We start from the raw sequence: 113212 nt of genomic DNA on the forward strand, positions 1-113212 counted from the left end.
ATCGCCAGCACGAGCCCGAACATGGACAGCGTGTTGATCGAGAAGCCCACCAGACCCATGATCGCGAACGTGCCCAGCAGCACCACCGGCACCGCGATCGTCGGGATCAGCGTGGCGCGCAGGTTCTGCAGGAACAGGTACATGACCAGGAACACCAGCACGATACCTTCGAGCAGCGTCTTGACCACTTCTTCGATCGACAGACGCACGAACGGCGTGGTGTCGTACGGGTACTGCACCACCAGACCGTGCGGGAAGTACTTCGACAGTTCGGCGACCTTCGCGCGCACCGCCTTCGCGGTAGCCAGCGCATTCGCGCCGGTAGCGAGCTGAATACCGAAGCCCGCCGTCGGCTGGCCGTTGTACTTGGTGTCGAAGTTGTAGTTTTCGCCGCCGAGTTCGATACGCGCCACGTCCTTGATGCGAACGCGCGAGCCGTCCTGGTTCACCTTCAGCAGCACGTTGCCGAACTGCTCCGGCGTGTTGAGCAGCGTGGCTTCCGTGATGGTGGCCTGCAACACCTGACCCGGCACGGAAGGCGTGCCGCCGAGCGAACCGCCCGCGACCTGCACGTTCTGCGCTTGCAACGCCGTTTCCACATCCACCGGCGTGAGGCCGAAGTTGGTCAGCTTGTTCGCGTCCAGCCAGATCCGCATGGCGTACTGCGAACCGAACAGCGTCACCGTGCCCACGCCGTCGATACGGCTCACCGGATCCTGAATGTTCGACGCGACGTAGTTCGCCAGGTCGTACTTGTTCATGCTGCCGTCTTCGGACACGAACGCCATCACCAGCAAGAAGCTGCTGCTCGACTTCGTGACCTTGGTGCCCAACTGCTGCACGGCTTGCGGCAACAGCGGCGTGGCGAGCTGCAGCTTGTTCTGCACCTGCACCTGCGCGATGTCAGGATTGGTGCCGGCCGCGAACGTCAGCGTGATGGTTGCCGTACCCGAGTCGTCCGACGTGGACGACAGATACAGCAAGTGGTCGAGACCACTCATCTGCTGCTCGATCACCTGCGTGACGGTGTTTTCCACCGTCTTCGCCGATGCGCCCGGGTACGTTGCGCTGATCTGCACGGCCGGCGGCGCGATGGTCGGGTACTGCGCGATCGGCAATGTGAAGACCGACGCGATGCCCGCGAGCATCAGAATGATGGCGATCACCCATGCAAAAATCGGGCGATCAATGAAGAACTTTGCCATGAGGCGGGCTCCCTGTTATTACGCGCCCGATGCAGCGGAGGCAGGTTGTGCCGTCTGCGCAGCACCGCTGGCGGCCGGCGCGCTTTGAGCAGCAGCGCCGGAAGCGGGTGTGGCGGGAAGTTGCGCGGCAACGGTCTTGACCTGCATGCCGGGTTTCGCCTTGTCGGTGCCCTGCACGATCACGCGGTCGCCCGGATTCAGGCCGCTTTCGACCACCCAGTTCGAACCGTACGTGCCCGAGGTGACCAGCTGACGCAACACCACCTTGTTGTCGTTACCGACGACCAGCGCGGTCGGCTGACCCTTCTGATCGTGCGTGATGCCGACTTGCGGCACCACGAGCGCGCTTTCGTTGACGCCCTCTTCGATGCGCGCGCGCACGAACATGCCTGGCAGCAGCACCTTGTCGGTGTTCTTGAAGATCGCGCGCACGGTGACCGAACCGGTGCCCTGGTCGACCGTCACGTCGGTGAACTGCAGCTTGCCCTTCTCCGAATAGGTGCGGCCGTCTTCGAGAATCAGCGACACCTTGGCGGCGTCCGGCCCGGTCGTCTTCAGACGTCCTTCCTGCATGTCGCGGCGCAGCTTCAGCCCGTCGAGGCTCGATTGCGTCAGGTCCACATAGACCGGATCCAGTGTCTGCACGGTGGCCATCAAGGTGGCGGCGCTCGCCTGCACGTAGGCGCCCGGGGTGACCTGCGAAATGCCGACCTGGCCGCTCACCGGCGAAACCACGTCCGTGTAGCCGAGGTTGATCTGCGCTGTATCCACTGCCGCCTTGCCCGCGGCGACGTCGGCCACTGCCTGCCCTTGCGAGGCGACGGCGTTGTCGTAGTCCTGCTTGCTGACCGCATTGGCCGCCACCAGCACCTTGTAACGGTTCGCTTGCGCAGTGACCGACACGAGGTTGGCCTGCGCCTTCGCCAGGCTCGCCTTGGCGTTATTCAGCGTGGCGATGTACGGCGCCGGATCGATCTTGTACAGACGTTGTCCCGCTTTGACCTGACTGCCTTCCGTGAACTCGCGGCGCAACACGATGCCGTCGACCCGCGCGCGCACTTGCGCCACGAGGAAGGCACTGGTGCGGCCGGGCAATTCGGTGACGACGGGCACGGCCGTGGGCTGAACAGTGACGACGCCGACTTCGGGCGTTTGTTGCGGCGGGGCAGATTGTTTTGGTCCGCACGCTGCCAGCAATACGGCAGCCGTCGCGGCACTGATTAAGCGGAATGGAACCCGTTCGACGCGCATGGAGCGACCTCTGTCAAAGACTGAGAATGAAAAAGTGCGCGCATCCCTACCCCGGGGACGACAGCGCACACATGCGTCTTGCGACGCCTGACCGGACACCCGCGGACGCACACCGAACCTGCAGGGCACCCTGACTGAAATGCGCCATACCGGGGAAATGCCGCACGGCGCCGCCCGTCCGGGCACGGCGCGAAGAGCGTTTGAAAGGCAACAGTGACGGATATTAACGTTTCGTCACGGCTTGGGCTATCCGATCGTGGGATGCTATTATATATACATTCACGAATGCATGTAAAAGTGCGTTTATATCTCTTGCTGGCTGGGGGCTTGCAAGATTGCTTCGCAATTCGGTCAACGGTAGACGGATTGTCATCGGGCGTACTTAAAAACGCCCGGGAAAACCCCACAATCAGGGCAGGTCATTCCAACATGGTCAGAAGAACCAAAGAAGAGGCGCAGGAGACGCGCAACAGTATTCTCGACGCGGCCGAACGGGTTTTCTTCGAGAAAGGCGTATCGCGCACGTCGCTTGCCGATATCGCGCAGGCCGCCGGCGTCACGCGCGGTGCCATCTACTGGCACTTCGCACATAAGAGCGATCTGTTTACGGAAATGTTCGACCGCGTGCTGCTGCCGCTGGACGAACTCAAGGCCGCCTCTCAAGATCCCAACGAGCCCGATCCGCTCGGACGTCTGATGGAAATCTGCACCGTCTGTCTGCGCGACACCGCCAGCGACCCGCGTCGCCGGCGCGTGTTCGACATCCTGTTTCTGAAATGCGAGCTGGTCGAGGAAATGGGTCCGGTGATGGTCCGCTATCAGACCAACATGCGCGAAGGACTTCAGAAAATCCAGGGCGGTCTGCGCAATGCCATCTCCAAAGGGCAACTGCCCGCGGATCTGGACACGAAACTGGCGGCGGCGATGGTGCATGCGTTCGTCAGCGGTTCGCTGCGCGACATGCTTTTTTTGCCCGACGCCACGGATTTCGGCGCCCATGCCGTGCAGATGGTCGAAGGCATGTTCGACGCACTGAAGCTGAGCCCGGCTCTGCGCAATGGGCATGCGCAGCGGAGCGGCGGCGGTTAGTCGATCGCCTGACGGAAGCGGCGGATGAAAAAAGGCGGACGGGTGAGCAACCCGCCGCCTTTGTTTTCATGCACAGCATGCGTGATGCCGCATTCGCCGCTTTGTTCTACCCGGCCGACCGCATTCTATATAGCAGCGCTCGACGCGACCATCGTCCGCGATCTCTACGCCGCGGCCCGCGTGGCCCTTGCCTTCTGATTCGACGCATAGATGTTGTCCCGCTCCAAAGGCGTCCCGCTCCGCACCGCCGCGATCCACTCGTCGGTGCTCGCCACCGCCGCGAAACGCGACTGCAGCACCACGCTGAACACCCGGTGGATGTCCTGCGCGCTGGCGAAACCCGCGCTGTTCTGATACGGCACAGAACCCGTCGCGTCGTGCAGGAACTCGACGGTCAGTCCCGCGTGAACCGCGTGATTGATGGTCGACGCGTCGCAGTTGTGCGTCATGTAGCCGGCAACCGTCAGCGTGTCGAGCTGGCGCGCGGCGAGCCAGTCGGCCAGGTCGGTGCCGGTAAAAGCGCTCGGCAGCGACTTTTCGACGTAGTGATCGCGAGCCCGCTCGCCCACCACCGGATGCAGCTCCGCCCCGCTGCTGCCACGCGCGAATAGCGGCGAGCTGGCCGGCGCGAAGTTTTGCACGACCACCACCGGCACGCCTGCGGCCCGCGCCGCATCCATCGCGCGGCCGATATGGGCAAGCGAGCTTTGCACGTCCGGGTATTCGATCGGCAGATCGCCGGTCACGTATTCGTTCTGCACGTCGATAACGATCAGCGCACGGCGCGGTGTGGTCATGGCAAGACTCCTCGGTCGGTAAAGGGGCGGCGCGCGCGGGTCCAGTCTGGACTCGGAACGAGCTGCCGGGATGACTGCATTGTTCCCGCACGATGAGTTTCCCGACAGCGACCCAAATGACAAGATTCGCTAGAATCGGGCCATCGTCGGAATTCATGAGATGACTGATGGCCACGCCCGCTTCCACTTCCGTTTCCTCTGGCACGACGCGGGGTGAACCGCTCCGCCACATCGTCGCGGTGGTCGCGTTCGATCGCATCAGTCCGTTCCATCTTTCGGTGCCGTGCGTGGTGTTCGGCGAAGACCGCAGCGGCGGCGGCGTGCCGGAGTTCGACTTCCGCGTCTGCGCCGCCGAAACGGGCGCGCTGACCACCACCGCCGGATTTTCGATCGCCGTCACGCATGGACTCGAAGCGCTCGCCGACGCCGACACGATCATCGTGCCAAGCTGGCGCGACCCGGCCGAAACGCCGCCCGCGGCGCTGCTCGACGCACTACGCGCCGCCCACGCGCGCGGCGCGCAACTGGTCGGGCTTTGCCTGGGCGCATTCGTGCTCGCAGCCGCCGGCATCCTCGACGAGCGTCCGGCGTCGACGCACTGGGCGTGGGCCGACGACTTCGCGCGACGCTACCCGCGCGTGCGCCTCGACCCGAACGTGCTCTATGTCGACGACGGCAACGTGCTGACCTCGGCCGGCACGGCGGCGGGCCTCGACTGCTGTCTGCATGTGATGCGCAAACTGTGCGGCACTGCAGTGGCCAATCACGTCGCGCGCCGGCTGGTGGTGCCCCCGCATCGGCAAGGCGGCCAGGCGCAATACGTTCAGCAGCCGATGCCGCCGAATCTGCGCGGCGACCGGCTGTCGGATCTGCTCGACTGGGTGAGCGGCAATCTGACGTTGCCGCATACGCTCGACACGCTGGCCGGGCGCGCGCTGATGAGCCGCCGCACGTTCACGCGACGCTTCCGGCTCGCCACGGGCACGACTGTCGGCGCGTGGCTGCTGGCGCAGCGGCTGGCTCGCGCGCAGCAATTGCTCGAGAGCACCGACGAGCCGGTGGAAGCGATCGCGGGAATCGCGGGCTTCGGTTCGGCCGCTTCGTTGCGGCAACATTTCGCGGAGGCGTTTCGCACATCGCCGTCGGCATGGCGAAGGGAGTTTCGTGGCGTGTGAGTGTGCATGCGCGAGCGCGGCGCTGCTCGGCTGACGACGTTTCGTAGCTGGCCACCGGAATTTCGTAGTCGCATGGACACGACAGCGGCGCTACCGGCCGCGCTTGCGCCGCCGCTACGGCAGGCACCTGCCAGAATCAATGCTCGCTGATCCAGCGCGCGACATACAACAGCAGCGCGACCAGAAAAATCATCGCGGCCCAAGCCCAGTTCGGGACCGCGTGAGGACTCGGCTCGTGATGCGGAACCCCGTGCGACACACCATGCGCGGCTCCGTGCGACGCGCTGGCCGCGCGCCCAGGCAGCGCATTGCCGTGATCCGACCTTACTCGCCGCGCCATGTTGCCGAGCGTGATCGGTCGCAGAAACACATGCTGGCGGCGCACCGCCGAACCACGGGCGCGATTCGGACCTTGCCCATGCTTCGCACGCACGACAGCATCGAACTCCGTGAAAAAGTCGTCGGCCAGTTGATGCAGCGCGTTTTCGAGTTGCCGCGTCGGCAATTCCGCGAGCGGGCCCGACGAGGTCGCCCAGATGATGTAATCGATCCGCGTGCTGCGCTCCCTGTCGGCGGCGTGCGCGCTTTCGTCCGCGCGCAAGCGTACTTCGATCTGGCCGCGCAACGCGCCGATGCCCTCGGCCCGTGCTTTGAAATTGATGGTGCGGCGCTGCGCATCCGCCGGACCGGAATCCTGGCCGGCCACGTGGGCACGCGCCTGGTAGCGCGCGCGCAGCGGACCGAGCGGCACGGTCATGATCAGCTCGTATTCGCCGTGCGCGAGGCGGGTGAACGACTCGCAATTGTCGAGGCTGGCGCGCAGCAGCGCGAGATCCTGCAACGCTTCCCAGACGTCGGACGGCGCAAGTGGAATCCGTAACGCGTCGTTCAGTTCCATGCCAGCCTCCCCGATGAACGCGCGACAGCGGGATCAGGACGTCTGATCGATGCGGTCGACGCGCGATGCGTAAAACGCGAGATACCCTTTGATCTTCATCGCCGATTCGAGCGGCGTTTCGTAACTCCACACGGCGTTCTCGATCAGGCCGTCTTCCGTGCGCAGATGGAAATACGACGCGTCGCCCTTGAACGGACAGTGCGTGGTGTGCGTCGAGCGCTCGAGCCGGGCCATGTTCACGTCCGAGCGCGGGAAATAGAACACGTCCGCCAGACCGGTTTCCGACAATGTCAGTCCCGCCTGCGTATCGGCCATGGTGACGCCGCCGTGGATCATCCGCACCCGGTGGCTGTTGCCGGTGATCACGATGGTGTGCGCGCCTGCGCTCGCGTCCGGGCTCCCGTGAGATGTCAAGGCATCGCTCATGTCTCGGCTCCGTGATGATGTGCGGTCGTGCAAACAGTAAAGCCACGGGGGGTGCCCGTGGCTTCATTATCGGCCAAAGTCCGGCCGATTGCGCAACCTTCCTGCACGCAGTGCGGCGCTAACCGCACCACCGCCCGGAATGGCGCCGGGCTTACTGCGCGTCTTACTGCGTGTTCCAGTAGAACGCGGCCTTCGCAGTGCCCTTGGCCGGGATCGTCACCGCTTTGGCCTGGTCGCGGTCCTTGTATTGAGCGTGCACCGTGTAGCGCCCCGGGCGCACTTTCACCAGCATATACGGCCCGCGCGACGTGGTGCTCAGCACCTCGCCGTTGTGCGCGTCGACCAGACGCACATGAACGTCGGCGAGAAAGTCGGAACCCGGGCCCGTAAAGCGCAGTGACAGCGGCCACTGGCTTTGCGCCTGTTGCAATGCCTTCGATTCGTCGAGACCGACGCCGCCCGACACGAACGAGACGTCGCCTTGCTGCTGGATTTGCGGCAGGCCGCCGCCATTGGCGTTGCCCGCGCTGGTTTGATCGGTGGTCGTGCCGCCGGTCGTGTCGCTTGCCTGCTGTGCGTATGCGCCACCCGCCAGACCGAGCGTGAGCGCTGCGGCGACCGCGGCGGCTACGATCCTTCGCTGCTTGCGTTGGGTTTTCATCGGTTCGCTCCTTGTTGAAGTCCTATGCCTGCTTCTCCGGTTTCCCGCGATGGGCCCGGATCAACGCAGACGCAACCTGCGTGCCAAGCCGCCGGACGCATCATACGGAAACCGCCGTACGCCACGCCCGGTGGCGCACAGCGCCCTTCTTCGATGCAAAGGTCCAATAAAAATTGCCGGTCCGCCGGCAGTAAATGCAACGGACCGGCAAGCATTACTTCAACTCGCGGTGAGAGCAGCCGCAGCGTCGGTCAAACTTCCAACCGGACGAGCGGCTATGCCGTTCGCCTCTCGCGCATCAGCCGAGATCCACCGGCACGAAGATCTGCGAGTTGTCGCGCTGGATCAGCAACGCGATGCTGTTGCCGGCGCCGGCGATTATCTGTTTCAGTTGATCGACGCTCGAAATGGGCCGGCCGTTGACCGCCAGAATCACGTCGCCCGGTTGAATGCCGGCGCTTTCCGCCGCGCCGCCCGATTGCTGCACCAGCAGACCGTGCGAAACCGACGCGCCGCTCTTCTCTTCCGGCGTCAGCGGCCGCACCGCCACACCGAGCCGGCCTTGCAACTGGGTCGGCTGATCGGCCTTGCCCGAAGCGACCTTCGCATCCGACAAGGAACCAATGGTCACTTTGAGGTCTTTGGTGGCCTTGTCGCGCCAGACCTGCACGGTTGCCGAACTGCCCGGCGCCAGACCCGCGACCTGCGCCGGCAGATCGGACGAGTCGCTGACCGGTTCGCCGTTCACCGACAGGATCACGTCGCCAGGCTGCAGGCCGGCCTTGGCCGCCGGGCCGCCCGGATCGACCGAACTGACCAGCGCGCCCTGCGGCTTCTGCATACCGAACGAATTGGCGAGCGTCTGGTCCATGCCCTGCACCGCCACGCCGAGACGGCCGCGGCTCACGTGGCCGGTCTTGACGATGTCGTCCTTGACCTTGATCGCCTCATTGATCGGGATGGCGAACGAAAGGCCCTGGAAGCCGCCCGTCTGCGAATAGATCATCGAGTTGATACCGATCACTTCGCCTTGCAGATTGAACAGCGGTCCGCCCGAGTTGCCTGGGTTCACCGGCACGTCGGTCTGAATGAACGGCGTGTAGTTTTCGTTAGGCAACGAGCGCGACTTCGCGCTGATGATGCCCGAGGTCACCGTGTTGTCGAAACCGTACGGCGAGCCGATCGCGACGACCCACTGGCCGACCTTGCTCTGGCGCGGATCGCCGATCTTCACGGTCGGCAGATTGCTCGCGTCGATCTTCAACACGGCGACGTCCGACTGCTTGTCGGCGCCGACCACCTTGGCCTTGAACTCGCGCTTGTCCGTCAGCTTCACGGTGACGACGTTCGCGCCGTCCACCACGTGCGCGTTAGTCAGGATATAGCCGTCATTGCTGACGATGAATCCCGAGCCCAGGCTTGCGCTCGGCTGATCGGTCGCATCGCCGCCGTCGCCGCCGCCTTGCATGCCGGGCATGCCGCCGAAGAAATGTTTATAGAACTGGTAGAACGGATCGCTCGGATCGATCGGCAACTGATTGCCGCCGCCGTTGCCCGGATTGCCGCGCAGCGCCGTCTGCTTGACGACGTGCTTCGCGCTGATGTTCACCACGGCCGGACCGTAGGTTTCGACGAGGCCCGAGAAGTCGGGAATGCCGGTTTTGGCGGCGGCTTCAGCGGGCATCATCGCGGCTTGCGCCGGCGAGATCACCTGCGGCGCGGGCACGTCGCGATGCCCCGCCACATAGCCGGCGGAAAGCGCTACGGCGACGGCGATTGCAACAGCGCTGCGGGACAAGGTTTTCGCGTTCATCGTGTACTCCTGACTGGGAGAAAGAGACTTTGGATGTCTCGAAGCGTACGTGGCATCGCTTAAAAGAGTCTTAAGCAGCGACAGATCGCTTCCATCCAGCTATTTAGGCCTGTTTAAGCCTTCTTTAAGTCTCTTTACGAACAGAAAGCCTTGCCTTCAAAATCGCACGCTGACCTGCAAGCCGCCCGCCGGCGACTCGTCGAGCGATATGGCGGCATGATGCTGCACGGCGATGCGGCGCACGATCGCCAGACCCAGACCGGTGCCCGCCACGTCGGTACGGACACGATTCGCGCCGGCGCCCGCGCGATAGAAACGATCGAACACGCGATCGCGTTCGGCCGGCTCGATCCCCGGCCCGCTGTCGGCGATCCGCACGACCGGGTGTCCCTCTTCGACATGCAGGCTGACGTCCACACGTCCGCCGCGTGGCGTGTACTTGGTTGCGTTATCCACGAGATTGTTGAACATCACGCGCAACGCGTCGGCATCGCCGATCACGGTGGCGGACTCGGTCGCCTCGATGCCGAGATCGACGCCGCGATCGAGCGCAAGCGGCGCGTAAGCCACCACGCACTCTTGCAGCAGCGCGCGCAGATCGATCGCGTCGGTGGCGGCGAGGCCGTCCGGTTCAGAACGCGCCAGCGCCAATAGCTGTTCCGCAAGGCGCGTCGCGCGTGTCACGCCGGCTTGCAGATCGGCGAGCGCTTCGCTGCGGCCGCTATCGTCCTTCGCGCGCGCCACCAGTTGCGCCTGAATCTGCACGGCGGCGAGCGGCGTGCGCAATTCATGCGCGGCGTCGGCGACGAATGCTTTCTGAATATCGAGCGCAGTGGCGAGCCGTTCGAGCAGTCCGTTCAGCGCGCGCACGAGCGGCTGCACTTCGAGCGGCAAGCGCTGATCCGGCAAAGGATCAAGCGCTTCGGGATGACGCGCGTCGAGCGCGCTGGTCACGCGCCGCAATGGCCTGAGTCCGCGACCGATAACCACCCACACCGCGAGCCCCAGCAAAGGCAGCAGCACGATCAACGGCCACAGCGTACGCAGCGCGACATTCGCAGCGAGCCGGTTGCGCACGGAAATCGGCTGCGCCAGTTGCACCACGTTATCGCCGACGATCGCGCCATACACGCGCCACTCGCCGCGATCCGTGTGCTCGGTCGAAAACCCGAGTTCGGCGCGCGGCGCGAGCGGCGCACGCGGACGCGAGTAGTACATCAGCACGCCGTTGCGATTCCAGATCTGCAGCACGATGCCTTCGTCGCCGGTGTCGCGCGAACCGAGCACTTGCGAGAACGGTTCCGACGGCAGCGCCGCGGCGATCTGCTCCAGTTGGTAATCGAAAAGTTCGTTGGCTTCGGCAAGCGCTTGCCGGTAAATCAGCCAACCCGCAATGCCGACGCCGAGCAACACCAGCGCCAGCAGCCAGACCAGCAATTGACGGCGGATCGAACGCATCGGCTCAGGCGTCCTTCGCGATCATGTAGCCCAGACCGCGCACGTTGCGGATCAACTCCGCGCCGAGTTTCTTGCGCAGCGCGTGAATGTAGACCTCGACCGTGTTGCTGCCGATCTCCTCGCCCCAGCCGTACATTTTTTCTTCGAGCTGGCTCTTCGAGAGCACGGCGCCGGGACGCGCAAGCAGCGCCTCGAGCAGCGCGAATTCTCGCGCCGACAACGCGACCGGCGCGCCGTCGAGCGTGACCTGATGCGAGGCGGGGTCGAGCGTCAGATTGCCGTGGCGAATGGTCGAATCGCTGCGCCCGGACTGACGCCGGATCAATGCGCGCATGCGGGCGCCGAGTTCGTCGAGATCGAAAGGTTTGACGAGGTAATCGTCGGCGCCGGCGTCGAGGCCTTTGACACGATCCGCCACGGCGTCGCGTGCGGTGACGATCAGCACCGGCAGCGCGTGGCCGCGCGCGCGCAGCGTGCGCAACACGTCCAGGCCGTCGCGTTTGGGCAGGCCCAGGTCGAGCAGCACGAGATCGTAAGGCTGGCTGCCCGCCGCGCTGAGCGCCGCTTCGCCGTCTTCCACCCAGTCGACCGCGAAGCCTTCGCCGCGCAGCGCCTTGCGCACGCCTTCGGCAATCATCCGGTCGTCTTCGACTAGCAAGATGCGCATGGTTATCCGTTCCGAATCGTTCGATGATGCCGCATTCTAGCGCCCGCTCCCTGCATGCGCGCCGCGTGGCGCATTTTCCACCGCAGCCTGGCGGCAACTCTCTACAATGGGCGCTTTGCTTCGCGCGGCCGGCGTTTTGCGTCCGCGCGCCAACGCGATCCATCGGCGCCGCCGGGATTGCCGCGTGCCCCACGCCCTGACATTTTGCTTTTTCGCCCGTCCATGACGCACGCTTTTCTGGTTTCTCTTGCACGCCGCATCAAGTATGTTCGTCATGTCGCGCTGCGTACGCGATCCGCTTCTGTTTCCGCCGCTCCAGGCACATTCACTGAGCCGCTCGATGGCGTGGCTCGCGCAGCTTCGGCCATAACAACCACTTCCACCATGCATCTGCCGCGCCGGTTCGCGCCGCGCACCGCGGCATGGCTCGTCGCCTGCGCCGCGCTCGGCTGCGGCGCATCGCTGCCGCTAGTCGCGCAGGCTCGCGTCAAGGCCACGCGTCCGAGCGTCAACGTCACCACCGTCTTGCCGCAGTCGGTGATGCTGGGCTTGCAGCGCGCGCACGTGCCCTTGTCGTCGATCAGCGTGGTCGTGGAGAAAGTCGGCGATCGCACGCCGATCCTCGCACTGAACGCCGGCAAGCCGATGATGCCCGCCTCGACGATGAAACTCGTCACCACCTACTCGGGCCTGTCGATACTCGGCCCGGACTACCGTTGGCGCACCAGCGCCTACGCGGACGGCAACGTCGACGCGAACGGCGTGCTGCACGGCAATCTCTACATTCAGGGCACGGGCGATCCGAAGCTCGTGCCGGAAGAGCTGATCGATCTCGTGCAGAAGATCCACAAGGCGGGCATCACCGGCATAGACGGCGCACTGGTGCTCGACAAGCGCTACTTCGATGCGTCCACACGCGACCTGCCGCCGTTCGACGACGACGCCACCGCGCCGTACAACGTCGGTCCCGATCCGCTGCTGTATGCATTCAAATCGTTGTCGTTCACGCTGACGCCGTCGCCCGACGGCAGCGTCGCGATCGACGTGCTGCCCGCGCTCGCGCAGTTGCAGATCGACAACCAGATGCACGCGGTGAACGGCCCGTGCCGCGGCGACGCAGCCTCGGTGTCGCCCACCGTCACGCCGCAACCGAACGGCACCGTCGTGGCCTCGTTCAGCGGCGACTATTCGATGCGCTGCGGCCCGCGCACGATCAACGTCGCGGTACTCGACCACTCGGCGTTTTTTGCGGGCGGTTTTCTCGCGCTATGGCAGCAAACCGGCGGCACGTTCAGCGGCGCGACGCGCGAAGGCGCGGTGCCCGTCGGCGCGAAACTGGTGGCGACGCATCAGGGGCCGGTGCTGTCCGACATCGTTCGCGACATCAACAAGTTCAGCAACAACACGATGGCGCGCAACCTGTTCCTGACGATCGGCGCCGCCGAGGAAAAAGGGCCCGCGACGACCGCCAAATCGGCGCGCGCAATCCAGGCGTTTCTGCGCCGCGACAGCGTGGACATGGAATATCTAACGCTCGATAACGGCTCGGGCCTGTCGCGCGAAGAGCATGTCACCGCGCTCTCACTCGCTGATCTATTGCAGCGAGCCAACGCCAGTCCGGTCGCGCAGGTCTTCGTGGAGTCGCTGCCGATCGCGGGCGTCGACGGCACCATGCGCAACCGCTTGACCAACCAGGGCGCGGGCGGCAATGCGCACATCAAGACGGGCACCTTGCGCGACGTTCGGGCAATCGCGGGCTATGTGGCCTCGGCGGACGGTAACAGTTACGTGGTGGTCAGCCTGATCAACGATCCGCATTCGGAAGCCGCGCGCGCCGCGCACGACGCGCTGCTCGAATGGGTGTATCAAGGACCGTCGCAGGGCTTTACCAAGGTGTCCGATCCGGTCGTCGAACCGCGCAGCATCAAGCCCAGGAAAAACCCGCACGCGCGTGGCGCTCACTGAGTGTTCCTTCTAGCGAAGCCGCGCGCGGCGACGTGCTCAAGCGTGTACGCTGTCGGGCAGTGTTTGAGGCGCGCGTAATACGCTGGACGTGACGCCGGGGCTGTGCATCGATTACGGTCCCGCTCGAACAAAAACGACAACATCCGCTGCGCACAGCGCGGCGGCCAGGGACCACGGAGGAAGACACAATGCAATTCGATGCCGAATTGCTGCTGCTCGCCATGGCGCCAGTCTTTCTCGCATGCATCGGCTGGGAGGCGTGGCACCTGCGGCGCACGCAACCGGGCGCGCAACTCTATAGCTGGCGCGACACGCTCTGCAACGCCGCGCTCGCGCTAATGCAGCAAGCCGCCGACAAGCTCGCGTGGCTCGCCATCATTCCGGTCTACGCGTTCTTCTACGATCACTATCGCATCTACACGTGGCAGGCGGGCTGGGTCTCGTTTGCCGTGCTGTTCATCGGGCAGGATCTGCTCTACTACGTGTTCCACCGCTGCAGTCATCGCGTGCGCTGGCTGTGGGCCGCGCATGTCGTGCATCACTCGTCGGAGCGCATGAATTTTTCGACCGCGTTCCGTCAGAGCCTGATGTATCCGGTCGCGGGCATGTGGCTATTCTGGACGCCGCTCGCCGTGCTCGGTTTTCCGCCGAAGCAGATCGTCGCGATCGTGCTGATCAATCTCGGCTTTCAGTTTTTCGTGCATACGCAGGCCATCGGCAAACTCGGCTGGCTCGAAAACGTGTTCAATACGCCGTCGATTCATCGCGTGCATCACGCGCGCAACGACCGCTATATCGACCGCAACTATGCCGGCGTGCTGGTGATCTGGGATCGCCTGTTCGGCAGCTACGTCGAGGAAGATTTGCGCGATGCGCCGGTGTACGGCATCGTCGAGCCGCTTCACACGTACAACCCGCTGAAGGCGACGTTTCACGAATGGGCGTCGATGGCCGCCGACTTCGCGAGCGTGCGCGGCGGGCGCAACAAACTGCGCACGCTGTTTGCGCCGCCCGCGTGGGCGGCGGATTATCATGCGCGGCGCGTTGCCGGTTCATCGGGAGCGCGCATGGATTCAGTCGAATATTCGGGCGAGGCTACGCGCGCGAAGCAAGACCATACGGCCGCGTTTCAAACACCACGCAGGCCGTAGAAGATTCTGTAAGCTGTCGTCACGCCGCCTAAGCGGTGGGCGCTGCCTGCAACACATGGCATAAGGGCCACACATACGAGGAGATGTCGTCAACATGAAGCAAACAGCATCGCGGAAACAACATTGGCTGCGTGTCACGCAGATCGCCATGGCCAGCACGGCATTCGCTCTGCTCGCGGCTTGCGGCGGGGGTAGCGACAATAACAACAACGCCAGCAGCACGCCTGCGGGCGGAGTCAAATTGCAGGTCGTGTCGTTCGGCGACAGCTTGTCGGATGTCGGCACGTACTCGCCGGTCATTCAGGGGAGCTTCGGCGGCGGCCGCTTCACGACGAACCCGGGTGAAGTGTGGACCCAGAAGGTCGCTGAGTATTACGGCGACACGTTGACGCCGGCCTACCTCGGCGGCTTCGGCCAGCCGCTGGTCGCAACGGGTGGCCTGGGCTATGCGCAAGGCGGCTCGGACGTCGTCAATGCTCAAGGCCAGGGTTGGGCGCCCAACAACATGGCCGCGACGACCGTGCCGGTCGTGACGCAGGTGGCCAACTACCTGGGCGCGCATGCGAGCTTCAACGCGAACCAACTCGTGCTGATCAACGGCGGCGCGAACGATATCTTCCAGTTCGCGGGGACCACCGCCAATCTGACGGCGCTGGGCGCGGCGCTACAGACGCAATACCCGCTGCTCGTGCAAGCCGGCACACTGCCGAACTCGCAAGCGGGCCAAGTGGCGTTCATCGTCGGCTACCTGCAGAAGTTGCCCAATCCGCAGATCGCGCAGGCCGCCACGCAGCTCGCGGCGCAAGTCCAGAAGATCGTCGGCTCGGGCGCGACTCACGTGGTGGTGTCGACAGTGCCGGACATCGGCAACACGCCACTCGGCGTCGCCGCCAACGCAAGCACGCCTGGCTCGGCTGCGCTGCTGTCCGGCATTACCGCGGCGTATAACTATCTGCTGGTGCAGAACCTGACGGCTCTCGGCCTGGTGGGTACGGGCAAGGTCATCGTGGCCGACGCGTTCACGTGGATCGATCAGCAATTGCCGAACTACCAGGCGCTGGGCTTCACGGTGTCCAACACCGGCACGGCGTGTAACCTGACGTCGATGCAGGCCAATGCAACCGCATACGCCACCGCCAATCCGAGCGCGACGAACGGGCTGACGCCGGCTCAGTACGGCGCCCAGTTCGGCCAGTCGCTGTTCTGCTCGCCGCAGACGTATACGGTGGCTGGCGCTGACCAGACGTATATGTTCGCGGATACGGTACACCCGAGCACGCACCTGCACGCGTTGTTCGCGCAGTACGTGCAGCAGCAGATCGCTGCGACGGGGTTGGGGAAGTAATCAGGCGAGACGTTGCAGGCAAAACGGCGGATCGAGGCTCGATCCGCCGTTTTTCTTTGCTGTGGTGAATGAGAGGCCCGGCGGCTGATGCAGCCGTGCTGCCGACACTATCCCTGCGCTTCGAACGCAGCGGCCGCTCGACCAAGCCGGTCATTCACCGCGATCCACTCAATCGTATCCGGCAGCTTCTCGATCAGAATCCGCGTCACGTTCGCGCGATCCAGCGCCCGCAGCAAGCCATACAACTCACGCGCGTAGACATGCGGATCTTCAGGCGCGGCGATGAAATGCACGCCTTCGGCATCGGCCCAAGGTCCGGCTCGCGACGCACGCGCCACCAACGCCACGCGCTCATCCGCTTGCCGCGCGGCAAGCAAAGGCTCCAGCGCGACGAACGGCAACAGCGCCAGCGGCGTGCGCGGCGCGTAATGCGCCTTCAACGTGCCGGAAGCCCGCGGCGCAGTCGCGTCCGAGCCGTCGGGCAAGCGCGGCGCCTCGCCGAGCACGTCGGCGATGTCTTGCGGTGTTACACGCCCCGGTCTCAACAACGCCGGAAAGCCGCGCGACAAATCCAGAATGGTCGATTCGATACCGACATCCGACGCGCCGCCGTCCAGCACATGAATCGTGTCGCCAAACTCGTCGCGCACGTGTTGCGCCGTGGTCGGGCTCACATGTCCGAAGCGGTTCGCCGATGGCGCCGCAACACCGCCGTGTCCGCCGCGCAATGCATTGAACGCCTCGAGCAACGCTTGCGCGACAGGATGCGACGGACAGCGCAATCCCACCGAATCCTGACCGCCGCTCACCGCCGCCGGAATGCGCGCGGCGCGCTTCAGAATTAACGTGAGCGGACCCGGCCAGAACGCGTCGATCAACCGCTGCGCCTCCGCAGGCAAATGCTCGACCCAATAGTTCGGGTCGCCTTGCGGCGCGAGATGCACGATCACCGGATGATTCGCCGGCCTGCCCTTCGCCGCGTAAATGCGCGCGACGGCGTCGGGACTCTCGGCGTCGCCGCCGAGACCGTAGACCGTCTCCGTGGGAAACGCGACCAGGCTGCCCGCGTCGAGCAGCGCCGCCGCGTGTTCGATCTGCGCGGCGCTCACCGGGATTGCGGCTTCGGCGTGTTTCGGTTGATCCGGCATGATGCTCGTGTCAGCTCGTGATGATGTGCAGAAGCCGCGCGCAATCGCGTCCCGCCGTGCGCGCTTCTTCGAGCGTGGCAGCCGTGAAGTTCACGTGGCCCATCTTGCGGCCGCACCGTGCCTCTTCCTTGCCGTACAGATGCAGACGGGCTGCCGGCATGGCGGCGACTTCATGCCACGGCGGCGTGACGGCCGCGCGCTTCGGACCGTCCGGAAACCAGACGTCGCCGAGAATGTTCAGCATGACAGCCGGCGAATGCTGGCGCGTGTCGCCGAGCGGCATGCCGGTCATGGCGCGCACCTGTTGCTCGAACTGGCTGGTCGCGCAGGCGTCGACGGTGTAGTGGCCGGAATTGTGCGGGCGCGGCGCCATTTCATTGGCCACCAGCGAACCGTCTTCGAGAATGAAGAACTCGACGCACAGCACGCCTACGTAACCGAGCTTGTCGGCGATTTGCAGCGCGGCCTGTTGCGCTTGCTGGACGAGCGTGGGGCTCGCATCGGGCGCCGGGACGATGGTGTGCGACAGCACCCCGTCGCGATGCGTGTTCTGCGCGAGCGGATAAACCACCGACGCGCCGCTCGCCGCCCGCGCGATCAGCGCGGACACTTCGAACTTCAACGGCAAACGCTTTTCCAGCACGCACGGCACGCCGGCCAGCGAAGCATGCGCCTCGCGCACTTCCTCGGCGTTGCGCACGCGAATCTGGCCTTTGCCGTCGTAGCCCATGCGGGCGGTCTTGAGAATACCCGGCAGCACGGCTTCGAGCTTCGCATCGTCGAGCGCGGCCAGCGCATCCGACGATTCGATCACCACGTGCGGCGCCACCGTCACGCCCGACGACGCGATAAAACGCTTCTCGGCAATACGGTCCTGGGCTACGGCGACGCAGCGCCCGGCCGGACTCACGAACGTAGTCCGCGCGAGGAAGTCGAGACTGGCGGCCGGCACGTTCTCGAATTCGGTCGACACCGCCGCGCACAGCCGCGCGAGTTCGGTCAGCGACGCTTCGTCGTCGTAAGCCGCGCGCAAATGGCGGTCAGCGACAGCGCCCGCCGGACTGTTTTCGTCCGGATCGAGCACGGCAACGCGATAGCCCATGGCTTGAGCAGCGAAACAGAACATGCGGCCGAGCTGGCCGCCACCGACCATGCCAAGCCATGCGCCGGGCAGAATCGGTGAAACCGGTGTGTTGTCTGGGTTCATCTTAGTGGTCGGTCGCGGCCGGGTGCTGTGTGCAATGCGTGCGTGCAATGCAATGTCAGGCACCCGGCCGGGGGTCGGACAGGGGACGTCTTCAAGCAGTCAGTTCGTGCGCTTACAGCGCCGGCAACACCATGGCGTGAGCCGCTTCGTTCTGGCGCACGCGGAACGCAGCCAATTTCTGCGCATACTCGTCGCTCGTGCCGCTCAGGAGCGACACCGCGAACAGGGCCGCGTTCGCCGCGCCCGCTTCGCCGATCGCAAATGTGGCGACCGGCACGCCCTTAGGCATCTGCACGATCGAATGCAACGAATCGACGCCCTTCAGGTACTTGCTCGCCACCGGCACGCCAAGCACCGGCACCGTGGTCTTGGCGGCCAGCATGCCCGGCAGATGCGCCGCGCCGCCCGCACCGGCGATGATCGCGCGAATGCCGCGCTCGCGCGCGCTTTCAGCATAGGCGAACATTTCGTCGGGCATGCGGTGCGCGGATACGACCTTCGCTTCGTAGGGCACGCCGAATTCCTGCAGAATCGCCACGGCGTTCTTCATGACTTCCCAGTCGGAACTGGAGCCCATCAGCACGCCGATAACCGGCGCGCCATGCGTATGGGCGGTTTGTGCTTCACTCATCTTACGGCTTCCTTGTTTCTTGAGAGCGCCCGGCCCTGTCGCTTCGCGCCAGACGCCCCGGCGGAGCGGAATAATTAGCGGCGGCCCGGCGCCTGGTTCGAAGCGCCACAATGTCGTCGCTTCGCGCCGCCCGGCGAGGCCGTGATTGCAGAGGCGGCTTCCTCTGGAGCGGGCAAGCCACGGCGGCAGGCGCTTTCTCGCGCGCGCCAACCGCTGCACGCATTCAGGCGAGCTTATGTCCGGTCAGGCGTTCGAGCGCTTCCTGATACTTCTCGCCCGTTTTCGTGACCACGTCGTCCGGCAGCTTCGGCGCTGGCGGCTCTTTCTTCCACGGCTGGGTTTCGAGCCAGTCGCGCACGAACTGCTTGTCGAACGACGGCGGGTTGGTGCCGACCTGATACTGGTCGGCCGGCCAGAAGCGCGACGAATCCGCGGTCAGCGCCTCGTCCATCAGATAGAGCTTGCCGTGATTGTCCAGACCGAACTCGAACTTCGTATCCGCGATGATGATGCCGCGCGTGGCCGCGTAGTCGGCCGCTTCCTTGTACAGCTTGATCGAGATGTCGCGGATCGTGGCCGACAGTTCGGTGCCGATGCGGCGCTCCATCTCGTTGTACGTGATGTTTTCGTCGTGATGGCCCATTTCGGCCTTGGCCGCCGGCGTGAAGATCGGCTCGGGCAGCTTCTGCGCGTTTTGCAGACCCGGCGGCAGTTCGACGCCGCACACCGAACCGGTGGCCTGGTAGTCTTTCCAGCCGCTGCCGGCCAGATAGCCGCGCACCACGGCTTCGACGAGGATCGGCTCAAGGCGCTTGACGACGACCGCGCGGCCCTTGACCTGCTCGACCTCGTCCACCGTCACCACGGACTCGGGCGCGACGCCCGTCAGGTGGTTCGGCACCACATGCTTCAGTTTCTCGAACCAGAAGTTCGCCATTTCGTTGAGCACGCGTCCCTTATTCGGAATCGGCTCGCCCATGATGACGTCGAACGCCGACAGACGGTCGGTCGTGACGATCAGCAACTGGTCGTTGCCCACCGCATAGTTGTCGCGGACTTTACCGCGGCCGAGCAGCGGCAGCGAGCGGAGCGTGGATTCGTAGAGGGTAGACATCGTCGTGGTTCGCTAAAAGTGAGGCAAAAAGTGTGACCGGAACAAAAGGGAAACGCCGTTCCCCGGATGATGCGGGAACGGCGGTCTAACGACAACCTGGCCAAACGGCCAGGCGCGGAGCCTGTTGACAGCTTAGCGGACGACTTGCGAAAGCTCGCCTGCTTTGTACTTCTCCGCGATTTTATCAAGCGAAACCGGCTTGATCTTGCCAGCCTGGCCTTCGCAGCCGAATTGCGTGTAGCGCTCAACGCAGATTTTCATCGCCGCTTCGCGCGCCGGCTTGAGGTAATCGCGCGGATCGAACTTGCCCGGGTTGGTCGCCATGTAGCGGCGGATCGCGCCGGTGATGGCCAGACGCAGGTCGGTGTCGATATTGACCTTGCGCACGCCGTTCTTGATGCCTTCCTGGATTTCCTCGACCGGCACGCCGTACGTTTCCTTCATGTCGCCGCCGAACTCGCGGATTTCAGCCAGCAGTTCCTGCGGCACCGACGACGAACCGTGCATCACCAGATGGGTGTTCGGAATGCGCTGGTGAATTTCCTTGATGCGCTGGATCGACAGAATATCGCCCGTTGGCTTCTTGCTGAACTTGTACGCGCCGTGCGACGTACCGATCGCGATGGCCAGCGCGTCGCACTGGGTCAGCTTGACGAAGTCGGCAGCCTGCTCCGGGTCGGTCAACAACTGCTCGCGCGTCATCGTGCCTTCCGCGCCGTGGCCGTCTTCCTTGTCGCCCTTCATGGTTTCCAGCGAACCGAGCACGCCCAGTTCCGCTTCCACCGTGATGCCGATCGAGTGAGCCGCTTCCACGACCTTGCGGGACACGTCCACGTTGTACTCGTACGACGCGACCGTCTTGCCGTCGGCTTCGAGCGAACCGTCCATCATCACGCTGGTGAAACCGCTGCGGATCGCCGCCATGCAAACCGCCGGCGACTGGCCGTGATCCTGGTGCATCACGACCGGAATGTGCGGATACGACTCGACCGCGGCTTCGATCAGGTGACGCAGGAACGCTTCGCCCGCGTACTTACGCGCGCCGGCCGACGCCTGCATGATGACCGGAGCGTTGACCTTGTCGGCCGCCGCCATGATCGCCTGAACCTGCTCCAGATTGTTCACGTTGAATGCCGGGAGGCCGTAGCCGTTTTCAGCGGCGTGGTCCAGCAGTTGACGCATTGATACGAGAGGCATGCAATAACTCCATAGATTGAAACGAAATCTTGTGCCGTCGGCATCTTTTTTTGCGAGTTGGTCTCGGAGCAAGCTACATACCCGTTCACACAGTCTCTAAAGCGCGGAGCGGTCCTTACCGCTCGACGCGCGATTGGAGCCTGTGCGCCGCCTCTCGCGGAGCATGGCAGCCTGCTTCGGCCAATCAAAAGTGTCGACCAGAGTTAGTGCAAAGCACCCACTCCCGGCCGACGCAGAGCGTGCCGATCGAGCAGAGCGCATGTCGATCAGAGCCAGCGCTTCAGCACCGACCCCGATCCCACGCACCACACGCGCTCAGTACGGTTCGCCGACCCGTACGATCTTCAGCGTATTCGTGCCGCCGGCCTGACCCATCGGCTCGCCGACGGTCAGCACCACCATGTCGCCGCGCGACGCGTAACCCTTGCTGACCACGGTCTCCAACGCCTGCTGCAACGCCGTGTCGCGGTCGGTGTTGGTGTCCAGATGCAGCGAAGTCACGTTGCGGTACAGCGCCATGGCCCGCTCGCTGCCGACCCGCGGCGTGAGCGCGAAAATCGGCACGTGGGTCCAGTGACGCGACATCCACAGCGCGGTCGAGCCGGACTCGGTCAACGCCACGATCGCCTTCGCGCCGAGATGGAACGCCGTGAACAGCGCGCCCATCGCGATCGACTGGTCGATCCGCGTAAACGTGCGGTCGAGGAAATCCTTGTCCAGCTCCGACTGCTCCGACTTCTCGGCTTCGATACAGATCGCCGCCATGGTCTCGATGGTCTGCACCGGATACTTGCCCGCCGCCGATTCCGCCGACAGCATCACCGCGTCCGTGCCGTCGAGCACCGCGTTGGCGACGTCCGACACTTCGGCGCGGGTCGGCACCGGCGCGTGGATCATCGACTCCATCATCTGCGTGGCGGTGATCACGAACTTGTTCGATTCGCGCGCCATACGAATCATCCGCTTTTGCAGCGCGGGGACTGCGGCATTCCCCACTTCCACGGCCAAGTCGCCGCGCGCGACCATGATGCCGTCCGATGCATCGAGAATGCCCTGCAGCGCCGGAATGGCTTCAGCGCGCTCGATCTTGGCGATCATCTTCGGCTTGATGCCGAACGGCGCGCCGGCGATGTTCGCCAGCTGACGGGCCATTTCCATGTCGGTGGCGTTCTTCGGGAACGATACCGCGACGTAATCCACGCCGAGCGACATGGCGGTGCGGATGTCTTCCATGTCCTTGGCGGTCAGCGCGGGCGCCGTCAGACCGCCGCCCTGGCGGTTGATGCCCTTGTTGTTCGACAGCTCGCCGCCGATCTTCACAACGGTGTGAATCTCGTTGTTGATCACGCGCGCGACGTTCAGCACGATCAGGCCGTCGTTGAGCAACAGCACGTCGCCCGCTTTCAGGTCGCGCGGCAGGTCTTTGTAGTCGAGACCGGCGCGCTCTTCATTGCCGAGTTCGCAGTCGGCGTCGAGGATGAACGGCTCGCCGGCGATCAGATTGATTTTGCCGTTTTCAAATTTGCCGACCCGGATCTTCGGGCCTTGCAGGTCCGCCATGATGGCGACTTCACGGCCGGCCTGGCGAGCCGCCTCGCGCACGAATTCGGCGCGTTGGCGGTGGTCGTCGGCGGTGCCGTGCGAGAAATTGAGCCGTACCACGTCCAGTCCTGCCTGCATCATTTGCAGCAGGATTTCCGGCGTGCTGGAAGCCGGTCCGATGGTGGCGACAATCTTGGTGGCGCGATGCATGAGTCTCCTCGTCTGGATAGGATCGCTGGGAAAAGCGCTGCGAGTCGGATGCGGAGGCTGCGCACCGAAAGATGCTGCCGGGGGCTGCGCGCCGGTTGAAACCAGCGTCGCTTTATTGGATGAAGCAGTGTTCGAGACCAGCACGGGGGGTGCCGGTGGCGGGGCGAGTTCTTCGTCGGGGAGTTCTGCGGATGGCGAGGCGGTCTGCACAGCATCTGTGCTGGACAATTCCGCTGCCTCGCCGGCAGTGGTCAACTCCGCGAGCGCGAGGGGCGCCCCGGATTCTTCTTGCTGTTCGGCGCTAACTGGGCCGGTCGCGAATTCAACCGCGGGGTCGGCCGCTGCCGGCGTGGCGGCGGAGCGCGCCGCGCGCTCCCCTGCCGATTCTGCCGCGATATTGCGCGGCTTGCCGCCGCGCGCTTTTGCAGACTTTGCCGTTGGGGAGCGCGTCGCCACGTTAAGCCCGCGATTCCAGAACTTCGACGGCGGGCAGCTTCTTGCCTTCGAGGAACTCGAGGAAGGCGCCGCCGCCCGTCGAGATATAGCTGACCTTGTCGTGGATGCCGTACTTGGCGATCGCCGCGAGCGTATCGCCACCGCCGGCAATCGAGAACGCCGACGACTTGGCGATGGCGTCCGCCAGCGTTTTGGTGCCGTTGCCGAACTGGTCGAATTCGAACACGCCGACCGGGCCGTTCCACACGATCGTGCCGGCCTTTTCCAGTTGCGCGGCAAGCGCCTTGGCCGTTTCCGGCCCAATGTCGAGGATCAGGTCGTCGTCTTGAACGTCGGCGACGGCCTTGATTTCGGCCTTGGCGGTCGGCGAAAACTCTTTGGCCGTGACCACGTCGGTCGGGATCGGAACCGAGGCGCCGCGCGCTTTCGCGGCGTCGATGATGGCTTTGGCCTCGTTCACCAGATCGGCTTCGGCGAGCGACTTGCCGATCTTCAGGCCGGCAGCCAGCATGAACGTGTTGGCGATGCCGCCGCCCACGATCAGCTGATCGACCTTGTCAGCGAGCGACTTCAGAATGGTCAGCTTGGTGGACACTTTCGAACCGGCGACGATCGCCACCAGCGGACGCTTAGGCGCGCCCAGCGCCTTGCCGAGCGCTTCGAGTTCGGCGGCCAGCAGCGGGCCGGCGCACGCGACCGGCGCGTATTTGGCGATGCCGTGCGTGGTCGCTTCAGCGCGGTGGGCGGTGCCGAACGCGTCGTTCACGTAGATGTCGCAGAGCTTCGCCATTTTTTGCGCGAGCTCGTCGGAATCCTTCTTTTCGCCCTTGTTGACGCGGCAGTTTTCCAGCAGCACGACCGAGCCCGGCTCGACATTCACGCCATTTTCCACCCAGTTCGCCACCAGCGGGACGTCACGGCCGAGCAGTTCGGCCAGACGCTTCGCGACCGGCGCCAGCGAGTCTTCCGGCTTGAAATCGCCCTCGGTCGGACGGCCCAGGTGCGACGTGACCATCACGGCGGCGCCCGCGTCGAGCGCGGCCTTGATGGCCGGCACGGAGGCGCGGATACGGGTGTCTTCGGTGATGTTGCCTTGATCGTCCTGCGGCACGTTCAGATCGGCGCGGATGAACACGCGTTTGCCGGATAGCTTGCCTTCGGCGATCAGATCGGAGAGACGCAATACCTTGTTCATGGGCTTTTGTGCATGCGAGTTGATGGGAAGGCGGTGGCGGACGGCGCGCGGTACTCAAGCGCGGTGAACTCCAGCGCTCAGGCACGGCAGCGGCTCCACTGACTCGGGTGCCGGCGGCAGAGCCGCGGCCCGCGCGCCTTGCGTCGGCGCGCGTATCCCGGAAACAAGCATTTTAACTGATCCACACGGCCTTCTGACCCGCGACCGGGCGAATGTCCCGTATTTGAAGCGAGCGGCGTTGATGCCGCAGGGCAACATTTCCTGGCTCTTCAACTACATGAGGAGCCGCAACAGCGTGAACACGACCATTCCGACGACAATCGTACCGAGCATGGTGCGTCGCCACAAAAACCACCCGAGACCCGCCAGCGTGGCGTAGAACTCATGGTTCGACGGCGCGAACGACAGGCCGTCGGGCGTCGCCAGCACGTCCGGCAGGACCACGGCGGCGAGCGCCGCTGCCGGCGCATAACGCAGCATGCGCTGCACCCGCGCCGGCAAAACGGTGCGCTCGCCGCCGATTAGAAACATCGCGCGTGTCACGGCGGTGACCAAGGTCATGCCGAAAATGGCCAGCCAGATCTGCGTGGATGTCATCGGGAATCTCCTGCGCTGTTACGGATGCGGCGCAAATCGGCGCGCTCGACCATCAGGTCGGCTGCGCTGCCGGCGATGATCGCCGCGATCACCGCGAGCGGCAACGCGAGCCGGTATGGCAGATCGAACGCCAGCAGAGACACCACGCCGGCGACGGCGACCGCCACCAGCGTGGAGCGCGTCGCGATCGCCGAGATCATGATGGGCAGCAAGGCCAGCGTGCCCGCCAGCGCGAGGCCCCAGTTGTCGGGAATCAGGCTCGCCAGCAGAATCCCGGCGATCGACGACACCTGCCACGACAGCCAGCTGCAAATCGCCATGCCCCAGTAATACGCCTCCTTGCCCGGCACATATCCGGTCGGGAAGCTCTTCTTCTGGAACAGCAGATAGATGACGTCGCCATTGAAGTAGCCGAGCACGATGCGCCGCCACATCGACAGATACGAAAAATGCGGCGCGAGACCCACGCTGAAGATCACGAAACGCGTATTGACCATCGCGGCGGTGAGCAGCACGGTCCAGATGGGCAGCTTGGCGGCGAGCAGCGGCAGCACCGCCAGTTGCGACGAACCGGCATAGCACAGCAGCGACATGGTGAGCGCCTGCGGCAATGTGAGCACTGATTTGCTCATGGCGATGCCGGTGACGAGCCCCCAGGAGAAGATCGCCATCAGCGTGGGCGAATAGTCGCGCGCGCCTTCGCGGAAGGCACGACGATTGGTATCTGACAGGCGAGCGAGCATGGGGGCGAAACGCGGGCGCCTTGGGGCGCTGCAGGGATGGGAAGTCGGCGCCAGGTCGTCAAGCACCCGCTGGCGCATTCGGATATGAATTATGCGTGCGCTGGATTATAGCGTCGGGAATGCGGCCAAATGCCCGTTTCGTGTGCAAAAGACGTTAAAATGCGGGTCCTGGCTATACCCGACATAGCTACGCCTAACAACGCACCCGCTGGAGAATCGTATGTCAATGGCCGACCGCGACGGCAAGATCTGGATGGATGGCAAGCTCATCGACTGGCGCGATGCCAAGATCCACGTGCTCACCCACACGCTGCACTACGGCATGGGCGTCTTCGAAGGCGTACGCGCCTACAAGACGGCGGACGGCGGCACGGCGATTTTCCGTCTGCAGGAACACACCAAGCGTCTGCTGAACTCGGCCAAGATCTTCCAGATGGACGTGCCGTTCGACCACGAAACGCTCGCCGCCGCGCAATGCGAAGTGGTCCGCGAAAACAAGCTCGAATCCTGCTACCTGCGCCCGATCATCTGGGTCGGCTCGGAAAAGCTCGGCGTGTCGGCCAAGGGCAACACCATCCACGTGGCGATCGCCGCCTGGCCGTGGGGCGCGTACCTCGGTGAAGACGGTATCGCCAAGGGCATCCGCGTGAAGACTTCGTCGTTTACGCGCCATCACGTGAACGTGTCGATGGTCCGCGCCAAGGCGTCGGGCTGGTACGTGAACTCGATCCTCGCCAACCAGGAAGCCATCGCCGACGGCTACGACGAAGCGCTGCTGCTCGACGTGGACGGCTACGTGTCGGAAGGCTCAGGGGAGAACTTTTTCCTCGTGAACAACGGCAAGCTGTACACGCCCGACCTGTCGTCATGCCTCGACGGCATTACGCGCGACACGGTCATCACGCTGGCGCGCGACGCGGGCATTCAGGTGATCGAAAAGCGCATCACGCGCGACGAGGTTTATACCTGCGACGAAGCGTTCTTCACCGGCACCGCCGCCGAAGTCACGCCGATCCGCGAACTCGACAACCGCACGATCGGCTCGGGCGCGCGCGGCCCGATTACCGAGAAGCTGCAGTCGGGCTTCTTCGATATCGTGAACGGCAAGAGCGACAAGTACGCGAACTGGCTCACCAAGATCTAACGTGCGCTGCGCCGGGATCAACCGGCGAAACGCACGCACCCTGCATACAACGAGAACGTCTCATGAGCGAAATCAAGGAAATGCCGCTGGTCGAACTGTCGGCAAAAGACCTGCCGGCGTATTGCCCGAATCCGGCCATGCCGCGCTGGAGCGCGCATCCGCGTGTCTTTATCGATGTCACGCATGGCGAAGCCAAGTGCCCGTACTGCAGCACGCGTTACAAGCTGCGCGACGGCGAAGTGGTCAAGGGTCATTGAATACGGCGCACTGAGCACTGATTGCTTGTGGCGCCGCTTGCCGGGTCGGCGGCCCGCTTCGTTGCGGGTTGGGCGCGGGTTGTGTCGTGGGGTTCGCTTCGTGATCGGCTGCGGTTGTGCCGCGGCGAGGTTCGTCGTTGCACGAGCCCGCGCCGGTCGTGTAGCAGACCGTGACCATGCCACGCGCGCGCAACCCGGTCCGAAAGCAGGCGCGTCACAGCAGGGCCGCCACCGCGGCGCGTCCGGCCATGCCGGAAATACGCCACGCGGCTTGCGGCTTTTCCCCTTTTACTAATCCGAATGCCACGCGCAAAACCTGCGCGGGGTTTCGTTTCGACACCGGACACTCACTCTGATGCGTCGCGCGTTGGTTATCGCACCGAACTGGATCGGTGACGCATTGATGGCGCAGCCGCTGTTTGCGCGCCTCGTGAAATTGCATCCGCGCATCGTCATCGACGCGGTCGCGCCCTCGTGGGTCGCACCTGTACTCGAACGTATGCCGGAAATCCGCGACGTCTACGCCACGGATCTCGCGCACGGCAAGCTGCAAATGCTGCGCCGCTGGCAGTTGGCTAGCGACTTGCGCGATGTCGGCTACGACGCCGCCTACGTGCTGCCGAACTCGCTCAAGTCGGCGCTGATTCCGTGGATGGCGGGCATTCCTCTGCGCATCGGCTATACCGGCGAGAGCCGCTACGGCCTGCTGAACGTGCGTCATGCGAACCCGCGCAAGGACGAGCGCCCGCCGATGGTCAGCCAGTACGCCGCCCTCGCCTACGCGCCCGGCGCCAAGCTGCCCGACGACCTGCCGATGCCGCGCCTCGACGCGGACCTGAACGAAGCGTCGCGCGTCTCGGCACGCTTTAATCTCGACACGCGCGTGCCGCTGCTGGTGTTCTGTCCGGGCGCCGAATACGGCCCGGCCAAGCGCTGGCCGCCCGAGCACTTCGCATCGCTCGCGCAAATGGTTGGCCAGTCGTTCCCGTACACGCAGATCGTCGCACTCGGTTCGCCGAAAGACGCGCCGCTCGCGCAGGCCATTGCCGAGCGTGCGCCGAACGTGCGCAACCTGTGCGGCCAGACCGCGCTGGGCGAGGCGTGCGCCTTGATCTCGCGCGCCAACGCCGTCGTCACGAACGATTCCGGCCTGATGCATGTGGCCGCCGCGCTGCGCCGGCCGCTGGTGGCCGTGTACGGTTCGACCGATCCGCGCCATACGCCGCCCTTGTCCGAGCTTGCGAAGGTACAATGGCTTCATCTCGAATGCAGCCCCTGTTTTGAGCGCGAGTGTCCGCTTGGTCATCTGAACTGCCTGAAGCAGTTGAGCGCCGAGCAGGTATTCGGCGATTTGCGCGGCATGTTGCTGGCGCAACGCTGAACTCGCTGACACTTGCACGCAACACCGCACGCCCTGAGCGCGTCGCGTCATGTTCGCGCCTTGCGGCGCGGGCATTCTGGCGCTCGGGTGCGATTGTCCGGTGCCCCGGACTGTCCCGCTGACCGCTGTCCCGCAACCGCGCGCCGCGCACAAGAGACTGACGAGCCATGCCACGTTTTGCCCATATCTTCGAAGCCGCCGCCGATACCCTGAACGCCTATTACCAGGCCGTCGCCGAGGTCAATATCGACAGTTTGATGGGTCTGTGGATCGATGAAGAGTTCGTCAGCTGCATCTGCGCCGACGGCTCGCACCTGCACGGCCTCGACAGCATTCGCGCGGGCTTGCAGACCCAGCTCGAAACCGCGCGGGTTTCCATCGAACCGCTCGATATCCGCGTCTATGACAGCCTGGGCACCGTGGTCTACGCGATTGCCGAAGCGCACCGGCCGGCCGACCCGAAGGCCACGCCCGCCATGGTGTTCACGACTTACGTGATGGTTCACGAACGCGGCGAATGGCGCATCGCGCACATTCACGCGAGTCCGATGCCCAACGAAGCCGCCAGCCAGTTCGCCACGAAGATGCGGCATGGCCAGGGGTCGCTGCACTGACGCGCACCGCGCGTTTCACTTTTTTGTTCTGAAGCAGGCATGAGCACGCCCCGCAGGAAGTCCATTTTGGGCACGACGCACGATCAATCCGCTTCTTCCGGCGCGGCACGCGCCGCGGCCGCCGTCGAGTCGACGGTCGAAGCGGCCGTCGAGTTGCTCTACCGTGCACCGCTCTGGCTGCCGAACCGGCATGTGCAGACCATCGTCCCGTCGCTGTTCGCGCGCCGCCCCGCCGTCTCGTTTCGGCGCGAGCGCTGGGACACGCCAGACGGCGATTTCATTGATCTCGACCGGGTCCAACATGCGGGCCACGCCGACGCCGCACCTCGCATTCCCGCCGAGACCGCCCCGCTCTTCGTGCTGTTTCACGGCCTCGAAGGCAGCTCGGGCTCGCACTACGCCGCTTCGTTGATGGCGGCCGCGCGCGAATACGGCTGGCATGGCGTAGTGCCGCACTTTCGCAGTTGCAGCGGAGCGTTGAACCGCATGCCGCGCTTCTATCATCTCGCCGACAGCAACGAAGTCGACTGGGTGCTGCGCCGCCTGCGCGCCGCGCATCGCGGGCCGATCGTGGCGGCCGGCGTGTCGCTCGGTGGCAATGTGCTGCTGCGCTGGCTGGGCGAGCGGCGCGAAGACGCGGCCTCGGTGATCTCGGCCGCCGCGGCGATCTCGACACCCATCGACGTGCATGCCGGCGGCCGCGCGTTGTCGCAGGGCTTCGGCCTTGTCTACACGCGCAGTTTCCTGAAGACGCTCAAGCAGAAGGCCGAGCAGAAGCTGGTTCAGTTTCCCGGCCTGTTCGACCGTGACGCGATGCTGGCGAGCCGCACCATGTACGAGTTCGACAACGTGGTGACCGCGCCGCTGCACGGCTTTCGCGATACCGACGACTACTGGAGCACGGCGACCACGCGTCCGCTGCTGCCGCACATTCAGGTGCCGACGCTGGTGCTGAACGCGCGCAACGACCCGTTCCTGCCGGCTGCGGCATTGCCGTCACGGCATGAAGTCTCGGCGGCGGTGGAACTCGACCAACCCAGGCACGGCGGCCACGCCGGTTTTATGACCGGGCCGTTTCCGGGCCGCATCGACTGGCTGTCGCGGCGCGTGCTCGGCTATCTGGAGCAACACGTCGATCATGGATGACATCGTCAAGCAGGCCTTGGCCAAATGGCCGAATGTACCGAGCTGCACAGGGTGGCTGATGCTGGACAGGCGCGGCAACTGGCGCATGCGTGACGAGGCCGCGCAGTCGAGTGGTTCGCCGGGCACGCCGATCCGCCATGAAGCGTTGCTCGCGTTCATCAACCGGAATTACGACGCTGACGAGCGCGGGCAATGGTATTTCCAGAACGGTCCGCAGCGCGTGTATGTCGAGTTGGGCTATACGCCGTGGGTGGTGAGGCTGTCGGCCAATACGGAGGCCGGCGCCGCGGTGCTCGCCTTGCAAGACCAGGCGGGCGGCCCATTCGAGCCCGCAGCCGTGTTCGTCGATGAAGAAGGCGGCATTCTCTTTACCGACGGCGCGACGCCGCCCAGAGTCGCCGTCCTGCACGACCACGATCTGGAAATGTTCTCCGATCACGCGACGCTGGCGGACGATTCGATGAGCGGTGAGTTTCGCTGGAACAATCAGGTTATGCTGCCGCTGCAGGCTGTGCGGCGAAGCGACGTTGCGGCGCGATTTGGGTTTGTGCCAAGTCCAGCGGCTGCGGGCGCTTGAACCTTAGCCTACGCGCGGCGCTGTGCTTCGACGAGGCCAGCGCGTTGAACCCAGCCAGGTGCTGGCAATCAGGCGACGCTTAACTCTTTTCGTCCAGCCGCTCCTCCTGATAGCGGCTTTCCATCTCATGCAGCCTCGCGTCGACGGTCGCGAGGTCGTAGTAGCCGATCGTCTTCAGATCGCGCGCGTCCTTCAATTGACGGATCGCTGAAGGCCAGGCTCCCTCGAGCGCGAACTTTTCAGCCATCGCACGATGCTGGGTCAATGCGTCGCCCGTGCCCGCGCTAGCCTGGGCAAGATACAGCCACCAGGCCGGCTGATCGGGCTGGGCACGGGTTTCTTTTCGCGCAAGCGCCTGAGCATCGGCAAAACGGTGCAAGGTCAGCAAGGTGCGGATATGCATGTCGATGGCGGCATTCGACTGCGGCCAGCGCTTCTGCGCCAGCTCGGCCAGACGCGCGGCTTCGTCGTCGCGGCCGGCGCGCCGCGCGATGTCGGCGGCCAACACGTCGAGACTCGGCGAACTGCGTGCCGTGCCGCCCTCGGCCTGCTCACCCGTCGCGAACGCGGCGCGGGACGACGCCAGCGACGCCGCCGCGTCGTCGTAACGTTCGAGCAGCATCTGCCCGTACGCGATGCCGTACCAGTTCGCCGCGACGTTGACCGCCGTGCGGTCCTCGATTTCGGAGCGCAAGCGCGAAATCTCGTCGCCGTATTCGCTGCGCGAGCGGTCTTGCAGCAGACGAGAGCGGGCCCGCACGAAACCATATTCGGCCGATTGATGCGGTTGCCGGTAAGGCGCGCGGCGCGCACGGTCCTCCATGTCGGCAATCCGTTCGCCGGTCAGCGGATGGGTGCGTGCGTACGCCGGAATGCCGGTATCGCTCATCGCGGCACGATCGAGGCGACCGAAGAAGGTCGTCATCGCGTAGGGATCGTAACCGGCGCCGGCGAGCAGCAGAAAGCCGACGCGGTCCGCCTCGTGCTCGGCGGACCGCGAGAAGCGCAACTGGTTGTCGACCGCATACGCCTGGCCGCCGATCGCAATCGCGCTGCCGAGGTCGCCGCTATGCGCGAGCACGCCGGCCAGCACACCGAACAACAGGCCCGCGAGCGCCGCGTAGCCGCTGCGTTCGCCGGTCGTGATCATGCGCGAGATGTGCCGCTGCAAGACGTGTCCCATTTCGTGACCCAGCACCGATGCCAACTCGGACTCGGTCTGCGTGGCCACGATCAGGCCGGTGTTCACGCCGATAAAACCGCCCGGCAGCGAGAAGGCGTTGATCTGCGGGTCGCGCACCGCGAACAGATCGAAGTCCGGCCGATATCCGCCGATATAGAGCGCGCTCGCCGCCGCGGCCAGTTTCGCGGCAACCGAGTTCAGATAGTCGCGCACCAGCCAGTCGTCGAGATAGTCGGGGTCGCGGCGCACTTCGCGCATCACGCGCTCGCCGAGCTTGCGCTCGGCCTGTGGCGTGAGCGAGCCGGAACCGCCGTTGCCGAGATCGGGGAGTTGTTGCGTAACGACCGGTGTGCGCCGGTTGGTGTTCACACCCGTATTGCCCGAGAAGCGGCTCTGCGCGCCGCCGTACACACCGAACACGCCTTGCGCGATATCGGACGGAACGAGCGGATCGGCGTAGGCATCGGCCGGGCCGCTGACCAGCGGTGGCTCGGCGGGCAAGGTGTTGAGCGCGATGCTCGACCCGCCGGGCGATTGCGCGAACACGCCGGGCGGTGCGGCCAGCGCGACAGACAGCAACGCAGCGAGGAACCGTTTGGGACGCATCGCGAGCTCGAGTTGACGAAGTCGAAAGCGACGCCCGCCGCTCGGACTAAGATAGCGGGCATGGGCAATTGTAATCCGCCCATGCCGCGCTGCTATGATAGGCGCCCTCTGAAGGAGCCCAACCATGCCTGAACTCACTCATTTCGACGCAGCCGGCCAGGCGCATATGGTGGACGTCGGCGGCAAGCAGGAGACCAGGCGCATCGCCGTTGCGCGCGGCTCGATTCGCATGCTGCCGGAAACCTTCGCGCTGATTCGCGACGGCAACGCCAAGAAGGGCGACGTGATCGGCATCGCGCGGATTGCCGCGATTCAAGGCTCGAAGCGCACTGCCGATCTGATTCCGCTGTGTCATCCGCTTGCGCTGACGCGCGTCAAGGTGGATTTCGAGCTCGATGACACGCTGCCAGGCGTGCATTGCACGGTTCAGGTTGAAACGCTGGGCCGAACGGGCGTGGAGATGGAAGCGCTGACTGCCGTACAGGTCGGATTATTGACCGTGTACGACATGTGCAAAGCGGTGGATCGCGGAATGACGATCACCGATGTGCGCGTGCTGGAAAAGCACGGCGGAAAGTCGGGGGACTGGGTGGCGAGTTGACGACCGGCTGCGTCATCAACCCACCCTTGAATCCTTGAAGCATTGAAGCGAACGCAGCGCCTCACTCCTCGTCGCTGTTGTCGTCCTCGTTGACGTCGCCCGGCGGCATGCCGTAGCGCTTGACCAGTTCCGCCTTGAAACCGGCCAGCGTTTTCTGCTCGTCGCAAAGCTCGTACACGTAGCTCAGTTGCGACGGCCAGTCCTTCAGTTCCGTGGCGAAAATCTTCAGTCGTTCGACGGTATCGAGTGCCCCGGCCTGATCGCCGCTCAACGCCTGCAACACCGCATAGCGACGCAACACGGTTTCGCCCGGCAGCAGCGCCATCGCCTGTTTGTGCATGGCGAGCTTCTGTGGCAGATCCGTCGAATTCATCGGCAAAAGCGTCGCCAGACCATATTCGCCCCACGCCTGGAACAGGAACGACGGGTCCGCACGATATTGCTCGGCGGGACGCTGGCCGTAGTACAGCACCTCGGCGCGCGCATAGTCGCGATACACCGGATACAGCGCGGCCAGCCCGCCGAACACGACCACCGCAAAGACGCCGAACGACAGCCGTGCGGGCACGAGCCGCAGCGGCCGCGTTTCCAGCAGGCCGAACACGAACATCGCCGGCAAGAGGAAGAACATATATTGCTGCGGATATTCGACCAGCGCGTGCATGACCAGCACGCCGATCAGCGCAATGCCGAATACGCGCGCTGAACTTTGCGGTGCGCGCACCACGCGCACGAGCCACGTAATCAGACCGAACAGCACAATCGCGAGGCCGATCAAACCTGTCTTCGCTAGCAGGTCGATAAAGATGTCGTGCGAATTATTGGCGATCTCGACGCCGCCGAGCGACTTCGCAAACTCGTACTGGTAGCTCGGAAATTCGCCCCAACCGACGCCCAGCAGCGGATGCGTCTTGAACATCGTCCAGCCGTATTTCCACAGCGCGAGGCGCGGCGCGATCTGGCCGGCATCCTGAAAACGTTCCGCCGCGGACTGCCCGAGCTCCAGGTGATAGTGAACGTTGGCCCAGCGGACCAGCGCGTTGATCACGAAAAAACAGCACGGCGAGAGCGATCGGAATGATCCATTCGCGATTGCCGCGGCGTACCTGCGACTGATCGCGCATCTGCGCGAACGCCATCCAGAAACCGGCCACCACGATCACACCCATCTGCAGCCACGGCCCGCGCGACACGGTCAGCGCGAGGCCCACCGCGAAAATCGTCGACACGAGGAACCAGATGCTCACGGCGATCCGCCGCGTTTGCACGAGGAACAGCGCCCCCGCCATCGCAAACGCGATGTAGGTGGCGAGGTGGTTGGCCTGAGCCATGTTGCCGAACGGCCGGCGCTCGACGGTCACGTTATACGCGACCACGAGCGGCGACACGCGCACTTCGAGGTGAAACAACTGGATGATCTGGCAAAACACCGCAAACAGTCCGCCGACGATCAACGCCCCAGCCGCCCAGCGCAACGCGGTCTCGTTGAGCTTGGCGCGCGTGAAGCCATAACCCGCGTGCGTCGCCATGAAGGCCGCCAGCAAATAGCCGCCGCCGAGCCAGTTCATGGAAGGTTGCGAAACCGGCAACACTACCGACTGCGCCACCAGCAACAGCCCGAACAGCAACGGCACCAGCGCGACCACCGGCGACGCGAACGTCACACGCGGCTTGGCGCTCGCCACCATCAGCACGACACCCGCCCCGGTCAGCAGATACAGGGCGAGTGCGGTGAATTCAGCGTAAAAGGTCGGAATCGGATACGTATGGTTGACAACTGCATAAGGCAGCACCAACGCGAGAGACAACAAAATGAAAGACAGATAGCGCGCGAAAGGGGTGGGCATCGAGGAACCGGTGGGCGTCAGCAACCGGCGCACTATACAAAAAAATCCTCCTGCTGTGCGCCGGCCCGGCTGAAATATCCCACAAATCAGCCTTTTACGTGCGGACGACTGCGATGCCGCGCCGCTCTCCCGCTTATCGCGCGCTCATGTCGCATACGTTCATGAACGGCACTCAGGCGGGGCGAGATTCGACGGCAACGTGGGCGCATCGGTGGGTGCCGGGCCCGCGCCCGGCGCCGGCAGCGAGGACGCCGCTTTGCCGCCCGCGAAGCATTCCCACGTCAGCGCGCCCGCCTGCACTCCGCCCTTGCTCAACGCGATGCGCGCAGTCGGCGCATCCGCATTGTCAGGCACCGACGGCACGAGCGTGAGCGTGTTCGAACCAACGGCTGCGACGCGCGTCGTGAAGGCGACGGTGATCTGGCCGGTGTCGTCGTCGACCCGAATCGATTCGACGTTGCGGGTGGCGGGCGGCGACGCATACCCACCGCTGAACGTGTTGCCGCTCGCGGCGTTTTCAGCCACCGCCAGCCGCGCGGACGCCGCCAGCGACAGCCCCTCGCCGACGCGGCTGCGAGCCAGATAGTCCTGATACGCGGGAATCGCATAGGCGGCGATCACGCCGACGATCGCCAGCACGATCATCAGCTCGATCAGCGTGAAACCGAAACCGAGGCGTCGGCAGGCACGCGCGAGCCGCGCGGACCAGGCCGCCCGGCAAGATCGTGAGCGCGTGGCCAGCGAGGATTGGGAGTACGGGCAATAAGGCAAAGTGAAGATCATCGGCAGGCTCCTGAAACGAAAACGCCTGCCCCACGGATCGGGAACAGGCGTATCAATCGTAGCCAGCGGCGCTCGTATCAGACAGTCAGCCGAATGGCTAACGTTGCAGCGTGGTGCGCCTCATGCCGACGCCGGAGCGTGTCTCAAGCCGCCGCGCGATGGGCGTTGCGGCGCTTGAGCAGATAACCAAGGACGATGACGAACAACGCCCCCGCGATGCTCATGCCGTTTTCGGCCAACGGCGTATCGAGGATCGGCCAGCGATCGCCTGCCGGGTCGTTGATGATCAACCCGCCCGCGATCCAGCCCAGCAACCCGGCGCCGAGCGTGATGACGATCGGGAAGCGGTCGAGCAGTTTGAGAACCAGCTGGCTGCCCCACACGATCAACGGGATGCTCACCACCAGGCCGAAGATCACCAACGCCAGACGGTGCTCGGGATCGGCCGCCTCAGCAGCGCCCGCGATCGCGATCACGTTGTCGAGGCTCATGACCGCGTCCGCGACGATGATGGTCTTGATCGCCGCCATCAGCTTGTCGGCCGGCTTGATGTTCTCATGCGGGTCGTGCGCCGGCGCCATCAGACGCACGCCGATCCACAGCAGCAACAGGCCGCCCGCGAACTTCAGCAGGGGCACATCGAGCAGGGCGACCGCGAACGCGATCAACGCCACGCGCAGCACAATCGCGCCTGCCGTACCCCACAGCACGCCTTTCGTGCGTTGGGACGGCGGCAAATTGCGGCAGGCCAGCGCGATCACGACGGCATTATCGCCACCCAGCAGAATGTCGATGACGATGATCTGGATGACAGCGCCCCAATGGAGCGTGGCGAAGAACTCGAGCATGATTGAAAGAATAAGAAGAAATGCGGCGAGCGGCCAATAAAAAAAGCGGAGGAGTCTGCACTCCCCCGCTTTTTGGACCGCGTGCTCACGAAAGGACTTCGTAAGCGTATCAAAAAACGCGCCGTGACAGCGCGCGAATTTCGATTTACAGCATTGCCTTCAGAAGACGCGCCATTTCCGACGGGTTCTTCGTGACCTTGATGCCGCAGGCGTCCATGATTTCCAGCTTCGCTTCAGCGGTGTCCGCACCGCCCGAGATCAGCGCGCCGGCGTGGCCCATGCGCTTGCCCGGAGGCGCCGTGACGCCGGCGATGAAGCCGACCACCGGCTTCTTCATGTTGTCCTTGATCCACTCAGCAGCGTTCGCTTCGTCCGGACCACCGATCTCGCCGATCATGATGACGGCGTCCGTTTCCGGATCGTCGTTGAACATCTTCATCACGTCGATGTGCTTCAGACCGTTGATCGGGTCGCCGCCAATACCGACCGCCGACGACTGGCCGAGGCCGATCGCCGTCAATTGGCCGACTGCTTCGTACGTCAGCGTGCCCGAACGCGACACGACGCCGATGCGGCCCTTGCGGTGGATGTGACCCGGCATGATGCCGATCTTCAGTTCGTCCGGCGTAATCGTGCCCGGGCAGTTCGGGCCGAGCAGCAGCGTCTTGCGGTTTTCAGCACGCATGCGAGCCTTCAGCTCGATCATGTCACGGACGGGAATGCCTTCCGTGATACAGATCGCCAGATCCAGATCGGCTTCGACCGCTTCCCAGATCGCAGCCGCGGCGCCTGCCGGCGGAACGTAAATCACCGACACGGTCGCGCCCGTTTCAGCCTTGGCTTCAGCGACGCTAGCGTAGATAGGAATGCCTTCGAAGTCTTCGCCGGCACGCTTCGGGTTCACGCCCGCAACGTACGCTTCGCGGCCGTTTGCATATTCACGGCAAGCACGCGTGTGGAACTGACCGGTCTTGCCGGTGATGCCCTGCGTGATGACCTTGGTGTCTTTGTTAATCAGAATCGACATGTATTGACCTCTGTTCGTTTGGCGTCGTGCGGCGGCGCCGCGAGGCGGAATGTTCCTCGCCCGCGGCGCGCGCACGTCGCCATTCGTAATCCTGGTTAATCCTGGCAAAAGCCCTGACAAAAGCCCTGGAAAAAGCGGCTAAGGGAAGGCTTACGCCTTGCCCGCAGCAGCCGCGACGACCTTCTGAGCCGCTTCTTCCATGCTGTCCGCCGCGATGATCGGCAGACCGGATTCAGCGAGCATCTTCTTGCCGAGGTCTTCGTTCGTGCCCTTCATGCGGACCACGAGCGGCACCTTCAGCGAGACGGCCTTCGACGCCGCGATCACGCCTTCCGCGATCACGTCGCAGCGCATGATGCCGCCGAAAATGTTGACCAGAATCGCGGTCAGGTTCGGGTTTTTCAGCATGATCTTGAACGCTTCCGTGACCTTCTCGGTCGTGGCGCCACCGCCCACGTCCAGGAAGTTCGCCGGTTCGCCGCCGAACAGCTTGATGGTGTCCATCGTTGCCATGGCAAGGCCGGCGCCGTTCACGAGGCAGCCGATGTTGCCGTCGAGCGAGATGTACGCGAGGTCGAACTTCGAGGCTTCGACTTCAGCCGGATCTTCTTCGTCCAGATCGCGATACGCGACGATTTCCGGGTGACGGAACAGCGCGTTCGAATCGAAGTTGAACTTGGCGTCCAACGCGATGACCTTGCCGTCGCCGGTCAGGATCAGCGGGTTGATTTCGGCCAGCGATGCGTCGGTTTCCCAGAATGCCTTGTACAGGCCTTGCAGGATCGCGCGCGCTTGCGGCAGCGAAGCAGCGGGCACGCCGATCTTCGTGGCCAGTTCGTCGGCTTCGGCGTCTTTCAGGCCGGTTGCCGGATCGACGGCGATCTTGTGGATCAGCTCAGGCGTCTTTTCCGCGACTTCTTCGACGTCCATGCCGCCTTCGCTCGATGCCATCACGACGATCTTCTGCGACACGCGATCGATCACGAGGCCGACATACAGTTCCTTCTTGATGTCAGCGCCTTCTTCGATCAGCAGACGATTCACCTTCTGGCCTTCCGGACCGGTCTGGTGCGTGACGAGCTGCATGCCGAGGATCTGTTCCGAGTACTCGCGAACCTGATCCAGCGACTTGGCGACCTTCACGCCGCCGCCCTTGCCACGGCCACCCGCGTGGATCTGAGCCTTCACGACCCATACCGGGCCGCCGAGCTCTTCCGCGGCCTTGACCGCATCATCCACCGAGAAGACCGGCTTGCCGCGCGGTACCGCGACGCCGAATTTCCGCAGGATTTCCTTACCCTGGTACTCGTGAATCTTCATGCGTGATTCCCTTCAGTCTGAGAGTTGGATTGAACTTCGTTTCCGCTGCCGTCGTTCATGCCGGACGCGTTGCCGCCCTCGCCTGTCTGGCGGACTGCCCCGTCGCCTGACGATGCCGCGCGATCCGCTGTATACGGAGCGCGGCCATACCAGCGCGGATAAAACTGCTGCACCGCCTCGCCGTCGAAACGCAGCGCGTGGCAGCGTCCCAGCTGGAATGGCGGTTTATCGTTGGAATGCTCGCCTGTGCTGTTAGACGATCCGTCTCCTGAACCTGCGTTCGCGCCCGGCGCGCTGTCACCGGTATTCCACACTTCACCCGCGAACGCCTGAATCGCGGCGGTCGGCAGCATTGCGCACAGCTCGGTGAGATGCGTGCAACCCGCCGTGCCACCGAGTACACGGGCAGACTCGCGACGGAAGTTTTGACGGAGATTGAGCCCGATGAGGGCACGGTAGGCGGGATTGCTGGCTTGGCACAAACCAGGATAGGGCACCCAGTCGGACGACGCCTCGGCGTCGACGACATTGAGCTTGCGATCGATGGTGATGCGAAGCCAGAGTTCATGGATCGGCTGACCCTTGGGCCGGACGCCCGACGCAAGCACTACGTCGCGCGGTTTTTGGTCAGTCAAGCACGCTTCCACATCCCACAGGCCATCGGCTCGCTCATAGGCTTCCGCTCTGATTGCGCGACGATGGCGCAACTGACGGGACACGGGCGGGGAGAGCGGCATGCGGGAGGAAAGGCCGGATTGGAAAACCCACGAATTTTAGCATACTGGGTATTTGGGACAGGTCCGATTGCGCACGGCCGTGCCGTGCGCGGCTGGGAGCGGAACGTGCCACCCCAAAGGCTTTTGCGTGCGAACGATGGACGACGCGACTACTCGCCGCTCCACTCCTCGTCCATTCCCTTGAGGATTTTGCCGATCGTGGCGCCCGAAAATCCGCGCGATGCCAGAAAGCGCTGCTGTTTCGCCCGTTCGGCGGGCGTTTCGGGAAGCCGGCCGAACTTCTTTTGCCAGACGGCATGGGCACGGGCGAGTTCGGTTTCGCGCAATTGCGCGCTGGCCTCTTCGACGAGCGTTTGGTCGACCGAATGCTGCTTCAATTCGCCGACGATCCGGCTCGCGCCCAATCGCGACGAGCGGCGATGAATCAGGCTTTCGGCAAAGCGCGAGTCGGACAGCCAGTTTCCGGCTTCCAGCGAGTCGAGCACGGTGTCGAGAGAATCGGTTTCCTCGACGAATGGCTTCAGCTTGCGCGCCAGTTCGGTGCGGCTGTATTCGCGGCGGGATAGATAGCCGAGCGCGCGGCCTTTTAAAGACCGTGCCGGACGTTTGGACTGTTTGGCTTCGTCTTGCCCGGGTTTCGCTTCGCCTGGAACGCGACGTGAACGGGTGTAGGTGGTTTCGGAGGGATCCGAGCCTACGGGCGGCGGGGATTCAAACCGCGCGCGCTGCGGATTGCGGCCCGCAGCGCGGTCGTGTGCGTCGAACGATTCGAATGGATCGAACGACTCGTCGTCTTCATCACGCGGGCCGTCCGCGTGGCGTCCGGAATCGGACAACGGCCGGCCCTTGCGTATCACGTGATGGTTACTCTTCTTCGTCCGCGACTTCAGCGGCTGCGCCGGTCACGGCTTCAGCCATGGCATTCACGCCCAGCGATTCGCGGATACGATTTTCGATTTCACGAGCGATATCCGGATTTTCGCGCAGGAATTCACGCGCGTTGTCCTTGCCCTGACCGATACGTTCGCCGCTGTAGCTGTACCACGCGCCGGCCTTGTCGACGATCTTGGCTTGCACGCCCAGGTCGATGATTTCGCCCTGACGTGAAATGCCCTCGCCGTACAGAATGTCGAAAATCGCTTCGCGGAACGGCGGCGCTACCTTGTTCTTCACCACTTTCACGCGCGTTTCGTTGCCGATCACTTCGTCGTTCTTCTTGATCGAACCGATACGGCGAATGTCCAGACGCACCGACGCGTAGAACTTCAACGCGTTACCGCCCGTGGTGGTTTCCGGATTGCCGAACATCACGCCGATCTTCATGCGGATCTGGTTGATGAAGATCACGAGGCAGTTCGTGCGCTTGATCGTGCCGGTGAGCTTACGCAACGCCTGCGACATGAGACGCGCTTGCAGACCCGGCAGCGAGTCGCCCATTTCGCCTTCGATTTCAGCCTTCGGCACGAGCGCCGCGACCGAGTCGATCACGATCATGTCGATCGAACCCGAGCGCACCAGCGCGTCGGCGATTTCGAGCGCCTGTTCGCCGGTGTCCGGCTGCGAAACCAGCAGTTCGTTCACGTTGACGCCGAGCTTGCCCGCGTACTGGATGTCCAGCGCGTGTTCCGCGTCGATAAACGCTGCCGTGCCGCCGAGCTTCTGCATTTCGGCGACGACCTGCAACGTCAGCGTGGTTTTACCGGACGATTCCGGGCCATAAATTTCGACCACACGGCCACGCGGCAAACCGCCGACGCCCAACGCGATGTCGAGGCCGAGCGATCCGGTTGAGACCACCTGGATATCTTCGACCGCCTCACCTGCGCCGAGCCGCATGACCGACCCTTTGCCGAACTGCTTTTCGATCTGTGCGAGTGCGGCAGCGAGTGCCTTGCTCTTTTCAGCCGTCAGTCCAGCCGAGCCTTTCTTGCTTTCTTCCATGAATCGTCCTTTGCTATGATGAACGGCGTCTGAGGCGGATGTGCAGCCCACTTTGAAAGGACAGCACACGAAACCCAGACACTGTATAAAAAAACAGTAGTTTTGGCAAGCACGATTCTCATGCGAACGCGCATTTTTACCGTCGCGCTGCCCAACTACCCACAATAATTTTCGGAGACCGCTGTGCGCCGGGGGGACACCCCGCGGTGCCGGCAAGGCCAGGCTGGCGCACCATGCGAATTCTGATTGCCGAAGACGACAGCATACTCGCGGACGGTCTGGTTCGATCACTCCGCCAATCGGCCTATGCCGTCGATCACGTAAAGAGCGGCGTCGAGGCCGATACCGCGCTGTCGATGCAATCTTTCGACCTGCTGATTCTCGATCTGGGCCTGCCGCGCATGTCCGGCCTCGAGGTGTTGCGGCGCTTGCGCGCGCGCAATTCCACCCTGCCGGTGCTGATTCTGACCGCCGCGGACAGCGTCGACGAGCGCGTCAAGGGCCTCGACTTCGGCGCCGACGACTACATGGCCAAGCCCTTCGCGCTGAACGAACTCGAAGCACGCGTGCGCGCCCTGACGCGGCGCGGCGCCGGCGGCGGCCCGACGGTCGTGCGGCACGGCTCGCTGTCGTTCGACCAGGTCGGCCGGATCGCCTATGTCAACGAGCAGGTGATCGACCTGTCGGCGCGCGAGCTGGGTTTGCTCGAAGTGCTGCTGCAGCGGATCGGCCGGCTGGTTTCGAAGGAACAACTCGTCGATCATCTATGCGAATGGGGCGAAGAAGTCAGCAATAACGCGATCGAGGTCTACGTACATCGCCTGCGCAAGAAAATCGAGCCGAGCGGCGTGCGCATCATCACCGTGCGCGGTCTGGGCTACTGTCTTGAGAAGGCCGCGTCAGCGCCGAGCGCAAGCACGAGCGCGAACGCTACGACCACGCCCGCACCCGCCGAGCCCGAACCGCCCGCCGCGCCGCCGTCCGGCGCAATGCCGGCGAGCCATCACTACAAATAGAGGCCGCCCATGTCCGCACGCGCAGATCGCGCTACGGCGCACGCGGCGGACCTCGACGAGGCGCGCGACGAGCGCTACGCCAACCCGTTCGCCCCGCCCGACGAAACCGAAGCCGCCGCCGAGGCGCGCCCGCGCTCGCTGTTCGGCGAGATTCTCGACTGGATGCTGGCGCCGCTGCTACTGCTTTGGCCAATGAGTCTCGCGGTCACCTATCTGGTCGCCAAGTCGATCGCGAACGGCCCGTTCGACCGCGCGCTGGAAACGGACGCCTACGTGCTGGCCCGCCAGATTCATCCGGTGAACGGCGTGGCGGAACTGACGCTGCCCGACTCCACGCGCGACTTTCTGCGCGCGGACAATGTCGACAGTGTGTTCTATCAGGTGCTCGGCACGCGCGGCGAACTGGTGGGCGGCGAGCGCGACATGCCGCTGCCGCACGAGGAAGACCGCCCGCAGCCCGGTCTCGTCGAATTTCGTGACGATGTGCTGCGCGGCAACGATATCCGCGTCGCCTACACGACTGTGGAGTTTCCGCAGACGCCCGGCGCGCAACCCGTGCTGGTGCAGGTCGCCGAAACGCTCGACAAACGCAGCCAGCTCGCCAACGACATCATCAAAGGCGTGATCTTGCCGCAGTTCGTGATTCTGCCGCTCGCGATCCTGCTGGTGTGGTTCGGGCTCTCGCGCGGGCTCGCGCCGCTGCACGCGCTACAGGCGCATATCCGCGCGCGCCGCCCGGACGACCTGTCGCCGCTCGAGGCGCGGCGCGCGCCGCCGGAAATCGAGCCGCTCGTGACCTCGTTCAACGATCTGCTGACGCGTCTCGAACAGAACATGGAGCTGCAAAAACGCTTTATCGCCGACGCCGCGCATCAGATGAAGACCCCGCTTGCCGGCTTGCGCACGCAGGCCGAGCTGGCGCTGCGTCAGGACGCCTCTGCGGAGGTGCATCGCTCGCTTGAGCAGATCGCCACCAGCTCGGAGCACGCCGCGCGGCTCGTCACGCAACTGCTGGCGCTGGCGCGCGCGGAGAACCGCATGTCGGGTCAGATTTTCACACCGGTCGAAGTGACGGAGGTCGCGCGCAGTGCAGTGCGCGACTGGGTTCAGGCCGCGCTCGCCAAGCAGATGGATCTGGGCTACGAAGCGCCTGAAGAACCGGTCGAAGTGAACGGCAATCCGGTTATGTTGCGCGAAATGCTTTCGAATCTGATCGACAACGCGATCCGCTATACGCCGCCGGGCGGCCGCATCACCGTCAGAGTGCGGGACGACGCGGCGGCGCGGCTCGTGCATCTGGAAGTCGAGGATACCGGCCTCGGCATTCCGGTCGCCGAGCGTTCGCGGGTGATCGAGCGCTTCTACCGGATTCTCGGCCGCGAAGGCGACGGCAGCGGCCTCGGACTCGCGATCGTCCGCGAGATCGCGACCATGCACGGCGGCGAGCTGACGATCGACGACAACGTCTATCAAACTTCGCCGCGGCTTGCCGGCACGCTCGTACGCGTCAGTTTGCATGTGCGCGAACGGGCCGGGACTTACCCTAACGCGACCTGAATGCGTCGATTCCCCGACTCAATATTGAGACACGTTGGGTGTAAATTGGCCCGCTTTGGCACCAGATAGGCGCGTGTTGGGCGAAAACCCACAACACAGACCAGGCCTGCAAATTCACCCCGCCACGTCAGTACGCCGTAAGTTTCCACTCCAATAATCGGTTTCACGGGAACGCCGTTACCGGCGAACCGCGTGCATATCGATATTGGAGACGACATATGGCTACCGTTGGCGGGCAAATCTCGCACGTGCCGATGACGCGCGAAGAGAAGCGGGTGATCTTCGCATCGTCGCTGGGTACGGTTTTCGAGTGGTACGACTTCTATCTGGCCGGCTCGCTGGCGGCCTTCATCAGCAAGAGCTTCTTCTCCGGCGTCAATCCGACAGCCGCCTTCATCTTCACGCTGCTCAGCTTCGCGGCCGGCTTCGCGGTCCGGCCGTTCGGCGCGATCGTGTTCGGCCGGCTCGGCGATATGGTCGGGCGCAAGTACACGTTCCTCGTGACGATCGTGATCATGGGCCTGTCGACGTTCCTGGTCGGCTTCCTGCCGGGTTACGCGTCGATCGGCTTTGCATCGCCCGTGATCTTCATCGCGATGCGGATGCTGCAAGGCCTCGCGCTCGGCGGCGAGTATGGCGGCGCCGCCACCTACGTGGCCGAACATGCGCCGCCGGGACGCCGCGGCTTCTACACGGCATGGATCCAAACCACCGCCACGCTCGGCCTGTTCCTGTCGCTGCTGGTGATTCTCGGCGTGCGTACGGCAATGGGTGAGGATGCGTTCGGCGCCTGGGGCTGGCGCATTCCGTTCATCGTCTCGATCCTTCTGCTGGCGGTGTCGGTGTGGATTCGTCTGCAACTGCACGAATCGCCGGTGTTCGAGCGCATCAAGTCCGAAGGCAAGACCTCCAAGGCGCCGCTGACCGAAGCCTTCGGCCAGTGGAAGAACCTGAAGATCGTGATTCTCGCGCTGATCGGCCTCACCGCCGGCCAGGCCGTGGTCTGGTACACGGGCCAGTTCTACACGCTGTTCTTCCTGACGCAGACGCTGAAAGTGGATGGCAGCAGCGCCAACATCATGATCGCGATCGCGCTCCTGATCGGCACGCCGTTCTTCCTGTTCTTCGGCTCGCTGTCGGATCGTATCGGCCGCAAGCCGATCATCATGGCCGGCCTGCTGATCGCCGCGTGCACGTACTTCCCGCTGTTCAAGGCGCTCGCGCATTACACCAACCCGGCACTGGAAGCCGCGACCGCGAAAGCGCCGATCGTCGTGATCGCGAATCCGGACGAGTGCTCGTTCCAGTTCAACCCGGTCGGCACCGCGAAGTTCACGAGTTCCTGCGACATCGCCAAGAGCGCGCTCTCGAAGGCCGGTTTGAACTACGAGAACGTCGCCGCGCCGGCGGGCACGCTGGCGGAGATCAAGGTCGGCGATACGGTGGTCAACACGTATGACGGCAAGGCCGCGGACGCCAAGGATCAAGGCAAGGCGTTCGACAAGACTCTCGCGACGACGCTGAAGACCGCCGGTTATGCGCCGAAGGCCGATCCCACGCAGATCAACTGGCCCATGACCGTGGTGATTCTGACGATCATGATGATCTACGTGACGATGGTCTACGGCCCGATCGCGGCGATGCTGGTGGAGATGTTCCCGACGCGCATCCGCTATACGTCGATGTCGCTGCCGTATCACATCGGCAATGGCTGGTTCGGCGGCTTCCTGCCGGCCACCGCCTTTGCGATCGTGGCGGCGAAGGGCAATATCTTTTCGGGGCTGTGGTATCCGATCGTGATCGCGCTCGTCACCTTCGTGATCGGCATGCTGTTTGTCCGGGAAACCAAGGACTCGGATATCTACGCGAAGGATTGACGCGTCTGATGGACGTAACGGCTTCTTGAAAAAGTTGTGCACCGGGGGTTGACAGCCTCCGGTGCCGTCCGCATAATCTCGCTTCTTTCGGCGAATTAGCTCAGTTGGTTAGAGCGACGGAATCATAATCCGCAGGTCCGGGGTTCGAGTCCCTGATTCGCCACCAGTTGCAAGAAAAAGCCGCTGATCCGCAAGGTTCAGCGGCTTTTTTGTTTTGGCTTTCCGAACTGCAACTACAGCAACTTCAAGGAGGTTTCTTGATGACGTTCCGCACCGCCGCGCTTGCCGCGGCTACCGCTTCCATCGCTTTGCTCAGCGGCACGGCCGCATTCGCCGCTCAGGCTCAGACACCGCCCGACAGTCAGTGGCGCAGCAGCGCGACCACGCTCTCCACACTGCTGCAGGACGGCTACAAGATCGTCGCTGTCGTGAATGGCGCCCATGGCAGCGCTGGGTCAGCCGACACGATTTTCGTCCAGCGCGATCAGAGCGCATTCAAATGTATCGACCCACAGCAGACCGACGCAAAAACGAGAACGTCCGTCGCGCCGCCGACATGTTTCGAGCTGGTGCCGCCGTCGGGAGCGTCGGGGACGCCCGAGTCGAAGTAACCGGCACGGCAGGCCGAAGCGTGCGGTCAACCGCACGCGCTGTGCCGACCTACGGACTTTGAAGCTGCGGCTTGAAAGAAGCCGGCGGCGGCGCAATCGACACCCCGCTCAACCAGCCGCGCGCCGCCTGTCACCGATCCACCAACCGGCTAAGATTCCCCCGCACGCGCTGCAACAACGCGATCAACTGCTTCGCTTCTTCATCGGTGAAGCCGTTCAGCGCTTCAAGCGCGACTTCGTCGCCGACCTTGCGCGCCTTGCCGAGTGTGCGCTCGGCCTTCGGCGTCATGTTCACCTGACGCTCGCGGCGGTCCTGCGGATTGGCCGTCCGCTCGATCCAGCCGCCCTCTTCCATCCGATCCAGCAGACGACCCGCCGAGATCGGCGCGACCTCGAGCAGGTCCGCAAGCCGCGCCTGATTGGTGTCGCCGTAGTGCGCGAGATAGGCCAGCACGCGGCACTGCGCGCGCGTCAAGTCGACCGACGACTTCGCGAGATCGTCGAAACGCTTGCCTGTCAGGCGACCGACGTCGGAAATCAGAAAGCCGAAGCGCTCATCGAGTTGGGTTGTCATGCGCGGATTATACGAAAAGCCTTCGTTTCAGCGTTGAAACAGGCGTATTCAGGCTCCGCATAATTCCCAATGGCAGGCACGTGCGCAATCGATATACTAAGCATGCTTACTATATCGACGACCCCATTCATTCATGTCCTCCGACACCCCGGCGGCCCGCGCCGCCGCGCCGCTCAACCGCCCGATGATCACCGTCTCGATCATGCTGGCAACGTTGATCCAGACGCTCGACAGCACGATCGCCAACGTGGCGCTGCCGCATATGCAGGGCACGCTGTCCGCGTCGCAGGATGAGATCACGTGGGTACTGACCTCGTACATCGTCGCCGCGGCGATCGCCACGCCGCTCACCGGCTGGCTGTCCGACCGGCTGAGCGTCAAGCGTCTGCTGATCTTCGCGATTGGCGGCTTTACGGTGTCGTCGGCGCTGTGCGGTTTGTCGGAGACGCTCACGCAGATCGTCGCGTCGCGTTTGCTGCAAGGGACTTTCGGCGCGTCGCTGGTGCCGCTGTCGCAATCCATCCTGCTCGACATCAACCCGCGCGAGAAGCAGGGGCAGGCCATGGCCGTGTGGGGCATGGGCGTGATGGTCGGACCGATTCTCGGGCCGACGCTCGGCGGCTGGCTCACCGACAGCTACAACTGGCGCTGGGTGTTTTTCATCAACGTGCCGATCGGCGCGTTCGCGCTGTTCGGTGTGGCGACCTTCCTGCCCGCGCGCGAGCCGAAACACGACGCGAAGTTCGACGCGTTCGGCTTCGCCACGCTGGGTCTCGCCATCGGCGCATTGCAGGCCATGCTCGATCGCGGCGAGCAACTCGACTGGTTCGGCTCGAACGAAATCGTCATCGAGGCCTTGCTCGCGGCCATCAGCTTTGCATTCTTTCTCGTGCACACGGCCACGGTCGGCAAGAAATCGTTTTTCAAATACGAGTTGCTGAAGGACCCGAACTTCGCCACCGGCACGTTTTTCATCTTCGTGATTGGCGCGGTGATGTACGCGACGCGCGCGTTGCTGCCGCCCATGTTGCAGAACCTGATGAACTATCCGGTCGCGACCACCGGCCTCGTCACCGCGCCGAGTGGTGCGGGCACGATGGTCGCCATGCTGCTCGCCGGGCGCCTGCTGAAGCGGATCGACGCACGGCTTCTGCTGCTCGCCGGCTTTCTGATCTCGGCGTTCGCGCTCTGGCAGATGATGCAGTACACGATCGTGCTGTCGGCGTCGGACATTGTCTGGCCCGGAGTCATTCAGGGCTTCGGGCTCGGCCTCGTGTTCGTGCCGCTGAGCGCGCTGACTTTCTCGACGCTCACGCCGGAACTGCGCGCGGACGGCACCGCAACGTATAGCCTGATGCGCAATATCGGCAGCAGTATCGGCATTTCGATCGTGCAAACGCTGATGACGCGCAACACGCAGGTCTCGCATGCGGACCTGGCGGCCAACATCACGCCGTTCAATCCTGCCGTCCAGCCGATGCTCAATACCGGCTCCAATTTCGACATGGCCGCACTGAACGTGTCGATCACGCAGCAGGCGTCGATGATCGCGTATCTGAACGACTTCAAGCTGATGTTCATGGCGACGCTGCTGGTCATTCCGCTTCTGCTGTTGATCCGCCCCGCGCATAAGTCGCCGGACGCATCGGTGGCGCATGCCGCGATGGATTGAGACACGGCGCTAACCCGGTTAGTCGCCGTCGCAATGGGCGGCGCGCCGCGCCCGCGACTAACCTTCGATCCGCCCGCGCGTCACACCCAACAATGCCGCCATCGCCGTGCGCGCCGCCGCGGCGTCGCGATCGCGAATTGCTTCGAACACCGCCGTGTGCTCGGCCAGCGACGCGTTGAACACCTCCGCGCGTTTTGCATTCAGACGCAGTTGCGCTTCGAGCGTGCGCTCGATCAGCGTGCCGAGCGGAATCAGCAATTCGTTGCTGCATGCGGTCAACACGCTCAAATGAAACTGCAGATCGGCTCGCACCCATTCGTCGACATTGCGCGCCGCCACCATCGCTTCATGCGACGCCGCGAGTGCGTGGAAGGTGTCGTCCGTATGTGAGGCCGCCGCCAGACTCGCGGCATACGGCTCGATCATCTCGCGCATTTCCTGCAGGTTGAGCGCGAACGCCATCGGCTCGGCGACCCGCGAGTACCAGTCGAGCACGTCCACATCGAGCAGATTCCACGCGCGTTTCGGCCGCACGCGCGTCCCCACGCGCGGACGCGATTCGATCAAGCCTTTCGAAGTCAACGTGCGCAACGCCTCGCGCAACACCGTGCGACTCACGCCGAACGCTTCCATCAACTCCGCTTCGCGCGGCAGGATCGAATCGGGCGCGTAGTCGCCGCGCAGAATCGCGGTCGCCAGACGATGGGCGACACGCCCATGCAGATCGTGCTGAATAGCTTTCTCCTAGCGGCCTTGCAGCGCTATTGATACGGGAACCGAGGCCGGAACGAGCGCGATTATCCGGCATCTCATCTCAGCCGTGAGATCCCTGATTCGACAACGCCGTGCCGAGACGGCAGGTCTTACCACTATCTGATCAATAGTACTATTAATAGTACTTAAATGCGCTTTTGATGTAGCATGTGAATCCTCGAAATAGTTCGCAGACGCCTAAGGCCGATGCTTCGCATGAGGCCGGAGTAAGCGCAAAAGCACTAACTCCAGCCGACAAAGGAGACGCACACCATGAAAATCACCAAGCTCGAAACCTTCATCGTTCCGCCGCGCTGGTGCTTCCTGAAAATCGAAACCGACGAAGGCATCGTCGGCTGGGGCGAACCGGTGGTCGAAGGCCGCGCGCATACGGTGGCGGCTGCGGTTGAAGAACTGTCCGACTATCTGGTCGGCAAAGACCCGCTTCTGATCGAAGACCATTGGCAAGTGATGTACCGCTCGGGCTTCTATCGCGGCGGCCCGATCACCATGAGCGCGATCGCCGGCGTCGACCAGGCGCTGTGGGACATCAAGGGCAAGCACCATGGCGTGCCGGTCCATGCGCTGCTCGGCGGCCAGGTGCGCGACAAGATCAAGGTGTATTCGTGGATCGGCGGCGACCGTCCGAGCGACGTGGCCAACAACGCGCGCGCCGTGGTCGAACGCGGCTTCAAGGCGGTGAAGATGAACGGCTCGGAAGAGTTGCAGATCATCGACACCTTCGACAAGGTGCAAGGCGTGATCAACAACGTCGCGGCCGTGCGCGAGGCAGTCGGACCGAACATCGGCATCGGCGTGGATTTCCACGGCCGCGTGCACAAACCGATGGCCAAGGTGCTGGCGAAAGAACTCGACCCGTACAAGCTGCTCTTCATCGAAGAGCCGGTGCTGTCGGAGAACGCCGAAGCGTTGCGCGACATCGTCAATCAGACCAACACGCCGATCGCGCTGGGCGAGCGTCTTTACTCGCGCTGGGACTTCAAGCACATTCTGTCGGGCGGCTACGTCGACATCATTCAGCCGGACGCATCGCACGCGGGCGGCATTACCGAGTGCCGCAAGATCGCGTCGATGGCGGAAGCCTACGACGTCGCGCTCGCGCTGCATTGCCCGCTCGGGCCGATCGCTCTGGCGACGTGTCTGCAGATCGATGCGGTGAGCTACAACGCGTTCATCCAGGAACAGAGCCTCGGCATCCACTACAACCAGGGCAACGATCTGCTCGACTACATCAGGAACCCGGAAGTCTTCAAATACGAAGACGGCTTCGTGTCGATTCCGCAAGGCCCGGGGCTCGGCATCGAGGTCAACGAGGAGAAAGTGCGGGAGATGGCCAAGGTCGGCCATCGCTGGCGCAATCCGGTGTGGCGCCATGAAGATGGCAGCGTCGCCGAATGGTAATCGCGTAAAGGAGCGCCGCCCGTGGGCGGCGTTTTTGTTTGCGTCGACGGCCGCTCCGCCGATGCAGCCCGCGCGTTACGGTGACGTGACGCGTGGGCCGTCGCAGTAACGTAACATCCCGGACCGAACCCATCCGAGCAGGCGTTTTCCGCGCCCTTCCCAAACCCGCTCGAATTCCCGCAAAGCCTTATCCAGAAAGGCTTTCACGCCATCCGTTCGACACCACACATACACATGGCCCGCTCTTTGCTCAAATGCATTCAAACGACAAATGCATCGGGGAAAATCATGAGCGAATTCCTGCCAGACTACCTGCTCCGCGAACAGGCCGCCGTCGGCGCGTTGGTGGCGTTTGGCGTGCTGCGCATCATCGGCGCGGCACTCGCATTCGAACGCGGCTGGCGCATCTCGGTTGTCGAGAAATGCTTCATCGGCGCCGCGATCGTGTACTGCCTGCCGCAACTGTTCGATCTGCTGACGCATATGTACGGCTCGCGCGCCGCGGGCGCCGAACTGGAAGGCAAAGCGGCGGGCTGCGCCATCGCCCTCTTTTGTGCGCCGATCCTCGGCCATCGGCTCGGCCTCGAATAAGCGGAGCCTCGCCATGCAACTGGCCAGGCGGCTCATGAGGCGGCCAAAACCCACGTTTCGCGCGGGCGACGTCCTGAAACTCAAGTCAGGCGGCCGTCCGATGACCGTGACCTGGAGCGGCCGGGTGCTATTCGCATCAGGTAACTGGCTGATCTGTCAGTGGTTCAGCGAGACCGGCGAGTTACAGCAGGAGATGTTTCCGGAGGAAACCCTGGAGCGGACGAGCCACGTACTCGCCGCCTCAAAAGTGCAGTAACGGATTGCTGGCCACCGCCAGGCGACCGTGTGTATTGCGCCGCACGCTTTGGCTGTGCGGCGCTTTTTTATGCGGCCAATGTCGCGCTTGCGAGACGTTGCGGACCTGAATCCTCAAGGACGCGGTTGCTCTTCAGAGCCCCCTGCTCGCCCGCCTCGCAGACGACTTCGCGCCACGGTGTCAGCCGAGCGCGGCGAACGCAGGCACGCTATGCGACAACGCGGCCGCCGCGACGAACACGCCGATCATCGCCAGCGCTTCCAGATACAGCACATTGACGAAGGTGTGGGCGTCCATTGTCGAGGCCGTGCGGCGCAGGCGCGGCAGCGCCAGAAAGCGGTTGAGTCCGCCGAGCACGAGCGCGAGCCCGACCAGCGCAAGCTTGAGCATCAGCACATGGCCCCACGTGCTGGGTTCGATCGCCTCGAACGAGCCGCCGGAACCTCGCACCGCGTTGAAGACGCCGGAGAGCAGCACGAGCCCAACCGCCACCACCGAGACGTTCGACACCTGAGTCGCGGTGCGGATCAACATGCCGCGTGCAGTCGAGGTGCCGAGTGCCGGCAGCACCGCGAGCCCTGCCGCCATCGCCAGACCGCCCCACACGCTGGTGACGAGCACGTGCAGCGTTTGCATGGCGATCGCAGCCGAGGCCGGGCCGGCATCCGCCGCGTGACCGAGCGACGCCTTGCCGGCGGCGATCGCGACCACCGCGAGCCACAGGAGCGCATTGCGCAGCATGCCCGTATGGCTGGCCATGGCCGTGCCGAGCAGCACCAGCGCCCCGGCGAACGCAAGGCTCCAGCCATAACCGACATGAGTTTGCGTCAGCACCGTCGGCACCACGCCGATGGCGGCCGGCAACCCGACACCGCTCATCGACGCCGCCTGGTACAGCAACCAGCCGAGGTCGGCGAGCACCAGCACGACGGTCGCCGTCAGCATCGACCGTTGCGCGCGCAACCAGGCGGGGCGCGCGGGCGAGATTTTCTGCTGGGCGTCCTTCGCGAGCCACGCGCCGAGCAACGCCGAACCGACGGCAAACGCAAACGCGACGTTCATGAGCGCGGCCATGGCGACCTGCCCGATCCAGAGTCCGTCGATGCTCATTTGACGATAAACGCAAAGTCGCCTTGGGTACGGTGGCCGTCCGTGGCTACCGCGATCCAGTGCACGGCATAGCGGCCGGCGCTCAACTGCGGCAGCGGCAGATGCATGACCCTAGCGTCGTCCTTGTCGACCTGCGACTCAGTTGCCGCGGCCGCCTTGCCGCTGGTGTCGGCAAGCGTGATCTTGCTGAAAGCCGGTTCAAGCGGCTCGGTGAAATGGATCGTCACTTCGGAGGGCGCGGCGACTTCGGCGTTGGCCGCCGGCTCACTCGAACTCAGATGCGCATGGGCGAATGCCGTGGACGTCACAAGCAGTGCCGCGGCGCCGAGCATCGACGCTCGCAACGCCGGACGGGAAAAATCAGGTAGCTTCATTTAAGACCGATAGCGGATGATCAGGAAACAGTGGGCGTCGGACCGGACACGTCGAGGCCGGGACCAGGCCGGATCCAGTCCGGCGCGCCCGGAAGTGTACGCTTCGATGGTTCGCGCGGGCGTCGGTTCAACCTGGTTTATAGATAGATCACCCAGGCTCGAGCGTTGCGCCATTGATCGCGCAGACAAATTCGGGATAACAGTCAGGCAGCGTGAAACGCTTGTGCGCGTCAAACTGTCGCATGGCTGTGACAGCCGGAACCTTCTCTAATGTGCCAAATAGTCATCATCACCCTTCGATGATAGAATGCTGCGTCGCCGCAGCGCCGGCTGCCCTTCACACCGAGCCGCTCGAAGTTCGGTCAGGTCCCCGATTTTGATGGAGTTACGCGTGTCTTCAAGACGCATTTTCCGCCCGTTGCTCGCCCTTCTGCTGATCGGCTCCGCGGGCGTTTATAGCGCTGCGAAAGCGCAGACTCAGCCGAAAGCCCCCGATACGATGGAAGCGCGCGTGCAAGGCTGCACGGCCTGCCACGGCACACATGGCCAAGGTACGGACAACGACTACTTCCCTCGCCTCGCGGGCAAGCCTGCCGACTATCTGTACAACCAGCTACAGAATTTCCGCGAAGGGCGCCGCAAGTACCCGCCCATGAACTACCTCGTCACGTATCTCTCGGACGACTACCTTCATCAGATCGCCACGTATTTCTCGCAACAGCGTCCTCCGTATCCGCCGCCGGCCAAGCCGACGGTATCGTCGAGCACGCTCGCGCGCGGCCAGCAGATCGTCCTGAACGGCGACGCGTCGAAGCAGATTCCGGCTTGCGCGGCCTGCCACGGCAAGACGCTGACCGGTATGCAACCGGCTATCCCGGGTCTGGTCGGGCTGCATTCGGACTACATCAGCGCGCAGCTCGGCGCATGGCGCTCGGGCTCGCGGCATGCCATCGCGCCTGATTGCATGCACACCATCGCCACGCGTCTGACCGACGAAGACGTGAACGCCGTTGCCGCCTGGCTTTCCACGCAGCAGGCTCCACAAAACCCCGTGCCGGCTCCAGCCCGCTCGATGAAGACTCCGCTTGCCTGCGGCAGCGAACCGCAATAAGGCACCGGGAGAGACACTCAAATGAAACGCAAGTCTTTGTTCGCCCTCTCGGCAGTCGTCGTCGTTGCGGCTGCCGCACTCGTTCCCGTCCTGTGGTCGGGCGGCGACCATCTGCATAACGGCACGGCCATGGCGGCAACGCCCGCCGACCAGGCCGCGCTGATCAAGCAAGGCGAGTATCTCGCCCGTGCCGGCGACTGTATCGCCTGCCACACGGTGCGCGGCGGCAAGCAGTTCGCCGGCGGCCTGCCCATGGCCACGCCGTTCGGCACGATGTTCACGCCGAACATCACGCCTGACGACCAGTACGGTATCGGCAAGTGGACGCAGGACGACTTCTATCGCGCCATGCACACCGGCCGTTCGAAAGACGGCAGTCTGCTGTATCCGGGCTTCCCGTTCACCAGCTACACGAAGGTCACGCGCGCCGACTCGGACGCGATCTACGCATACCTGCGTTCGGTCGCGCCGGTCAACGTGCCGAGCCGTCCGCACGAACTGAAATTCCCATTCAACCAGCGCAACATGCTGATCGGCTGGCGCACGCTGTTCTTCCGTGAAGGCGAGTACAAGCCGGATCCGACCAAGTCGGTCGAATGGAACCGTGGCGCGTACCTGATCGAAGGTCTCGGTCACTGCGGCATGTGCCACACGTCGATCAACGCCATGGGCGGCCCGGTGAGCTCGGCGGCGTTTGCCGGCGGCCTGATCCCGCTGCAGAACTGGTATGCACCGTCGCTCACGTCGAACAAGGAAGCCGGCCTCGGCGACTGGGAAACCAAAGACATCGCCGATCTGCTGAAGACCGGCGTGTCGAATCGCGGCGCGGTGTTCGGTCCGATGGCCGAAGTGGTTCACAACAGCCTGCAGTACATGTCGGACGCGGACATCAACGCGATGGCCACCTACCTGAAGACGATTCCGCAGAAGAGCGAAGCGCCTGAGCCGCTGCAGCTCGAAACGTCTGAAAAGTTCGGCGGCGAACTGCTGAAGCAAGGTCAGAAGATTTACGCTGACAACTGCGCGAAGTGCCATGCGGAAAATGGCCTCGGCATGCCGCCGGCCTTCCCGCCGCTCGCGAACAACCAGTCGATTCAGATGCCGTCGGCGGTCAACCCGATCCGTATGGTGCTGAACGGCGGATACCCGCCGAGCACGGATGCCAACCCGCATCCGTACGGCATGCCGCCGTTCGCACAAGCACTGTCGAATCAGGAAGTCGCGGCGGTTGTGACGTACATCCGTATGTCGTGGGGCAACCACGGCACGGCCGTGTCGCCGCAGCAAGTGTCCGATCTGCGTTCGGCGCCGCTCGACTAAGCAGCGTTCGTTGCACCCGGGGCGCGGCCTGCGAAATTCGCGGCCGCGCCCTTCGTTTTTGAAGGACCGGTATCATAGGGGAGTATTTACCCTGAGATAAACGCCGGGCCGTCGCTAGTTTTCTCACCCCCGCGGGGGCTCGGCGCGCAGCGACAGGCCTTGGGGGCGCTTATGAAACTGGGCAGGAGATAAGAATCGTGCATGCCGGGGAGCGTTTCAACAGCATTAGCCACCTCGTCGGCGCCGTACTGTCGGTGGCGGGTCTTGCAACGCTCGTGACGATGGGCGCGCTCGACGGCGACGCGTACAAGGTGGTCAGCTTCAGCGTGTACGGTGCGATGCTGTTCGTGCTGTATGCTATCTCGACGCTTTACCACAGCGTGCGCAATCCGCGCGCGAAGGCGGTTCTGCAGAAATGCGACCATTCGGCGATCTACCTGCTGATCGCCGGCAGCTACACTCCGTTCACGCTCGTCACATTGCGCGGACCGTGGGGCTGGTCGCTATTCGGCGTAAGCTGGGGGCTTGCCGCTCTCGGCATCGTGCAGGAATTGACGCTGGGGCGACGCACCCGCAGCGTTTCGATGGTGCTGTATGTCCTGATGGGATGGCTCGCGCTCGTTGCCGTCCGCCCGCTGGTTGAAGCCTTACCGGCAGCGGGTACCGCCTGGCTCGTGGCCGGCGGAATCATCTATAGCGTCGGCATCTACTTCTTCATCAACGACGAGCGCATCCGGCATGGACATGGTATCTGGCACCTGTTCGTACTGGCGGGCAGTCTGTGTCAATTCGTCAGTGTCGCGCGCTACGTCGCATGACACCCCACGGCGGCGAAATGCAACTTAAGGCCAGTCAACGTGTCTGCATAGCGCGTTGAAGCATTCGGCACGCGTTTGCGCGCGTGCCGCCGATTTCTCTGCGAACGGAACTGGGCTTCGGCCTCGAACACGCCATGCGGGTGTGTTCATGCCGCGTTCATGCCTGCCTGAACTCAGGTGTGTCCGTCCGCGAAACTGCATTGCAAAGATCTTTTATGTCTTTTGATTCCCTCGGCTTGTCCGAACCGTTGGTCCGCGCTGTACACGAACTCGGCTACACCACCCCGACTCCGATCCAGACGCAAGCGATTCCCGCCGTGCTCAACGGCGGCGATCTGCTGGCCGGCGCGCAAACCGGCACCGGCAAGACTGCCGGCTTTACGTTGCCGATCCTGCAACGCCTGAACACCATGCCCGCCGTTACGACCGGCTCGGGCAAGCGCGCGGTGCGCGCTCTGATCCTCACGCCCACGCGTGAACTGGCCGCGCAGGTCGAAGAAAGCGTGCGCGCGTACGGCAAGTATCTGAAGCTGAAGTCGACCGTGATGTTCGGCGGCGTCGGCATCAATCCGCAGATCGGCGCACTGCGCAGCGGCGTGGATATCGTCGTCGCGACGCCGGGCCGTTTGTTCGACCACATGCAGCAGAAGACCATCGACCTGTCGCATCTCGAGATTCTCGTGCTCGACGAGGCCGACCGCATGCTCGACATGGGCTTCATCCACGACATCAAGCGCGTGCTGGCGAAGCTGCCGCCGAAGCGGCAGAACCTGTTGTTCTCCGCCACCTTCTCCGACGAAATCAAGACGCTCGCCGACAACCTGCTCGACTCGCCGGCGCTGATCGAAGTCGCGCGCCGCAATACGACGGCGGAAACGGTCGCGCAGAAGATTCACCCGGTGGATCGTGACAAAAAGCGCGAACTGCTCACGCATCTGATCAAGCAGCACAACTGGTTTCAGGTGCTGGTGTTCACGCGCACCAAGCACGGCGCCAATCGTCTTGCCGAACAGCTGACCAAAGACAGCATCAGCGCCCTGGCGATTCACGGCAACAAGAGCCAGTCGGCCCGCACGCGCGCGCTCGCCGAGTTCAAGGACGGCACGCTGCAGGTGCTGGTCGCGACCGACATCGCGGCGCGCGGCATCGATATCGATCAACTGCCGCACGTGGTGAACTACGATCTGCCGAACGTGCCGGAAGACTACGTGCACCGCATCGGCCGCACGGGCCGCGCGGGCGCAACGGGCGAAGCGATTTCGCTGGTGTGCGTCGACGAACTGCAGTTGTTGAAGGACATCGAGAAGCTGATCAAGCGCCCGGTGCCGCAGGAAGTGATCGCCGGTTTCGAACCGGACCCGACTGCGAAGCCGGAACCGATCCTGCGTCGCGGCCAAGGTGGTGGCGGCGGTGGTGGTGGTCGTTCGCCGCGTCAGGGTCAAGGCGCACCGAAACGCGATGGCGCGGGTTCCGCGAAGCCGGCGCAGCGCTCGGGTCAACGCCCGGCGAACGGTCAACAGCAGCCGAAGCCGCAAGGTGCGAAGCCGGCCGGCAATGGCGGCCAGCCGCGCCGTGACGGTCAACGTCACGACGACCGGCCGCGCGCCGTCGCGCATGAGGGCAGCGCCGCGCAGCATGCGCCGCGCAAGCCGCAAGCCGCGAAACCGCAAGGCGGCAATCCGGGTGCGTTGCTAGGCGGTGCCAAGCCGCGCAACGAGGCGCCGCGCGGTGGCCAGCCCACGCGCAGCGGTCAGCGCGGCCGTTAAGCTTCGAGGCTCAGCCCACGCTCGCTGGCCGCTGTCGTTGCGCTAAGCACGACGGGCCGGCGGCAGCGGGCAACATAGCCGCCACGCCTAAAGGCACACACTCGCCGGCCGTTGTCCTTGCACCAAGGACGGCGGCCGGCAGCAAGCCGCTCAACCATCGCCAGGCGTTGTCCTTACATCGAGGACTAGCGACCCGCCGCAGCGGCCGCTTGCTTCAGGTGCTCGATCTGCTGTTCCCATCGATCGAGTACCGCCTCTCCGTCCCCTTCCAGTTCGAACGTAATGCCGCTCGTCAGGCGCGCATAACGAACGCTTTGCGCCTCGGCCGTGTCGATCGAGCCGTGCAGATAGACAAGCCCGCTCACATCGCCCGCGATGCTCGCTAGCGGCGTCACGAGCAACTGCACCTGATAGAACGCCTCATCGCAGACAAAGGTGAGCGCCGCCCGTCCGCTGTGCGCGATGGCGCGCGTCGCCCTCGCTTGTGGCCACAGCGCGATGCATAACGTGCGCGAGTCAGGCGCGTACAACTCGCCGACGCCAAGCAGCGACGTGCGCACATGGCCATTCGTATCGACGCTGAGCAACGACGCGGTGAAACCCGTCTTGCCCGCGAGCGACGAACCGTCGAACAAGGCGCGCACGGCATCGGGCCATTCGTCGAACACGTTCTGTTCGACTGGACGCTCGGGTGTGGGGGAATCGCTCATGATGTCGATGGGATGAGAAGTGAGCCAGTCTGCATCATGCCTTGAAAAGCAAATGGCCCGCCTAAGCCTCAGGTTTACCCACAAAGTTGAGAGGCCGCGCTATCCGCTTTGCTTGAAGAGCTGATACATCTTCGTAATTTCGTGCAGGACGAGAAACCCGCGCCATATGACGGTCGGTCCTGGTGGCCGGTCATGCTTACGATTCAGATAACCGCCGAGCATACCTATCCACACGATGGTTTGCTGCAGCGTCGGAACCTGCTCTGGCAGTTGCGTCGTTCGGTGGGTGTGGCAATAGAGCGCCTGCCATTCAACGGGTTGCAGCAGTACTTCGCAGCATAGCTGCGTATCAGTTCGCGCGAGCAGTGTTGCATACAGGATGTGCCACGCGATGACGGCAAACAGAGCTGTCGCTCTCACGAACCGGTCGAGCGTGCCGAACTGGCGCGCCTCGATACGGCAGCCGCTTTTGAGCACGCGATGCCACGTCTCGATGGTCCAGCGCCGCGCGTACCAGGCCAGCCGTTCGAGAACTTCATCAAGCGAGGTCGTGGGCACCGAACTCAGCAGCATCCATTCAAGCGGTTCGACGCCATCCGGGGGGTTATCTTCAATGGCGTGAATCGCAAAGACGTCAATCTCAGGCAGGCTTCGGCGGCTGGCGCGCGCTCTTGGAGAGTGTAGTCGCACGCTCGCACAACGCAAAGTCAGCCGTGCTGTGCGCTGAGGAAGTGTGCCCCTGGCTGGCACCCGCAGTTCAGTGTCGCCAAGAGGCAGGGTGGCTAGAACAGCCTCCCAAAGGTAGCCTTGCGGGTGACGCGCCACGCGGTTGTGTACTGCGCGGATCAACCAGTCCACCCCGTCGGGGCGTTCGGCGACAAATAGCTCGTACAGGTCGCTCTCGCGGTCTCCAACACAGACAAACCGCGTCTGCGTACAACGTACCTTGAGTGCCGCGAGATGGTCGATTCCTTCAAGCCATTTGTTACTTTCCTTCTGTTCGATCGGGCGCGTAACCGCAGGGGCCCTCTTGCCGAACACCTCTTGGGGGCGCACCCAGGTCTTCATGCCCAGCACCCCTAGCGGCAAGCCCTCGGGCGTGACCGCCAGCAGGCTGTGCATCATGAAGCCTTGCTCATTGTTGCCGGTGCCGCGACCCAGGCCTTCAGTCGCGGGCAGATGCGACAGGTTGAACTCCGTTGTGTCCTGAATTGCCAGCACGACCGGCACCTGCCTCATGCGATCGAGCGTTTGTGCAATATGAGGCGCAAGGATCCCGTTTGTGTCCACCTGCTCATTATCGAAGAAGCGGTAGGCGGCCTTCAGTTCGGCTGGCTTGAGTGACTGGGGAAACGAACCCTGCGGACTGTGCGCGAGGCGGCGAGCCAACGCAACAAGACGTTGTGCAAGGCGCGCGTCCCCCAGATTCGCCTCGCTGAATTCGGCACTCGCCCAGTCGTCAGTATCGTTTCCGTCGACCAATTCCAACTGCCGTCGCGAACAGAATGGGCCAAAGTTAACATCGACGCCGACCGTTTACAAGCGATCATTCACTCCTGCCACACAAAAAGTTGTGGGGAATCCTGAGGCCTAAGCGGGCCATTTGCAACGCCGGTGATTTACGCCAGGCGATCAGCGAAAGAACACGTGCTGCGTGATCTTGGCGAGCGGGTAATGCACGCCCGGCTGGATCCGCGCGGGCAGATTGAGCGGCTTGAGCAGCATCTTGACGCACATGTCGGCCGACAGATTGCGCCGCACCAGCGCATTGATCCGCGCCGCGCGCGCGCGGTTGTAGGTCGAGTCGTGCACGCGCTCCGGATAACGAGTCGCGAAGACGTGCCGCAAGGCGATCTCCGAGTCTTCGTTCTTGATCTCCATGACGCGGCGCATGAGCGCGCCGAGCACAGCCAGCCGGCCGTTGCCTTCGATCTTGTTGTACTTCTTGAAGTACTTGAAAAAGTGCTTGTAGTGACGCACTTCGTCGGTGCGGATGTTGTCGGTGATCTGCTTGAGCACGGGCTCGTCCGAGCATTCGCCGATCGCGCGATACAAGGTCGCGGTGCCGGTTTCCACCACGCAGCGCGCGACCATCTCGAGGGCGCGGGTCTTTTCGAAGTCCTCCACCGAGCAGGTCAGCGAATACTCTTCCATGAAATTACGAAATGCCGTGTCCCAGTCGAATTCGGGCCACACGTAGGCGATATACGTCTTGAGCGCGCGGCCGTGCTGCAACTCTTCCGGCTCCCACTCCTGGTTGAGCCAGGCCGAGACTTCAGGATCGCCGTTAAAGAAAGTGCTCAGATTGCTGGTGTACAGATCGGAGCCGCTTTCGATAAACGAAGACGCGCACAGCAGCAGCAGCAAGTCTTCGTTAGCGACCGCCTTTTGCCGATCAATGCGGGTGAGGTCGATGTCCTCGATCCGCCAGGGCATGACATGGTTCAGCTCTGTATGCATCGTGTCTTGCTCCGAAAACTGTATCGACTCGCGGAGCATGCTCGAGACCGCCCGCTCTCGGCCGGGCCGGTCCGCCGTGTCTGATACAGCGCCTTGAATTAGAGTTAACCCCTTGTATCCTGCATCTTAGTCGGTGTTTCGCAACTCTGCAGATAACAGAGCACAGACCATGCCGAGGCGCCGCAGTTCCAATGGCGCGGTAGTCGAATCATTCGACCGGACAAAAGCGCATCGCGCGGAGCACAAAAAAAGCCAGCTGAAGAGCTGGCTTGAGTTTGCGACGATCGCTCGTCAGTCAGGTTGGACGGGCGTATCGGCGCTTTGATTCAACGGCGCAAGGCCTGCGCTCAGGCCATCTGAACGCCTCGCGCCAAACGCACGCGGCGCATGCGCCACGCCACGACCACGAGCGAGAGACCCGACAGTAGCGCGGCAATCAGCACGTAATAACTTGGCGCAAGTTTGTCGCCGGTCAAATGAATGAACGTTTCGACGATGGTGGGCGCGAAACCGCCGAAGATCGTCACGCCGATGCTGTAACCGATTGAAAGACCGGTCGAGCGCACCTGCGTCGGAAAGATTTCGGACATTAACGCCGGCATCGGTCCGGAATAAGCGGCCTTGAAAATTCCCGCCGTACCCTGCAACACGAGCAGCCAGCCGACGGTCGGATGAGACTGCAGCAGTGCGAACATCGGATAGATCAGCGTGCCCATCAGAATCGAGGTGGTCAGCATGATGCGAATCCGGCCGATGCGATCGGACAACGCGCCCATCACCGGCGAGAGCAGGAACTGCAGGCCGCCGTTGAGCACCACCACGCCGAACGATGCCGCCGCCGGCATGTGCAATTGCTTGACGGCGTACATCGGCATGTAAAGCTGCAGCACATAGACGCCCACCGTGGATTGCGCGACGATGCCGACCGCGAGCAGCAGGTTGACCCACTGGCTCGCGAACGAGGCGTCTTTCTTCGCGTCTGCCGTCGAGCGAGCGCCGGCCGCTTCGCGTGCCTCGCGCAGCGCGAGGAACTCCGGCGTCTCGTCGAGATGCGAACGGATGTAATAGCCCACCGGGCCGACCAGCAAGCCGAACACGAACGGCAGGCGCCAGCCCCAGTCGTTCAGCTGCGCGGGCGGCATCCATGCGGTCAGCAACGAGCCAAACGCGGCGGCCGTAATGGCGGCGAGCCCCTGGCTCGCGAACTGCCAACTCGCGTAATAGCCGCGGCGCGACGCGCTATGCTCGACCATGAACGCCGTCGCGCTGCCGAACTCACCGCCCACCGCGAATCCTTGCACGAGCCGCGCGAGCAGAATCAGAATCGGCGCCGCGATACCGATCGATGCATACGGCGGCATCACCGCCATTGTGAAAGTGCCGACCATCATCAGTGCGATGGCGAGCGTCAGTGCCGCCTTGCGGCCCTTGCGGTCGCCGTAGATGCCCAGCACGACCGCGCCCAGCGGCCGCATCAGAAACGAAACCCCGAAGGTGGCGATAGCGAGCAGCGTGGAGAGCCACTCGTCCTGCATTGGGAAAAACTGTTTGGCGATGATGGTCGCGAAGTAGCCGTAGACCAGAAAATCAAACCACTCGAGCGCATTGCCGACCGACGACGAAAACACGATCCGCCGCACCATCGCTTTGGAAAGCGGCGCGGGCGCGGAATGAGGGGAAGCTGTCGCCGAAGGCGACGCGTGGGTCTGCATGATGTCTCCTGCTCTGTCTGATACTCGATGCCGGATGCCAGATGCCTGGTGTGCGAGAGGCAACGCCGGCAACCGGTGTATTTGATCTGCGCGGTGCCTTTAGCGTGCAGCGGAATGCGCGCTAAGGCGTCGCCTGCGCACGCACGGAAGCGCCGCTTCGAGCGGCGCCCCGCCTCGCGCATGGATGCCTGCTTAGAACCCCGCGGCCAACCCGTCACGGCGGCTATCGCTTGCCGCGACATAGCCACGCTCCGGATCGTTGCGATCGAGCTTCCAGATGTACTGGCCGGAGCCGAAGTCCATATACGGGTCGTCGACCGACTTGATCGTGTGGCCGAGCTTCTGCAAGGCCTCGGCGGTTTTCGGGTCGAGCGTCGATTCGATGTCGATCGTGAAGTCGCGATTGACCTTCCAGCGCGGCGCGTCGCACGCGGCCTGCGGCTGCTGACCGTAGTCGAGCATCCGCACGATGGATTGCAGGTGGCCTTGCGGTTGCATGTCGCCGCCCATCACGCCGAAGCTCATCACCGCTTCCTGCCGGCCGTCCACCTGCTGCGTGAGGAACGACGGGATGATCGTGTGGAACGGCCGCTTGCCGCCTTCCACCACGTTCGGCGACTTTGGGTCCATCGAGAATCCGCAGCCACGGTTCTGCATGGCGATGCCGCTATCCGGCACCACGATGCCCGAGCCGAAGCCCATGTAGTTCGACTGGATGAAGCTGACCATCATGCCGCGCTCGTCAGCCACCGACATGTAGATGGTCCCGCCGGCCTTCGGCATGCCGAAGTCGAACTGCGTCGCGCGCTTGTGATCGATCAGTTTGGCGCGCGAGGTGAGGTACGCGTCGTCGAGCATCTGCTCCGGCGTGACTTCCATGGAGCGCGGATCTGCCACATAGCGGTAGACGTCGGCGAAGGCCAGCTTCATGGCTTCGATCTGCAAGTGCTGCGACTCGACGTTGTCGACCGCCAGTTCCTTCACATCGAATTTTTCGAGGATGCCCAGCGCGATCAGCGCCGCGATGCCTTGCCCGTTGGGCGGAATTTCGTGCATCGTGTAGCCGCGATAATCCTTGCCGATCGGCTCGACCCAATCCGCTTTGTAGTTGCGCAGATCGTCGAGCGTCAGCGCGCCACCGCCTTCGCGGGCGAACGCCGCGATCCGTTCAGCGATCTCGCCTTCGTAGTACGCACGCGGGCCTTGTTCGGCGAGCTTGCGCAACGTCTTCGCGTGGCCGGGGAAGCGCACCAGTTCGCTCACTTCCGGCGCGCGGCCGCGCGGCATGAAGGTTTGCGCAAAGCCCGGCAGATCCTTCAGTTCCGGCACGGCGGCCGCCCACTTATAAGCGACGATGCTCGCCACCGCGTGACCGCGCTCGGCGATTTCAATGGCCGGCTCCATCAGATCGGCGAACGGCAGCGTGCCGAATTTCTGATGCAGCGCTTCCCAGCCGGCGATCACGCCGGGCACCGTCACCGCGTCCCAGCCGCGTTTCGGCTGCTTCGCGAGACCGTTTTCCTCGCCGTACTTACGCTTGAAGTAGTCGACGTTCCACGCCGCCGGCGAGACGCCCGACGCATTCAGGCCATGCAGCTTCTTGCCGTCCCACACCAGCGCGAACGCGTCGCCACCCAGCCCGCACGAGACCGGCTCGACCACGGTGATGGCCGCGGCGGCCGCGATCGCCGCATCGACGGCATTGCCGCCTTTCCACAGCATACGCAGGCCGGCTTGCGCCGCGAGCGGATGCGAAGTCGAAACGATATTGCGCGCGAATACAGGCAGACGCGGCGTCGGGTAAGGGTTTTGCCAGTTGAAGCCAGTCATGTCGAACACTCTCGAAAGCACGGCCCGGCATGTGGAAACGCCGGAAGCCATTGGAAACGGATCGAACGCGGGGTGAGGCGAGGTGAAGCGCGAATCAACCGAGGAACCCCGGATTGCATCGTGATCCGGCCCAAAAAACAAATTCATTTATCAAATGAATAAATGCGTAAATGGCCTGAATAGATCGGCGCGCGGTCGTCTCGTCGCTTATGCATGTCGCACGAGTTGGCAGACAAGGCGCGCGATGGTCTTACAATACGCTCACCCCGTTCACGCATCACCCGCTTACCGGCCAGCCTGGCGCGCCGGCGGCGGGCAACGCCGACAAAAAACCCACGAACCGAGACACATGACCCGAGACCCCCGCCTGACTCTCAATGCCCGGCAACAGGAACTGCTGGAGTGGGTGCAACGCGACGGCTTCGTGACCGTGGACGACCTCGCGGCCCACTTCGACGTGACACCGCAGACGATCCGCCGCGACGTCAACTGGCTCGCCGACATGAACCTGCTGCGCCGTTATCATGGTGGCGCGAGTCTGCCGACCAGCTCCGAAAACGTCTCCTATACGGCGCGTCAGCGCATGTTTCACGACGAGAAACGGCGCATCGCGGCGTTAGTGGCCACTCACATTCCCGATCAGGCGTCGCTCTTCATCAACCTCGGCACCACCACCGAAGAAGTGGCGCGTGCGCTCAATCGCCATCGCGGCCTGCGCGTGATCACCAACAACCTGAACGTCGCCAGCATGATGAGCGGCTATCCGGACTGCGAGGTGCTGGTGACGGGTGGCATCGTGCGGCCGTGGGACAAAGGGATCGTCGGCGAACTGGCGATCGATTTCATCCGGCAGTTCAAGGTCGACTTCGCGATCATCGGCACGTCGAGCATCGAAACGGACGGCACGCTGCGCGATTTCGACACGCGCGAAGTGCGCGTCGCCGAAGCGATCATCCAGCATGCGCGCACCGTTTTTCTCGCCGCCGACAACTCCAAATTCGGCCGCCCCGCGCTGGTTCGCCAAGGCCATCTCGATCAGATCGACGCGTTGTTCACGGACATCGCACCACCCGCCGAGATGACCGAGACGCTCGTGGCCGCCAACTGCCAGGTCTATATCGCCGGCTGACGCCAGGCGTTTTTCGCCATGTTGCAGCGCACGCGAAACTTCGAGTGAAATCAAGGATCTGGCCGCGGCTCCTAACCGCCTCCCGTGCACCCAATTGTCAAAGGGAAAATTTACTGGGGCGGATTTGGTGTTTAACGTGCGGATGACTACACTCCAGTTCCCGGCGTACTTTTCCGCATTCTGCGTAGCGCCGTTGCATCAAACTTTCGTTAGAGCCGTACCTCCCGCCTGATTCTTTGCGGACTTCACTGGCAAGAGCCAGTCGCCGGCAAGGCCGTCCGCGTTTGCTTGACATGGAGAGAACGATGCTAAGTCCGCATGAATTCGCCACGTTGTTGCTCGTCAAGGATGCTCCGAACCAGGTCGACATGGAGCGAGAAGAACTCGACGCCCTTCTGGAACGCCAGTTGGTGCAACTCGAACGGCTCGCGTCGGGCAACGAACAATGGCGCGTGACTGAAATCGGCGATAGCGCATTGCGAGCCATCAAGCGTCTTTCCTAGTTTTGCGGGTTTCATTGCGTCTTGCGACCGGACGGAGCGGTTAACGTCCGCCGCCGCGACGGCGCACGCGCTGCGCTTTCATCGCACGCGCCCTTGCTGCTTGAAATCTTCTCTTCGCGTGAAACGCAGGACGCCGCCCGGCGTCCGCTTTGTTGTGCCCAAATCATTTACACAGTAAATTGACGCGACGGACTTTCTGCCCTCGCGCATGCCCAAAACGCTCTCACCCGACGACATCCAGCAATTCCGCGAGGCCATGCGGCGCGTAGCCGAGAATGCGTTCGCGACGCGTGGCGCCGCGGGCGTGACGATGCGCGAACTGGCGAGAGAACTGGGTTGCAGCGCGATGACGCCCTACCGCTACTTCCGCGACAAGGAGGAGATTCTCGCGATGGTGCGTGCCGCGGCATTCAACCGCTTCGCGGCGCGCCTCGAAGCGGCCGCGAAGACTGCCCCGGAAACGGATCACTCCGCGGTGAGCGAAGCCTACGTGGCGTTCGCACTCGACGAACCGCACGCCTATCGGCTGATGTTCGATCTGGCTCAGAACGCAAGCGTTCATCCGGAACTTGCCGCCGCCTCGCAGCGCGCGTGGCGCATGCTCGGCGAGCACTTCGAGCAGCTCGTCGCCGCGGGCATTCTGGAAGGCGATCCGCAACTGATCGGTTACGCGTACTGGGCGAGTCTGCACGGCTTCACCATGCTGACGCTGGCTAATCAGTTACCGTTGCCTCAGGCGCAGCAACCTGCCGGCGCCGGCAATACGCCGACCCGCGAAGCTGTGTTCGCGCAAATTCGCCGCATGCTGTGGCGCGGCGCACAGCCGCAACGCGCCTAGCGCTCACTGCGCGCGAAACAGATCGGTTCACGAATGGCGACAAGCGAGCCGAACGACGGCGCTCGCGCTTGGGCCTAACCGTTGCGCAACGTCGGATCGACGGTCGCGCGCCAGCTCAACGCCTTAGCCCGCTGTTCGGTGAAGAACGTCACCCACTCGTTCCGCACCTGCGGATCGGTGCTCGCGCCCTGGCTCGTATAATGCTGCGCGATCGACGTCTGAAACGCGCAGAAATCCTCTTTCGACAGCTTGCCGCTGCGGTTCGCCACGTACGCGTCGAACATCGCCGCGTAGACGCCTTGCGCGTCGTTGCCGTAGTCGATCGTTTGGGGACTGCACATCTGCTGCAACGACGCGAACGAAGGCGCGCCCCTCGTTCCGCTCAGGCTCGGCGAGCTGACGCACCCCGCGAGAAGCGTAGCGGCGCCGATCATCAAAAGTCCACGCATGAATTCACCTCGAAATGGCTGCTGCCGAGAGTATCGTCCGTGGCCGCGCGTTGCGCCACTACCGGGACAGCCGTTAGAGGGGCGCCTAAACAAACCGAACTTTACTTTTTCGAATATGTTCATTAGAGTTCGAAAACGAACACTATCGGTTCGATAGATTTTCCAAACAGTTTTGCCGGATACGACGCAGGGGACACAGCAGGTGACGCAAGGCTCGAGATACGATTTGCTCGTCGTGGGCGGCGGGATCAACGGCGCAGGCATCGCGCGCGATGCGGCGGGCCGCGGCCTGTCGGTGCTGCTCTGCGAACAGGACGATCTGGCGGCGCATACGTCGTCGGCCAGCACGAAGCTGATTCACGGCGGCCTGCGCTACCTGGAATATCGCGAGTTCGGCCTGGTGCGCAAAGCGCTGCAGGAGCGCGAGACACTGCTGCGCGCCGCGCCGCACATCATGTGGCCGCTGCGCTTCGTGATGCCGCACATGCCCGATCTGCGCCCGGCCTGGCTGATTCGCGCCGGCCTCTTCCTGTACGACCATCTGGCCAAACGCGAACTCCTGCCCGGCTCCCGTGGCATCGTGATGCGCAATCATCCTGCGGGCGCGCCGCTGGTCGATTCGATCAAGCGCGGCTTTGTGTATTCGGACGGCTGGGTCAACGACGCGCGCCTCGTCGTGCTGAACGCGCTGGATGCGCAGGAGCACGGCGCAAAAATTCTCACGCGCACGAAGCTGCTGAGCGCCGTGCGCGCGGGCGGCGAATGGCGCGCACAACTCAAACGCGCGGACGGCACGATTCTGGACGTGCGCGCCGCCTCGATTGCGAACGCCGCGGGTCCGTGGGTCGGCGAACTGCTGCAAGGCGCGCTCGGCCGCGCCGCGTCGCACAGCGTGCGGCTCGTGAAAGGCAGCCATATCGTCACGCGGCGCCTGTTCGATCACGATCACGCGTACATCTTCCAGAATCCGGACAAGCGCATCATCTTCGCGATTCCGTACGAACACGACTACACACTGATCGGCACGACGGACCTCGAATATCGCGGCGACCCGTCGCAAGTGGCGATCAACGCCGACGAAACGCAGTACCTGTGCGACTCGATCAACCGCTATTTCAAACAGAAGATTTCGCCGGCCGACGTACGCTGGACATATTCGGGCGTACGTCCGCTGCTCGAGGAAGAAGGCGCGGACAATCCGTCCGCGGTCACGCGCGACTACTCGCTCGAACTCGACGCTCCCGCCGGTGAAGCGCCGCTGCTGTCGGTGTTCGGCGGCAAGATCACCACCTTCCGCAAACTGGCGGAAGAAGCCGTCGACAAACTCGCGCAAGCGCTGCGCCACGGCGCGGCTTCGTGGACGGCCGGCGCACCGTTGCCCGGCGGCGACATTCCGAACGCCAACTTCGAGCGCTTTCTGAGCGAATTCAAGCAGCAGCATGCATGGCTGCCGGCCGATCTGGCGCATCGCCTCGCCCGCGCTTACGGCACGCGCGTCAAGCATGTGGTCGGCAATGCGCGTTCCGTGGCCGATCTCGGCCGCGCCTTCGCACCGGGCCTTTACGAAGCGGAACTGACGTACCTGCGCGACACTGAATGGGCGCGCAGCGCCCAAGACGTGCTGTGGCGCCGCTCGAAACTCGGCTTACACGTCGAACCCGGCACGCTCGATTCGATCACACGCGATATCGATGCGTGGTTCGCTCGCGAGCCCGAGCGACAGAGCGCATAGTCAGACATCGCCACGCGGCGCGCTCGCCGCAGTAAAAAACAACCGCATCGATTCACCCCTCGGCTGGACCACGCGGGGCCGCATCATCGCACGTGTTGCTGCCCGCGCAAAACTAGAAGCCGTTCCCGTCGCCGGCTATCCGTCCGGCGATTCATAAAACGCATGGAGAAGAGACAATGCAGGACCAGTACATCCTCGCGCTTGACCAAGGCACCACCAGCTCGCGCGCGATGCTGTTCGACCGGCTCGGCAATATCGTGTCGATCGCGCAAAAGGAATTCCAGCAGATCTATCCGCGTCCGGGCTGGGTCGAACACGACCCGCAGGAAATCTGGTCGACCCAGGCGGGCGTCGCCGCCGAAGCCGTGACGCGTGCCGGCATGAACGGCACTTCGATCGCCGCGATCGGCATCACCAATCAGCGCGAAACCACCATTGTGTGGGATCGCGAAACCGGCCATCCGATCTATAACGCGATCGTCTGGCAAGACCGCCGCACCGCCGACTTCTGCGACCAACTCAAAGAGCAAGGGCTCGAAGAAAAAGTCCGCGCCAAAACCGGCCTGCCGATCGATTCGTACTTCTCGGCGACCAAGATCCGCTGGATACTCGACAACGTCGAAGGCGCGCGCGAAAAGGCCAAACAGGGCCGCCTCGCATTCGGCACCGTCGACAGCTGGCTCGTGTGGAATTTCACCAAAGGCGGCCTGCACGTCACCGACGTCACCAACGCGTCGCGCACGATGCTCTTCAACATCCATTCGCTGAAGTGGGACGACGAGTTGCTCGAAGCGCTCGATATTCCGCGCAGCATGTTGCCGGAAGTGCGGCCTTCGTCGGAAGTGTACGGGCCGACCAAGACCACGGTGTTCGCCTCGAAGATTCCGCTCGCGGGCATCGCCGGCGATCAGCACGCCGCCCTCTTCGGCCAGATGTGCACGGAATCGGGCATGGTGAAGAACACCTACGGCACCGGCTGCTTCCTCGTGATGAACACCGGCGACAAGCCGATTGAATCGAAGAACAATCTCGTCACCACGATTGCGTGGCAGATCGGCGATCAGATCAATTACGCGCTCGAAGGCAGCATCTTCATCGGCGGCGCCGTGGTGCAATGGCTGCGCGACGGCCTCGGCATCATCAAGAACGCCGCTGAAATCGAAACGCTGGCGCGCAGCGTGCCGCATTGCGACGGCGTGTATCTGGTGCCCGCCTTCGCCGGCCTCGGCGCGCCGCACTGGAATGCGCGCGCTCGCGGCACGCTGTTCGGCGTGACGCGTGGCACGTCATCGGCGCATATCGCGCGCGCCGCGCTCGACTCGATCGCCTACCAATCGCTCGATGTTTTGAAAGCGATGGAAGCCGACTCCGGCATTCGCATCGGCGAATTGCGCGTGGACGGCGGCGCCTGCGCGAACAATCTGCTGATGCAGTTCCAGGCGGACATTCTCGGCGTCGACGCGGTGCGCCCGAAGGTGGCGGAAACCACCGCATTGGGCGCGGCATATCTCGCCGGACTTGCGGTGGGTTACTGGAAAGACGTCGACGAACTGCAAAGCCAGTGGAAGCTCGATCGCCGCTTTACGCCCGCCCTGCCGCACGCCGAGGTCAGGCAATGTCTCGACGGCTGGCAGCGCGCGATTCGCGCCGCGAAGGCCTGGGCCGATACGCCCTGAACGCATCTTCCAACACCTTCCTTCAACGATATCGACAATAAGGCAGCCGCTTATCCCGCGGCTTCCCTCATAACTATATTTCGGATACCCAACGATGTCTCCTTACATTGCTGAATTCATCGGCACAGCACTCGTGGTGCTGCTCGGCGACGGCGCCGTCGCCAACGTGCTGCTCGCGCGCACCAAAGGCAAAGGCGCGGACCTGATCGTGATCGTCATGGGCTGGGCGATGGCCGTGTTCATCGCCGTCTACGTCACTGCGTCGTTCAGCGGCGCTCACCTGAATCCGGTCGTGACCATCAGCCTCGCACTGGCGGGCAAATTCGCCTGGGCCAAAGTGCCCGGCTATATCGCGGCGCAAATGCTCGGCGGCATGGCCGGCGCGCTGCTGGTGTGGATGGCGTATCGCCAGCACTTCGCCAAAGAAGCCGACGCCGACGTGAAGCTCGGCGTGTTCTGCACCTCGCCCGCGATTCGCAGCGTGCCGCACAACCTGCTCACCGAAATGATCGCCACATTCGTGCTGATCCTGGGCGTGCTGTATCTGGCTTCGCCGCAAGTCGGTCTCGGTGCGCTCGACGCACTGCCGGTCGGCTTGCTGGTTCTCGGCATCGGCATCTCGCTCGGCGGCCCGACCGGCTACGCGATGAGTCCCGCTCGCGATCTGTCGCCGCGTTTGATGCACGCGCTGCTGCCGATTCCAGGCAAGCGCGACAGCGACTGGCACTATGCGTGGATTCCGGTTTGCGGTCCGTTGCTGGGTGGCGCGGCGGCGGCGTGTCTATATCTGTATCTGCACGCGCATTGATCCGCGCGGCGTAGGTAGGGCTCACTCAGGCGTACATCACGGTGCGCCCGAGCAAAGAAGTCACGGAAAGCAGCGGCGCCGCTCAGGCGCCGCCAAAGCACGTATCATGACGCTTTCACTTACCGCGCATGCGCTTGCAATTGCCTTGCGCATGCGCTTCGCTTTCCGTTTTCAGGCATGATCGACCACCTTATTTGTGACTGCGACGGCGTCCTCGTCGACAGCGAAATCATCGCTGACCGCGTGATGCTCGAAACGCTGACCGCCACGTTCCCCGGCCTCGACTTCGAACCCATCGTCAAGACGGCCTTTGGTCAGCAAACGTCGCGCTTTCTCGAAGGCATCGAGAAGTCGTTCGATATCACGCTGCCCGCGAATTTTTTCGACACCATCGAACACAACGTCGAGCTTGAGCTCGCGGCTTCGCTGAGCCCGATCAACGGCGTGCGCGACGCCTTGCAACGCCTCACGTTGCCGGCCGCCGTCGTGTCGAACAGCCGGATGGCGCGCGTGAATGCGTCGGTGCGGCGCGCGGGTTTGCAGCAGATTTTCGGCGAACGCATTTTCAGCGCGGAACAGGTGGCGCGGCCGAAGCCTTATCCCGACGTATATCTGTTCGCCGCGAAAACGCTGGGCGTGGAACCGTCGCGATGTGTGGTGGTGGAAGACAGCGTGGCGGGTTTGAATGCCGCGCGCGCGGCGGGCATGAAGACGATCGCTTTCGTCGGCGCGAGCCATATTCCCGATGGCTATGCGGACGCGCTGCGCAAGATGGGCATGACGCGGATCATGCAGCATATGGACGAGTTGCCCGCGCTGGTCGAAGCCGGCGTACGCGGCGAGTTCGGCGACGTGCAGTCGTAGCACTGGCGGCTAACGGAAAAGCCGGCTGCAATGCCGGCGTTCATGGCGAATTCGGCGGCATGCAACCGTAACCGTCACGCGGCAATGGGAAAAGCCGGCATTTCAAGCTTGCCGGCTTTTTTGCATCTACGCGGGAGCGGAAGCGTATGCGCGCGTCACCTCACGCGCGCATACGAGTCACACCTCGTCAGCCACGCATTCGCGCGCGTGCGCCAGCGCCTGACGAAACTCCACCAGCTCGGCGATAGTCAGCATCGGCAGATTGTGTTGCGCGGCGAAGCGCTCCACGTCCGCACCGCGCGTCATCGTGCCGTCCGGGTTCATCAGTTCGCACAGCACGCCGGCCGGCTTCAGACCCGCCAGAATCGCGAGATCGACCGTGCCTTCGGTGTGGCCGCGACGCGCCAGCACGCCGCCGGGTTGCGCACGCAGCGGGAACACGTGACCGGGACGCACGATATCGGCGGGCTTCGCCGTGTCGGCGATCGCGGCGCGAATCGTCGTCACGCGGTCGAGCGCGGAGACGCCGGTAGTCACGCCGTCGCGTGCTTCGATCGAGACCGTGAACGCGGTGCCGTGACGGCTTTCGTTGTTGACGGACATGGGCGGCAGTTCGAGCGCGCGGATCTTCTCGTCGGGCAAACACAGGCAGACGATGCCGCTGCATTCGCGGATCAGCAACGCCATGGTTTCGACGGACAGACGCTCGGCGGATACGATCAGATCGGCTTCGTTCTCACGGTCGTGGTCGTCTTGCAGAACGACGGCGCGGCCATCGCGCATGGCTTGCAAGGCGGCGGCGATACGCGGCGGAACGGCTTCGGTGGCGAGCAGCGGGAGGTCGAGGAATGCGCTATCCGCAATCGTCGACGGAGCAGGGAAAGTAGCAAAGGTCATGATTGAAACGCTCATCGCAAAAGTTGGGCGAGAAACGTTTCAGGGCATTGCAAACAGACAAAGACGCGCCGTTGAACGCCGCGCAAAGCGACGCTCGCGCACCGCCTCGACCTGCAAGCGGCGCCACGGAAACGAACATGACTATCTGCACATCTTCTTCCATCCGGACTCTAACCGTCGGCTCTGGCTTCTCACCAGATCTGCTGACCCCACTTCAGTCTTTCCGGTTCGGAAGACCGTACGACGTGGGCGCTCGCGGGCTCACCGGCTCACGCTTTCGCGTTGCCGGCATACCGCCGGTGGGGAATTTCGCCCCGCCCTGAAGACGCACTGATTGCCGGATCGACCGGCTGGCAAAGCATACAGCAGTCGCGCCGCACCTGCAGCGCAACCCTACTCGTCAGACGGAGATCTCCAAATCGGAGCGCATCCATCCGTCAACGATACCGATCAAACCGGCGCGGCCTCGCGCGCCGGTTCGTGGTGCGCTTGAACGTCCCAGCGCGGCGGCGTCTCCGCTTTCAACGTCACGCGAAACGCGCGCGCTTCCGTGTCGCCGGGATTGCGCAGGCTATGCGGCTGGTCGGCGTCGAACACGATCGCGTCGCCCGTGGCCAGCAACTGGCGTTGATCGTGGACGCTGACCTCCAGCGTGCCTTCGCTCACCACCAGATTCACCGTGGTGCCAGGCGCGCGCCGCGTGCCGGCTTCGGTGTGCAGCGGCGCGATACGCAATTCGTGAAACTCGGCGGCGGTCGGCTCGGCGTCGGGATAAAGCGGCCGGGCCGAATAGCGTCCGTTCGAACTGACGACACGCGACGAACGCTCCGCCGGCAAATGCTCGAAGCCGTTGGTCGCGTGACGCCGCAAGAAAGCCGCCACCGACACCTTCAACGCCGCCGCCACCTTGCACAGCACCTTGATGGACGGCACGCTGCGCGCCGACTCGATCTGCGCGAGCATGGCGCGAGAGACGCCGGATGCGCGAGCCAAAGCGTCGAGCGACAACTGCCGCTCGGCGCGCAAACGGGCGAGATTCACGCCGACCAGATGTTCAAGTGCATCGAAGGGTTCAGCGGCACGCGGCGACGTATCGGTGTCAGCCGTGGGATCACGAACCAGCGCAAGCGGGGAATGCATGATTGCCTCCAGGAGCGCCGCCGGACGGCGGGCAAACGGTTAGTGGAAGCAAGATAGCATCGCGCCGCGCCACGCCCAACGAAGTTATCTTCACACTGTTATCAGCATTGCGGAGGACGTTTTCCGCAATGCTTGTGCGAATTTTTCATAAGGGCACGGGTGCGGCGATTCATGGACTCAAGCACGCTCACGCCCGCTGCGCCACCGTCGTCGCCGGCGCATCCATGCGCGCCGCGAACCACGTCAGCAGCAATGCCGCCACGCTGACCGCTGCCGCCACCCACGGCAAGGTATCGAGCGAATGGCCGTGATTGATCACCAGACCGCCGAGCCACGCGCCACCCGCATTGCCGACGTTGAACGCACCGATATTCAGCGTCGAGGCCAGATTCGGCGCCGCGGCCGCCTTCTCGACTACGCGCATCTGCAACGGCGGTACCGTGGCGAACGCAGCAATGCCCCATACGAAGATCGTGATCGCCGCGGCCACTTGCGAATGGCTGGTGTGCGCGAAGATCGCCATCACCACCGCGAGCGCCACCAGAATGCCCATCAGCGACGGCATCAGCGCACGGTCCGCCAGCTTGCCGCCGATCGTATTACCGATCGTCAGACCCACGCCGAACAGCACCAGGATCAGCGTGACGCCGCGCGGCGAGAAGCCGCTCACCTGCTCGAGAATCGGCGCGATATAGGTGAACACGACGAACACGCCGCCGAAGCCGAGCACCGTCATCGCGAGCGCGGTCCAGACTTGCGGATCCTTCAACACGCGCACTTCGTGACCAAGGCCGACCGGGCCGGCATCATGACGATTCGGCACCAGCGCCGTCACGCCCGCGAGCGACAGCACGCCGAACGCGCTGACAATCCAGAACGCCGCGCGCCAGCCGAACTCCTGGCCGACGAACGTGCCGAACGGCACGCCGAGCACGTTCGCGAGCGTCAGGCCGGTGAACATTAGCGCGATCGCGCTGGCGCGCTTTTCGGCCGGCACGAGCGAAGCCGCCACCACCGCGCCGATGCCGAAGAACGAACCGTGCGCGAACGACGTCACCACGCGCGCGATCATCAGCACGGAATAGCTGGACGCGACCGCGCACAGCGTATTGCCGACGATGAACACGCCCATCAGCAACTGCAACGCCAGCTTGCGCGGCATCTTGCTGGTCACCACCGCGAGCAGCGGCGCGCCGACCGCGACGCCGAGCGCGTAGCCGCTCACCAGCAATCCCGCCGACGGAATCGACACCGCCAGATCGTGCGCGACCTCGGGCAGCAAGCCCATGATCACGAACTCCGTCGTGCCGATTGCGAATGCGCTGATCGCCAGCGCGAGTAATGGAATGGGCATTTCTCTTCTCCAGGTTCTAAATTTGAGCGTGATGCAGCGCAGTCACGAATTCGACGACGACGCCTGGCGCGAGCGCCACGAACAGTTGCGCCTGTGCCTCTTGCGGTCCCATCTGCGGCACGCGCGCGGTTTGAAAGTCGACGCCGTGCGCGTGCAGGCGGCCGAGCAGCGCCTGCCATTCGGCGGCGCTCTCCAGCCGGAAGGCGATGTGGTCGATGCGCGGCGCCGTCCTGCCACCCGCGGCGGGCGCTGTCCCGTCGATCAGGTGAATCAGCGGGCGGCCGTTTGCGTACAGCCAGTAGCCGTCAATCGAAAACGGCGGCCGGGCGCCTTGGGTCAGCCCGGCGACGTCGACGAAAAAACGTCGGGCCGTGTCGAGATCGGCAGTGACGATGGTCGCGTGATCGAGTTGCATGGCGTGGCGGCCTCAGGGTTTTCCATGGGCGCATTGTCGGGGCTGCGCGTCAATTTGATAATTGGCGTAGCATTTGAAGCATTTTCAAATCTCATTTGAAAGATCCCTCATGGACAACCTCGGTGATATCCGCCTGTTCGTCGAAGCGGCGCAGCAGGGCAGCCTGTCGGCCGCGGGCCGCAAGCTGGGACTGACGCCCGCCGCCGCCAGCGCGCGCCTTGCCAAGCTCGAAGCCGGCCTCAAAGCGCGCCTGTTCGAGCGCACCACCCGTCAACTCAGGCTCACTGACGAAGGCCGCCTGTACCTGAACTGCTGCCGTCAGGCGCTGCAATCGCTCGACGACGCCGAAGCCGCCCTGCAAGCCGGCCAAGGGGTCGTGCGCGGCAAGGTGCGGGTGTCGGCGACCTCGGACTTCGGCCGCAATCTGCTGATGCACTGGCTCGACGAATTCAACGCGCTGTATCCGGAAGTGACCTTCGCGCTCACGCTGTCGGACTCGCTGGCGAATCTGGTGCAGGAGGACATCGATCTGGCGATCCGCTTCGGCGTGCCGCAGGACAGTTCGCTGGTCGCCCGCAAGCTGGCGCCGAACCGGCGCGTGCTGTGCGCGTCGCCGGACTACATCGCGCGCAAGGGCGAGCCGAAAGATCCGCACGATCTGGCGAATTTCGACTGCATCGTGCTGGCCACCGCCGCCGGGCTGGCGAACGAGTGGCGCTTCACGCGCGGCGACGAGGTGCAGCACTACACCGTGCCGTTCGAAACCGCCCGCGAAACCAACGACGGCGCGGTCGCCCGCGAATGGGCGCTGCGCGGTTACGGCATCGCGATCAAGTCGATGTGGGATGTGGAGGCCGACCTGCGCGCCGACGGCCTGAAGATCCTGCTGCCGGAATGGCGTTATCCGGACGCGCCGCTGCACGCGCTCTACCATCGCAACCGCTTCATGGCCCCGCGCGTGCGCGTGTTGCTGGATTTTCTGAGCGAGCGTTTCGCGCAGGTGTCGGACGAACTGGAAGGCCTGCTGGGCTTGCCGCCGGAGCGTGCGCACGGCGAGGCGGCCGGGGAAACCGCATCGCGCGAAGGGCTATAATATTCAGCTACGCTGCAAACGTGCCCCGAAAGCTGCCCACGGCGGCCCATGACGGTGATCAGCACCGCCCCGCGGCCCGCTCGCACGTTTCGCCCTGTTCACCTTTTTAAACGACGCCCCCAGGTTAACCACTGCGACCGGCGAAATTCGATGACCAAGAAAGTTTATGTAAAGACCTTTGGCTGCCAGATGAACGAGTACGACTCCGACAAGATGGTCGACGTACTCGGCGCGGCTGAAGGACTCGTCAAGACCGACACGCCGGAAGACGCGGACGTCATTCTGTTCAACACGTGCTCGGTGCGCGAAAAGGCGCAGGAAAAAGTGTTCTCCGACCTCGGCCGCGTGCGCGAGTTGAAGGAAGCGAATCCGAATCTGATCATCGGTGTGGGCGGCTGCGTGGCGAGCCAGGAAGGCGCGGCAATCGTGTCGCGCGCGCCGTATGTCGATCTGGTGTTCGGCCCGCAAACACTGCACCGTCTGCCGCAAATGATCGACAAGCGCCGTGAAAGCGGCCGCGCGCAAGTGGACATCTCGTTCCCGGAAATCGAAAAGTTCGATCACCTGCCGCCGGCGCGCGTCGACGGCCCGAGCGCGTTCGTGTCAATCATGGAAGGTTGCAGCAAGTACTGCAGCTATTGCGTCGTGCCGTACACGCGCGGCGAAGAAGTGTCGCGTCCGCTGGATGACGTGCTGACCGAAATCGCCGGCCTTGCCGACCAGGGCGTGCGCGAAGTCACGCTGCTCGGTCAGAACGTGAACGCTTACCGCGCCGGTCTCACGCTGGGTTCGACAGAAATCGCCGACTTCGCTCAGTTGATCGAATACGTCGCGGATATTCCGGGCATCGAACGGATTCGCTACACCACGTCGCATCCGAAGGAATTCACGCAGCGCCTGATCGACACCTACGCGAAAGTGCCGAAGCTCGTCAGCCACCTGCATTTGCCGGTGCAGCACGGCTCGGACCGCATCCTGATGGCCATGAAGCGCGGCTATACGGTGCTCGAATACAAGTCCGTGATCCGCAAGCTGCGCGCGATCCGCCCGGACCTGTCGCTCTCCACGGACATGATCGTCGGCTTCCCCGGCGAGACGGAAGAAGACTTCGACAAGATGATGGCGCTCGTGCACGAGATGAAGTACGACACCAGTTTCTCGTTCATCTACAGTCCGCGTCCCGGCACGCCGGCCGCGAATCTGCACGACGACACGCCGCGCGAAGTGAAGCTCAGGCGTCTGCAACATTTGCAGGCCACCATCGAGGAAAACGTGCAGCGCATCAGCGATTCGATGGTCGGCAAGATCGAGCGCATACTGGTCGAGCGCCCGGCCCGCAAGGATCCCAACGAACTCGCCGGCCGTACCGAGAACAACCGCGTGGTGAATTTCCCGGCGCCGGTCGCGTCGCACGCCAGGCTGATCGGCCAGATGGTCGACGTGAAAATCGTCAAAGCGTACCCACATTCGCTACGTGGCGAGCTCGTGCTGGTTCATGACGACGCCCCGGCCACGACCCACTAAGCGACGCCAACCCGCGCCGCCAACCCGCGTATCGAAACCGACAGGATCGACCCACCGCCTTGAAGACCACTCAGCAGCATCTGGAATTCACCGCACCGCGCGAAGACAACGCGCGGCTCGCCAACCTCTGCGGCCCGCTCGACGAGAATCTGCGCCAGATCGAGCAGGCGCTCGACGTAACGCTGCAACGCCGTGGCCACCGCATCACGATTCGCGGGCGCGGCGCGAAACTCGCGCTCACCGCGCTCGAAAAGTTCTACGACAACTCGCAGAAGCCACTGTCGGTCGACGATATCCAGCTCGCGCTCGTTGAAGTGCGTCAGCCGGCACGGCGTCGCACGAACGGCAACGGGCATGGCACGGAAGCGCTGGACCCGCGTTTCCCCGGCAATCCGGATCATCCGTTCGACGAGCCCGCCGACGCCGGCGACGACGACATCGAGGAACTCGGCCCGAAGCTGTACACACGGCGCGCCGACCTGCGCGGCCGTACGCCGGCGCAGCGCGAGTATCTGAAGCAGATCATCTCGCACGACGTGACCTTCGGCATCGGCCCGGCCGGCACCGGCAAGACCTATCTCGCGGTGGCTTGCGCGGTGGACGCGCTCGAACGCGATCAGGTCAAACGCATCGTGCTGACGCGTCCGGCTGTCGAAGCGGGCGAGCGTCTCGGCTTCCTGCCGGGCGATCTGGCGCAAAAGGTCGATCCGTATCTGCGTCCTTTGTACGACGCGCTGTACGATCTGCTCGGCTTCGACAAGACCGCCAAGATGTTCGAGCGGCAAATGATCGAAATCGCGCCGCTCGCCTACATGCGCGGCCGCACGCTGAACCACGCGTTCATCATCCTCGACGAGGCGCAGAACACCACGCCCGAACAGATGAAGATGTTCCTCACGCGGATCGGCTTCGGCTCGAAGGCAGTGGTCACCGGCGACACGACTCAGGTCGACTTGCCGCGCGGCCACAAGAGCGGGCTGATCGAAGCGCAGCAGGTGCTGGCCGATGTGCGCGGCATCGCGCTGACACGCTTTACCAGCGCGGACGTGGTGCGGCATCCGCTGGTCGCGCGAATTGTGGAGGCGTACGATGCGCATTCGCAGAAAACCGCCAGCCCGGCGGATTCGCGCTAAGCGCCCGCAGCTATAAAGAACGCAACGAAAGCATTAAAACGACACCGCATGAGCCGCGCTCCGAAACTGACGTTGAATCTGCAATTCCCCGCCGCCAAGACCTGGCCGGAACACAAGGCGCTGCTGCCGCGCGCCACCGTGGCCGGCTGGATCAAGGCGGCGCTCTTCGCGGACGGCGAACTGACGGTGCGTTTCGTCGATGCCGAAGAAGGCCGCACGCTGAACCGCACCTATCGCGGCAAGGATTATTCGACCAACGTGCTGACCTTCGCCTACGCCGAATCGGAAGACGATCCCGTGACTGGCGACCTGATCCTATGCTGTCCGGTGGTCGAGAAAGAAGCCGCCGAACAGGGCAAGCCGCTCATCGCGCACTACGCGCATCTGCTCGTGCACGGCACGCTCCACGCCCAGGGCTACGACCACGAAGTCGAGGAAGAAGCCGAGGAAATGGAAGCCATCGAAACGGAAATCCTCGGCAAGCTCGGCTTTCCCGATCCGTACCGGTAGGCGTCGATCACCCGCGCGTCGCCAACGTCCAATCCGTTCAAAACCATCGTGAGCCTCTCTTCTCCTGAAGCCGACACCCGAACACCGTGCCCGGACTATCCGCCGGCGCTCGGCGAATCGCGGCTTCTGACGGACGAGGAGTTGCGCGCGTCGCTCGACTGCACGTTGCGCGACTGGGACCGCAAAAGCGACCTTTGGCTGTTCGGCTACGGGTCGCTGATCTGGAATCCCGGCCTGCCAACCGTCGAAGCCACTCGTTCGAAGGTCCACGGCTATCACCGCGGGCTCTATCTGTGGTCGCGCGTGAATCGTGGCACGCCCGAACAGCCCGGACTCGTGCTGGCGCTCGATCGCGGCGGCTCGTGCACCGGCATCGCATTCCGGCTCGCGGCCGAAGGCTCGATGCCGCATCTCGAAGCGCTCTGGCGCCGCGAAATGGCGATGGGCTCGTACCGCCCGGCGTGGCTGCCTTGCGTGCTCGCCGACGGCCGGCGCGTCGACGCACTCGCCTTCGTCATGCGCCGTGACGTGCCGACCTACACCGGCAAGCTGCGCGACGACATTGTCAAGACCGTGTTCGGCTGCGCGAGCGGGCGCTACGGCACCACGCTCGACTACGTCAGCCGAACGGTCCATGCGCTGCGTGAGAGCGGCATGCCCGACCGCGCGCTCGAAGCGCTGCTCGAACGGTGCCGCGAGCAAAGCCGCGAAGCGAACGTGAAAGCGGGCCAGAAAGCAGACCAGAAATAACCGCGGCGAACGGCGCTTTTTTTCCCGAAAACGCTTTTCCGCGCGTAATCAGTTAGGATTGACCCACGCCCGTCCTCACGGCGGAGCCGCTTCACCCCAGCTTCACTCATCGCCCAGCTGGGCGGGACACGGTCCTGCCATGTGCCTGGTGTATCCTTAATGCTCTGCAACAGCGCGCCCAGTCTTGCCGGGCGCACTACCATGAACGACACGTATCCCAGTCGACGCGAACTCGACAAACCGCAGGAAAAGCGCTCACTCCTCGAGCGTCTGACCGACTTCATCTCGCCCGAGCCCGACTCGCGCGCCGAACTTCTGGAAATTCTGCAGGATGCGCACGAGCGCAACCTGATCGACGCCGACTCGCTGTCGATGATCGAAGGCGTATTCCAGGTGTCCGAACTCAGCGCGCGCGACATCATGGTGCCGCGGGCGCAAATGGACGCGATCAATATCGCGGAAAATCCCGCCGAATTCATCCCCTACGTGCTGGAAAAAGCGCACTCGCGCTATCCGGTCTACGAGGGCAATCGCGACAACATCATCGGTGTGCTGCTCGCCAAAGACCTGCTGCGCTATTACGCCGAAGAAGAGTTCGACGTGCGCGGCATGCTGCGCCCCGCCGTGTTCATCCCCGAATCGAAGCGCCTGAACGTGCTGCTGCACGACTTCCGTGTGAATCGCAATCACCTCGCGGTGGTGGTCGACGAATACGGCGGCGTGGCCGGCCTGATCACGATCGAAGACGTGCTGGAACAGATCGTCGGCGATATTGAAGACGAATACGATTTCGACGAGGAAAGCGGCAATATCATCGCCTCGCCGGACGGACGTTTCCGCGTGCGCGCGCTGACCGAAATCGAACAGTTCAACGAGGCCTTCGGCACGCACTATTCGGACGATGAAGTCGACACGATCGGCGGACTTGTCACGCATCACTTCGGACGGGTGCCGCATCGGGGCGAAAAAGTCCGCCTCGACGATCTGATCTTCGAGATTCTACGCGGCGATGCCCGCCAGATTCACATGCTGCTGGTGCGCCGCGATCCGCTCGCGGGCCAGCGCGAGCGCGAAGCGCAGCACGTGCAGACCTGAGCCCACTTTTCGCTGGGTCTTGTTCCCGCCTCTCCAACTCCTCACGCCGACCGCGCAACAATGGCCGACCCGATGACTTCCCGTTCGCGCCGCAGCGTGAGCGCTTCTGCCGCCCAGCAAACCCTTGGCCGCACGCTGCCGCGCTGGCATTACCTGGTCGCGCTGGCCGCGGGCGCGGCCAATACGCTCTCGTTCGCGCCGACGCCGCACGGCGGCTGGCTCGAACTCGCGATCTTCGCGTTCTTCTTCGCCTGGCTCACGCGCAGCACCGGCTGGAAAAGCGCGGCGCTGACGGGCGGCGCATTCGGTTTCGGTAATTTCGTGACCGGCGTGTGGTGGCTCTACGTCAGCATGCATTTCTACGGCGGCATGGCGGCGCCGCTCGCCGGCGCGGCCGTCGTGCTGTTCTCGCTGTATCTGGCGATATATCCGGCGCTGGCGGCGGGCGTCTGGTCGTTCTGCGCCGGACACGCGCGCAACGGCGCGGCCGCCGACGACACGCCCTTCTCGCCGACCTGGCATGGCGCGCTAGCGTTCGCGAGCGCGTGGGCAATCGGCGAATGGTTGCGCGGCACGGTGTTCACAGGCTTTCCGTGGCTGGCGAGCGGTTACGCTCAGGTGGACGGTCCGTTTGCCGGCTTTGCACCGGTGGCGGGCGTGTACGGCGTCGGCTGGATGCTGGCGCTGGTGGCCGCGCTAATCGTGCAGGCTTTGCTCGCGTTCCTCTCCTCGCGCAAGCAAAGCCGGGCCGGCAACACCGGCAATAACGGCGCGAAAGCGGGCGTGGCGCGCGTCGCCGTGCCGGGCGCGATCGCACTGGCGCTGATCGCCGCCGGCCTGCTGCTGCCGCTCGTGCAATGGACGGTGCCGGCCAACGCGCCGCTGACCGTGCGTCTGCTGCAGGGCAATGTCAAACAGGAAATGAAATTCGAGGAATCCGGCATGCGCGCCGCGATCGATCAGTTTCAACAGATGATCACCTCGAAACCCGCCGATCTGATCGTCACGCCGGAAACCGCCATCCCGGTGCTCGCGCAGCAGTTGCCGGCGCCGTTTGCCTCGGCGGTGCGCAACTTCTCGGACTCGACCGGCAGCGCGATTCTGTTCGGCGCGATCGGCGGCACGATCACGCCGGAAGGCCAGGTAATCGACTATACGAACAGCCTGTTCGGCGTCACGCCCGGCACGCGCGACGTGTATCGCTATGACAAGCACCATCTCGTGCCGTTCGGCGAATTCGTGCCGTGGGGCTTCCGCTGGTTCGTCAATCTGATGAGCATTCCGCTCGGCGATTTCTTCCGTGGCGCGCCGGTGCAGAAGCCGTTCATGGTGCACAACCAGCCGGTCGCCGTGGACATCTGCTACGAAGACATTTTCGGCGAGGAGATTGCGCGGACCATCCGCGAAAGCGCTACGCCCGCCGGCGTGCTGGTCAACTCGACCAACCTGGCCTGGTTCGGCGACACGATCGCGCTCGACCAGCATCTGCAGATCGCGCGCATGCGCTCGCTGGAAACCGGCCGACCGATGCTGCGCGCGACCAACACCGGCATGACCGCCGCGATCGACGCAAATGGCAAGGTGATCGGACGCCTGACGCCTTACACGATCGGCTCGCTGGATGTCACCGTGCAAGGAACCGCGGGCAGCACGCCTTACATCACGAGTGGCAATAACACCGTGCTGGCGGTGTCGTTGCTGCTGTTGGCGGTCGGCTTTGCATTCGGGCCGGGCATTACGCGGCGGCGCAACGGCAAGCAATAAGCCGCGCGATTAAGCGCATCGCTCCCTAGCGCCGCCTGTATAAAAGCGGCGCGCGCGAATCAAGCCACAGGGAAACACCGCCATAAAAAACGCGCGCCGCGGAATACTGCGAGCGCGCGTTTTATCTCGAATCAAATTTACTGGTTCGAAGCAATGCGCTGCTGAATATGCTGCGCACGCGCCGGCGAAGCCGGATGCGAACTCAACATGCTCGATTTACCGCCATCCAACGCGGCGAGCTTGTTGAATGCCGTCACCAATCCCGACGGATCGAGATTCTTCTTTTTCTGCAAGTCGAACGAATAATCGTCCGCGGCGCTTTCCTGCGTTTGCGAGAATTGCGCGTTAATCAGCTTCTCCGAAAAATCGCCGAGCTGCGAACCGGACAGCGCCCCCGCCACCCCGCCCGCCGACGACGCCACCGAGCGTGCCGCCGAAGTCGCATACGCGACCTGCATCGCCTTCCTCGTGTGACCGAGCGCCACGTGGCCCATTTCATGGCCGACCACGCCGCGCACTTCGTTGTCGTTCATCATGTCCATCAGACCGCTGTAGACGCGCACGCAGCCGTTGGCCATGGCCCACGCGTTGACGTCTTTGGTCATATACACCTTGTAGTTCACCGGCGTGCCGTTGATGTTGTCGCCCAGTTGCGCGGCGATCTTGTTCAGCCGCTTCTGGTAGTTGCTGTTCGCGGCGGCAATCTTGTTTTCGCTGTCGAGTTGCGCGCACGACTTGTCAGTCAGGGCTCGCACGTCGGCGTCGCTCAGCGTGGCAGCCTGAGTGGCCATCTGGCCGGACTTGATCAGCGCGGACGGATCGACGTTGCCGACATTCGAGCACGCTGCAAATAAAGCGCAGGCGGAAACGGCAATGGCAAGGCGGTACGATTTCATGGTGGAAGTCTCTCTACGATGTTATTCGTTTCTGCGGCGCGCTTTTAATGCACCGCCTGTTCGCAACAGGTTTCATATCGGCAGGAAAAGAAACCGTTATGTAAATTGCATAAACCCGCATGGACGCATTTACAGCCCGCCAAAGACAAAAAAAATGCGCCTGACGGACAGGCGCATTTTTACCACAAACGTAAGCTTTAATTCATGACTCTGGAAGCCTAATGACACTATTTTGCAAACTTCCCGATACGGCGAGCCATGTTATTCAAGACTGCATCGCCTCGCATCCATTTAGCTCACTATTCAGTCGGAAGGCGCCGTATCAATGAACGACTGACGCAGCGAGAGCTTCTGGAAATGTTTGTCCAGGTTCGGATACGGTTCGCGCCAGTTCAATTCCGGCATGCGGAAATCCAGATAACCCAATGCGCAACCCAGCGCGATATCGGCGAGCGTGTAGTGGTTGGCCGCGCACCACGTCTTGCTGCCCAATCCCTGCGCCATCGCGACCAGGGCTTCGTCGATCTTGCGCTGCTGGCGCGCGACCCACGCGTCCACGCGCTGCTCCGGAGCGCGCTGCGTGCCTTCGAGGCGAATCAGCACCGCCGCGTCCAGCACGCCGTCCGCGAGCGCTTCCCAGCAGCGAACCTCGACACGCTCACGTCCCGACTGGGGAATCAGCTTGCCGACCGGCGAAAGCGTATCCACGTATTCACAGATCACGCGCGAGTCGAACACTGCTTCGCCATCTTCCATCACGAGGCACGGCACCTTGCCGATCGGATTGAAAGTGTGAATGCGGGTGTCCGGCGCCCAGACATTCTCGGGCACCAGTTCGTAGTCGATCTTCTTATCGGCCAGCACGATCCGCGCTTTACGCACGAACGGACTGGCGAGCGAACCGATGAGTTTCATCATTACCATCTGCCTTTTTCTGAATCCGGCGAAAGTATAAGTGCTTGGCGGCGTTCACGAGCGTTCGGAAGCGTCACGCCGGTGCTTCGCGAGCCGCACGGGGACTTGCTGTGGACGGATTGCAACAGCGCCGCCGGCGCGTTGGCCGCCGCTTCCGTGAGTATCCCGCGCAAAATAACTCCGCGCATGGGCGCTACAATCGCACGATGAACCAGCCGACCGAACTCACCATCGCCATCGACGTCTACCGCACGCGCCGTGAACGCGTACTCGCCGCGCTGCGAGCAGCGGGCGGCGGCGTCGCCATCGTCCCCACCGCGCCGGAAGCACTACGCAATCGGGACGCCGATTATCCGTATCGGCATGACAGCTACTTCTATTACCTGACCGGTTTCACCGAGCCCGAAGCGCTGCTGGTGCTCGACGCCAGCGCCACGCCCGGCGAACCGGCGTCGGTGCTGTTCTGCCGCGAGAAAAACGTCGAGCGCGAAACGTGGGAAGGTTTCCGCTTCGGCCCTGACGGCGCGCGCGCCGCCTTCGGTTTCGACGCCGCGTTCGCCATCGGCGAAATCGATACGCAACTGCCGCGTCTCCTCGCCGACAAACCGTCGCTGCATTACGCGCTCGGCGCCTCGGCGCAACTGGACGAGCGGGTGCGCGGCTGGCTCGACGCGGTGCGCGCGCAAAGCCGCGGCGGTGTCGCCGCGCCGGCGGCCGCGTGCGATCTCGTCCCGTTGCTCGACGAGATGCGGCTCATCAAGGACGATCACGAACTCGCCATCATGCGCCGGGCCGGGCAGATTTCCGCCCAGGCGCATCGTCGCGCCATGGCGGCGTGCCATCCGGGCGTGCGCGAGTACGAACTCGAAGCCGAGCTGCTCTATACGTTCCGCAAGTTCGGCGCGCAGGCGCCGGCCTACACGTCGATCGTCGCGGCCGGCGCGAACGCCTGCGTGCTGCACTACCCGGCCGGCAACGCGATTGCTCAGGACGGCGACCTGATCCTGATCGACGCGGCCTGCGAACTCGACGGCTACGCGTCCGACATCACCCGCACTTTTCCCGCGAGCGGCCGCTTCACGCCGGCGCAGCGCGAGCTGTACGACATCGTGCTGGCCGCGCAGCAGGCCGCGATCGACGCCACCCGCGCCGGCGCCACCTTCGACGACCCGCACCAGGCCGCCGTGCGCGTGCTGTCGCAGGGTCTGCTCGACACCGGCATCCTCGATCGCGCGAAATTCGCCTCGGTCGACGACGTAATCGCGGAGCGCGCCTACGCGCCCTTCTACATGCACCGCACCGGCCACTGGCTCGGCATGGACGTGCACGATGTCGGCGACTACCGCGAACGCGGCGCGCCGCGCGACGAAGCGGGCGCGCTGCCATGGCGCACACTGCAGGCGTCGATGACGCTGACCATCGAACCTGGCCTGTATATCCGGCCGGCCGAAGGCGTGCCCGAGCGCTACTGGAACATCGGCATCCGTATCGAGGACGACGCCATCGTCACGCCGACCGGCTGCGAACTGATGACCCGCGAGGTGCCGGTCGCCGCCGACGAAATCGAGGCGCTGATGCAAGAAGCCCGCGCGGCATATGAATCAAGGAAGTAACCCGCAATGAACGACGTTTCCCAGTCGACGGTGATCCTGAAGCCCGCCAAGGCCGGCCAGCCCTTCGATTTCGACGTGACGATCGTCGGCGCCGGTCCGGTCGGGCTGGCGCTGGCCGGCTGGCTGGCGCGCCGCAGCGCGACGCGGGCGTTGAAGATCGCGCTCGTCGACGCGCGCGAACCGGAAGATTCGATCGCCGATCCGCGCGCGATCGCCGTGTCGCACGGCAGCCGGATGATCCTGGAGCCGCTGCGCTGGCCCGCCGACGCCACCGCGATCCAGCGCATCCACGTGTCGCAGCGCGGGCACTTCGGCCGCACGCTGATCGATCATGGCGAACACGGCTTGCCGGCGCTCGGCTACGTGCTGCGCTACGGCTCGATCGTGCACGGTCTCGCCGAGGCGGTCCACGCGACCCCGGTGCATTGGTTCCGCTCCACGTCGGCTGCGGCGCCGACGCAGGAATTCGACGGCGTCACGCTGCCGATCGAAACCGCGGGCGTCACGCGTCAGTTGCGCACGCGCATTCTGGTGAATGCCGAAGGCGGCCTGTTCGGCGATCAGAAGTCCACTAAACGCGCGGCAAAACGCGCCGACAGCGACGCGCGCATGAGTGCGGACGAGGAAGTCGGCCACGACGACGGCGAAAGCGGCGGCTACGATGACAGAACCGGCAGCCGAGTCGCGGATAGCGCGGCGAAAACCGCTGATCAGCACAGCGGCCGCGACGGCGACGCCGCGCGCCGCGCCGGCCGAGGCGCCGTCGAACCGGGCTCGCGCGACTACGGGCAGACCGCGCTGGTCGGCACGGTGACTGTTTCCGCGCCGCAACCGCACGTGGCGTGGGAGCGCTTCACGTCGCAAGGGCCGATCGCATTGCTGCCGATGGGCGGCGTGCGCGGCGCCGACTACGCGCTGGTCTGGTGCTGCACGCCCGATGAAGCCGCGCGCCGCGCGCAACTCTCCGACGAAGACTTCCTGCGCGAACTCGGCACCGCGTTCGGCGACCGCATGGGCCGCTTCACGCACATCAAGGGACGCGCGTCGTTCCCGTTGGGACTGAACGCGGTGGAAACGCTGGTGAACGGTCATGTCGTCGCGATCGGCAACGCGGCGCAGACGCTGCATCCGGTCGCGGGCCAAGGTCTGAATCTGGGTCTGCGCGACGCGCACGCGCTCGCCGACGCCTTGTCGGCGGAAGGTCCGACCCCGCTCGCGCTGGCCACCTTCGCGCAACGCCGCGCGCTTGACCGGCGCCTGACGATCGGCGCAACGGACACGCTCGCTCGTCTCTTTACCATCGACTTCGCGCCCCTCGCCGTGATGCGCGGCCTCGCTCTTACCGCGCTCGAATTCCTGCCGCCGGTAAAAACCGCGCTGGCACGGCAAATGATGTTCGGACAGCGCCGCTAGGCGCGCCGCGCGCTCGCGCCGCGCGGCCTTTTTGCTCGTCGCACGAGGGTCGGCGCTGGCAGCGCCGGTTCTATGAATCGGCGCACTTTCATAGAAGATTTAATGGGTTACGACAGTCACATGTCGGGTGCCGGCTATCCGTTAACGCTAAAATAGCGGTTTTCTCTCGCATTTCGCGAACGCTCCGATTGACAGAAAATTGAGCAATCGGTTGCGCCCGCGTCCACCGCGTCTCACGTTATGCCCACTCTCGGCTCCCACAATCTGCGTAATAACCTGTTCGTCGCGCCTATGGCCGGCGTGACCGACCGGCCGTTCCGGCAACTGTGCAAACGGCTGGGCGCGGGCTATGCGGTGTCGGAAATGGTCGCCTCGAACGCGCAGTTGTGGAAAAGCGAGAAGACCATGCGCCGCGCCAACCACGCGGGCGAGGTCGAGCCGATCGCCGTGCAGATTGCCGGCGCCGATCCGGCCATGATGGCCGAAGCGGCCCGCTACAACGTGGCGAACGGCGCGCAGATCATCGACATCAACATGGGCTGCCCGGCCAAGAAAGTGTGCAACGTGGCGGCAGGTTCGGCCCTGTTGCAGAACGAGCCGCTGGTCCAACGCATCGTCGAGGCCGTGGTCGGCGCCGTCGGCGTCGGGCCCGACGCGGTGCCCGTCACGCTGAAGATTCGCACGGGCTGGGATCGCGAGAACAAGAACGCGTTGAACGTCGCGCGTCTGGCCGAAGCCGCCGGCATTTCCATGCTGACCGTGCACGGCCGCACGCGCGCCGACCTGTACCACGGCGACGCCGAATACGAGACCATCGCCGCGGTGAAAGCGGCCGTGCGCATTCCGGTGGTCGCCAACGGCGACATTACCTCGCCGCACAAGGCCCGCGAGGTGCTCGCCGCCACCGGCGCGGACGCCATCATGATCGGCCGCGCCGCGCAGGGGCGCCCATGGCTGTTCCGCGAGATCGAGTACTTCCTGCAAACGGGTGAGTTGCTGCCGCCGCCGCGCATCGACGAAATCCAGCAGGTGATGAACGAGCATCTGGAAGACCACTACGCGTTCTACGGGGAATTTACCGGTGTCCGCACTGCGCGTAAGCACATCGGCTGGTACACTCGCGGCCTTTCTGGCGCCAACGTGTTCCGGCATCGCATGAATACGCTGGACACCACGCGCGAACAACTCCTCGCCGTCAACGAATTCTTCGACGCCCAAAAGGCGATCTCAGACCGTCTCGTCTACGTCGACGAGACGCTCAACGAAAACGGCGAGCCGGACCAAACCGACCGACTAGCAGCATGAGCAAGAACAATATCGAACAATCTGTCCGCGACAGCCTGGGAATGTATTTCCAGGACCTCGACGGCTCCAATCCGCACGACGTCTACGACATGGTCATTTCCTGCGTAGAAAAACCCTTGCTCGAAGTGGTGCTCGAGCAGGCCGGCGGCAATCAATCGCTGGCCGCCGAGTATCTCGGCATCAACCGCAATACGCTGCGCAAGAAACTGCAACAGCACGGATTGTTGTAGTTCGTTGTAGTTTCAGGCGCCCTGCCACGTTTCCCTTCGGCTTTTCGTCTTCATCATGATCAAGCAAGCGCTCATCTCCGTTTCCGACAAGTCCGGCATTGTCGACTTCGCCAAGTCGCTGTCGGACCTCGGCGTCAAGATCCTGTCGACCGGCGGCACCGCGAAACTACTCGCGGACGCGGGTCTCTCCGTCACCGAAGTCGCCGATTACACCGGCTTCCCGGAAATGCTGGACGGGCGCGTGAAAACGCTGCATCCGAAGGTGCACGGCGGCATTCTCGCGCGCCGCGATCTGCCGGAACACATGGCAGCGCTTGAAAAGCACGACATTCCGACCATCGACCTGCTGGTCGTGAATCTGTATCCGTTCGTGCAGACCGTGTCGAAAGAAGAATGCTCGCTGGAAGACGCGATCGAGAACATCGACATTGGCGGGCCGACCATGCTGCGATCGGCCGCGAAGAACCATCGCGACGTGACGGTGGTGGTCGATCCGGCCGACTACGCGGTCGTGCTCGACGAAATGCGCGCGAACAGTAATGCCGTGTCGTACAAGACGAACTTCCGCCTCGCCACCAAGGTATTCGCGCACACCGCGCAATACGACGGCGCGATCACGAACTATCTGACGAGCCTCACCGACGAGTTGCAACACTCGTCGCGCAACACGTATCCGGCGACGTTCAACCTCGCGTTCGACAAGGTGCAGGATCTGCGCTACGGCGAAAACCCGCATCAGAGCGCGGCGTTCTACCGCGACCTGTCGGTGCCGGCCGGCGCGCTGGCGAACTACAACCAGCTGCAAGGCAAGGAACTGTCGTACAACAACATTGCGGATTCGGACGCGGCGTGGGAATGCGTGAAGACTTTCGACGTGCCGGCCTGCGTGATCGTCAAACACGCGAATCCGTGCGGCGTGGCGCTCGGTGCGGATGCGCACGACGCATACGCCAAGGCGCTGCAGACCGATCCGACCTCGGCGTTCGGCGGCATCATCGCCTTCAACCGCGAAGTGGACGAAGCGGCGGCGCAAGCCGTGGCCAAGCAGTTCGTCGAAGTGCTGATCGCGCCGTCGTTCAGCGCCGAAGCGCGCCAGGTGTTCGCGGCCAAGCAGAATGTGCGTCTGCTGGAAATCGCGCTGGGCGAAGGCCATAACGCGTTCGATCTGAAGCGCGTGGGCGGCGGCCTGCTGGTGCAATCGCTCGACTCGAAGAACGTGCAGCCGCACGAATTGCGCGTGGTCACGAAGCGTCATCCGACGCCGAAGGAAATGGACGATCTGCTGTTCGCGTGGCGCGTGGCGAAGTTCGTGAAGTCGAACGCCATCGTGTTCTGCGGCAACGGCATGACGCTCGGCGTCGGCGCCGGCCAGATGAGCCGCGTGGACTCCGCGCGCATCGCCAGCATCAAGGCGCAGAATGCCGGTTTGACGCTCGCCGGTTCGGCGGTGGCGTCGGATGCGTTCTTCCCGTTCCGCGACGGCCTCGACGTGGTGGTGGCGGCAGGCGCAACGTGCGTGATTCAGCCGGGCGGCTCGATGCGCGATGATGAAGTGGTTAGCGCGGCGGATGAACACAATATTGCGATGGTGCTGACGGGTGTGCGACATTTCCGGCATTGATCTGGGGGTTGGCAGTGGCGACGGGTTCTTGTTGAAACCGGGGTTGCTGGTGAGGGTTGAGGTTTAGGGAAACGGCCTGGTGGAATTATTCGCCGGGCCGTTTTTTTTGGTGCGGACTGGTGGGGACTTCGGTTCGGCGCTTATGCCGTGTGTGCCGTGTGTGCCGTGTGTGCCGTGTGTGCCGTGTGTGCCGTGCGTGCCGTGCGTGCCGTGCGTGCCGTGCGTGCCGTGTATGCCGCTTGTTCCGCTCGCTTCGATCCTGCCGTGCTTCCGCCAAGCGTCGCTCAGTCGTCCGGGTCCTTTCTCGCATAGCCGCCGCTCACATCAGCGTGTTGGCTGATATAAGTGCTGAGCCCCTGCCCGTGTTGCGCGAGACGTTTCAACGCAGCGACATGCCGTGCGCCGACGCTCGCCTCGGTGTACCAATACACCACACCGTGCCTGAAGCGGACCGCGACGAAATCGTCGCCGATTTCATAAGCCTCGACGCCCGAGTCGCCGCTGAGATTCCGATAGCGCTCCATGTCCGAATGCCTCCTTGCAGCCCACCCAGCAGTTTTTATTCCGCCGATATCGCGGCGCGCCGACCGCCACGTCGCGCGCGTGTTGTAGTATCGCAAGCACCTGGTTTTTACCGCATTTGCGGCACCTCATGAGAATTCTCGGCATCGACCCCGGCCTGCGCGTCACCGGCTTCGGCGTGATCGACCAAAGCGGCCACAAGCTCAGCTATGTCGCAAGCGGCGTCATCAAAACCGCCGACGCCGACTTGCCGTCGCGTCTGGGCACTATCTTCGAAGGCATCTCCACATTGATCCGCCAGCATTCGCCGGATCAGTCGGCGATTGAAAAAGTGTTCGTCAACGTCAACCCGCAATCCACCTTGCTGCTCGGCCAGGCGCGCGGCGCGGCGATCTGCGGACTGGTCGCGGGTGGCGTGCCGGTCGCCGAATATACGGCCCTGCAATTGAAACAGGCCGTGGTGGGCTATGGCCGCGCAACCAAGGAGCAAATGCAACAGATGGTGGTGCGCCTGCTCAATCTCTCCGGCGTACCCGGCACCGACGCCGCCGACGCGCTCGGCATGGCAATCTGCCACGCACACGGCGGCACGACGCTAAGCACGTTGGGCGGCATCGCGCCTTCACTGGCGAAGAAGGGGCTGCGGGTGAGGCGCGGACGTTTGGTGGGGTAGCGCGACAAGCGCAACCCGCGCACCGCCCCGCGTGTGTCGTCGCTCAAGGCCCGTGGGCCGCCCATGGCTCGGCGTTCGTGGCTCGGCTCACGGCTCACGGCTCACGGCTCACGGCTCACGGCTCACGGCTCACGGCTCACGGCTCACGGCTCACGGCTCACGGCTCACGGCTCACGCAAGATGGTACGCAACGCATCTACACTGCGCAGTTGCCCGGTCAAGTCCGGCTAGCCAGCGCGAGGCGGCAAGCCAACCCCGCGAAAACCGTACCCAACAAATACTGCGGCACCCTGGACGGCCGCCGCCCTGCCGACAGCTTGCGGCTCAGCTTGCTCGCCATCAGGATCACCGCGCCATTCACGCAGAAGCCGATCAGGTTCAGCACGGTGGCCAATACCATGATCTGCAACGCGACCGACCCCGCTTCGGGCCGCACGAATTGCGGAAATAGTGCGAGCACGAACAGCGCGACTTTTGGATTCAGCAGATTGGTAAAGAGGCCCTGACGGAAAATGCGGCTAACCGGATAACGGCTCATCGACGCATTGGGCGCGAGCACCGTGCTCTGCGCACGGAATGTTTTCCAGTCGAGATAGAGCAGGTACGCGGCGCCGGCAAATCGCACGACGTCGTATGCCATCGGCACGGCCAGAAAGAGTTGTGACAAGCCGAACGCCGCGGCCAAGGCGTGACAATACGTGCCGACCAGAATGCCCGCCAACGACGCAAAGCCCGCGGAACGCCCCTGGCTCACACTGCGCGAGGCAATCAGCAACATGTCAGGACCGGGCGTGGCGGTCAACGCGAGACACGCGCCGCCAAACAGCGCGAGAGTGGTGAGGCTCAGCATGAAAGCTCCTTCTGGGTGAGTGGGTTGAGAACCCGCCAAAAGGGATCTCAGTCTATGGGGTGGCCTCGCGCGGGTCAACCGCGATTACGCGTAACTCGCTGTCCACTCGACGCTCACGCGCTGCGCTACACTCGCCCTTTCTCTCGAGATTGAATTCGCCATGATCGGTCGCATTGCCGGCGTTCTGCTGGAAAAAAACCCGCCGCATCTGCTCATCGACTGCAACGGCGTCGGTTACGAAGTCGATGTGCCCATGAGCACGTTCTACAACCTGCCCTCCACCGGCGAGCGCGTCGTGTTGCTCACGCAGATGATCGTCCGCGAAGATGCGCATCTGCTGTACGGCTTCGGCACCGCCGAGGAACGCTCGACGTTCCGCGAACTGCTGAAAATCTCCGGCATCGGCGCGCGCATGGCGTTGGCGGTGCTGTCGGGCATGAGCGTGCACGAACTCGCGCAGACCGTCACGATGCAGGACGCGGCGCGTCTGACGCGCGTGCCGGGCATCGGCAAGAAAACGGCGGAGCGCTTGCTCCTCGAACTGAAGGGCAAGATCGGCGCAGACCTGGGCGCGATGGCGGGCGCGGCGTCGGCATCCGACCACGCCTCCGATATCCTGAACGCACTGCTCGCATTGGGTTACTCCGAAAAAGAAGCGTTGGCCGCCGTCAAAAACGTGCCGGCCGGCACCGGTGTTTCCGAGGGCATCAAGCTCGCGCTGAAGGCGCTGTCCAAGGGCTGAAGCTCAGTCTTCGGTTCGACATGCGAGCGACAGCTGAAGCTTCGCACACGCCCGCACGCCGCGCACCCTGGCCATTCGGCCGAGTTTCGCGGCAGGCGGCTCGCGGTACAATGAACGCATGATCGAAACCGACAAACTCGCCGCCGAGCGCATCATCGCGGCCACGCCCGTCTCGCCGAACGAAGAAGCGTTCGAGCGCGCGTTGCGTCCGCGCCAGCTCGAAGAATATGTCGGGCAGGAAAAAGTGCGCGGCCAGCTGGAAATCTTTATCGAGGCCGCCAAGCGCCGTTCCGAATCGCTCGACCACGTCTTGCTGTTCGGGCCGCCGGGCCTCGGCAAAACCACGCTGGCGCACATCATCGCGCGGGAAATGGGCGTGAATTTGCGGCAAACGTCGGGACCGGTGCTCGAGCGCGCCGGCGACCTCGCCGCGCTGCTCACCAATCTCGAAGCCAACGACGTTTTGTTCATCGACGAAATCCACCGGCTCTCGCCGGTCGTCGAAGAAATTCTGTACCCGGCGTTGGAGGATTATCAGATCGACATCATGATCGGCGAAGGGCCGGCCGCGCGCAGCGTGAAGCTGGACCTGCAACCGTTCACGCTCGTCGGCGCGACCACGCGCGCGGGCATGCTGACCAACCCGCTGCGCGATCGCTTCGGCATTGTGGCGCGGCTCGAGTTTTATAACGCCGAGGAACTGGCGCGCATCGTTACGCGTTCGGCGTCTCTGCTTCATGCACAGATCCATCCTGACGGCGCGTTCGAGATCGCCAAGCGCGCGCGCGGCACGCCGCGGATCGCGAACCGCTTGCTGCGCCGTGTGCGCGACTTCGCCGAAGTGAAGGCCGACGGCAATATCACTGCGCAAGTGGCCGACGCCGCACTCAAGATGCTCGACGTGGATGCAGTCGGCTTCGACCTGATGGACCGTAAGCTGCTCGAAGCAATTCTGCACAAGTTCGACGGCGGCCCGGTCGGCGTCGACAATCTGGCGGCGGCAATCGGCGAAGAGCGCGACACGATTGAAGACGTGCTAGAGCCCTATCTGATCCAGCAAGGCTTCCTGCAACGCACGCCACGCGGCCGCGTCGCCACGCTGCTCACGTACCGGCATTTCGGCCTCGCCGCGCCGGATTCGTCGAGCGGCCTGCCGGGTCTATGGGATTCGGCCGCGACCTGAGCGGCACACGTCACGCCCCACGAAACCGAATCAGGATGTCCGACCAAACCAGTCAGTCCAACTCGTCCAACGGTCTCGCGCATCTTCTCACCGGCAGGCTCCGCTCGAAACTGGCCGCCGGCGTCACGCATCTGACAAGCGGCAGCGGTCCCACGCTCGACTACTCGTCGCCTCCGGGCGACCCTGGTCTGTTCGGCCCGGACTCGGTGTGCTGGAAAGTCCACGCCGATTTCACATCCATGATGACAGGCGGCATCAGCGCGCTTCTGCTCCAGGCGCTGCACCCGCTGGCGCTCGCCGGCGTGTGGGACCATTCGACGTTTCGCACGGATATTCTTGGCCGCCTGCGCCGCACCGCGACGTTTATCGCGGGCACCACCTTCGGCAGCCGGCGCGACGCGCTGACGCTGATCGAACGTGTGAAGCACATTCATCTTGGCGTGAACGGCGTCGCGCCTGACGGCCGGCCCTATCGCGCAAGCGAACCCGCGCTGTTGACCTGGGTGCATGTCGCCGAAGTATCGAGCTTCATGACCGCGCACTTGCGCTATGTGAATCCGTCGCTGTCGATCGCCGCGCAGGATCAGTACTTCATGGAGACCGCACGAATTGCGGAGATGCTCGGCGCATCGGACATTCCGCGTTCGCGCGCCGAGATCGACGCTTATTTGCTCGCGATGCAGCCCGGGCTTTTCGCCAGCGAGCGCACGCGCGAAGTCGTGAGGGTTCTGATGAACGCGCCCGCCCCGAGCCTATCGATGCGGCCAGCCGGCGTGTTGATGGTCAACGCCGGCGTCGATCTTCTGCCCGATTGGGCACAGGCGATGCTGGGATTCCAGCGCTATGCGGTGCTTCGCCGCGCGGTGGCTAGACCTGGTGTGCGGCTGATCGCGCCGGTCATTCGCTGGGCGCTGGTGAATGGTGTGTCGAAACGGGCGCGCCGGCGTGTCGCCGCTAGCATAAGCGAAACTGAGTAAGGCGAGCGACGGCACCCGAACGCGCACAAGCTGCGCGATCAAACGTCAGTGACAGTCAGGGACAACAACCGCGTGAATATGCGGGTAAGTCGCGACACCGTTCTTCGGCCGCCCGAATTCGCTGGCCGCGCGCGGACGGTCCGAATCAGCCGCGCAAACTCACGCCGCCCAATCGACGCACGCCAATCACCGCCCCGGCTGCGGCACCTTCTTGAAACTATCATCCTCGCTCGGCGCATCGAGGTGCGAGACGTCCGCCCACGACACGATCGTCGCCTTGCCGTTGTCGAAATCCACCGTGTTCACGCTCGTGTTCAGCAGCGGGTAGTTACGCGGTGCATCGAGCGGCAAACCGCAGGCAAAGCGTCGCACGCAATCGAGCACGCCGCCGTGCGCGACGCAGGCAATCCGCCCGCCGGGATGCGCTGCGACCAGTGGTTCGATCGCGTGCAGCACGCGATGGTAGAGAGTGCGCAGCGACTCGCCGTCCGGCGGTGCGAAGCCTGGATCGCGGGTTTGCCAGTGCGCGTATTCATCGGGGAAACGCAGGGCGATCTCGTCGCTGTCGTGGCCTTGGAACGCGCCGTAGGAACGCTCGCGCAGACCCTCGCGCAACTGCAGCGGCAAGTTGAGCACGTCGGCGACCGGCTGGGCAGTTTGCTGCGCGCGTTGCAGGTCGCTCGAATAGATCGCGTCGAGGCGTGCGCCCTGCTTCGCCTCATCGGCCATGCGGCGCGTCAGGCGCTGCGCTTGCGCCAGCCCCGTGGTAGCGAGCGGAATGTCGATGTGACCTTGAATGCGCTTGATGCGGTTCCAGTCGGTCTCGCCGTGCCGGATGAACAGAATCTGCGTAGTCATGGAAAGAAAGTGGGCGCCTTGGCCGGTGTTGCCGAGCCGCTATTGTCGCAAAAGCGGCTGGAGGAATGGATGCGCACGCCAAGGTGCGCATTGAAGGATAGAGCTCAGGCGTTCGTCTTTAGCCAGAAGGTGACCGGCCCGTCGTTGACGAGCGAGACCTGCATGTCGGCGCCGAACTCGCCGGTCTCGACGATCGGATGTTTCACCCGCGCCGCCGCGACGAAGTAGTCGAACAGGCGCTTGCCCTCATCCGGCGGCGCGGCGGGCGTAAAGCTCGGACGCAGGCCGCTGTTGGTGTCCGCGGCCAGCGTGAACTGCGACACGAGCAGCAAACCGCCCGCGCGCCCGCCGCCGTCAATATTCTGCACGGAGAGGTTCATCTTGCCAGCGGCATCGCTGAACACGCGGTAGCCGAGCACCTTGGCCAGCAGCCGGTCGGCGGCTGCCTCGGTGTCGCCGCGTTCGGCGCACACGAACGCGAGCAGGCCCGCTTCGATCGCGCCCGTCATGCGGTCGGCCACGCGCACTTCCGCGCGCCGCACGCGTTGGATCAGCGCGATCATCGGCTCAACTCCGAAAGCGCCGCTCTGAACATCAGGCTGTCAGCGTAACGCGCGCAAAACGGCGCTTGCCGACCTGCACGACGTACTCGCCGGCTTCGACTTTCAGGCCCTTGTCGGACACGGTCGTGCCGTCGATCTTCACACCGCCCTGTTCGATGTTGCGCAGCGCTTCGCTCGTCGACGGCACGAGATTCGCCTGCTTGAGCAACTGGCCGATCGCGAGCGGTGCGCCCGCAAGCGTCACGGCCGGAATATCGTCCGGCACGCCGCCCTTCGCGCGATGGTTGAAGTCTTCGAGCGCGCGTTCGGCATCGGCTTGCGAGTGGAAGCGCGCGACGATTTCCTGGCCGAGCAGCACCTTGAAATCGCGCGGATTGCGGCCCGCTTCGATTTCCTTCCTGAACCCGGCGATTTCGTCCATCGGACGGAACGACAGCAGTTCGAAGTAACGCCACATCAGCACGTCGGAAATGCTCATCAGCTTGCCGAACATGTCGGTCGGCTTTTCGCTGATGCCGATGTAGTTGTTCTTCGACTTCGACATCTTCTCGACGCCGTCCAGCCCTTCGAGCAGCGGCATCGTCAGAATGCATTGCTGTTCCTGGCCGTATTGCTTCTGCAACTCGCGGCCTACCAGCAGGTTGAATTTCTGGTCCGTGCCGCCGAGTTCGAGATCCGCGTTCAGCGCGACCGAGTCGTAGCCTTGCATCAGCGGATACAGGAACTCGTGAATCGAGATCGGCACGCCACCCTGAAAACGCTTGGTGAAGTCTTCGCGTTCGAGAATCCGCGCCACCGTGTAGCGTGACGCGAGCTTGATCATGCCGTCGGCGCCGAGCGGCATCGACCATTCGCTGTTGTAGCGGATCTCGGTCTTGTCGCGGTCGAGCACGAGCGCGGCCTGATCGAAATACGTTTTCGCGTTCGATTCGATCTGCTCGCGCGTGAGCGGCGGACGCGTGGCGTTGCGGCCCGACGGATCGCCGATCAGCGACGTGAAATCGCCGATCAGGAAGATGACGGTGTGGCCGAGATCCTGCAACTGACGCATCTTGTTCAACACGACCGTGTGGCCGATGTGGATGTCCGGCGCGGTCGGATCGAGCCCGAGTTTGATACGCAGCGGCTTGCCAGTCGCCGCGCTCTTCGCCAGTTTTTGCGCGAATTCGTCTTCGATCAGCAGTTCGTCGACACCGCGTTTGGTGACGGCGAGGGCGTGACGGACTTCGTCGGTGATCGGGAAGGCGGCAGCGGGATTAGGCTTGGTGGACTCGGTGCTCATGCTGGAAACGTGAAGTCGCGAAAAAAGGAGATTGTCCCATAGATGCGCGCCGCCGCGCCCAATGAGGCACCTAACAACGCCTCGCCGGTGCACGATTTCTCCGTTCAACGTCGTGCCACCCGCGTCGCGACGCTTTATATTCGACCGCGCTTCACCCGATAATCTGCTACAACGAATCGCAACGAACCATCGAGAGGAGCAGCAACGTGGCGCAAGACCCCGCAGACGGCGTCTACTTTGGATTGATGTCCGGCACCAGCATGGACGGCGTGGACGGCGTGGCCGTCAGGTTCGCGCAAGGCAAGCCGCCGGTGGTGCTGGCCGAGGCGTTCGTCGGCTTTGCCGCGGGCCTGCGCGACGCATTGTTCGCGCTCCAGCAACCCGGCGACAACGAGATCGAGCGCGAGGCGCTCGCCGCCAATGCGCTCGCCACGCGTTACGCGGTGTGTTGCCACGACCTGCTGCACAACAGCCGCGTTCCCGCCGCGGAGGTGCGCGCGATCGGCGTGCATGGGCAGACGGTGCGGCATCGGCCGGAAAAGGGTTATACGCGGCAAATCAACAACCCGGCGTTGCTCGCGGAAATGATGCATATCGACGTAATCGCCGATTTCCGCAGCCGCGACGTCGCGGCCGGCGGCCAAGGCGCGCCGCTCGTGCCGGCGTTTCACGCCACGGTGTTCGGGGCGAAAAACGAAACGCGCGTGGTTTGCAATCTTGGCGGCATCAGCAATATCACGATTCTGAACGCGACCGGCAGCGTGCGCGGCTTCGACTGCGGGCCGGCCAATGCGCTGCTCGACGAGTGGGCGCAACGCCATCTCGGCAAACCGTTCGACGAAAACGGCCATTTCGCGGCGGGCGGCCAGGTGGATCGCTCGCTGTTGAACGCCTTGCTCGATGAGCCCTTTTTCGCGCAACAGCCGCCGAAGAGCACCGGCCGCGACCTGTTCAATGCGCAATGGCTCGACGCGAAGCTGCAGCCGTTCGCCGGACTCGACCCCGCCGACGTGCAGGCGACGCTGGTGGCACTCACGGCGGTGACAGTCGCGCGCGAAATCGAACGGCACGCGTCGGATGCGAGAGCGGTCTATGTCTGCGGCGGCGGCGCGCGCAATCCGGAGATCCTGAAGGCCTTGCAGCAGGCGCTGGAAGAAAGCGGCGTGAGCGGCGTACCCGTCATGACGACGGATGCGCTCGGCGTGCCGCCAAGCCAGGTCGAGCCGCTGGCGTTCGCCTGGCTTGCGATGCGCTGCGTGGCGCGTTTGCCAGGCAATCTGCCGGCGGTGACGGGCGCGTCGGCCGAGCGCGTGCTAGGGGCGATCTATCCGCGGTGACCGATGCACAGTTTATTGGTGCTAGAAATGAAAACGGGGCCGAAGCCCCGTTTTCATTTCAACCTGTTGCTCAACGAGCCAATCACACCGAGAACGACGAACCACAACCACAAGTGGTCGTAGCATTCGGGTTCTTGATGACGAACTGCGCGCCGTTGATGTCGTCTTTGTAGTCGATCTCAGCGCCGACCAGGTACTGGTAGCTCATGGAATCGATCAGCAGCTGGACGCCGCTCTTGTTCATGACGGTGTCGTCTTCGTTGACGGCCTCGTCGAAGGTAAAACCGTACTGAAAGCCCGAGCAGCCGCCGCCCTGCACGAAAACGCGCAGTTTGAGGTCCGCATTGCCTTCTTCTTCGATCAGTTGCTTGACCTTGTCAGCCGCTGCGTCGGTAAAAACGAAGGGGGCGGGCATCTCGGTCACGGGTGTATCGGTGACTGCGTTCATTCGAACTCTCCAAAAAGCTTCTAACCGCTATTGTAGGGCTGATCTCGATATCGTGCTGAAGCCCACAAAATCAATGGGTTCTTCCGGCAAATTGAGGGACGGCGCATTTTGCCGCCGCCAGCCCCGCCAGGCGGGACACATCGCCGCTTTGGCGACGAGTTCGTTGCGGCAGCACCGGGAGCACTGAGCCGCGAACCCATGAAAAAAGCCGCCAACGCGAAAGCGTGGGCGGCTTTTGCAGCGCGCCAGCCCGAAAGCCGGCTCGCGCCCGAAGCGATTAACGCTTCGAGAATTGCTTCCTGCGGCGTGCCTTGTGGAAGCCGACCTTCTTACGTTCGACTTCACGTGCGTCACGCGTAACGAAGCCAGCCTTCGACAGTTCCGGCTTCAGCGTTGCGTCGTAGTCCATCAGCGCGCGCGTGATGCCGTGGCGAACCGCACCGGCTTGACCCGTTTCACCGCCACCGTTCACGTTGACTTTGATGTCGAACGTAACGCCGTGGTTCGTGAGTTCCAGCGGCTGACGCACGATCATGAGCGACGTTTCGCGCGAGAAGTAATCGGCGATAGGCTTGCCGTTTACAATGATCTCGCCCTTGCCAGCCTTGATGAAGACGCGTGCGACGGCGCTCTTGCGGCGGCCCGTGCCGTAATTCCAGTTACCGATCATGTGGGCTCCCCTTAGATCTCGAGCGCTTTCGGCTGTTGTGCCGAATGCGGATGCGTTGCTTCAGCGTAGACCTTCAGCTTCTTGATCATCGCGTAGCCGAGCGGGCCCTTCGGCAGCATGCCCTTGACCGCTTTCTCGAGCGCGCGGCCCGGGAAGCGTTCTTGCATCTTGCCGAACGTCGTTTCATAGATACCGCCCGGGTAGCCCGAGTGACGGTAGTACTTCTTGTCAGTAGCCTTGTTGCCCGTGACGCGCAACTTACCCGCGTTGATAACGATGATGAAATCACCGGTGTCGACGTGCGGAGTGAATTCAGGCTTGTGCTTGCCGCGAAGACGGTGTGCCACTTCGCTGGCGACACGCCCGAGAACCTTATCCGTCGCGTCAATCACGTACCATTCACGCGTAACCTCATGGGCTTTTGCGGAAAACGTCTTCATGATCGATCCAAAAAAATTGCTGCGCCCAATGTGTTTTTTCCTGCTTGTAGTGTGCGCATCGAGGCGCGTGCAGGCTCTCCCTGGTTCTTCCTCCGCGGGCGCGGATGCGGAAAAGCCCTGAATTATAAAGGAATTTGCTACGGCAAGTCAAAACGTACGGGAATGTGCGCGAGATTTCGCGGCGATCCGGCTATTGGAAGCGCGATTTGACGCACTATCGCGCCCGAGCGCGCAGGACGCGGGCGAAAAAAAACCCGAACGAGCGGTTCGGGTTTAATCCACCAAAGGAGGAGGTGGAGGAGACAGAAACGATTATATGAGCCGACCTTGTGCGATGCAAGAACATTTGCATTGCGAAATGTAATTTCACAATGTGAAAGTCAACTTTCTCGGCACCATATCGCAAATTTTCCTTTGAAATCAAACGCTAAATACCGCTTGCGCGACCATGCCGTTAGTTGTCATCTAGAGTAAAACCCCTAACCATGTCAGGGCCTTCCCGAATCGGCTGAACATGCCGCAGCGCAACACGCAAGCCGCATCCGGCATAACTGGAAGCAAAAGTCGCCTCGGGCAGACACTCAAGCACCGGGCTACAATGCCCTTTCGATAAGGCAAACGGGCGGTGGAGCACAGCATGGAATGCAAGGTGAGCTGGATGGGACAGGACGGGATGGCGTTCGCAGCCGAGACGGGCAGCGGTCATCTGGTGACAATGGACGGCGCGCCTGAAGGCGGCGGCCGCAACCTCGCGCCGCGTCCGATGGAAATGGTTTTGCTCGGCACGGGCGGCTGCACCGCCTACGACGTCGTGATGATCCTGAAGAAAAGCCGTCAGGAAATCAGCGATTGCTCGGTGACGCTGAAGGCCGAACGCGCCAGCGAAGATCCGAAAGTGTTCACCAAGATCCACTTCCACTTCACGGTGACGGGCAAAAATCTGAACCCGGCCACTGTGGAACGCGCGATCAACCTGTCGCACGATAAATACTGCTCGGCGTCGATCATGATCGCGAAGACCGCTGAGTTGACGCACTCATTCGACATCGTCGCGGGCTGATTGCCGCCTCACGGCGACCGCGGCGCGGGTGCCGAACGAACACTCGCCGCCCTGCACGCGCACTAAAGAAAAATGCCGGCGTCCAGATGGACGCCGGCATTTTTTGTCAGGTGGCAAAGCAAGCCGATAAGCCGGATTCTGTGCACGCGCAACGTCCGAAGACGCGACGCGCGTGGCAGCCATTCCTCTAGGCGCGCCATTGCTGACGCGCTCAAGCTTCCTACCCGCAGACGTGACAGGGGCCCCGTCCTGCATCTCGAAGATGCTAGCCTGCCTACTTGGAATTGCTCCGGGTGGAGGTTACCGTGCCGGTCTGCCTTGCAGCAGCCGCGGTGCGCTCTTACCGCACCGTTTCACCCTTACCTGATCCCGGCTTGCGCCGGGCCATCGGCGGTTTGCTTTCTGTTGCCCTGTTCCGCGTGTTGCCACGGATGGCCGTTAGCCATCACCCTGCCCTGTGGAGTCCGGACTTTCCTCGCCCTCTTCGGCCGAAACCTCGGAGGCCGCGACTGCCTGGCCTGCTTTGCTGGGTCGGATTTTAACATCTGCCGGACGGACGGCCCGGTTTTACCGCTGAAATAGCCGAACGGCCAGGAGAATCCGAGGTCAGTTCCGCGTCGAAACCCGAACGCACCTGCCGCGCTCAACGCGCACGCCGCCCCGGGCGAAACACGGAGGTGTCGTCGTAAAACGCGGGCGACTCGTTTTCCGGCCACCAACCCGGAACACCCAGCACCGGCAACGGCGCAAACATGCGGCTTGTCAGCGCATCGGTATTCAGCAGCGCCGCCGCGACGGAGTCGTCCAGCCAGGCGTTTCGCTTCGCAACGTCCCAGTCAAAATACACGGCCGGCACTTCGACGATCCACGCATGCCCCGTGCAAGCCTTGAACGGCGCAATCAGCTTTTCCATCAGCGCATGGCCGAAACAGCGCACTTCGCAACTCGCCCCCCATACATCGCGCCGGGCCACCAGCAGCGTATGCCAGTCGAACCCACGCAAGGCCTCGCTCAAAGCAGGATCAGCGCAAGCGAACAGCAGCGCGTTTTCGTCGAACAGGGTTAGCGCATCGCGCACGCCGCCGCGGGTCGGACCGACGCCCAACACGTCAATGGCCGCCGACTGCCGCGCGTTCAGCGCCGCTTTGATGCGCGGAAAGGCGAACCACATCGACGCATTGAAGAAGTCATGCAGATTGTGGCGCGTCGGCACGCAGCCGGTCGACGCGATATGCGCCTCGTACGCCGCGCCGGCAGGCAAATCATCTTGCGCGATGAACGCGAGGCGCTGACCGCGCCCGGTGACCTGCCGCATCGCACCGGCATCGGCGTTCATTTCGGCGAGCAACGCCGCGTAGCTCGTCAGGGCCGCTTGCTGCCACCGCTTGCCGCGTTCGGCAAAAGGCTCGAACCACGGCCGGGTCCAGTCGATTGCAGCAAAGCCCGTCGGCTCCGCCTCGTGCGCCTGCATTTTGCCGAGCCTTAAACCAGCCGCCAGCCAATCGACTCGCCGCCGCGCAGCGGCACGACCGGCGTATCGCCGACCGGCAATTCAGCCGGCAGGGTCCATTCCTCGCGGCGCAGCGTGACCTTCTCTTCACTGCGCGGTAGGCCGTAGAAGTCTGCGCCGAAAAAGCTCGCGAAGCCTTCGAGCTTGTCGAGCGCGTTGGCCTGGTCGAATGCTTCCGTGTAGAGCTCCAAAGCGTGCAGCGCCGTATAGCAACCGGCGCAGCCGCACGCATGCTCTTTCAGGCCCTTCGGATGCGGCGCGCTATCCGTGCCGAGGAAGAAACGCGGATTGCCCGAGGTCGCCGCTTCGACCAGCGCCACGCGATGCGTCTCCCGCTTCAACACCGGCAAACAGTAGTAATGCGGCCGAATGCCGCCCTGGAAGATCGCGTTGCGGTTGTACAGCAAGTGATGCGCCGTAATCGTCGCGCCCAGCAGTTCCGGCGCCGCGCCGGCTTCGCGGATATAGTCCACCGCGTCTTTCGTGGTGATGTGCTCGAACACCACCTTCAGCGCCGGAAACGCGCGGCGCAGCGGCGTCATGACGCGGTCGATGAACACCTTCTCGCGGTCGAACAGATCGATCGACGAATCCGTCACTTCGCCGTGCACGAGCAGCGGCATGCCGACTTCCTGCATGACCTCGAGCGTTTTTGCGCACTTCATGATGTCGGTGACGCCCGCGTCAGAATTGGTCGTCGCGCCCGCCGGATACAGCTTTACGCCATGCACGAAGCCGCTTTCGCGAGCACGGCGGATTTCGTCGGGCGGCGTGTTGTCGGTGAGGTACAGCGTCATCAGCGGTTCGAATTTCGCGCCTTCGGGAATCACGGCGACGATCCGCTCGCGATACGCCTGCGCCATCGCGGTGGTCGTGACCGGCGGCTTCAGGTTCGGCATGATGATCGCGCGGCCGAACTGGCGCGCGGTGTCCGGCAACACGGCCGCCAGCATTGCGCCGTCGCGGACGTGCAGGTGCCAGTCATCCGGACGGGCGAGCGTGATGGAGTCGATAGAAGCGTTGGAAGCGGTCATGGCGGCGGGGGACGAGATTCGACGACAAAAGCCAATCTATGCGGTCAATCCGCAACGTTGCGGCATAAACACGTGTCAATTTTGCTATTTGGCGTTTCTGGCTCGGTGATATGCTTGGAAAATCATCATTGTAACGGCTCGCCCCGTTCACAGGCTTACCCGCAACATGTGCCAACTTCTTGGAATGAACTGCGCCGCGCCAACGGACGTCACGTTCTCGTTCACCGGCTTTGCGGCGCGCGGCGGCGTCACTGATCACCACGCCGACGGCTGGGGTATCGCCTTCTTCGAAGACAAAGCCTGCCGCCTGTTCATCGACCATCAATCGTCGGCGACCTCGCCGATCGCCGAAATGGTCAAGCGCTACCCGATCAAATCGAAGAACACGATCGCGCATATTCGCAAAGCGACGCAAGGGCACATCCTGCTGGAAAACTGCCACCCATTCATGCGCGAACTGTGGGGACGTCACTGGATCTTCGCGCATAACGGCGACCTCAAGGATTATTCGCCGGCGCTATCGGGTGTGTATCAGCCTGTTGGCACAACCGACAGCGAACTCGCTTTCTGCGCGCTGCTCGAAGGCTTGCGCAAGGCATTTCCCGGCGCGCAGCAACCGCCGCTCGACGAACTGTTTGCCGCGCTCGAAACCCTCACGCGTGAAATCACGCAGTTCGGCGTGTTCAATTTCCTGATGTCGAATGGCCAGGCGCTGTTCGCGCATTGCTCCACGCATCTGCACTACATCGTGCGGCGCTGGCCGTTTTCCACTGCGCATCTCGTCGACGCCGACGTGTCGATCGATTTCGCCAAATACACGACGCCCGAAGACCGCGTCGCGGTGATCGCCACCAAGCCGCTGACCGACAACGAAGTGTGGACCGCCTTCGAACCGGGCGATCTGATGATGTTCCAACACGGCGACGTGATCGGCCGCGTCAATGTGCCAGTGCCGGCTTCGGTGCTGGAAAAGCTGCGCAATCCGGCTTTGGATGCGTCGGCGTCGGCGAGCACGATCGCGGCTTCGACGGACACAATGAGCGCGCGAGAAGCCGAGGTCGATCTCGAAGCCGCAGACGACGCGGCCGCGTTCGAATCCTGAGCGCTCGGAGCATTCGCTAAAAAACGAATCGCCAGAAACAACGAAGCCGCTTCTTCCGAAGCGGCTTTTTTCTGCCCGCGCCACGCCGTCTAAACGGCGTGACGCCACAACAACCTCAGTGCAGGATCTTCGCCAGAAAATCCTTCGCGCGATCCGACTTCGGATTCGCGAAGAAGTCTTCCTTGCGGTCGTCTTCCACGATCAAGCCTTTGTCCATGAAGATCACGCGGTGCGCGACCTTCTTCGCGAAGCCCATTTCGTGCGTCACGCACATCATGGTCATGCCTTCCTGCGCGAGTTCGACCATCACGTCGAGCACTTCGTTGATCATTTCCGGATCAAGCGCGGAGGTCGGCTCGTCGAACAGCATGGCGATCGGATCCATCGACAACGCGCGCGCAATCGCCACGCGCTGTTGCTGACCACCCGACAACTGGCCCGGAAACTTGTCCGCATGCGCGCGCAGGCCGACGCGATCGAGCAGCTTCAAACCCTTCGCTGTCGCTTCGTCGTTCGAGCGGCCGAGCACCTTCACCTGGGCGAGCGTGAGGTTCTGCACGATCGACAGATGCGGGAACAGCTCGAAGTGCTGGAACACCATGCCGACCTTGGCACGCAGCTTCGACAGATTGGTTTTCTTGTCGGTGAGCGACTGGCCGTTGATGACAATCTCGCCCTTCTGGAACGGCTCGAGGCCGTTGACGGTTTTGATCAGCGTGGATTTGCCCGAGCCCGACGGCCCGCACACCACCACCACTTCACCCTTTTTGACTTCCGTCGTGCAGTCGGTCAGCACTTGAAACTGGCCGTACCACTTCGAAACATTCTTGATAGAGATCATCTTGCGACCTTTTTCTGAAGACCTTTGACGAGGCTCGACGCGACCACACAGATCACGAAATAACACGCGCCCGCGAACAGTACCATCTCGACATTCGTACCGTCACGGTCGCCAATATTCGTGGCGGTGCGGAAGAAGTCGGCGAGGCTGATCACGTAGACGAGCGACGTATCCTGAAACAGCACGATACCTTGCGTGAGCAGCAGCGGCACCATGGCGCGGAACGCCTGCGGCAGCACGATCAGACGCATGGACTGCGCGTACGTCATGCCGAGCGCGAACGACGCGTTGACCTGCCCGCGCGCCACCGACTGAATGCCGGCGCGGATGATTTCCGAATAGTAAGCCGCCTCGAACAGCGAGAACGCGACCATGGCCGACGCGAGGCGAATGTCGATATCCGGCGACAAACCGAGCACGTTCTGCAGCACTTGCGGCACGATCAGGAAGAACCACAGCAGCACCATCACCAGCGGGATGGAACGGAAAATCGTCACGTAGCCCTTCGCGAACCACTCGAAGGGTTTGAATGACGACAGCCGCAACATCGCGAGAATAGTGCCCCAGACGATACCGAACACGATGGCGATCAGCGTGATCTTGAACGTGACGATGGCGCCGGTCCACAGCGTAGGCAATGCGCCCGGAATACCACTCCAGTCGAAATGATGCATTACTTGCCTCCGATATAGCCGGGCAACCGGGTCTTGGCTTCGACCCAGCGCATGAGTTGCATCACGACCAGATTGATCAGCATGTACGCGATCGTGACCGCGATGAACGACTCATACGTCTGCGACGTGTAGTCGACCAGTTGGCGCGCCTGGGCGGACAGATCGAGCAGACCGATCGTCGACGCCACCGCCGAGTTCTTGAAGATATTCAGAAACTCGGAAGTCAGCGGCGGCACGATGATGCGGTAGGCGACCGGCAGCAGCACGTACCGATACGTCTGCCATTGCGTGAAGCCCATGGCAAGGCCCGCGGCGCGCTGGCCCTTCGGCAGCGCGTTGATCCCCGAGCGCACCTGCTCGCACACGCGCGCAGCCGTGAATAGCCCGAGACAGATGATCGACGACGAGAAAAACTGCGCGCTCGGCGGCAGTTGCTTGAACCAGTTGCCGATCGAAGCGGGCAGCAACTCCGGTATCACCAGATACCAGATGAAGAACTGCACGATCAGCGGGATATTACGGAAAATCGCGACATAGATCGTGCCGATGCCCGACGCCCATTTATTCGGCACCGTGCGCAGCACGCCGAACAACGAACCGACGATCAGCGCGATCACCCACGCCGACAGCGACACGGTAATCGTCACCCAGAAGCCCGACAGCAGCCAGCCTAGATACGTGGTCGGCTCGCCGGTGGAGACGGGACTCAGCAGAATGCCCCAGTTCCAGTGATATGACATGACCAAGACTCCAGCAAAAAGAAACGGAAGAAGCGCGTGGCCCCTTCCGTTTCGTTCAGCGTTTCAAAAAAACAGCTAAGGTTTAATCGATTGCCTTGTCATTCGGGCTCTTGTAGAGCGCCTTGATGTCGTCGCTTTCCGGGAAGTTCAGGTTCAGGCCCTTCGGCGGGATCGGCGATTCGAACCACTTCTTGTAGATCGCGTCGGCTTCGCCCGAGGTTTCGACCTTGGCGATCGCGTCGTCGACGACCTTCTTGAATTCCGGATCGTTCTTGCGGATCATGCAGCCATACGCTTCATGCGATTGCGGCGTGCCGACAATCACGAAATCGCCCGGATTGTTCGACTTCGCGCGCTCGCCCGCGAGTAGCGCGTCGTCCATCATGAAGGCAGCGGCGCGGCCCGTGGAGAGCGTCAGGAACGACTCGCCGTGGTCCTTCGCGCTGATGATGTTCATGCCCATGCTCTTGTCCTGGTTCATCTTGCGAAGCAGGCGCTCGGACGTGGTGCCGGCGGTCGTGACGACCGTCTTGCCCTTCAGGTCCGCCCAGTCCTTGATGCCGGAGTCTTTCTTGGTCATCAGGCGCGTGCCGATCACGAAGATCGTGTTCGAGAAGGCAGCCTGCTGCTGACGTTCAGCATTGTTCGTGGTCGAACCGCATTCCATGTCGACGGTGCCGTTCTGCACCAGCGGAATACGGTTTTGCGACGTGACCGGCGTGAGCTTGACCTTCAGGTTCGGCATGTTCAGCTTCTGCTTCACTGCCTCTACGACCTTCAGCGCGAATTCCTGCGAGTAGCCGATGACGTTCTGCTTGTCGTCGTAATACGAAAACGGGATCGACGATTCGCGATGACCCAGCGAAATGACACCCGTGTCCTTGATCTTTTTCAGCGTACCAGCGTCTTGCGCATGCGCGCCAACCGTAAACAGTCCGAGAGTCGCGAGCAGCAGCGCAGCTTTTTTAACCTTCATGTGTGATCTCCTTGGCAAGAACCGGCGCCAGTTTAGCAAAGTAATTATTCTGAAAGTATGGCTATAAACCATGTTGTTGCGCGCGCGCCGCTAGGGGTTTGCGGCGCTTTGGGGGCAGGTCGGTCAACCTTTCCGCATATGCAAAGGCGGGCGGCATCGATACGATGCCGCCGGCCGGGTCGAACACGCAGTCTTGTGGACCGCGCTGAAGCAAAGATTGGCGGCGGTCCCGCGGGTAGCGGAACCGCCGTTTGAAGCGGAAAAGAAGCCGAAAGAAGCCGATAGATCAGGGATACAGGCCGCGCAGTTCGCGTGCTTCCAGGATCCGCTTACATGCGACGATAAATGCCGCAGTCCGCACGGACACTTTCTGCTCGCTCGACACTTGCCACACTGCGGCAAACGCTTCACGCATCACGCGCTCGAGGCGCTGGTTGATCTCGTCTTCCGTCCAGAAGAAGCTCGAGAAGTCCTGCACCCACTCGAAGTACGACACGGTCACGCCGCCGGCATTGGCCACCACGTCCGGAATCACGAGGATGCCGCGATCGTGCAGGATGTCGTCCGCAGCCGTGGTGGTCGGGCCGTTCGCGCCTTCCACGACGATCTTCGTCTTGATCTTGCTGGCGTTCTTTTCGGTGATCTGGTTTTCCAGCGCCGCCGGAATCAGGATGTCCGATTCGACGGTCCAGAACTCCTCGTTCGTGACGGCGTCGGCTTCGGGGAAACCACCAACGCCGCCGGTCCTGGCCACGTGTTCGAGCAGTGCGACGGCGTCGATACCGGTCGACTTGTACAGCGAGCCGGTGTGATCCTGCACCGCGACCAGCTTCGAACCGGCTTCCTGGAACAGACGCGCCGCGATGCCGCCCACGTTACCGAAACCTTGAACCGCAATGCGAGCGCCTTCGATGTCGACACCGATACGGCGTGCGGCTTCCGAAGCGGTCACGAACACGCCACGGCCCGTCGCCTCGCGGCGGCCGAGCGAACCGCCCAGCGTGATCGGCTTGCCCGTCACGACGCCGGTGGCCGTTTGGCCCTGGTTCATGGAGTACGTGTCCATCATCCACGCCATGATCTGCTCGTTCGTGTTCACGTCCGGCGCGGGAATGTCGGTATTCGGTCCGATGATGATGCCGATTTCGCTGGTGTAACGGCGCGTCACGCGCTCCAGTTCACCACGCGACAAGGTGCGCGGGTCGACACGAATGCCGCCCTTCGCGCCGCCGTACGGCACGTTCACCGCAGCGTTCTTCACCGACATCCACGCCGACAAGGCCATCACTTCCGACAACGTCACGTCCTGGTGGTAACGCACACCGCCCTTGCCCGGACCGCGCGACACGTTGTGCTGCACGCGATAGCCTTCGAAGTGAGCGACCGTGCCGTTATCGAGTTCGATAGGCACGTCGACGATCAGAATGCGCTTCGGGCGCTTCAGGGTTTCGAGCCAGCGGGACAGCGAGCCGAGATACGGCGCGACGCGATCCACCTGACGCAGGTAGTTGCCCCACGGGCCGAGATCGTCTTTATTCAGGTAGGAAGGAACCGACTGCAACGTTGATGC

At 63.5% G+C, this 113212-nt stretch carries 107 protein-coding genes, 1 tRNA gene, 1 other RNA gene, 1 pseudogene and 1 riboswitch (2 of these 111 only partly in view); of the genes and pseudogenes, 51 read left to right on the top strand and 59 right to left on the bottom strand.

Annotated elements, in window-relative coordinates; translation table 11 throughout:
- Positions 1-1205, bottom strand: the start of a protein-coding gene (locus B0G81_RS22045; RefSeq protein ID WP_134138338.1) for an efflux RND transporter permease subunit. It extends 2014 nt beyond the left edge of the window; 1205 of the gene's 3219 nt are visible here — the first part of the coding sequence; the start codon lies at positions 1203-1205; its stop codon lies beyond the left edge, outside the window.
- Positions 1206-1223: 18 nt separating this feature from the next.
- Positions 1224-2456 carry an efflux RND transporter periplasmic adaptor subunit gene (locus B0G81_RS22050; protein WP_106284098.1) on the bottom strand — a complete coding sequence of 411 codons (1233 nt, stop codon included), beginning with the start codon at positions 2454-2456 and terminating at the stop codon, positions 1224-1226.
- 429 nt (positions 2457-2885) lie between these two features.
- On the opposite strand from B0G81_RS22050, the gene B0G81_RS22055 reads away from it, so the two are divergent.
- Entirely contained in the window at positions 2886-3545 is a 660-nt protein-coding gene (locus B0G81_RS22055; protein ID WP_134143186.1) for a TetR family transcriptional regulator, read from the top strand.
- Positions 3546-3709: 164 nt separating this feature from the next.
- Here the strand turns inward: B0G81_RS22055 and B0G81_RS22060 are convergent, their stop codons facing one another.
- Positions 3710-4342 (bottom strand): cysteine hydrolase family protein, encoded by a 633-nt coding sequence (locus B0G81_RS22060; protein WP_134138339.1) that lies wholly within the window; start codon positions 4340-4342, stop codon positions 3710-3712.
- Between the two features lie 167 nt (positions 4343-4509).
- Here B0G81_RS22060 and B0G81_RS22065 point away from each other — a divergent pair, with 167 nt between their 5' ends.
- Positions 4510-5517: a helix-turn-helix domain-containing protein gene (locus B0G81_RS22065; RefSeq protein ID WP_134138340.1), complete on the top strand. Its 1008-nt coding sequence runs from the start codon at positions 4510-4512 to the stop codon at positions 5515-5517.
- Positions 5518-5653: 136 nt separating this feature from the next.
- On the opposite strand, the gene B0G81_RS22070 is transcribed toward B0G81_RS22065, so the two are convergent.
- The 6 genes from B0G81_RS22070 to B0G81_RS22095 all read right to left on the bottom strand — a co-directional run bounded on the left by B0G81_RS22070 (position 5654) and on the right by B0G81_RS22095 (position 11440).
- Positions 5654-6415: an SRPBCC domain-containing protein gene (locus B0G81_RS22070; RefSeq protein ID WP_134138341.1), complete on the bottom strand. Its 762-nt coding sequence runs from the start codon at positions 6413-6415 to the stop codon at positions 5654-5656.
- A 33-nt stretch (positions 6416-6448) separates the two neighbouring features.
- On the bottom strand, positions 6449-6841 hold the full coding sequence (locus B0G81_RS22075) for a DUF427 domain-containing protein (RefSeq protein ID WP_106284093.1): 393 nt from the start codon (positions 6839-6841) through the stop codon (positions 6449-6451).
- Positions 6842-7004: 163 nt separating this feature from the next.
- The gene (locus B0G81_RS22080; protein ID WP_134138342.1) at positions 7005-7502 is read right to left on the bottom strand and encodes a carboxypeptidase-like regulatory domain-containing protein; all 498 of its coding nucleotides are present in this window, start codon (positions 7500-7502) and stop codon (positions 7005-7007) included.
- 298 nt (positions 7503-7800) lie between these two features.
- A complete protein-coding gene (locus B0G81_RS22085) occupies positions 7801-9315 on the bottom strand; it encodes a DegQ family serine endoprotease (protein WP_106284091.1) in 1515 nt (504 codons plus the stop codon).
- A 156-nt stretch (positions 9316-9471) separates the two neighbouring features.
- Positions 9472-10773 carry an ATP-binding protein gene (locus B0G81_RS22090; protein ID WP_134138343.1) on the bottom strand — a complete coding sequence of 434 codons (1302 nt, stop codon included), beginning with the start codon at positions 10771-10773 and terminating at the stop codon, positions 9472-9474.
- 4 nt (positions 10774-10777) lie between these two features.
- On the bottom strand, positions 10778-11440 hold the full coding sequence (locus B0G81_RS22095; protein WP_012434228.1) for a response regulator: 663 nt from the start codon (positions 11438-11440) through the stop codon (positions 10778-10780).
- Positions 11441-11824: 384 nt separating this feature from the next.
- Here B0G81_RS22095 and dacB point away from each other — a divergent pair, with 384 nt between their 5' ends.
- The 3 genes from dacB (at position 11825) to B0G81_RS22110 (ending at position 15901) form a co-directional block, all read left to right on the top strand.
- Complete coding sequence (dacB, locus tag B0G81_RS22100; RefSeq protein WP_243856567.1) at positions 11825-13405, top strand: D-alanyl-D-alanine carboxypeptidase/D-alanyl-D-alanine-endopeptidase; 1581 nt, start codon at positions 11825-11827, stop codon at positions 13403-13405.
- 188 nt (positions 13406-13593) lie between these two features.
- Positions 13594-14556, top strand: a complete 963-nt coding sequence (locus B0G81_RS22105; protein ID WP_134138345.1) for a sterol desaturase family protein — start codon at positions 13594-13596, stop codon at positions 14554-14556.
- A gap of 94 nt (positions 14557-14650) precedes the next feature.
- Positions 14651-15901: an SGNH/GDSL hydrolase family protein gene (locus B0G81_RS22110; RefSeq protein ID WP_134138346.1), complete on the top strand. Its 1251-nt coding sequence runs from the start codon at positions 14651-14653 to the stop codon at positions 15899-15901.
- Between the two features lie 107 nt (positions 15902-16008).
- Here the strand turns inward: B0G81_RS22110 and B0G81_RS22115 are convergent, their stop codons facing one another.
- From B0G81_RS22115 to B0G81_RS22155, 9 genes are all read right to left on the bottom strand, one after another.
- Positions 16009-17049 carry an L-threonylcarbamoyladenylate synthase gene (locus B0G81_RS22115; RefSeq protein ID WP_134138347.1) on the bottom strand — a complete coding sequence of 347 codons (1041 nt, stop codon included), beginning with the start codon at positions 17047-17049 and terminating at the stop codon, positions 16009-16011.
- Positions 17050-17059: 10 nt separating this feature from the next.
- Entirely contained in the window at positions 17060-18256 is a 1197-nt protein-coding gene (locus tag B0G81_RS22120; protein ID WP_134138348.1) for a 5-(carboxyamino)imidazole ribonucleotide synthase, read from the bottom strand.
- Positions 18257-18368: 112 nt separating this feature from the next.
- Positions 18369-18887 carry a 5-(carboxyamino)imidazole ribonucleotide mutase gene (gene purE, locus B0G81_RS22125; protein WP_106284085.1) on the bottom strand — a complete coding sequence of 173 codons (519 nt, stop codon included), beginning with the start codon at positions 18885-18887 and terminating at the stop codon, positions 18369-18371.
- A gap of 223 nt (positions 18888-19110) precedes the next feature.
- Positions 19111-20001: a phosphoribosylaminoimidazolesuccinocarboxamide synthase gene (locus tag B0G81_RS22130; RefSeq protein ID WP_134138349.1), complete on the bottom strand. Its 891-nt coding sequence runs from the start codon at positions 19999-20001 to the stop codon at positions 19111-19113.
- A 132-nt stretch (positions 20002-20133) separates the two neighbouring features.
- Complete coding sequence (gene fba, locus B0G81_RS22135) at positions 20134-21198, bottom strand: class II fructose-bisphosphate aldolase (protein ID WP_106284084.1); 1065 nt, start codon at positions 21196-21198, stop codon at positions 20134-20136.
- Positions 21199-21513: 315 nt separating this feature from the next.
- A complete protein-coding gene (gene pyk, locus B0G81_RS22140; RefSeq protein ID WP_106284083.1) occupies positions 21514-22950 on the bottom strand; it encodes a pyruvate kinase in 1437 nt (478 codons plus the stop codon).
- Between the two features lie 457 nt (positions 22951-23407).
- The gene (locus B0G81_RS22145) at positions 23408-24601 is read right to left on the bottom strand and encodes a phosphoglycerate kinase (protein WP_134138350.1); all 1194 of its coding nucleotides are present in this window, start codon (positions 24599-24601) and stop codon (positions 23408-23410) included.
- A 273-nt stretch (positions 24602-24874) separates the two neighbouring features.
- Positions 24875-25198, bottom strand: coding sequence for an AzlD domain-containing protein (locus tag B0G81_RS22150; protein WP_134138351.1), 324 nt, complete (start codon positions 25196-25198; stop codon positions 24875-24877).
- Positions 25195-25941 carry an AzlC family ABC transporter permease gene (locus B0G81_RS22155; RefSeq protein ID WP_134138352.1) on the bottom strand — a complete coding sequence of 249 codons (747 nt, stop codon included), beginning with the start codon at positions 25939-25941 and terminating at the stop codon, positions 25195-25197. The genes B0G81_RS22150 and B0G81_RS22155 overlap by 4 nt, the downstream gene beginning before the upstream one ends.
- A gap of 220 nt (positions 25942-26161) precedes the next feature.
- Here B0G81_RS22155 and B0G81_RS22160 point away from each other — a divergent pair, with 220 nt between their 5' ends.
- The 6 genes from B0G81_RS22160 to B0G81_RS22185 all read left to right on the top strand — a co-directional run bounded on the left by B0G81_RS22160 (position 26162) and on the right by B0G81_RS22185 (position 31060).
- Positions 26162-27085, top strand: coding sequence for a branched-chain amino acid transaminase (locus B0G81_RS22160; RefSeq protein ID WP_012434241.1), 924 nt, complete (start codon positions 26162-26164; stop codon positions 27083-27085).
- Between the two features lie 62 nt (positions 27086-27147).
- Entirely contained in the window at positions 27148-27342 is a 195-nt protein-coding gene (locus B0G81_RS22165; RefSeq protein WP_007180502.1) for a zinc-finger domain-containing protein, read from the top strand.
- Positions 27343-27697: 355 nt separating this feature from the next.
- Positions 27698-28723, top strand: coding sequence for a lipopolysaccharide heptosyltransferase II (gene waaF / locus B0G81_RS22170; RefSeq protein ID WP_106284078.1), 1026 nt, complete (start codon positions 27698-27700; stop codon positions 28721-28723).
- 167 nt (positions 28724-28890) lie between these two features.
- The gene (locus B0G81_RS22175) at positions 28891-29337 is read left to right on the top strand and encodes a nuclear transport factor 2 family protein (RefSeq protein WP_106284077.1); all 447 of its coding nucleotides are present in this window, start codon (positions 28891-28893) and stop codon (positions 29335-29337) included.
- Between the two features lie 39 nt (positions 29338-29376).
- Positions 29377-30483, top strand: a complete 1107-nt coding sequence (locus B0G81_RS22180; protein WP_134138353.1) for an alpha/beta fold hydrolase — start codon at positions 29377-29379, stop codon at positions 30481-30483.
- On the top strand, positions 30476-31060 hold the full coding sequence (locus B0G81_RS22185; RefSeq protein ID WP_134138354.1) for a DUF2946 family protein: 585 nt from the start codon (positions 30476-30478) through the stop codon (positions 31058-31060). Before B0G81_RS22180 ends, B0G81_RS22185 begins: the two co-directional genes overlap by 8 nt.
- Before the next feature lie 79 nt (positions 31061-31139).
- Here the strand turns inward: B0G81_RS22185 and B0G81_RS22190 are convergent, their stop codons facing one another.
- Complete coding sequence (locus B0G81_RS22190; protein WP_134138355.1) at positions 31140-32849, bottom strand: M48 family metalloprotease; 1710 nt, start codon at positions 32847-32849, stop codon at positions 31140-31142.
- A gap of 124 nt (positions 32850-32973) precedes the next feature.
- Here B0G81_RS22190 and moaC point away from each other — a divergent pair, with 124 nt between their 5' ends.
- Positions 32974-33450, top strand: coding sequence for a cyclic pyranopterin monophosphate synthase MoaC (gene moaC, locus B0G81_RS22195; protein ID WP_116139234.1), 477 nt, complete (start codon positions 32974-32976; stop codon positions 33448-33450).
- Positions 33451-33511: 61 nt separating this feature from the next.
- Here the strand turns inward: moaC and B0G81_RS22200 are convergent.
- The 8 genes and pseudogenes from B0G81_RS22200 to recA form a co-directional block, all read right to left on the bottom strand.
- Positions 33512-35297 (bottom strand): annotated as a pseudogene (locus B0G81_RS22200) (Wzy polymerase domain-containing protein).
- 159 nt (positions 35298-35456) lie between these two features.
- Positions 35457-36080, bottom strand: a complete 624-nt coding sequence (locus tag B0G81_RS22205; RefSeq protein ID WP_134138356.1) for a pilin — start codon at positions 36078-36080, stop codon at positions 35457-35459.
- Positions 36081-36223: 143 nt separating this feature from the next.
- Complete coding sequence (locus B0G81_RS22210) at positions 36224-36928, bottom strand: TerC family protein (RefSeq protein WP_134138357.1); 705 nt, start codon at positions 36926-36928, stop codon at positions 36224-36226.
- A gap of 145 nt (positions 36929-37073) precedes the next feature.
- Positions 37074-37955: a succinate--CoA ligase subunit alpha gene (gene sucD, locus B0G81_RS22215; protein WP_091799342.1), complete on the bottom strand. Its 882-nt coding sequence runs from the start codon at positions 37953-37955 to the stop codon at positions 37074-37076.
- Between the two features lie 150 nt (positions 37956-38105).
- The gene (gene sucC, locus B0G81_RS22220; RefSeq protein WP_012434252.1) at positions 38106-39275 is read right to left on the bottom strand and encodes an ADP-forming succinate--CoA ligase subunit beta; all 1170 of its coding nucleotides are present in this window, start codon (positions 39273-39275) and stop codon (positions 38106-38108) included.
- Complete coding sequence (locus B0G81_RS22225) at positions 39272-40012, bottom strand: DUF2889 domain-containing protein (RefSeq protein ID WP_134138358.1); 741 nt, start codon at positions 40010-40012, stop codon at positions 39272-39274. The genes sucC and B0G81_RS22225 overlap by 4 nt, the downstream gene beginning before the upstream one ends.
- A gap of 149 nt (positions 40013-40161) precedes the next feature.
- Positions 40162-40869, bottom strand: a complete 708-nt coding sequence (gene recX, locus B0G81_RS22230) for a recombination regulator RecX (RefSeq protein WP_134138359.1) — start codon at positions 40867-40869, stop codon at positions 40162-40164.
- A 7-nt stretch (positions 40870-40876) separates the two neighbouring features.
- Positions 40877-41953 (bottom strand): recombinase RecA, encoded by a 1077-nt coding sequence (gene recA, locus B0G81_RS22235; RefSeq protein WP_012434255.1) that lies wholly within the window; start codon positions 41951-41953, stop codon positions 40877-40879.
- A gap of 233 nt (positions 41954-42186) precedes the next feature.
- Between recA and B0G81_RS22240 the strand changes: the two genes are divergently transcribed.
- The 5 genes from B0G81_RS22240 (at position 42187) to B0G81_RS22260 (ending at position 47014) form a co-directional block, all read left to right on the top strand.
- The gene (locus tag B0G81_RS22240; RefSeq protein WP_121307208.1) at positions 42187-42969 is read left to right on the top strand and encodes a response regulator transcription factor; all 783 of its coding nucleotides are present in this window, start codon (positions 42187-42189) and stop codon (positions 42967-42969) included.
- A 9-nt stretch (positions 42970-42978) separates the two neighbouring features.
- Entirely contained in the window at positions 42979-44526 is a 1548-nt protein-coding gene (locus tag B0G81_RS22245) for a sensor histidine kinase (RefSeq protein ID WP_134138360.1), read from the top strand.
- 218 nt (positions 44527-44744) lie between these two features.
- Entirely contained in the window at positions 44745-46403 is a 1659-nt protein-coding gene (locus B0G81_RS22250; protein ID WP_134138361.1) for an MFS transporter, read from the top strand.
- Between the two features lie 89 nt (positions 46404-46492).
- Positions 46493-46569 (top strand) — tRNA-Met (locus tag B0G81_RS22255).
- Positions 46570-46663: 94 nt separating this feature from the next.
- Positions 46664-47014 (top strand): hypothetical protein, encoded by a 351-nt coding sequence (locus tag B0G81_RS22260; protein ID WP_134138362.1) that lies wholly within the window; start codon positions 46664-46666, stop codon positions 47012-47014.
- 130 nt (positions 47015-47144) lie between these two features.
- Here B0G81_RS22260 and B0G81_RS22265 read toward each other — a convergent pair whose 3' ends face one another.
- Positions 47145-47588: a MarR family transcriptional regulator gene (locus B0G81_RS22265; RefSeq protein WP_134138363.1), complete on the bottom strand. Its 444-nt coding sequence runs from the start codon at positions 47586-47588 to the stop codon at positions 47145-47147.
- Between the two features lie 133 nt (positions 47589-47721).
- Between B0G81_RS22265 and B0G81_RS22270 the strand changes: the two genes are divergently transcribed.
- Entirely contained in the window at positions 47722-49260 is a 1539-nt protein-coding gene (locus B0G81_RS22270; RefSeq protein ID WP_134138364.1) for a DHA2 family efflux MFS transporter permease subunit, read from the top strand.
- A 57-nt stretch (positions 49261-49317) separates the two neighbouring features.
- Here B0G81_RS22270 and B0G81_RS22275 read toward each other — a convergent pair whose 3' ends face one another.
- Positions 49318-49995, bottom strand: a complete 678-nt coding sequence (locus tag B0G81_RS22275) for an FCD domain-containing protein (protein WP_116118237.1) — start codon at positions 49993-49995, stop codon at positions 49318-49320.
- 291 nt (positions 49996-50286) lie between these two features.
- Between B0G81_RS22275 and dgoD the strand changes: the two genes are divergently transcribed.
- The 3 genes from dgoD to B0G81_RS22290 all read left to right on the top strand — a co-directional run bounded on the left by dgoD (position 50287) and on the right by B0G81_RS22290 (position 52282).
- On the top strand, positions 50287-51435 hold the full coding sequence (dgoD, locus tag B0G81_RS22280; RefSeq protein ID WP_116118238.1) for a galactonate dehydratase: 1149 nt from the start codon (positions 50287-50289) through the stop codon (positions 51433-51435).
- A 288-nt stretch (positions 51436-51723) separates the two neighbouring features.
- Complete coding sequence (locus B0G81_RS22285; RefSeq protein WP_116118239.1) at positions 51724-52026, top strand: hypothetical protein; 303 nt, start codon at positions 51724-51726, stop codon at positions 52024-52026.
- Positions 52027-52039: 13 nt separating this feature from the next.
- On the top strand, positions 52040-52282 hold the full coding sequence (locus B0G81_RS22290) for a YodC family protein (RefSeq protein ID WP_106284058.1): 243 nt from the start codon (positions 52040-52042) through the stop codon (positions 52280-52282).
- A gap of 180 nt (positions 52283-52462) precedes the next feature.
- Here the strand turns inward: B0G81_RS22290 and B0G81_RS22295 are convergent, their stop codons facing one another.
- Positions 52463-53392 carry a CopD family protein gene (locus tag B0G81_RS22295; RefSeq protein WP_134138365.1) on the bottom strand — a complete coding sequence of 310 codons (930 nt, stop codon included), beginning with the start codon at positions 53390-53392 and terminating at the stop codon, positions 52463-52465.
- Complete coding sequence (gene copC / locus B0G81_RS22300; RefSeq protein ID WP_134138366.1) at positions 53389-53766, bottom strand: copper homeostasis periplasmic binding protein CopC; 378 nt, start codon at positions 53764-53766, stop codon at positions 53389-53391. Before copC ends, B0G81_RS22295 begins: the two co-directional genes overlap by 4 nt.
- Positions 53767-54145: 379 nt before the next feature.
- Here copC and B0G81_RS22305 point away from each other — a divergent pair, with 379 nt between their 5' ends.
- The 4 genes from B0G81_RS22305 to B0G81_RS22320 all read left to right on the top strand — a co-directional run bounded on the left by B0G81_RS22305 (position 54146) and on the right by B0G81_RS22320 (position 58781).
- Positions 54146-54877 (top strand): c-type cytochrome, encoded by a 732-nt coding sequence (locus tag B0G81_RS22305; RefSeq protein ID WP_012434267.1) that lies wholly within the window; start codon positions 54146-54148, stop codon positions 54875-54877.
- Positions 54878-54898: 21 nt separating this feature from the next.
- Entirely contained in the window at positions 54899-56197 is a 1299-nt protein-coding gene (locus tag B0G81_RS22310) for a cytochrome c (RefSeq protein ID WP_106284055.1), read from the top strand.
- A gap of 197 nt (positions 56198-56394) precedes the next feature.
- The gene (locus B0G81_RS22315; protein ID WP_134138367.1) at positions 56395-57015 is read left to right on the top strand and encodes a hemolysin III family protein; all 621 of its coding nucleotides are present in this window, start codon (positions 56395-56397) and stop codon (positions 57013-57015) included.
- Between the two features lie 215 nt (positions 57016-57230).
- Positions 57231-58781: a DEAD/DEAH box helicase gene (locus B0G81_RS22320; protein WP_134138368.1), complete on the top strand. Its 1551-nt coding sequence runs from the start codon at positions 57231-57233 to the stop codon at positions 58779-58781.
- Positions 58782-58966: 185 nt separating this feature from the next.
- Here B0G81_RS22320 and B0G81_RS22325 read toward each other — a convergent pair whose 3' ends face one another.
- The 5 genes from B0G81_RS22325 to ggt form a co-directional block, all read right to left on the bottom strand.
- A complete protein-coding gene (locus tag B0G81_RS22325) occupies positions 58967-59491 on the bottom strand; it encodes a hypothetical protein (protein ID WP_134138369.1) in 525 nt (174 codons plus the stop codon).
- A 99-nt stretch (positions 59492-59590) separates the two neighbouring features.
- Positions 59591-60973, bottom strand: a complete 1383-nt coding sequence (locus B0G81_RS22330) for an IS4 family transposase (protein WP_134143108.1) — start codon at positions 60971-60973, stop codon at positions 59591-59593.
- Between the two features lie 150 nt (positions 60974-61123).
- Positions 61124-61951, bottom strand: coding sequence for a ferritin-like domain-containing protein (locus B0G81_RS22335; RefSeq protein ID WP_106284131.1), 828 nt, complete (start codon positions 61949-61951; stop codon positions 61124-61126).
- A 347-nt stretch (positions 61952-62298) separates the two neighbouring features.
- A complete protein-coding gene (locus B0G81_RS22340; protein ID WP_134138370.1) occupies positions 62299-63663 on the bottom strand; it encodes an MFS transporter in 1365 nt (454 codons plus the stop codon).
- Between the two features lie 192 nt (positions 63664-63855).
- A complete protein-coding gene (ggt, locus tag B0G81_RS22345) occupies positions 63856-65493 on the bottom strand; it encodes a gamma-glutamyltransferase (RefSeq protein WP_134138371.1) in 1638 nt (545 codons plus the stop codon).
- 349 nt (positions 65494-65842) lie between these two features.
- On the opposite strand from ggt, the gene B0G81_RS22350 reads away from it, so the two are divergent.
- The 3 genes from B0G81_RS22350 (at position 65843) to B0G81_RS22360 (ending at position 67963) form a co-directional block, all read left to right on the top strand.
- Positions 65843-66622: a DeoR/GlpR family DNA-binding transcription regulator gene (locus B0G81_RS22350; protein WP_106284049.1), complete on the top strand. Its 780-nt coding sequence runs from the start codon at positions 65843-65845 to the stop codon at positions 66620-66622.
- 305 nt (positions 66623-66927) lie between these two features.
- Complete coding sequence (locus B0G81_RS22355) at positions 66928-67125, top strand: hypothetical protein (protein ID WP_166679045.1); 198 nt, start codon at positions 66928-66930, stop codon at positions 67123-67125.
- 208 nt (positions 67126-67333) lie between these two features.
- Entirely contained in the window at positions 67334-67963 is a 630-nt protein-coding gene (locus B0G81_RS22360) for a TetR/AcrR family transcriptional regulator (protein WP_134138372.1), read from the top strand.
- A 74-nt stretch (positions 67964-68037) separates the two neighbouring features.
- Here the strand turns inward: B0G81_RS22360 and B0G81_RS22365 are convergent, their stop codons facing one another.
- Positions 68038-68412: a hypothetical protein gene (locus tag B0G81_RS22365; protein ID WP_134138373.1), complete on the bottom strand. Its 375-nt coding sequence runs from the start codon at positions 68410-68412 to the stop codon at positions 68038-68040.
- 202 nt (positions 68413-68614) lie between these two features.
- Between B0G81_RS22365 and glpD the strand changes: the two genes are divergently transcribed.
- The 4 genes from glpD to B0G81_RS22385 all read left to right on the top strand — a co-directional run bounded on the left by glpD (position 68615) and on the right by B0G81_RS22385 (position 73492).
- On the top strand, positions 68615-70144 hold the full coding sequence (gene glpD, locus B0G81_RS22370) for a glycerol-3-phosphate dehydrogenase (RefSeq protein ID WP_134138374.1): 1530 nt from the start codon (positions 68615-68617) through the stop codon (positions 70142-70144).
- Between the two features lie 176 nt (positions 70145-70320).
- Positions 70321-71820: a glycerol kinase GlpK gene (gene glpK, locus B0G81_RS22375; protein ID WP_134138375.1), complete on the top strand. Its 1500-nt coding sequence runs from the start codon at positions 70321-70323 to the stop codon at positions 71818-71820.
- A 94-nt stretch (positions 71821-71914) separates the two neighbouring features.
- Positions 71915-72628 (top strand): MIP/aquaporin family protein, encoded by a 714-nt coding sequence (locus B0G81_RS22380; protein ID WP_106284044.1) that lies wholly within the window; start codon positions 71915-71917, stop codon positions 72626-72628.
- Positions 72629-72805: 177 nt separating this feature from the next.
- Positions 72806-73492 (top strand): HAD family hydrolase, encoded by a 687-nt coding sequence (locus B0G81_RS22385; RefSeq protein ID WP_134138376.1) that lies wholly within the window; start codon positions 72806-72808, stop codon positions 73490-73492.
- A gap of 177 nt (positions 73493-73669) precedes the next feature.
- Here B0G81_RS22385 and ribB read toward each other — a convergent pair whose 3' ends face one another.
- From ribB to B0G81_RS22405, 4 genes are all read right to left on the bottom strand, one after another.
- Positions 73670-74389, bottom strand: a complete 720-nt coding sequence (gene ribB, locus B0G81_RS22390; RefSeq protein WP_134138377.1) for a 3,4-dihydroxy-2-butanone-4-phosphate synthase — start codon at positions 74387-74389, stop codon at positions 73670-73672.
- A gap of 147 nt (positions 74390-74536) precedes the next feature.
- Positions 74537-74720, bottom strand: a riboswitch (FMN riboswitch).
- A gap of 119 nt (positions 74721-74839) precedes the next feature.
- Positions 74840-75529 (bottom strand): XRE family transcriptional regulator, encoded by a 690-nt coding sequence (locus B0G81_RS22395; RefSeq protein WP_116139193.1) that lies wholly within the window; start codon positions 75527-75529, stop codon positions 74840-74842.
- Between the two features lie 187 nt (positions 75530-75716).
- Positions 75717-76883 (bottom strand): MFS transporter, encoded by a 1167-nt coding sequence (locus tag B0G81_RS22400; protein WP_134138378.1) that lies wholly within the window; start codon positions 76881-76883, stop codon positions 75717-75719.
- Positions 76884-76899: 16 nt separating this feature from the next.
- A complete protein-coding gene (locus tag B0G81_RS22405; RefSeq protein ID WP_134138379.1) occupies positions 76900-77298 on the bottom strand; it encodes a VOC family protein in 399 nt (132 codons plus the stop codon).
- Between the two features lie 109 nt (positions 77299-77407).
- Between B0G81_RS22405 and B0G81_RS22410 the strand changes: the two genes are divergently transcribed.
- The 7 genes from B0G81_RS22410 (at position 77408) to lnt (ending at position 85167) form a co-directional block, all read left to right on the top strand.
- Positions 77408-78391, top strand: a complete 984-nt coding sequence (locus B0G81_RS22410; RefSeq protein WP_134138380.1) for a LysR family transcriptional regulator — start codon at positions 77408-77410, stop codon at positions 78389-78391.
- Between the two features lie 150 nt (positions 78392-78541).
- A complete protein-coding gene (miaB, locus tag B0G81_RS22415; protein WP_116118257.1) occupies positions 78542-79915 on the top strand; it encodes a tRNA (N6-isopentenyl adenosine(37)-C2)-methylthiotransferase MiaB in 1374 nt (457 codons plus the stop codon).
- A 59-nt stretch (positions 79916-79974) separates the two neighbouring features.
- A complete protein-coding gene (locus tag B0G81_RS22420) occupies positions 79975-81048 on the top strand; it encodes a PhoH family protein (protein ID WP_106284036.1) in 1074 nt (357 codons plus the stop codon).
- A gap of 48 nt (positions 81049-81096) precedes the next feature.
- The gene (gene ybeY / locus B0G81_RS22425) at positions 81097-81558 is read left to right on the top strand and encodes an rRNA maturation RNase YbeY (protein WP_134138381.1); all 462 of its coding nucleotides are present in this window, start codon (positions 81097-81099) and stop codon (positions 81556-81558) included.
- Positions 81559-81606: 48 nt separating this feature from the next.
- On the top strand, positions 81607-82308 hold the full coding sequence (locus B0G81_RS22430) for a gamma-glutamylcyclotransferase (protein ID WP_134138382.1): 702 nt from the start codon (positions 81607-81609) through the stop codon (positions 82306-82308).
- 201 nt (positions 82309-82509) lie between these two features.
- Positions 82510-83403: a transporter associated domain-containing protein gene (locus B0G81_RS22435; protein WP_116118260.1), complete on the top strand. Its 894-nt coding sequence runs from the start codon at positions 82510-82512 to the stop codon at positions 83401-83403.
- Positions 83404-83463: 60 nt separating this feature from the next.
- A complete protein-coding gene (gene lnt, locus B0G81_RS22440) occupies positions 83464-85167 on the top strand; it encodes an apolipoprotein N-acyltransferase (protein ID WP_134138383.1) in 1704 nt (567 codons plus the stop codon).
- 137 nt (positions 85168-85304) lie between these two features.
- On the opposite strand, the gene B0G81_RS22445 is transcribed toward lnt, so the two are convergent.
- Together B0G81_RS22445 and B0G81_RS22450 are read right to left on the bottom strand one after the other, a co-directional pair.
- Positions 85305-86063 carry a M48 family metallopeptidase gene (locus B0G81_RS22445; RefSeq protein WP_116118262.1) on the bottom strand — a complete coding sequence of 253 codons (759 nt, stop codon included), beginning with the start codon at positions 86061-86063 and terminating at the stop codon, positions 85305-85307.
- 303 nt (positions 86064-86366) lie between these two features.
- Positions 86367-86981 carry a glutathione S-transferase C-terminal domain-containing protein gene (locus tag B0G81_RS22450; protein ID WP_181919950.1) on the bottom strand — a complete coding sequence of 205 codons (615 nt, stop codon included), beginning with the start codon at positions 86979-86981 and terminating at the stop codon, positions 86367-86369.
- Positions 86982-87184: 203 nt separating this feature from the next.
- Here B0G81_RS22450 and B0G81_RS22455 point away from each other — a divergent pair, with 203 nt between their 5' ends.
- From B0G81_RS22455 to purH, 5 genes are all read left to right on the top strand, one after another.
- Entirely contained in the window at positions 87185-88591 is a 1407-nt protein-coding gene (locus tag B0G81_RS22455; RefSeq protein ID WP_134138384.1) for an aminopeptidase P N-terminal domain-containing protein, read from the top strand.
- Between the two features lie 6 nt (positions 88592-88597).
- A complete protein-coding gene (locus tag B0G81_RS22460; protein WP_134138385.1) occupies positions 88598-90004 on the top strand; it encodes a UbiH/UbiF/VisC/COQ6 family ubiquinone biosynthesis hydroxylase in 1407 nt (468 codons plus the stop codon).
- A 240-nt stretch (positions 90005-90244) separates the two neighbouring features.
- Positions 90245-91309 (top strand): tRNA dihydrouridine synthase DusB, encoded by a 1065-nt coding sequence (gene dusB, locus B0G81_RS22465; RefSeq protein ID WP_116139174.1) that lies wholly within the window; start codon positions 90245-90247, stop codon positions 91307-91309.
- Positions 91306-91539 (top strand): Fis family transcriptional regulator, encoded by a 234-nt coding sequence (locus B0G81_RS22470; protein WP_007180440.1) that lies wholly within the window; start codon positions 91306-91308, stop codon positions 91537-91539. The genes dusB and B0G81_RS22470 overlap by 4 nt, the downstream gene beginning before the upstream one ends.
- Before the next feature lie 55 nt (positions 91540-91594).
- A complete protein-coding gene (gene purH, locus B0G81_RS22475) occupies positions 91595-93160 on the top strand; it encodes a bifunctional phosphoribosylaminoimidazolecarboxamide formyltransferase/IMP cyclohydrolase (protein ID WP_134138386.1) in 1566 nt (521 codons plus the stop codon).
- A 284-nt stretch (positions 93161-93444) separates the two neighbouring features.
- Here purH and B0G81_RS22480 read toward each other — a convergent pair whose 3' ends face one another.
- Positions 93445-93684: a hypothetical protein gene (locus B0G81_RS22480; protein ID WP_134138387.1), complete on the bottom strand. Its 240-nt coding sequence runs from the start codon at positions 93682-93684 to the stop codon at positions 93445-93447.
- Between the two features lie 128 nt (positions 93685-93812).
- Here B0G81_RS22480 and ruvC point away from each other — a divergent pair, with 128 nt between their 5' ends.
- On the top strand, positions 93813-94355 hold the full coding sequence (gene ruvC / locus B0G81_RS22485; RefSeq protein ID WP_106284025.1) for a crossover junction endodeoxyribonuclease RuvC: 543 nt from the start codon (positions 93813-93815) through the stop codon (positions 94353-94355).
- 217 nt (positions 94356-94572) lie between these two features.
- On the opposite strand, the gene B0G81_RS22490 is transcribed toward ruvC, so the two are convergent.
- Entirely contained in the window at positions 94573-95205 is a 633-nt protein-coding gene (locus B0G81_RS22490) for a LysE family translocator (RefSeq protein WP_134138388.1), read from the bottom strand.
- Positions 95206-95365: 160 nt separating this feature from the next.
- On the opposite strand from B0G81_RS22490, the gene ruvA reads away from it, so the two are divergent.
- The 3 genes from ruvA to B0G81_RS22505 all read left to right on the top strand — a co-directional run bounded on the left by ruvA (position 95366) and on the right by B0G81_RS22505 (position 98107).
- Complete coding sequence (gene ruvA / locus B0G81_RS22495; RefSeq protein WP_106284023.1) at positions 95366-95947, top strand: Holliday junction branch migration protein RuvA; 582 nt, start codon at positions 95366-95368, stop codon at positions 95945-95947.
- Positions 95948-96065: 118 nt separating this feature from the next.
- Positions 96066-97130, top strand: coding sequence for a Holliday junction branch migration DNA helicase RuvB (gene ruvB, locus B0G81_RS22500; RefSeq protein WP_106284022.1), 1065 nt, complete (start codon positions 96066-96068; stop codon positions 97128-97130).
- Positions 97131-97165: 35 nt separating this feature from the next.
- The gene (locus B0G81_RS22505; protein WP_134138389.1) at positions 97166-98107 is read left to right on the top strand and encodes an oxygenase MpaB family protein; all 942 of its coding nucleotides are present in this window, start codon (positions 97166-97168) and stop codon (positions 98105-98107) included.
- 186 nt (positions 98108-98293) lie between these two features.
- Here the strand turns inward: B0G81_RS22505 and B0G81_RS22510 are convergent, their stop codons facing one another.
- The 3 genes from B0G81_RS22510 to tyrS all read right to left on the bottom strand — a co-directional run bounded on the left by B0G81_RS22510 (position 98294) and on the right by tyrS (position 100810).
- Entirely contained in the window at positions 98294-98965 is a 672-nt protein-coding gene (locus tag B0G81_RS22510; RefSeq protein ID WP_134138390.1) for a histidine phosphatase family protein, read from the bottom strand.
- A 104-nt stretch (positions 98966-99069) separates the two neighbouring features.
- Complete coding sequence (gene dtd / locus B0G81_RS22515) at positions 99070-99528, bottom strand: D-aminoacyl-tRNA deacylase (protein ID WP_134138391.1); 459 nt, start codon at positions 99526-99528, stop codon at positions 99070-99072.
- A gap of 31 nt (positions 99529-99559) precedes the next feature.
- The gene (gene tyrS / locus B0G81_RS22520; RefSeq protein WP_134138392.1) at positions 99560-100810 is read right to left on the bottom strand and encodes a tyrosine--tRNA ligase; all 1251 of its coding nucleotides are present in this window, start codon (positions 100808-100810) and stop codon (positions 99560-99562) included.
- Between the two features lie 206 nt (positions 100811-101016).
- On the opposite strand from tyrS, the gene B0G81_RS22525 reads away from it, so the two are divergent.
- Positions 101017-102147: an anhydro-N-acetylmuramic acid kinase gene (locus B0G81_RS22525; protein WP_134138393.1), complete on the top strand. Its 1131-nt coding sequence runs from the start codon at positions 101017-101019 to the stop codon at positions 102145-102147.
- Positions 102148-102229: 82 nt separating this feature from the next.
- Here B0G81_RS22525 and erpA read toward each other — a convergent pair whose 3' ends face one another.
- The 3 genes from erpA to rplM form a co-directional block, all read right to left on the bottom strand.
- The gene (gene erpA / locus B0G81_RS22530; RefSeq protein ID WP_007180424.1) at positions 102230-102595 is read right to left on the bottom strand and encodes an iron-sulfur cluster insertion protein ErpA; all 366 of its coding nucleotides are present in this window, start codon (positions 102593-102595) and stop codon (positions 102230-102232) included.
- Positions 102596-102872: 277 nt separating this feature from the next.
- Positions 102873-103265: a 30S ribosomal protein S9 gene (gene rpsI / locus B0G81_RS22535; protein ID WP_007180423.1), complete on the bottom strand. Its 393-nt coding sequence runs from the start codon at positions 103263-103265 to the stop codon at positions 102873-102875.
- Between the two features lie 11 nt (positions 103266-103276).
- Positions 103277-103705: a 50S ribosomal protein L13 gene (gene rplM, locus B0G81_RS22540; RefSeq protein ID WP_007180422.1), complete on the bottom strand. Its 429-nt coding sequence runs from the start codon at positions 103703-103705 to the stop codon at positions 103277-103279.
- A 637-nt stretch (positions 103706-104342) separates the two neighbouring features.
- On the opposite strand from rplM, the gene B0G81_RS22545 reads away from it, so the two are divergent.
- Positions 104343-104765: an OsmC family protein gene (locus B0G81_RS22545; protein ID WP_106284016.1), complete on the top strand. Its 423-nt coding sequence runs from the start codon at positions 104343-104345 to the stop codon at positions 104763-104765.
- 111 nt (positions 104766-104876) lie between these two features.
- On the opposite strand, the gene rnpB is transcribed toward B0G81_RS22545, so the two are convergent.
- The 3 genes from rnpB to pyrC all read right to left on the bottom strand — a co-directional run bounded on the left by rnpB (position 104877) and on the right by pyrC (position 107309).
- An RNA gene (gene rnpB, locus B0G81_RS22550) (RNase P RNA component class A) lies at positions 104877-105290 on the bottom strand.
- A gap of 118 nt (positions 105291-105408) precedes the next feature.
- A complete protein-coding gene (locus B0G81_RS22555) occupies positions 105409-106236 on the bottom strand; it encodes a DUF3025 domain-containing protein (protein WP_134138394.1) in 828 nt (275 codons plus the stop codon).
- Between the two features lie 11 nt (positions 106237-106247).
- A complete protein-coding gene (gene pyrC / locus B0G81_RS22560) occupies positions 106248-107309 on the bottom strand; it encodes a dihydroorotase (RefSeq protein ID WP_134138395.1) in 1062 nt (353 codons plus the stop codon).
- Positions 107310-107475: 166 nt separating this feature from the next.
- Between pyrC and B0G81_RS22565 the strand changes: the two genes are divergently transcribed.
- A complete protein-coding gene (locus tag B0G81_RS22565; RefSeq protein WP_121307178.1) occupies positions 107476-108411 on the top strand; it encodes a class II glutamine amidotransferase in 936 nt (311 codons plus the stop codon).
- A 115-nt stretch (positions 108412-108526) separates the two neighbouring features.
- Here the strand turns inward: B0G81_RS22565 and B0G81_RS22570 are convergent, their stop codons facing one another.
- The 5 genes from B0G81_RS22570 to B0G81_RS22590 all read right to left on the bottom strand — a co-directional run.
- Positions 108527-109252, bottom strand: coding sequence for an amino acid ABC transporter ATP-binding protein (locus tag B0G81_RS22570; protein ID WP_012434314.1), 726 nt, complete (start codon positions 109250-109252; stop codon positions 108527-108529).
- Positions 109249-109926, bottom strand: a complete 678-nt coding sequence (gene gltK / locus B0G81_RS22575) for a glutamate/aspartate ABC transporter permease GltK (RefSeq protein WP_116118276.1) — start codon at positions 109924-109926, stop codon at positions 109249-109251. The genes B0G81_RS22570 and gltK overlap by 4 nt, the downstream gene beginning before the upstream one ends.
- Complete coding sequence (locus tag B0G81_RS22580) at positions 109926-110666, bottom strand: amino acid ABC transporter permease (protein WP_134138396.1); 741 nt, start codon at positions 110664-110666, stop codon at positions 109926-109928. The genes gltK and B0G81_RS22580 overlap by 1 nt, the downstream gene beginning before the upstream one ends.
- A gap of 82 nt (positions 110667-110748) precedes the next feature.
- Positions 110749-111642, bottom strand: coding sequence for a glutamate/aspartate ABC transporter substrate-binding protein (locus B0G81_RS22585; protein ID WP_106284010.1), 894 nt, complete (start codon positions 111640-111642; stop codon positions 110749-110751).
- 286 nt (positions 111643-111928) lie between these two features.
- Positions 111929-113212, bottom strand: partial view of a Glu/Leu/Phe/Val dehydrogenase gene (locus B0G81_RS22590; RefSeq protein ID WP_134138397.1) — the 3' portion only. The gene runs 39 nt beyond the window's last position; only the last 1284 of its 1323 coding nucleotides appear in the window; its start codon lies beyond the right edge, outside the window; it ends in the stop codon at positions 111929-111931.

It is taken from the genome of Paraburkholderia sp. BL6665CI2N2 (assembly GCF_004366535.1).
Classification (GTDB): domain Bacteria; phylum Pseudomonadota; class Gammaproteobacteria; order Burkholderiales; family Burkholderiaceae; genus Paraburkholderia.

Bases quoted from the DNA above. Each gene is read 5' to 3' on its own strand.
- B0G81_RS22050 (WP_106284098.1), bottom strand. From the start codon at position 2,456: ATGCGCGTCGAACGGGTTCCATTCCGCTTAATCAGTGCCGCGACGGCT.
- B0G81_RS22055 (WP_134143186.1), top strand. From the start codon at position 2,886: ATGGTCAGAAGAACCAAAGAAGAGGCGCAGGAGACGCGCAACAGTATT.
- B0G81_RS22060 (WP_134138339.1), bottom strand. From the start codon at position 4,342: ATGACCACACCGCGCCGTGCGCTGATCGTTATCGACGTGCAGAACGAA.
- B0G81_RS22065 (WP_134138340.1), top strand. From the start codon at position 4,510: ATGGCCACGCCCGCTTCCACTTCCGTTTCCTCTGGCACGACGCGGGGT.
- B0G81_RS22070 (WP_134138341.1), bottom strand. From the start codon at position 6,415: ATGGAACTGAACGACGCGTTACGGATTCCACTTGCGCCGTCCGACGTC.
- B0G81_RS22075 (WP_106284093.1), bottom strand. From the start codon at position 6,841: ATGAGCGATGCCTTGACATCTCACGGGAGCCCGGACGCGAGCGCAGGC.
- B0G81_RS22080 (WP_134138342.1), bottom strand. From the start codon at position 7,502: ATGAAAACCCAACGCAAGCAGCGAAGGATCGTAGCCGCCGCGGTCGCC.
- B0G81_RS22085 (WP_106284091.1), bottom strand. From the start codon at position 9,315: ATGAACGCGAAAACCTTGTCCCGCAGCGCTGTTGCAATCGCCGTCGCC.
- B0G81_RS22090 (WP_134138343.1), bottom strand. From the start codon at position 10,773: ATGCGTTCGATCCGCCGTCAATTGCTGGTCTGGCTGCTGGCGCTGGTG.
- B0G81_RS22095 (WP_012434228.1), bottom strand. From the start codon at position 11,440: ATGCGCATCTTGCTAGTCGAAGACGACCGGATGATTGCCGAAGGCGTG.
- dacB (WP_243856567.1), top strand. From the start codon at position 11,825: ATGCATCTGCCGCGCCGGTTCGCGCCGCGCACCGCGGCATGGCTCGTC.
- B0G81_RS22105 (WP_134138345.1), top strand. From the start codon at position 13,594: ATGCAATTCGATGCCGAATTGCTGCTGCTCGCCATGGCGCCAGTCTTT.
- B0G81_RS22110 (WP_134138346.1), top strand. From the start codon at position 14,651: ATGAAGCAAACAGCATCGCGGAAACAACATTGGCTGCGTGTCACGCAG.
- B0G81_RS22115 (WP_134138347.1), bottom strand. From the start codon at position 17,049: ATGCCGGATCAACCGAAACACGCCGAAGCCGCAATCCCGGTGAGCGCC.
- B0G81_RS22120 (WP_134138348.1), bottom strand. From the start codon at position 18,256: ATGAACCCAGACAACACACCGGTTTCACCGATTCTGCCCGGCGCATGG.
- purE (WP_106284085.1), bottom strand. From the start codon at position 18,887: ATGAGTGAAGCACAAACCGCCCATACGCATGGCGCGCCGGTTATCGGC.
- B0G81_RS22130 (WP_134138349.1), bottom strand. From the start codon at position 20,001: ATGTCTACCCTCTACGAATCCACGCTCCGCTCGCTGCCGCTGCTCGGC.
- fba (WP_106284084.1), bottom strand. From the start codon at position 21,198: ATGCCTCTCGTATCAATGCGTCAACTGCTGGACCACGCCGCTGAAAAC.
- pyk (WP_106284083.1), bottom strand. From the start codon at position 22,950: ATGCATCGCGCCACCAAGATTGTCGCCACCATCGGACCGGCTTCCAGC.
- B0G81_RS22145 (WP_134138350.1), bottom strand. From the start codon at position 24,601: ATGAACAAGGTATTGCGTCTCTCCGATCTGATCGCCGAAGGCAAGCTA.
- B0G81_RS22150 (WP_134138351.1), bottom strand. From the start codon at position 25,198: ATGACATCCACGCAGATCTGGCTGGCCATTTTCGGCATGACCTTGGTC.
- B0G81_RS22155 (WP_134138352.1), bottom strand. From the start codon at position 25,941: ATGCTCGCTCGCCTGTCAGATACCAATCGTCGTGCCTTCCGCGAAGGC.
- B0G81_RS22160 (WP_012434241.1), top strand. From the start codon at position 26,162: ATGTCAATGGCCGACCGCGACGGCAAGATCTGGATGGATGGCAAGCTC.
- B0G81_RS22165 (WP_007180502.1), top strand. From the start codon at position 27,148: ATGAGCGAAATCAAGGAAATGCCGCTGGTCGAACTGTCGGCAAAAGAC.
- waaF (WP_106284078.1), top strand. From the start codon at position 27,698: ATGCGTCGCGCGTTGGTTATCGCACCGAACTGGATCGGTGACGCATTG.
- B0G81_RS22175 (WP_106284077.1), top strand. From the start codon at position 28,891: ATGCCACGTTTTGCCCATATCTTCGAAGCCGCCGCCGATACCCTGAAC.
- B0G81_RS22180 (WP_134138353.1), top strand. From the start codon at position 29,377: ATGAGCACGCCCCGCAGGAAGTCCATTTTGGGCACGACGCACGATCAA.
- B0G81_RS22185 (WP_134138354.1), top strand. From the start codon at position 30,476: ATGGATGACATCGTCAAGCAGGCCTTGGCCAAATGGCCGAATGTACCG.
- B0G81_RS22190 (WP_134138355.1), bottom strand. From the start codon at position 32,849: ATGCGTCCCAAACGGTTCCTCGCTGCGTTGCTGTCTGTCGCGCTGGCC.
- moaC (WP_116139234.1), top strand. From the start codon at position 32,974: ATGCCTGAACTCACTCATTTCGACGCAGCCGGCCAGGCGCATATGGTG.
- B0G81_RS22205 (WP_134138356.1), bottom strand. From the start codon at position 36,080: ATGATCTTCACTTTGCCTTATTGCCCGTACTCCCAATCCTCGCTGGCC.
- B0G81_RS22210 (WP_134138357.1), bottom strand. From the start codon at position 36,928: ATGCTCGAGTTCTTCGCCACGCTCCATTGGGGCGCTGTCATCCAGATC.
- sucD (WP_091799342.1), bottom strand. From the start codon at position 37,955: ATGTCGATTCTGATTAACAAAGACACCAAGGTCATCACGCAGGGCATC.
- sucC (WP_012434252.1), bottom strand. From the start codon at position 39,275: ATGAAGATTCACGAGTACCAGGGTAAGGAAATCCTGCGGAAATTCGGC.
- B0G81_RS22225 (WP_134138358.1), bottom strand. From the start codon at position 40,012: ATGCCGCTCTCCCCGCCCGTGTCCCGTCAGTTGCGCCATCGTCGCGCA.
- recA (WP_012434255.1), bottom strand. From the start codon at position 41,953: ATGGAAGAAAGCAAGAAAGGCTCGGCTGGACTGACGGCTGAAAAGAGC.
- B0G81_RS22240 (WP_121307208.1), top strand. From the start codon at position 42,187: ATGCGAATTCTGATTGCCGAAGACGACAGCATACTCGCGGACGGTCTG.
- B0G81_RS22245 (WP_134138360.1), top strand. From the start codon at position 42,979: ATGTCCGCACGCGCAGATCGCGCTACGGCGCACGCGGCGGACCTCGAC.
- B0G81_RS22250 (WP_134138361.1), top strand. From the start codon at position 44,745: ATGGCTACCGTTGGCGGGCAAATCTCGCACGTGCCGATGACGCGCGAA.
- B0G81_RS22260 (WP_134138362.1), top strand. From the start codon at position 46,664: ATGACGTTCCGCACCGCCGCGCTTGCCGCGGCTACCGCTTCCATCGCT.
- B0G81_RS22265 (WP_134138363.1), bottom strand. From the start codon at position 47,588: ATGACAACCCAACTCGATGAGCGCTTCGGCTTTCTGATTTCCGACGTC.
- B0G81_RS22270 (WP_134138364.1), top strand. From the start codon at position 47,722: ATGTCCTCCGACACCCCGGCGGCCCGCGCCGCCGCGCCGCTCAACCGC.
- dgoD (WP_116118238.1), top strand. From the start codon at position 50,287: ATGAAAATCACCAAGCTCGAAACCTTCATCGTTCCGCCGCGCTGGTGC.
- B0G81_RS22285 (WP_116118239.1), top strand. From the start codon at position 51,724: ATGAGCGAATTCCTGCCAGACTACCTGCTCCGCGAACAGGCCGCCGTC.
- B0G81_RS22290 (WP_106284058.1), top strand. From the start codon at position 52,040: ATGCAACTGGCCAGGCGGCTCATGAGGCGGCCAAAACCCACGTTTCGC.
- B0G81_RS22295 (WP_134138365.1), bottom strand. From the start codon at position 53,392: ATGAGCATCGACGGACTCTGGATCGGGCAGGTCGCCATGGCCGCGCTC.
- copC (WP_134138366.1), bottom strand. From the start codon at position 53,766: ATGAAGCTACCTGATTTTTCCCGTCCGGCGTTGCGAGCGTCGATGCTC.
- B0G81_RS22305 (WP_012434267.1), top strand. From the start codon at position 54,146: ATGGAGTTACGCGTGTCTTCAAGACGCATTTTCCGCCCGTTGCTCGCC.
- B0G81_RS22310 (WP_106284055.1), top strand. From the start codon at position 54,899: ATGAAACGCAAGTCTTTGTTCGCCCTCTCGGCAGTCGTCGTCGTTGCG.
- B0G81_RS22320 (WP_134138368.1), top strand. From the start codon at position 57,231: ATGTCTTTTGATTCCCTCGGCTTGTCCGAACCGTTGGTCCGCGCTGTA.
- B0G81_RS22325 (WP_134138369.1), bottom strand. From the start codon at position 59,491: ATGAGCGATTCCCCCACACCCGAGCGTCCAGTCGAACAGAACGTGTTC.
- B0G81_RS22335 (WP_106284131.1), bottom strand. From the start codon at position 61,951: ATGCATACAGAGCTGAACCATGTCATGCCCTGGCGGATCGAGGACATC.
- B0G81_RS22340 (WP_134138370.1), bottom strand. From the start codon at position 63,663: ATGCAGACCCACGCGTCGCCTTCGGCGACAGCTTCCCCTCATTCCGCG.
- ggt (WP_134138371.1), bottom strand. From the start codon at position 65,493: ATGACTGGCTTCAACTGGCAAAACCCTTACCCGACGCCGCGTCTGCCT.
- B0G81_RS22350 (WP_106284049.1), top strand. From the start codon at position 65,843: ATGACCCGAGACCCCCGCCTGACTCTCAATGCCCGGCAACAGGAACTG.
- B0G81_RS22355 (WP_166679045.1), top strand. From the start codon at position 66,928: ATGCTAAGTCCGCATGAATTCGCCACGTTGTTGCTCGTCAAGGATGCT.
- B0G81_RS22360 (WP_134138372.1), top strand. From the start codon at position 67,334: ATGCCCAAAACGCTCTCACCCGACGACATCCAGCAATTCCGCGAGGCC.
- B0G81_RS22365 (WP_134138373.1), bottom strand. From the start codon at position 68,412: ATGCGTGGACTTTTGATGATCGGCGCCGCTACGCTTCTCGCGGGGTGC.
- glpK (WP_134138375.1), top strand. From the start codon at position 70,321: ATGCAGGACCAGTACATCCTCGCGCTTGACCAAGGCACCACCAGCTCG.
- B0G81_RS22380 (WP_106284044.1), top strand. From the start codon at position 71,915: ATGTCTCCTTACATTGCTGAATTCATCGGCACAGCACTCGTGGTGCTG.
- B0G81_RS22385 (WP_134138376.1), top strand. From the start codon at position 72,806: ATGATCGACCACCTTATTTGTGACTGCGACGGCGTCCTCGTCGACAGC.
- ribB (WP_134138377.1), bottom strand. From the start codon at position 74,389: ATGACCTTTGCTACTTTCCCTGCTCCGTCGACGATTGCGGATAGCGCA.
- B0G81_RS22395 (WP_116139193.1), bottom strand. From the start codon at position 75,529: ATGCATTCCCCGCTTGCGCTGGTTCGTGATCCCACGGCTGACACCGAT.
- B0G81_RS22400 (WP_134138378.1), bottom strand. From the start codon at position 76,883: ATGCCCATTCCATTACTCGCGCTGGCGATCAGCGCATTCGCAATCGGC.
- B0G81_RS22405 (WP_134138379.1), bottom strand. From the start codon at position 77,298: ATGCAACTCGATCACGCGACCATCGTCACTGCCGATCTCGACACGGCC.
- B0G81_RS22410 (WP_134138380.1), top strand. From the start codon at position 77,408: ATGGACAACCTCGGTGATATCCGCCTGTTCGTCGAAGCGGCGCAGCAG.
- miaB (WP_116118257.1), top strand. From the start codon at position 78,542: ATGACCAAGAAAGTTTATGTAAAGACCTTTGGCTGCCAGATGAACGAG.
- ybeY (WP_134138381.1), top strand. From the start codon at position 81,097: ATGAGCCGCGCTCCGAAACTGACGTTGAATCTGCAATTCCCCGCCGCC.
- B0G81_RS22435 (WP_116118260.1), top strand. From the start codon at position 82,510: ATGAACGACACGTATCCCAGTCGACGCGAACTCGACAAACCGCAGGAA.
- lnt (WP_134138383.1), top strand. From the start codon at position 83,464: ATGGCCGACCCGATGACTTCCCGTTCGCGCCGCAGCGTGAGCGCTTCT.
- B0G81_RS22445 (WP_116118262.1), bottom strand. From the start codon at position 86,063: ATGAAATCGTACCGCCTTGCCATTGCCGTTTCCGCCTGCGCTTTATTT.
- B0G81_RS22450 (WP_181919950.1), bottom strand. From the start codon at position 86,981: ATGATGAAACTCATCGGTTCGCTCGCCAGTCCGTTCGTGCGTAAAGCG.
- B0G81_RS22455 (WP_134138384.1), top strand. From the start codon at position 87,185: ATGAACCAGCCGACCGAACTCACCATCGCCATCGACGTCTACCGCACG.
- B0G81_RS22460 (WP_134138385.1), top strand. From the start codon at position 88,598: ATGAACGACGTTTCCCAGTCGACGGTGATCCTGAAGCCCGCCAAGGCC.
- dusB (WP_116139174.1), top strand. From the start codon at position 90,245: ATGCCCACTCTCGGCTCCCACAATCTGCGTAATAACCTGTTCGTCGCG.
- B0G81_RS22470 (WP_007180440.1), top strand. From the start codon at position 91,306: ATGAGCAAGAACAATATCGAACAATCTGTCCGCGACAGCCTGGGAATG.
- purH (WP_134138386.1), top strand. From the start codon at position 91,595: ATGATCAAGCAAGCGCTCATCTCCGTTTCCGACAAGTCCGGCATTGTC.
- B0G81_RS22480 (WP_134138387.1), bottom strand. From the start codon at position 93,684: ATGGAGCGCTATCGGAATCTCAGCGGCGACTCGGGCGTCGAGGCTTAT.
- ruvC (WP_106284025.1), top strand. From the start codon at position 93,813: ATGAGAATTCTCGGCATCGACCCCGGCCTGCGCGTCACCGGCTTCGGC.
- B0G81_RS22490 (WP_134138388.1), bottom strand. From the start codon at position 95,205: ATGCTGAGCCTCACCACTCTCGCGCTGTTTGGCGGCGCGTGTCTCGCG.
- ruvA (WP_106284023.1), top strand. From the start codon at position 95,366: ATGATCGGTCGCATTGCCGGCGTTCTGCTGGAAAAAAACCCGCCGCAT.
- ruvB (WP_106284022.1), top strand. From the start codon at position 96,066: ATGATCGAAACCGACAAACTCGCCGCCGAGCGCATCATCGCGGCCACG.
- B0G81_RS22505 (WP_134138389.1), top strand. From the start codon at position 97,166: ATGTCCGACCAAACCAGTCAGTCCAACTCGTCCAACGGTCTCGCGCAT.
- B0G81_RS22510 (WP_134138390.1), bottom strand. From the start codon at position 98,965: ATGACTACGCAGATTCTGTTCATCCGGCACGGCGAGACCGACTGGAAC.
- dtd (WP_134138391.1), bottom strand. From the start codon at position 99,528: ATGATCGCGCTGATCCAACGCGTGCGGCGCGCGGAAGTGCGCGTGGCC.
- tyrS (WP_134138392.1), bottom strand. From the start codon at position 100,810: ATGAGCACCGAGTCCACCAAGCCTAATCCCGCTGCCGCCTTCCCGATC.
- erpA (WP_007180424.1), bottom strand. From the start codon at position 102,595: ATGAACGCAGTCACCGATACACCCGTGACCGAGATGCCCGCCCCCTTC.
- rpsI (WP_007180423.1), bottom strand. From the start codon at position 103,265: ATGATCGGTAACTGGAATTACGGCACGGGCCGCCGCAAGAGCGCCGTC.
- rplM (WP_007180422.1), bottom strand. From the start codon at position 103,705: ATGAAGACGTTTTCCGCAAAAGCCCATGAGGTTACGCGTGAATGGTAC.
- B0G81_RS22545 (WP_106284016.1), top strand. From the start codon at position 104,343: ATGGAATGCAAGGTGAGCTGGATGGGACAGGACGGGATGGCGTTCGCA.
- B0G81_RS22555 (WP_134138394.1), bottom strand. From the start codon at position 106,236: ATGCAGGCGCACGAGGCGGAGCCGACGGGCTTTGCTGCAATCGACTGG.
- pyrC (WP_134138395.1), bottom strand. From the start codon at position 107,309: ATGACCGCTTCCAACGCTTCTATCGACTCCATCACGCTCGCCCGTCCG.
- B0G81_RS22565 (WP_121307178.1), top strand. From the start codon at position 107,476: ATGTGCCAACTTCTTGGAATGAACTGCGCCGCGCCAACGGACGTCACG.
- B0G81_RS22570 (WP_012434314.1), bottom strand. From the start codon at position 109,252: ATGATCTCTATCAAGAATGTTTCGAAGTGGTACGGCCAGTTTCAAGTG.
- gltK (WP_116118276.1), bottom strand. From the start codon at position 109,926: ATGCATCATTTCGACTGGAGTGGTATTCCGGGCGCATTGCCTACGCTG.
- B0G81_RS22580 (WP_134138396.1), bottom strand. From the start codon at position 110,666: ATGTCATATCACTGGAACTGGGGCATTCTGCTGAGTCCCGTCTCCACC.
- B0G81_RS22585 (WP_106284010.1), bottom strand. From the start codon at position 111,642: ATGAAGGTTAAAAAAGCTGCGCTGCTGCTCGCGACTCTCGGACTGTTT.